The sequence below is a fragment of the Tateyamaria pelophila genome (genome assembly GCF_019966495.1).
GTDB lineage: Bacteria > Pseudomonadota > Alphaproteobacteria > Rhodobacterales > Rhodobacteraceae > Tateyamaria > Tateyamaria pelophila.
In genome coordinates this window covers 1-88,940 of record NZ_JAIMIA010000009.1, presented here as the reverse complement: position 1 = coordinate 88,940, position 88,940 = coordinate 1, and the positions used below count along the sequence as shown (strand labels likewise).

At 59.5% G+C, this 88,940-nt stretch carries 82 protein-coding genes and 1 pseudogene; 49 read left to right on the top strand and 34 right to left on the bottom strand.

Annotated elements, in window-relative coordinates:
- Positions 1-112 precede the first annotated feature (112 nt).
- The 12 genes from LC354_RS05240 to LC354_RS05185 all read right to left on the bottom strand — a co-directional run bounded on the left by LC354_RS05240 (position 113) and on the right by LC354_RS05185 (position 10,983).
- Positions 113-607, bottom strand: coding sequence for a prepilin peptidase (locus LC354_RS05240; RefSeq protein WP_223421797.1), 495 nt, complete (start codon positions 605-607; stop codon positions 113-115).
- Positions 608-620: 13 nt separating this feature from the next.
- Positions 621-1,478, bottom strand: a complete 858-nt coding sequence (locus LC354_RS05235) for a tetratricopeptide repeat protein (protein ID WP_223421796.1) — start codon at positions 1,476-1,478, stop codon at positions 621-623.
- Positions 1,479-1,560: 82 nt separating this feature from the next.
- Positions 1,561-2,127 carry a tetratricopeptide repeat protein gene (locus LC354_RS05230; protein ID WP_223421795.1) on the bottom strand — a complete coding sequence of 189 codons (567 nt, stop codon included), beginning with the start codon at positions 2,125-2,127 and terminating at the stop codon, positions 1,561-1,563.
- A 92-nt stretch (positions 2,128-2,219) separates the two neighbouring features.
- Complete coding sequence (locus LC354_RS05225; protein ID WP_223421794.1) at positions 2,220-3,188, bottom strand: type II secretion system F family protein; 969 nt, start codon at positions 3,186-3,188, stop codon at positions 2,220-2,222.
- Positions 3,189-3,198: 10 nt separating this feature from the next.
- Positions 3,199-4,164: a type II secretion system F family protein gene (locus tag LC354_RS05220; RefSeq protein WP_223421793.1), complete on the bottom strand. Its 966-nt coding sequence runs from the start codon at positions 4,162-4,164 to the stop codon at positions 3,199-3,201.
- 59 nt (positions 4,165-4,223) lie between these two features.
- Positions 4,224-5,645: a CpaF family protein gene (locus LC354_RS05215; RefSeq protein ID WP_223421792.1), complete on the bottom strand. Its 1,422-nt coding sequence runs from the start codon at positions 5,643-5,645 to the stop codon at positions 4,224-4,226.
- Positions 5,646-5,668: 23 nt separating this feature from the next.
- A complete protein-coding gene (locus tag LC354_RS05210) occupies positions 5,669-6,907 on the bottom strand; it encodes an AAA family ATPase (RefSeq protein ID WP_223421791.1) in 1,239 nt (412 codons plus the stop codon).
- Between the two features lie 244 nt (positions 6,908-7,151).
- Positions 7,152-7,817 (bottom strand): OmpA family protein, encoded by a 666-nt coding sequence (locus LC354_RS05205; RefSeq protein ID WP_223421790.1) that lies wholly within the window; start codon positions 7,815-7,817, stop codon positions 7,152-7,154.
- Between the two features lie 10 nt (positions 7,818-7,827).
- A complete protein-coding gene (locus tag LC354_RS05200) occupies positions 7,828-9,255 on the bottom strand; it encodes a type II and III secretion system protein family protein (RefSeq protein ID WP_223421789.1) in 1,428 nt (475 codons plus the stop codon).
- A gap of 207 nt (positions 9,256-9,462) precedes the next feature.
- A complete protein-coding gene (gene cpaB, locus LC354_RS05195; protein WP_223421788.1) occupies positions 9,463-10,320 on the bottom strand; it encodes a Flp pilus assembly protein CpaB in 858 nt (285 codons plus the stop codon).
- 199 nt (positions 10,321-10,519) lie between these two features.
- Positions 10,520-10,696: a Flp family type IVb pilin gene (locus LC354_RS05190; RefSeq protein WP_223421787.1), complete on the bottom strand. Its 177-nt coding sequence runs from the start codon at positions 10,694-10,696 to the stop codon at positions 10,520-10,522.
- Between the two features lie 107 nt (positions 10,697-10,803).
- Positions 10,804-10,983 carry a hypothetical protein gene (locus LC354_RS05185; RefSeq protein ID WP_223421786.1) on the bottom strand — a complete coding sequence of 60 codons (180 nt, stop codon included), beginning with the start codon at positions 10,981-10,983 and terminating at the stop codon, positions 10,804-10,806.
- 370 nt (positions 10,984-11,353) lie between these two features.
- Between LC354_RS05185 and LC354_RS05180 the strand changes: the two genes are divergently transcribed.
- Positions 11,354-12,169 (top strand): lytic transglycosylase domain-containing protein, encoded by an 816-nt coding sequence (locus LC354_RS05180; protein WP_223421785.1) that lies wholly within the window; start codon positions 11,354-11,356, stop codon positions 12,167-12,169.
- Positions 12,170-12,435: 266 nt separating this feature from the next.
- On the opposite strand, the gene LC354_RS05175 is transcribed toward LC354_RS05180, so the two are convergent.
- The 6 genes from LC354_RS05175 to tldD form a co-directional block, all read right to left on the bottom strand.
- A complete protein-coding gene (locus tag LC354_RS05175) occupies positions 12,436-13,062 on the bottom strand; it encodes a 3-oxoacid CoA-transferase subunit B (protein WP_223421784.1) in 627 nt (208 codons plus the stop codon).
- A 12-nt stretch (positions 13,063-13,074) separates the two neighbouring features.
- Positions 13,075-14,100 carry a PAS domain-containing protein gene (locus LC354_RS05170; protein ID WP_223421783.1) on the bottom strand — a complete coding sequence of 342 codons (1,026 nt, stop codon included), beginning with the start codon at positions 14,098-14,100 and terminating at the stop codon, positions 13,075-13,077.
- Between the two features lie 11 nt (positions 14,101-14,111).
- Positions 14,112-14,807 (bottom strand): CoA transferase subunit A, encoded by a 696-nt coding sequence (locus LC354_RS05165; protein WP_223421782.1) that lies wholly within the window; start codon positions 14,805-14,807, stop codon positions 14,112-14,114.
- A 130-nt stretch (positions 14,808-14,937) separates the two neighbouring features.
- The gene (gene topA / locus LC354_RS05160; protein ID WP_223421781.1) at positions 14,938-17,517 is read right to left on the bottom strand and encodes a type I DNA topoisomerase; all 2,580 of its coding nucleotides are present in this window, start codon (positions 17,515-17,517) and stop codon (positions 14,938-14,940) included.
- Between the two features lie 99 nt (positions 17,518-17,616).
- Positions 17,617-18,771, bottom strand: a complete 1,155-nt coding sequence (dprA, locus tag LC354_RS05155) for a DNA-processing protein DprA (RefSeq protein ID WP_223421780.1) — start codon at positions 18,769-18,771, stop codon at positions 17,617-17,619.
- A 136-nt stretch (positions 18,772-18,907) separates the two neighbouring features.
- Positions 18,908-20,329, bottom strand: a complete 1,422-nt coding sequence (gene tldD / locus LC354_RS05150; protein WP_223421779.1) for a metalloprotease TldD — start codon at positions 20,327-20,329, stop codon at positions 18,908-18,910.
- 195 nt (positions 20,330-20,524) lie between these two features.
- On the opposite strand from tldD, the gene coxB reads away from it, so the two are divergent.
- The 12 genes from coxB (at position 20,525) to LC354_RS05090 (ending at position 31,747) form a co-directional block, all read left to right on the top strand.
- On the top strand, positions 20,525-21,406 hold the full coding sequence (gene coxB, locus LC354_RS05145; protein ID WP_223421778.1) for a cytochrome c oxidase subunit II: 882 nt from the start codon (positions 20,525-20,527) through the stop codon (positions 21,404-21,406).
- Between the two features lie 55 nt (positions 21,407-21,461).
- Entirely contained in the window at positions 21,462-22,400 is a 939-nt protein-coding gene (locus tag LC354_RS05140) for a heme o synthase (protein WP_223421777.1), read from the top strand.
- Positions 22,397-22,558, top strand: coding sequence for a cytochrome C oxidase assembly protein (locus LC354_RS05135; RefSeq protein ID WP_223421776.1), 162 nt, complete (start codon positions 22,397-22,399; stop codon positions 22,556-22,558). The genes LC354_RS05140 and LC354_RS05135 overlap by 4 nt, the downstream gene beginning before the upstream one ends.
- Positions 22,558-23,133, top strand: coding sequence for a cytochrome c oxidase assembly protein (locus tag LC354_RS05130; RefSeq protein WP_223421775.1), 576 nt, complete (start codon positions 22,558-22,560; stop codon positions 23,131-23,133). Before LC354_RS05135 ends, LC354_RS05130 begins: the two co-directional genes overlap by 1 nt.
- Positions 23,134-23,143: 10 nt before the next feature.
- Entirely contained in the window at positions 23,144-23,983 is an 840-nt protein-coding gene (locus tag LC354_RS05125; protein ID WP_223421774.1) for a cytochrome c oxidase subunit 3, read from the top strand.
- An 89-nt stretch (positions 23,984-24,072) separates the two neighbouring features.
- On the top strand, positions 24,073-24,756 hold the full coding sequence (locus LC354_RS05120) for an SURF1 family protein (protein WP_223421773.1): 684 nt from the start codon (positions 24,073-24,075) through the stop codon (positions 24,754-24,756).
- Positions 24,757-24,759: 3 nt separating this feature from the next.
- Positions 24,760-26,148, top strand: a complete 1,389-nt coding sequence (thrC, locus tag LC354_RS05115; protein ID WP_223421772.1) for a threonine synthase — start codon at positions 24,760-24,762, stop codon at positions 26,146-26,148.
- Positions 26,145-27,407 carry a M16 family metallopeptidase gene (locus LC354_RS05110; RefSeq protein WP_223421771.1) on the top strand — a complete coding sequence of 421 codons (1,263 nt, stop codon included), beginning with the start codon at positions 26,145-26,147 and terminating at the stop codon, positions 27,405-27,407. Before thrC ends, LC354_RS05110 begins: the two co-directional genes overlap by 4 nt.
- Positions 27,407-27,991: a GNAT family N-acetyltransferase gene (locus LC354_RS05105; RefSeq protein WP_223421770.1), complete on the top strand. Its 585-nt coding sequence runs from the start codon at positions 27,407-27,409 to the stop codon at positions 27,989-27,991. Before LC354_RS05110 ends, LC354_RS05105 begins: the two co-directional genes overlap by 1 nt.
- 52 nt (positions 27,992-28,043) lie before the next feature.
- The gene (locus tag LC354_RS05100) at positions 28,044-28,874 is read left to right on the top strand and encodes an MBL fold metallo-hydrolase (RefSeq protein WP_223421769.1); all 831 of its coding nucleotides are present in this window, start codon (positions 28,044-28,046) and stop codon (positions 28,872-28,874) included.
- A 65-nt stretch (positions 28,875-28,939) separates the two neighbouring features.
- Positions 28,940-30,352, top strand: coding sequence for an FAD-binding oxidoreductase (locus LC354_RS05095; protein ID WP_223421768.1), 1,413 nt, complete (start codon positions 28,940-28,942; stop codon positions 30,350-30,352).
- 414 nt (positions 30,353-30,766) lie between these two features.
- Positions 30,767-31,747, top strand: coding sequence for an HAD family hydrolase (locus LC354_RS05090; RefSeq protein ID WP_223421767.1), 981 nt, complete (start codon positions 30,767-30,769; stop codon positions 31,745-31,747).
- Positions 31,748-31,886: 139 nt separating this feature from the next.
- Here the strand turns inward: LC354_RS05090 and LC354_RS05085 are convergent, their stop codons facing one another.
- From LC354_RS05085 to LC354_RS05065, 5 genes are all read right to left on the bottom strand, one after another.
- Positions 31,887-32,417: an adenine phosphoribosyltransferase gene (locus LC354_RS05085; RefSeq protein ID WP_223421766.1), complete on the bottom strand. Its 531-nt coding sequence runs from the start codon at positions 32,415-32,417 to the stop codon at positions 31,887-31,889.
- Positions 32,414-33,037 (bottom strand): LysE family translocator, encoded by a 624-nt coding sequence (locus tag LC354_RS05080; protein ID WP_223421765.1) that lies wholly within the window; start codon positions 33,035-33,037, stop codon positions 32,414-32,416. Before LC354_RS05080 ends, LC354_RS05085 begins: the two co-directional genes overlap by 4 nt.
- Positions 33,038-33,098: 61 nt before the next feature.
- Positions 33,099-33,938: a M15 family metallopeptidase domain-containing protein gene (locus tag LC354_RS05075; RefSeq protein ID WP_223421764.1), complete on the bottom strand. Its 840-nt coding sequence runs from the start codon at positions 33,936-33,938 to the stop codon at positions 33,099-33,101.
- Positions 33,939-34,010: 72 nt separating this feature from the next.
- A complete protein-coding gene (locus tag LC354_RS05070) occupies positions 34,011-34,883 on the bottom strand; it encodes an S-methyl-5'-thioadenosine phosphorylase (protein WP_223421763.1) in 873 nt (290 codons plus the stop codon).
- A 260-nt stretch (positions 34,884-35,143) separates the two neighbouring features.
- Complete coding sequence (locus LC354_RS05065) at positions 35,144-35,461, bottom strand: hypothetical protein (protein WP_223421762.1); 318 nt, start codon at positions 35,459-35,461, stop codon at positions 35,144-35,146.
- 424 nt (positions 35,462-35,885) lie between these two features.
- On the opposite strand from LC354_RS05065, the gene LC354_RS05060 reads away from it, so the two are divergent.
- Complete coding sequence (locus tag LC354_RS05060) at positions 35,886-37,430, top strand: SulP family inorganic anion transporter (protein ID WP_223421800.1); 1,545 nt, start codon at positions 35,886-35,888, stop codon at positions 37,428-37,430.
- 126 nt (positions 37,431-37,556) lie between these two features.
- Here the strand turns inward: LC354_RS05060 and LC354_RS05055 are convergent, their stop codons facing one another.
- Both LC354_RS05055 and LC354_RS05050 read right to left on the bottom strand, forming a co-directional pair.
- Positions 37,557-38,192 (bottom strand): CatB-related O-acetyltransferase, encoded by a 636-nt coding sequence (locus LC354_RS05055; RefSeq protein WP_223421761.1) that lies wholly within the window; start codon positions 38,190-38,192, stop codon positions 37,557-37,559.
- Position 38,193: 1 nt separating this feature from the next.
- Positions 38,194-38,799 (bottom strand): flavin reductase family protein, encoded by a 606-nt coding sequence (locus LC354_RS05050; RefSeq protein ID WP_223421760.1) that lies wholly within the window; start codon positions 38,797-38,799, stop codon positions 38,194-38,196.
- Positions 38,800-38,882: 83 nt separating this feature from the next.
- On the opposite strand from LC354_RS05050, the gene LC354_RS05045 reads away from it, so the two are divergent.
- Positions 38,883-39,368, top strand: a complete 486-nt coding sequence (locus LC354_RS05045; RefSeq protein WP_223421759.1) for a GNAT family N-acetyltransferase — start codon at positions 38,883-38,885, stop codon at positions 39,366-39,368.
- Positions 39,369-39,400: 32 nt separating this feature from the next.
- A complete protein-coding gene (locus LC354_RS05040; protein WP_223421758.1) occupies positions 39,401-40,156 on the top strand; it encodes an EcsC family protein in 756 nt (251 codons plus the stop codon).
- Here the strand turns inward: LC354_RS05040 and modC are convergent.
- The 3 genes from modC to modA are packed head-to-tail and all read right to left on the bottom strand — an operon-like array spanning position 40,128 to position 42,648.
- Positions 40,128-41,228, bottom strand: coding sequence for a molybdenum ABC transporter ATP-binding protein (gene modC / locus LC354_RS05035; protein ID WP_223421757.1), 1,101 nt, complete (start codon positions 41,226-41,228; stop codon positions 40,128-40,130). The two genes, LC354_RS05040 and modC, sit on opposite strands and share 29 nt — an antisense overlap.
- On the bottom strand, positions 41,225-41,917 hold the full coding sequence (gene modB, locus LC354_RS05030) for a molybdate ABC transporter permease subunit (RefSeq protein WP_223421756.1): 693 nt from the start codon (positions 41,915-41,917) through the stop codon (positions 41,225-41,227). The genes modC and modB overlap by 4 nt, the downstream gene beginning before the upstream one ends.
- Positions 41,914-42,648 (bottom strand): molybdate ABC transporter substrate-binding protein, encoded by a 735-nt coding sequence (gene modA, locus LC354_RS05025; RefSeq protein ID WP_223421755.1) that lies wholly within the window; start codon positions 42,646-42,648, stop codon positions 41,914-41,916. The genes modB and modA overlap by 4 nt, the downstream gene beginning before the upstream one ends.
- A 56-nt stretch (positions 42,649-42,704) precedes the next feature.
- Here modA and LC354_RS05020 point away from each other — a divergent pair, with 56 nt between their 5' ends.
- From LC354_RS05020 to ptsP, 5 genes are all read left to right on the top strand, one after another.
- Positions 42,705-43,298 (top strand): NUDIX hydrolase, encoded by a 594-nt coding sequence (locus LC354_RS05020; protein ID WP_317849268.1) that lies wholly within the window; start codon positions 42,705-42,707, stop codon positions 43,296-43,298.
- A 55-nt stretch (positions 43,299-43,353) separates the two neighbouring features.
- A complete protein-coding gene (locus tag LC354_RS05015; protein ID WP_223421754.1) occupies positions 43,354-43,800 on the top strand; it encodes a DUF1178 family protein in 447 nt (148 codons plus the stop codon).
- A gap of 5 nt (positions 43,801-43,805) precedes the next feature.
- Positions 43,806-44,447 carry an SDR family NAD(P)-dependent oxidoreductase gene (locus LC354_RS05010; RefSeq protein WP_223421753.1) on the top strand — a complete coding sequence of 214 codons (642 nt, stop codon included), beginning with the start codon at positions 43,806-43,808 and terminating at the stop codon, positions 44,445-44,447.
- A 165-nt stretch (positions 44,448-44,612) separates the two neighbouring features.
- Positions 44,613-45,851 (top strand): aspartate kinase, encoded by a 1,239-nt coding sequence (locus LC354_RS05005; RefSeq protein ID WP_223421752.1) that lies wholly within the window; start codon positions 44,613-44,615, stop codon positions 45,849-45,851.
- Positions 45,852-46,004: 153 nt separating this feature from the next.
- The gene (gene ptsP / locus LC354_RS05000; RefSeq protein WP_223421751.1) at positions 46,005-48,245 is read left to right on the top strand and encodes a phosphoenolpyruvate--protein phosphotransferase; all 2,241 of its coding nucleotides are present in this window, start codon (positions 46,005-46,007) and stop codon (positions 48,243-48,245) included.
- A 391-nt stretch (positions 48,246-48,636) separates the two neighbouring features.
- On the opposite strand, the gene LC354_RS04995 is transcribed toward ptsP, so the two are convergent.
- Both LC354_RS04995 and LC354_RS04990 read right to left on the bottom strand, forming a co-directional pair.
- A complete protein-coding gene (locus LC354_RS04995; protein ID WP_223421750.1) occupies positions 48,637-49,698 on the bottom strand; it encodes an ABC transporter ATP-binding protein in 1,062 nt (353 codons plus the stop codon).
- A gap of 28 nt (positions 49,699-49,726) precedes the next feature.
- Positions 49,727-50,515, bottom strand: a complete 789-nt coding sequence (locus LC354_RS04990; protein WP_223421749.1) for an IclR family transcriptional regulator — start codon at positions 50,513-50,515, stop codon at positions 49,727-49,729.
- A 200-nt stretch (positions 50,516-50,715) separates the two neighbouring features.
- Here LC354_RS04990 and LC354_RS04985 point away from each other — a divergent pair, with 200 nt between their 5' ends.
- From LC354_RS04985 to LC354_RS04925, 13 genes are all read left to right on the top strand, one after another.
- Entirely contained in the window at positions 50,716-51,948 is a 1,233-nt protein-coding gene (locus tag LC354_RS04985) for an ABC transporter substrate-binding protein (protein ID WP_223421748.1), read from the top strand.
- A gap of 137 nt (positions 51,949-52,085) precedes the next feature.
- Positions 52,086-53,072 (top strand): carbohydrate ABC transporter permease, encoded by a 987-nt coding sequence (locus LC354_RS04980; RefSeq protein ID WP_223421747.1) that lies wholly within the window; start codon positions 52,086-52,088, stop codon positions 53,070-53,072.
- Between the two features lies 1 nt (position 53,073).
- The gene (locus tag LC354_RS04975) at positions 53,074-53,922 is read left to right on the top strand and encodes a carbohydrate ABC transporter permease (protein ID WP_223421746.1); all 849 of its coding nucleotides are present in this window, start codon (positions 53,074-53,076) and stop codon (positions 53,920-53,922) included.
- Positions 53,919-56,003 carry an alpha-galactosidase gene (locus LC354_RS04970; protein ID WP_223421745.1) on the top strand — a complete coding sequence of 695 codons (2,085 nt, stop codon included), beginning with the start codon at positions 53,919-53,921 and terminating at the stop codon, positions 56,001-56,003. The genes LC354_RS04975 and LC354_RS04970 overlap by 4 nt, the downstream gene beginning before the upstream one ends.
- Before the next feature lie 23 nt (positions 56,004-56,026).
- Complete coding sequence (locus LC354_RS04965) at positions 56,027-56,797, top strand: SDR family NAD(P)-dependent oxidoreductase (protein WP_223421744.1); 771 nt, start codon at positions 56,027-56,029, stop codon at positions 56,795-56,797.
- The gene (locus LC354_RS04960) at positions 56,797-57,696 is read left to right on the top strand and encodes a 2-dehydro-3-deoxygalactonokinase (RefSeq protein WP_223421743.1); all 900 of its coding nucleotides are present in this window, start codon (positions 56,797-56,799) and stop codon (positions 57,694-57,696) included. Before LC354_RS04965 ends, LC354_RS04960 begins: the two co-directional genes overlap by 1 nt.
- Positions 57,693-58,295, top strand: a complete 603-nt coding sequence (locus LC354_RS04955) for a 2-dehydro-3-deoxy-6-phosphogalactonate aldolase (RefSeq protein ID WP_223421742.1) — start codon at positions 57,693-57,695, stop codon at positions 58,293-58,295. The genes LC354_RS04960 and LC354_RS04955 overlap by 4 nt, the downstream gene beginning before the upstream one ends.
- Positions 58,292-59,128, top strand: a complete 837-nt coding sequence (locus LC354_RS04950) for an SMP-30/gluconolactonase/LRE family protein (protein WP_223421741.1) — start codon at positions 58,292-58,294, stop codon at positions 59,126-59,128. The genes LC354_RS04955 and LC354_RS04950 overlap by 4 nt, the downstream gene beginning before the upstream one ends.
- On the top strand, positions 59,125-61,071 hold the full coding sequence (locus tag LC354_RS04945) for a beta-galactosidase (protein WP_223421740.1): 1,947 nt from the start codon (positions 59,125-59,127) through the stop codon (positions 61,069-61,071). The genes LC354_RS04950 and LC354_RS04945 overlap by 4 nt, the downstream gene beginning before the upstream one ends.
- Before the next feature lie 289 nt (positions 61,072-61,360).
- On the top strand, positions 61,361-61,588 hold the full coding sequence (locus LC354_RS04940) for a hypothetical protein (RefSeq protein WP_223421739.1): 228 nt from the start codon (positions 61,361-61,363) through the stop codon (positions 61,586-61,588).
- A 103-nt stretch (positions 61,589-61,691) separates the two neighbouring features.
- Positions 61,692-63,140: a TrkH family potassium uptake protein gene (locus tag LC354_RS04935; protein ID WP_223421738.1), complete on the top strand. Its 1,449-nt coding sequence runs from the start codon at positions 61,692-61,694 to the stop codon at positions 63,138-63,140.
- Complete coding sequence (locus LC354_RS04930; RefSeq protein WP_223421737.1) at positions 63,140-64,723, top strand: 5-guanidino-2-oxopentanoate decarboxylase; 1,584 nt, start codon at positions 63,140-63,142, stop codon at positions 64,721-64,723. The genes LC354_RS04935 and LC354_RS04930 overlap by 1 nt, the downstream gene beginning before the upstream one ends.
- A 282-nt stretch (positions 64,724-65,005) precedes the next feature.
- Positions 65,006-66,232 carry an SAM-dependent methyltransferase gene (locus LC354_RS04925; RefSeq protein ID WP_223421736.1) on the top strand — a complete coding sequence of 409 codons (1,227 nt, stop codon included), beginning with the start codon at positions 65,006-65,008 and terminating at the stop codon, positions 66,230-66,232.
- Positions 66,233-66,318: 86 nt separating this feature from the next.
- Here LC354_RS04925 and LC354_RS04920 read toward each other — a convergent pair whose 3' ends face one another.
- A complete protein-coding gene (locus tag LC354_RS04920) occupies positions 66,319-68,052 on the bottom strand; it encodes a serine protease (protein WP_317849267.1) in 1,734 nt (577 codons plus the stop codon).
- Positions 68,053-68,213: 161 nt separating this feature from the next.
- Between LC354_RS04920 and LC354_RS04915 the strand changes: the two genes are divergently transcribed.
- The 10 genes and pseudogenes from LC354_RS04915 (at position 68,214) to glmM (ending at position 80,263) form a co-directional block, all read left to right on the top strand.
- On the top strand, positions 68,214-69,155 hold the full coding sequence (locus LC354_RS04915; RefSeq protein WP_223421735.1) for a glycine--tRNA ligase subunit alpha: 942 nt from the start codon (positions 68,214-68,216) through the stop codon (positions 69,153-69,155).
- Positions 69,152-69,343: a hypothetical protein gene (locus LC354_RS04910; RefSeq protein ID WP_223421734.1), complete on the top strand. Its 192-nt coding sequence runs from the start codon at positions 69,152-69,154 to the stop codon at positions 69,341-69,343. The genes LC354_RS04915 and LC354_RS04910 overlap by 4 nt, the downstream gene beginning before the upstream one ends.
- Positions 69,340-69,861, top strand: a complete 522-nt coding sequence (locus LC354_RS04905) for a DUF6446 family protein (protein ID WP_223421733.1) — start codon at positions 69,340-69,342, stop codon at positions 69,859-69,861. The genes LC354_RS04910 and LC354_RS04905 overlap by 4 nt, the downstream gene beginning before the upstream one ends.
- Positions 69,831-70,793, top strand: a pseudogene (locus tag LC354_RS04900) (sodium/glutamate symporter); the annotation flags it as partial. The gene LC354_RS04905 and the pseudogene LC354_RS04900, both read left to right, overlap by 31 nt.
- A 271-nt stretch (positions 70,794-71,064) precedes the next feature.
- Positions 71,065-73,323, top strand: a complete 2,259-nt coding sequence (glyS, locus tag LC354_RS04895) for a glycine--tRNA ligase subunit beta (protein ID WP_223421732.1) — start codon at positions 71,065-71,067, stop codon at positions 73,321-73,323.
- 254 nt (positions 73,324-73,577) lie between these two features.
- Positions 73,578-76,112, top strand: a complete 2,535-nt coding sequence (locus tag LC354_RS04890; protein WP_223421731.1) for a putative PEP-binding protein — start codon at positions 73,578-73,580, stop codon at positions 76,110-76,112.
- Between the two features lie 150 nt (positions 76,113-76,262).
- On the top strand, positions 76,263-76,892 hold the full coding sequence (locus tag LC354_RS04885; protein WP_223421730.1) for a cell wall hydrolase: 630 nt from the start codon (positions 76,263-76,265) through the stop codon (positions 76,890-76,892).
- 110 nt (positions 76,893-77,002) lie between these two features.
- Positions 77,003-77,926: a dihydroneopterin aldolase gene (locus LC354_RS04880; protein ID WP_223421729.1), complete on the top strand. Its 924-nt coding sequence runs from the start codon at positions 77,003-77,005 to the stop codon at positions 77,924-77,926.
- Positions 77,927-77,934: 8 nt separating this feature from the next.
- Positions 77,935-78,924: a dihydropteroate synthase gene (folP, locus tag LC354_RS04875; protein WP_223421728.1), complete on the top strand. Its 990-nt coding sequence runs from the start codon at positions 77,935-77,937 to the stop codon at positions 78,922-78,924.
- Positions 78,917-80,263, top strand: coding sequence for a phosphoglucosamine mutase (glmM, locus tag LC354_RS04870; protein ID WP_223421727.1), 1,347 nt, complete (start codon positions 78,917-78,919; stop codon positions 80,261-80,263). The genes folP and glmM overlap by 8 nt, the downstream gene beginning before the upstream one ends.
- A gap of 336 nt (positions 80,264-80,599) precedes the next feature.
- On the opposite strand, the gene ilvC is transcribed toward glmM, so the two are convergent.
- Positions 80,600-81,622 (bottom strand): ketol-acid reductoisomerase, encoded by a 1,023-nt coding sequence (ilvC, locus tag LC354_RS04865; RefSeq protein ID WP_223421726.1) that lies wholly within the window; start codon positions 81,620-81,622, stop codon positions 80,600-80,602.
- A gap of 131 nt (positions 81,623-81,753) precedes the next feature.
- Here ilvC and LC354_RS04860 point away from each other — a divergent pair, with 131 nt between their 5' ends.
- Together LC354_RS04860 and LC354_RS04855 are read left to right on the top strand one after the other, a co-directional pair.
- Complete coding sequence (locus tag LC354_RS04860) at positions 81,754-82,209, top strand: Lrp/AsnC family transcriptional regulator (protein WP_223421725.1); 456 nt, start codon at positions 81,754-81,756, stop codon at positions 82,207-82,209.
- Complete coding sequence (locus tag LC354_RS04855; protein WP_223421724.1) at positions 82,206-82,673, top strand: Lrp/AsnC family transcriptional regulator; 468 nt, start codon at positions 82,206-82,208, stop codon at positions 82,671-82,673. The genes LC354_RS04860 and LC354_RS04855 overlap by 4 nt, the downstream gene beginning before the upstream one ends.
- Before the next feature lie 2 nt (positions 82,674-82,675).
- Here LC354_RS04855 and LC354_RS04850 read toward each other — a convergent pair whose 3' ends face one another.
- On the bottom strand, positions 82,676-83,788 hold the full coding sequence (locus LC354_RS04850; protein ID WP_223421723.1) for a Hint domain-containing protein: 1,113 nt from the start codon (positions 83,786-83,788) through the stop codon (positions 82,676-82,678).
- 215 nt (positions 83,789-84,003) lie between these two features.
- Between LC354_RS04850 and LC354_RS04845 the strand changes: the two genes are divergently transcribed.
- Positions 84,004-85,131, top strand: a complete 1,128-nt coding sequence (locus LC354_RS04845) for an aminotransferase class V-fold PLP-dependent enzyme (RefSeq protein ID WP_223421722.1) — start codon at positions 84,004-84,006, stop codon at positions 85,129-85,131.
- 366 nt (positions 85,132-85,497) lie between these two features.
- Here LC354_RS04845 and LC354_RS04840 read toward each other — a convergent pair whose 3' ends face one another.
- The gene (locus tag LC354_RS04840; RefSeq protein WP_223421721.1) at positions 85,498-85,959 is read right to left on the bottom strand and encodes a GatB/YqeY domain-containing protein; all 462 of its coding nucleotides are present in this window, start codon (positions 85,957-85,959) and stop codon (positions 85,498-85,500) included.
- 208 nt (positions 85,960-86,167) lie between these two features.
- Here LC354_RS04840 and carA point away from each other — a divergent pair, with 208 nt between their 5' ends.
- Both carA and LC354_RS04830 read left to right on the top strand, forming a co-directional pair.
- Positions 86,168-87,325: a glutamine-hydrolyzing carbamoyl-phosphate synthase small subunit gene (carA, locus tag LC354_RS04835; protein WP_223421720.1), complete on the top strand. Its 1,158-nt coding sequence runs from the start codon at positions 86,168-86,170 to the stop codon at positions 87,323-87,325.
- Positions 87,326-87,392: 67 nt separating this feature from the next.
- Positions 87,393-88,745, top strand: a complete 1,353-nt coding sequence (locus LC354_RS04830; RefSeq protein ID WP_223421719.1) for a glycosyltransferase — start codon at positions 87,393-87,395, stop codon at positions 88,743-88,745.
- Positions 88,746-88,940: the final 195 nt, after the last annotated feature.

The window sequence follows — 88,940 nt, the reverse complement described above, 5'->3', positions numbered from 1 at the left end:
CCGCCGCGCCTTCGGCCATGCGACGAACTGAATCGCAGGCACAAAAATCGTCAGGTCAATTCAGGCGCACAAGTATACCTGAATAATCCGGCCAAATTATGACGCAATCAGGTCAAGATCCATACATTACGGCCAGTATCAGATAGGCGATGAGCGTGGGGCCGAGGGCCAGTCCCATGGGAAATTTGCGCCCCTGGTCCCAGCTTTGCCACTGGGGGGCCATATCGCGCAGGCCTGTGTTTTTGGCAATGCGGTGGGCGCTGAAGGCGGCCAGCAGAACGGCGGCATAGAGCGCAAGGAGCAGTTTGGCGTCGCCCAGAGCGACGTAGGGGGCGGCAGCGGCGACGAATTTTGCGTCCCCTGCGCCCATGACTCCGGCGGCATTCAGGGCGATGCCTGCAATCAGCATAACGGGCAGATGCGAGAGCTGCCACAAATACGTCTCAAACGGCAAAAACAGGGGACCGAACACGACAAACACTGTGGCCAGCGCAATAACGGTGCCATTTGCGATCCGCATGGCCCGCAGATCGGTGAGGGCAACGTAAAGGCATAAAGGCGTCACGAAGGGCAGAAACCACAGCGCGGCGGTCGCTGAAAAGACCATCCGGGCGACCGTTCTAGCTGTTTTCTTCGAGCGCGCGCAACGACCGCACGGCGGCATCGAAATGTTGCGGATGGGTTTCGATGGCCTCGCGCAGCAGTGCTTTGCCGGTTGAGACATCGCCCTGTTTGACCGCAGCCAGACCCAGAGTATGCAGCAGCTGTGCGCGCTCGGTCTGATCGGTCGGAATGACGGGCAGGTTGTAGTTGCGCTGGGCGCCGCGGGCGAGGATCAGGTTGTTCTTGGCAGTGAACATGCTGGGATCCTGACGGATGGCGTCACTGAACAGGCGTTCGGCCGCGGTGTAATCGCCGCGGGTGAGCTTGGAATATCCCCAGTTGTTGAGCACGCCCGCCGGGCGCGTGGTCAGACCGACGGCCGTTTCATAGAAACTGTCGGCTTTGTCCCATTCCTTGTTCCCATCCGCGATCATCGCTTCAAGGCGATAGCGTTTGAATGTCTCATAGGTGGGGGGGACACCATCAAGCGCGGCTTCGGCACCGGCCCAGTCGCCGGAGCGCAAAAGCGCATCGGCATAGTCGACACGATCGGCATCAGTGACGCCGTCATAGGTCATGAGCCTGGTATAGGCAGGGACGGCTTCGGAGAAGCGTTTGGCACGCACGAGGCTTTGGGCCAATCCGCGTTGCATTTCGATCCGGTCAGGCTGATCGGAGGACGTACGCATGAAATAGGTCACGGCCTCGTTCGGGTCCGCCACGGTCAGCATGACGTCGTTGAGGTCGGTTTCGTCAACGACGTTCACATCCTGGAACGCACGTTCGACGGTTTCGTCACCGTCCTGTTTTTCCCCGCACGCGGACAGGGCCAGCGCGCCGACCAATGTGACGGCCAAAATTCTAGGGTGGCGCATGTTTGCGTCCTTTTTCCTGCTCATAACGCCCGACTTTTGTCGCCGGGTCGCATCGTATTTGCGCGCAAATGCGCACCCTCAATTACAGATCAGATCGTATCACATAGTCACTGGCGCTGCGTCGTACGAGTTTATACTCGTTATCGTTGTAATCAAGCGTAGCAGAATTCTCGGATTTTGCGAGTGCCCAGCGATAATTATCCCGGATGAGTGTGCTTTCTCCGTCATCAAGGGCAAAGGCGCTGCGAAAAACCTGGACAGCTTCTGCCGTTTCGCCCTTTTCCATCAGCACAACGCCAAGATTGTTGAGGTCTTCGGGATAGGGATCGTATTCGGTCGTGGCGCGGCGCAACAGCCGTTCGGCTTGATTAAGACGCCCAAGACCGAGATTGGCGGTGCCCAGACCCGACAGGATTTCGGCGTTCAATCCCTGGTCCAGAGCGGCGCGGTTGAAGGCCTTGATGGCCAACTCGTACTCGTTTGCAGCCAACAGCCGGTGGCCCACCTCGACGCCGTTCACCGCTTCGCCGCGCGGATCGACACCCGGCGCATAGGGTCCGCTTTGTGACACGTCGATATCATCCGATGCGCAGGCGGCAAGGGTGAACGACAAGAGGACGGCAGGTAAAGCCCGGATGCATGGGTGCATGGTTGTCTGCTGTCGTCCTCGGTGCCCGGTTCGCGTGGCCCGGCCAGAGAGGACGGGGTGCGATGCGTTGTACTTGAACCGCAGGAAGGACCTTAGTTGCTCATGTTGCCCAGCTGCGTGATGCCGTGCACTGATGGACCCACAAGGATGATCAACAGCGGCGGCACCGTGAGCATCATAGTGGCAAGCGTCATCTTGGTTGGCAACTTGTTTGCGGCCTCTTCGGCCCGCATTACGCGTTTGTCGCGCATCTCGCTGGCATAAACCCGCAATGCCTCGGCGATCGAGGTGCCAAAGCTGGCCGATTGCACCAGCACGGTCACAAAACTGGCCACGTCCTGCACGCCGCAGCGTTCGCCCATGTCATTCAATACGTTCACCTTGTCCTTGCCCGCCTTCATTTCATAGCTGACGACCTGAAACTCTTCGGCCAGCGCCGGGTAGGAGGCCTGCAATTCGCCGGCGACACGGGTGATCGACTGATCCAGCGACTGCCCCGCCTCGACGCAGACCAGCATCATGTCGAGGCTGTCGGGAAAGCCACGGGTAATCTGGTCCTTGCGCTCTTCGACACGACGGGTGACCCAATATTGCGGCAAGTAATATCCCACGCCGCCGGGCCCGACGGTGTACATGATGATCTTGTTGGTGGTCATACCGTCCGTGCCGACGATGAAATTCACGTAGACCACGCCGGCGGCCAGCCCCAAAAGCCCCAGAATGAATTGGGCGGCATGGAACACACGCACCGCATCGCGGGATTGATATCCGGCCTGCCGCAGTGTGAGTTGTCGTTTGCTGAGTTCGGCAAGGTCCTGCGGCTCCAGAAAATTCGAGAACTTCTGCAATTGTTCATTGCGGGCCCCCTGGCGCAGCGTCTGTTTGTGTGAGCCCCCCGCAGCGGCGGCCCGAGAGGTGCGCTTGAGCTTGTTCAGCGGATCTTCGGGCTGGCGCAGCATCATGATGATCACTGCGGCGATCATCATCACGCCAAGGACCCCCACGATGACGATGGGGCCAAGCGGCCCAAGCAGATCGGTGATCGGTGTCAAAAGATCCATTTTGATCTCCTCAGACTTTGATGTCGGTCAGGACGCGCATGACGACCAGATTGACACACAGGAAAATCCCGACCGCGAAGCAGGCGGGGATGAAATAGGCATGGTCGCGCACCTCGTCGTAGTAATTCGGGTCGCCGACATTGATGACGACCAGCGCCACGAGCGGAAAGGCTGACAGGAATTTGCCGGACCATTTTGCCTCTGCCGTGATCGCCTTGACCCGGCGAAACAGGCGAAAGCGGGCACGGATCACCTTGGCCAGACCCATCAGGATTTCCGCAAGGTTGCCGCCGGATTGCTGCTGGATCGTCACCGCCACCGCAAGAAAGCGCAAATCCTGCATGTCCAGCCGTTCGGCCATGGCTTTGAGCGCTTTGCCCACATCGCGTCCAAAGGCGCTTTCGTCGGCAATCACGCCGAATTCCGAGGCCAGCGGGTCCTGCACCTCCTTGGCGACGATCTGGATTGCGGAGCTGAACGGGTGCCCCACGCGCAGCGAGCGCACCATCAGTTCCACCGCATCGGGCAGTTGCTCTTCGATCATGGCCATGCGTTTGCTGGCCTTGGACGAGACCCAGAAATAGACGGCACCAACGCCGATCACGACGGACAAGAGAATACGGACTGGCGGTTCCGTTTCGGTGCCAATCGTGAGGCCAAGAAAGGCGACGACGGACAGGCCGACCATGATCATGATCAGCTGTTTGGGCGTAAAGGCGATCGACGCCTTTTGCGCCTTGTCGGCCAGAAGGGAATAGAGCGGAATGGACCGCGCGCCCATGTGCTGCTGCATCTCCTTGCGCAACTGATCCAGCACTTCCTCGCGCCGCCCGCCGGATTTGTTGAGCATTTCGAGGCGGCGATTCACGCGGCTGTTGAGGCTGATGGATTTACCGAAAGCGACAAGATACAGCCCTTCGACCAGCACCAGAACGCCGATAAAGATCAGGCCGTAGATGATTGGTTCTGCGCTCATTTTCTCAATTCCTTATTGCGCGGGTGGCGCATCAATGTGCTGTGCGCAGGTGGCGCGCATCATTCTGCGGCGATGGGTTCATAAATGGATGCTGGCAGGTCGTACCCCCACATACGGAAGCGTTCGGAATAGTGACTGCGCACGCCTGTGGCTGTGAAGTGCCCGATGATCTTGTTGTCGGGCGTGAGGCCGACGCGCTGATAGCGGAATACTTCCTGCATCGAGATCACTTCGCCTTCCATACCCGTGACTTCGGTGATCGAGGTCATCCGGCGCGAGCCATCCTGCAAGCGGCTGGCCTGCACGATCAGGTTCACAGCGGACGAAATCTGGCTGCGCACCGCCTTGAGCGGCATTTCGATCCCTGCCATCGCGATCATGTTTTCCAGACGGCTGACGCCGTCACGGGCGGAGTTTGCGTGGATCGTGGTCATTGAACCGTCGTGGCCGGTGTTCATGGCTTGCAGCATGTCGATGACTTCCTCGCCGCGCGTCTCGCCCACGATGATGCGGTCCGGGCGCATCCTGAGAGCATTCTTCAGACAATCCCGCGGGGAAACTTCGCCCTTGCCTTCGACGTTGGGGGGGCGGCTTTCCATCCGACCCACATGGGTCTGCTGCAGTTGCAGTTCTGCGGTGTCTTCGATGGTCAAGATACGTTCGGCATTGTCGATGAAGGACGACAGTGCGTTGAGCGTTGTCGTTTTGCCGGAGCCGGTCCCGCCGGATACGATGATGTTGAGCCGCGTGGCCACAGCGGCCTGTAAGTAGGCGGCCATTTCTTCGTTGAAGGCGCCGAACTCGACCAGGTCGTCGATGCCGAGCTTGTCCTTTTTGAACTTCCGGATCGAAACCAGCGACCCGTCGACCGCGATGGGCGGCACCATGGCGTTGAAGCGCGAGCCGTCTTTCAGGCGGGCATCCACATAGGGGTTGGATTCGTCGACCCGGCGGCCGACGGCGCTGACGATCTTGTCGATGATGCGCAGCAAATGGCGTTCGTCCTTGAAGGTGACATCGGTCAGTTGCAGCTTGCCGTCACGCTCCACGAAGATCTGTTGCGGGCCGTTGACGAGAATATCGTTGACCGTGTCGTCCTTGAGCAGGGTTTCCAGCGGCCCGAGGCCCATGACCTCGTCAAACAACTCCTGGTTCAGGGTCTGCCGATCCTCGCGGTTGAGAATGATGTTCTTCTCCTGAAGGACTTCACTGGAAATGGCGCTGATTTCCTGGCGCAGATCGGTATCGGTGGCGCTTTCGAGGGCGGCGAGATTGAGATTGTCCAAAAGTGCGCGGTGCAGTTCCAGCTTGATCTCACCCATACGCTCCTTGCGCTTGCGCTCCTTGTCCAGGGGGGCGGCGACCGCTGCGGATGCGTTCGCCTTGCGCGCAAACTTGGCGGGAGCGACGGCTTTGGGCGCTTCCGTCACCTTGGGCGCCGGCGGAGGGGCTGCTTTGGTCTTTTTATATTTCGAGAACATCGGCGGACCTTCGGGTTATTGGATCATGCCGCCTTGGCGTGATCGGCATTCAGTTCATGGATGGACGCCGCCAGTTTGGCGATTTCGCGGCGCAGCGGATTCTTGGGTGCAGAGCTGGCAAGAGGCAGGCCGTGATCCGCTCCTTGCGAGATAGATTTGCCACCGTCCGGCAATTGCACTTCGATTGCGATATCGAGGCTCTCGGCGAGCCTTTTAACCCGCGCCTTGCCACCCAGATCGGTGAACTTGGGCGCGCGATTCAGCACATAGCGGAGCTTTTCAACGGGCAGGTCTTCGGATTGCAGGGCGCGTTTGAAGCGCAGCGTGTTTTGTGCCGAGCGCATGTCCAGCTCAAGCGTCGTGAAGTAGAGATGCGCGGACGCCAGCACTGTTTCCGTCCACTGGACAAGCGTCGAAGGCATGTCGATCACAACATAGTCGAAATGGGCGCGGGCCATGTCGATCACGCGCTGCACGTCTTCGGCAGTGACCAGATCGAGTGGGATCATATCGGCGGGTGCGGTGAGCACTTGCAGCTTGTCCTCAAAGGTCAGCAGAGACTGGCCAAAGATCTCTTCGTCCATGTTTTCGGTGTCCGACAGCATTTCGAAGACGGCTTCGCGGCGGGCGAGATCGAGAAAGGTGGACGCCGATCCAAACTGCAGATCGAAGTCGAGCAGGCAGACACTGGGCGCGTCTGACGGGTTCAGCAGGGCCAGTTCCCACGAGAGGTTCACAGCGAGGGTTGTGCTGCCCGTGCCCCCAGACATCCCGTGGCAGACAAAGACGGCGCCTTGTTTGTCAGTGCCGGAAGTGAGACGTGCGGTTTTCTTGACCTCTTCGGGTTGCGGTTGGGACGCGGCCCTGAGGCGGTCGACGGCCTGTTGCAATTCCCCTTCAGGCAGCGGGTAGGGCACAAACTCGTCAGCGCCCTGACGCAGCAACTGGTGCAAGGATGCAGGCGTGACATCTTCGGCGATCAGGATGACGTTGATGTCGTGGGCTTTGGCTTGGGTGATTATCTCTCCCAGCAAGCCAAGATTGTCTTCGTCCTCCTCATCGATTGCCAGCGCCACGAATTCCATTGCCTGCGCGTCGGGTTGATTGAAAAAGGCCAGCGCTTCGGCAAATCCAAGATCTCCCCAGGCCTCCCCAAGGGATTGCTCCATGTCCTCGATCAAAAGATCGAAGTTCTGCACATCACGACTGATCGTGCAGGCCACAATGGGCGCGGTTTCTGGTTGTGGCATTACGCTGCTCATTGCCAACTCGTCCTTTTTTAACAAGGGCTTGGCAGCCCATCAGTCCGGAAGCATGACGGAGGGTTGGCTGCGGGGGCCCAAACCTGGCTCAGTCTGGCCAGGCATACGTATCCCGTAGCAGCAGGTCTCGCAGTTAATTCAGGCGAGATTAGGGCCAAAAAACTCCAATTGTTGGGTTTTTTGGAACGATACCCGGCGCAGCGACGGGATTGTCCGAGCTGAACCAAATGCCGTTAAAAAGGTCTTAATTCTCGACTTGCAGATCCGACCCGGTAATGCTTGTGAGTTGGGAGGGTGGCACTGCGCTTGCGATATAGTCGCGATAGATGATCTGGGCGTATTTTCCGTCAAGCACCGACGGATGCGTTTTCACAAACCCGCTGACCTCGGTCACCGTTCGCCGGTTGCGCCGTTCGCGGCCTTGGGTGACCACGAGGGGCTGTGTGTCACCGAAGGAGACGACAGCCTCCAGACGCGACCTGCTGATCCCTTGGGTTGCGAAAAAGCTGACCACGGCATTGGCGCGGGCCAGGCCAAGCCGTTTGTTATAGCTTGCCGATCCGACCGCATCCGTATGGCCGTAAACGCGGAACCGGACTTCGGGAAACTGGCGGATCCACCGGGCCTGTTCGGTCAGGATGGCACGTGCACCCGGATCCAGTTGAGAAGAATTGAACGCAAAATTGACTGTCGTATCCACTTCGGAGGCAAAGCGGGTCGCAAGATCGAAGGTGTATTGCCGCTCGCCGGTCATGTACAACGTGTTGTTTGCCAGTGAATTGCCAAATTGGCCATTGTCGACGACGCTGCCCGCTTCGCGGTAAAACTGGGTAAAAACCGGATCGTTCGATGTGCTGCATGCGCCGAGCGCGAGACTGCCTGCAAGTGCAACGGTGATGATCGGTTTCATGACCCTGTCCTCAATCCAAAACGTAGCCGTAAGAGCCACTGAAGTCCTGTTTGGCAACTTCTCCGGCGGCGCCTTGTGTCGGTGCCCGCGATTCCCCGGCCGTCCGGCCGAAGAGGAACAGATCTCTCTCGGAGGGAGGCCTGATCCGGTCGGTCGGCAATGCCAGCACGTCACCTCTGACCGGAGAGACAAGATGTGCGGTCACGATGATCACCAATTCAGTCTGGCTGCGCTGGTAGGAGGCGCTGCGGAACAGTGTTCCCAACACCGGGACGTCGCCCAGCCAGGGCAATTGTGAATTATCGTCTTTGAAATCGTCCTGCAGGAGGCCTGCGATGGCAAAGCTCTCGCCGTCGCGCATTTCAACCGTCGTAGATGTTTCGCGGGTGCTGAAGGCGCTGATTTCAAAACCGTTTTGCGAAAACCCGTTGTTTGGATCGATGGCCGAAACGGAGGCTTCAAGCTCAAGGTTGATCAGGTCCTTGTCGACAACACGCGGGATGAAGTTCAACCCGATGCCGAACGGCTTGAATTCGATCGTGATCACGCCTTCTTCCTGCGCGATAGGGACCGGGTATTCACCGCCCGCGAGGAACTTGGCCTCTTGACCGGACAGGGCGACCAGATTGGGTTCGGCCAAGGTCCGCACCACGCCTTTGGCTTCGAGCGCTTCGATCAGCAGCCCGATTTGCATGCCGCCCGCGTTGAAACCAAAAAGGACGGCTCCGACGTTTTCATTGGTGGGCGGAATGTTTCCGTTCAGGCTGTTGAGCACTCCAAGTGCGTTGTTGGTGGTGCCTGTGCCGCCATTCACGTCGACCCCGTTGCCAAAGATCGAACCGTTCAGCGCAAGCGATGAACTGAGCGATTTGGAAACCGAGCGGTTCATCTCGGCAAAGCGAACTTTGAGCATAACCTGCTGTACGCCGCCGACGCTCATCAAGTTGGACACCCGGCCTTCGGCATAACGCTCGGCCAGATCCAAGGCCCGTTGCAGGCGCGACGCCGACGATACGACACCGGACAACACGATGCCGTCATTGGCTGTGCGCACTTCGATGTTTTCTCCAGGCAGGATCTGTCCCAGACGTTCCTTGAATTCAGTGATATCGGCGGCGACGCGCACATTTACGTTTGTGATCAAACGTCCGTTTCCATCCAGAAGGGTCAGCGTTGTCAGCCCGGGGGATTTGCCCAACACATAAATCGTGCGATCGCTCAAGGATGAGATATCGGCGATGGCAGGGTTTGCGATGCTCAGTTCGGCGAACGGAACTTCGCTTTCCACGACGACGGCGCGGTTCATCGCCACGTTCAGCGTCTCTTCTGTAGCAGAGCGGACCACTCGCAGATTGTCCGCCTGTGCAAACAGCGCAATTGGGCTTACAGCAAGAGAGACCCCGAGAAGGGCCGCTTTCATTATTCCGTCGATTTTCATGTGACCTGCCTTTTTGATCACGCCTCAATGTCGGGTCTTTTCGCCCGCGATTTGTACAACCATGCGTTAGTTTCCGTTTTTTTGCAAGAATCAACGGCTTTTGCGCGGTTGTTTATGTGTAACGAAGCAACAGCCGCTTGCCAGCGGGGGGTGCGCCGAACAGCTTGCGTAACACTAAGCTATTGAATTTGGATGGTTCCGCGTCTTTCAATTGGTACAGGGTATTGGGATATCGACCACGTCCGCGCCCCGTCTGGTGCGGATCGTGCAGGTCTTTTTCTCTTCGATTTCTGCTTTTACCTCTTCGGCAGTGATGCCCAGCAAGGCCCGTTGGTCCACTTCGATGGCCGCCGCGATGGTGTCATCCTCTGCGCCGACCAGCGACAGCGACAAACGTCCGGAGGACTGGGCTTGCGCCAACGTGGCCACCTGTGACGGCTCCACCGCGACAGTGACCGTGCGCGCAATGCTTGCCCCGTCCAGGTCGCCCGCCGCGTTCTGGTCAATCGCGATGAGTTTGACACCCGCCTCGATCAACTTGGTGACTTCGCCGCGGTTCTGGCTGAGCGACTGATCAACCCGGCCGGTCCAGTAGACATCAACACGGTCACCGGGCCGCAGAAAACCGGATACGCCGGAAGCCACGTCGACTTTGATCGCAAAAGCGCGCATGCCGCGCTCCAGGCGCGAGGTCAGTCCAGCCTCTTCGCCGGGCTCGGTCACCTTGATGGCCATGATGGGCTCGTCCTTTTCCATCGCGCGCAGAACAACGCGCAGCGCTGTCTCACCTTCTGCAAAGAGTGGGTTGATTTCCGTAAACGTGCCTTCGGGGATGGCGTCATCCGGCCAGTCCACGGTGCGCACATCTTCCGCATGCAACGCTTCGCCGTATTTGAGCGTACGGGCGGCGACGTAAACCGTGACGGTCGGGACGATTTTCTCGCGCTGCGCGCGTTCTTTTGCAAGTGCGGTTTGATACTGTCCGATGTAATTCTTTGCCATATATACGGCACCGCCCGCCAGGGCGATCCCGGCCAACAATACCAGTCCAAAAACCATCCTCATCCGACTACCCCCAACATTTGGCTCCCGTCACTCATTTGGTGGAAGCCTCTTGCATCAGTTTGTGCGCTTTGAATGTGGCATTTTGTTGAAAGGGGCGGGGTCTCTCCGGGGCAATCGCGTTGCGAGGCATTCTAAGGTATTTGCGCATAAAGCCAGGCGAGAGCCAGGCGTATCAGCTGCACATGACTCGCGAGTGCGATCAGAATGTCCAATTGCTCATGAAGCCGGAAACTTTATCGCTGAGATTTACAGCGCCGCCTTGCATGGCCGCACTGATCAGGACGACCAGGCCGACAATGGCCGCGGTCAAAACAATCCAATCAACCGTCACAGCGCCGTCGTCTTGTCTAAAGAATGTCTTTAAAAAATGTTTCATGGCCGTTGTCTCTTTCCAGAGCGAATACGATTTGGGACAAAAAAAGGGCCGCGTCCCGGATGCGGTCGCGGCCCTTGGGCAATCATTTCTGGTCAGGTCAAAGCAAATCAGTTAGGGTCACGGGCTTGCAGGAATGTGTCCGTGTCCGCGGTAAGCTCGGCTGCACCTGTTTCGATCGACGTGTAAGCCGCAACGGCCAGGCCAACAACGGCAGCGGTCAGAACGACCCAGTCAACCGTAACGGCGCCATTTTCGTCTTTGCGGAATTTGTTGATCAGTTTCATCATTGTCGTGTCCCTCCAAAGGATTTGTAATGTTCAGTCTCAACCTAATCGCTTGGTTCGGCCGTTCTCTCTCAATGGCCCGATTCCGACTTGGTATGACGCCATATAGCCGTCCGATTGGGGCACGAATTTGGCAGCAATTCGTAAAATTCACGTTCATGTCACAAAATTGCTGTTAGGCTATTAAGTATCTGAAATAAAATAATAAAATACTGAAGAATTTTGTATTTTGGGTTAATTGATCCTCAATGGTGGGGCAAAAGTGGCGCAATCGCCATGATCTTTGTATCTCCGACTGGTTTGAGAGCCGGTTATTTGCAATGCTGTTTCCACAAGCGGTCAAAGAACCGTTCAGGCAGAATGAGTGGTTGGCATGAAACACGTATTTTTGGCGTGCGCGTTGGCGTTGAGTTGCGCGGGCCACTCTGTTTTGGCAGATACGCCGCCCCCTTTTAAAGACTTTTCCGCAAAACGCGTGAAACCGCCTGCGGCAAATGCCACGAAGAGGATCACCATTCAGATCGACCCAACGGTTCAACAGCAAGCCAAACCTTTGGCTCTTGAACCACGCGGGGAGGACATCGGCCAGAGTGGCGTCACCGGTGCGCGCTATGATTGGTTCTGGTCAGAGGTCTCGCCCGAACTTGCAGATTCTGGACCAGGGCGTCTTGAAGTCGCTCTGCGTACGCTCGCACGGTCCAAACAACCGGTTCCCGTCCCGCGCCTGCAAGAAATGCAGGCTGTTGCGCAAGCGCGTGGAATCGACATCCTCAGAGCAACAATCGGGACAAATGTTTCACCAGCCTTGGTCTTGGCGGTGATGATTGTGGAATCCGGCGGTCGGGCTGACGCGGTGAGCGGTGCAGGGGCACAGGGTTTGATGCAGTTGATGCCCGATACAGCCACGCGTTTCGGGGTGACGGACAGTCTGGAACCTGTGCAGAGTATCGTCGGCGGGGTTAAATATCTCGACTGGCTCATGGGCAAGTTTGATCGTGACCCGGTTCTGGTTCTGGCAGGATACAATGCAGGTGAGGGATCGGTACAGACACACCAAGGCGTACCGCCATTTGCTGAAACACGCGATTATGTGCCGAAGGTACTGGCGGCGTTCCAGATTGCCCGTGGCTTGTGTCTGACCCCACCTGAGCTGGTGACTGATGGCTGTGTATTCGCTGCGTTGAATTGAGGCGGCGGAATTCGATACGAATTCCGAGCCGTTTTCCGTGCCGGAAAACGGAGTCTCGCGAATTTTGCATGACCCCTTATTAAAATATAGTCCGCAGGGGCGCATGGATCGCGCTTTGACGAGCCCACGGCGGCCCCGTCGCTCGGTTTCGTGTTTGACCTAAATAACGCGTGCATCGAAATAAGGCCACTGAATACGGCACTTTTACATAGCAGACAGGAGCACCTCAGGAATATTCGGGACGCATCGCCTTGGGGTTTCCAACCTCAGACGAGGGTCGCCTCGGTCGATGCGACCATCTCTTCCTGGCTGACGCCGGGGGCCAGTTCCACGATATGCAAACCGTTTTCGGCGACGTCGAGCACGCCAAGGTTGGTAATGATCCGGTCAACCACGCCGGCACCTGTCAACGGCAATGTACAGGCCTTGAGCACCTTGCTTTCACCATGCTTGTTGGTGTGATCCATCACGACGACCACACGTCCGACACCGGCCACGAGATCCATCGCACCGCCCATGCCTTTTACGAGCTTTCCGGGAATCATCCAGTTGGCCAGGTCGCCGTTTTCGGCGACTTCCATCGCGCCCAGGATCGCCATGGCGATCTTGCCGCCTCGGATCATGCCAAAGCTTTGTGCACTGTCGAAATATGCGGTCTGGGGCAATTCCGTGATCGTTTGCTTGCCGGCGTTGATGAGATCCGCGTCTTCCGTTCCTTCGATCGGGAAAGGGCCCATGCCAAGCATGCCGTTTTCGGACTGCAACGTGACTTCCACGCCATCCGGGATGTAGTTTGACACGAGCGTTGGAATGCCGATGCCAAGATTGACATACCAGCCGTCTTCAAGCTCTTGCGCGGCGCGTGCCGCCATCTGGTTCCGGTCCCAAGGCATTTTCAGAATTTCCTATTTGATCAGCGCGGCGCCCGCGGGCACGTCGATAGTGATATAGCTGCCCGCAGCTCCGCGTCCAAGCTGCATTGTGCCTTCAAGACCTTCGATCAGCCCAGTGACCATGCGCCCACCCACTGTCGTGGAATTCGGCCACGGCATCGCCGCCGGGATGCCAACGCCATCATCGGAGACGGTCAAGCGCAGACCACCACCACTCAACTGTGACATGCGGACTTCGACCAAACCGGTTTCGATCCTGTCAAAGGCATGTTCGAATGCATTGGTCAGAAGTTCAGATGCGACCAGCCCTACCCGGGATGCGATCTCCATTGGGACGTCGATCGGTTCGAGTTGCAGATTGAGGCGTACGCCCGAACGGCCATAGGTATGACCAATGGCGCAGGCCAAGCGAGAAATGTAGCTGCCCATGTGGATCGAATCGTAGTTGGAATGCTGATCCGACAGCTTCATTTCCTGATAGAGCAATTGGAGCGTTTCGATACGCCGGGTCAGGGCTGCGTATTCTGCCGGTTGCATCGACTGGTTCGTCTGGTGACGCACCATGCCAATGATCATGGACATGTCCGCTTCGACCCGATCTTGGACCTCCGACAGCTGTTTGTTGATATGTTCGGCGTCTTCGTCTCTGTGGTTGGCGTTCAGTTCCTTTTGAATGCCGACATAATAGCGCAGATCGCCATTGTCGTCGTTCAGCGGGGTCACGAGCAAACGGTTCATGAACGGTTCGCCATTGGCGCGGTAGTTCAGGATATCAACAGTCACCGTTTCCTGCGCCTGGATACCTTCCCGCAACCGGTCCACAGCCGCCTTGCTTGTGTCTTCACCCTGCAAGAAACGGCAGTTCCGGCCCAAAGCCGCGCTGCGGGCGTAACCTGTCTGCTGGGTAAAGGCGTGGTTCACATAGATGATGGGATTGTCTTCAAGCCGGGGATCGCTCACCGACATTGACACCTTGGCACGACTGAAGCTGTCAAAGGACGTATCCTGAAGCAAAGCCTGCTGGAGCATATCTTGCATAACGGACACCTCTATGCGGCTCTGGTTGTGCGCTGTTCGATCCGTTTTTCGTGTTCGCCCTGAATGAGTCGGTGGACATAAATGCCAGGCAGGTGAATGCTGTCGGGGTCCAGACTTCCGGTCGGAACGATCTCTTCGACTTCGGCGATGCAGATTTTGCCGCACATCGCGGCGGGCGGGTTGAAATTCCGTGCCGTCTTTCGGAACACCAGATTTCCGGTTGCGTCCGCTTTCCAGGCTTTGACGATGCTCAGGTCGGCCACGATTCCGCGTTCAAGGATATAGGTCTGTCCGTCGAAATCCTTGTGATCCTTACCCTCGGCTATCACGGTTCCGACGCCTGTCTTCGTATAAAATCCCGGGATGCCACAGCCACCCGCGCGCATGCGCTCGGCCAATGTGCCCTGGGGGTTGAACTCAAGCTCAAGCTCGCCGGACAGGTACTGGCGCATGAACTCGGCATTTTCACCCACGTAGGATGAAATCATCTTTTTGACCTGACGGGTTTGCAACAAAATCCCGATGCCGAAATCATCGACGCCCGCATTATTCGACGCAAAGGTGAGGTCTTTGGTGCCCGCATTCTTGATCGCGTCCAACAACAATTCCGGGATGCCACACAGGCCAAATCCACCCGCTGCAATGAACATGCCATCGAACAAAACCCCTTCGAGGGCTTCACTCGCCGAGCCGTAGATCTTTTTCATGGAACTCCCCCGAAACCGCCTTGCCGCGTTTTTTTCGAGCCTCAACGATACCTCAGACGCACCACATGTCAACGGCGGACTATCGCATACCGCAGTATACTGCCAAATTCTTTGCCGTGCTGGCGCATTATCAGGATTTCTTGGCCGTGGCCTTTTTCTTGCTGGCAGGTTTCTTTGCAGGCGCCTTGCGTGGCTTTTTCTTGGCCGGTGCCTTTTCGGCAATCAGCTGTGTCGCCATGTCCATTGTTACGTCGTCCGGTTCCGTGCCCTTGGGAATCGTGGCGTTGACCTTGCCCCATTTTACATAGGGCCCGTATTTGCCCTTCATGATGTTCACAGGGCCGCCCTCTTCGGGGTGCTCACCCAGTTCGCGCAAGGGGACTGCCGCTGCCCCGCGTCCACCCCGGCTGGCCAGTTTTTCGGCCAAAAGTTGCACGGCGCGGTTCATGCCGACGGTAAAGACTTCCTCGATGCTTTCGAGGTTCGCGTTTGTGCCACCCCGGTTCGACGTCGATTCGGCGTGTTTCAGATAGGGCCCGTAGCGTCCGATATTTGCCCAGACCATGATCCCGTCCTCTGGGTGCGGGCCGATTTCGCGCGGCAGGCTCAGCAGGCGCACGGCCTGTTCCAGGTCCACTTCGGTGGGCGGCCATTCCTTGGGAATGGATTGGCGTGGCGGCTTCTTGTTGTCGTCCGTGACCTCGCCGCGCTGCACGTATGGGCCAAAGCGGCCTTTGAAAGCGTAAATCTTGTCGCCCGCGTCCTCACCCAGCACTTTGCCTTCGGGCGGGATGCCACTGTCATCTTCGGCACCGGGCGGACCAAAGGCGCGGGTGTAGCGGCATTCGGGATAATTCGAACAGCCGATGAATGCGCCGCCGGACCGCGCCGTGCGCATGCTGAGGCGTCCAGCGCCGCAATTGGGGCACAGGCGCGGGTCACTGCCATCTTCGGTGGCGGGAAACAGATGCGGTTCCAGCACCTCGTTGATCTTTTCCAGCACTTCGGTGATGCGCAGTTCGGAGGTTTCGGCGATGGCGGCGCTGAAGTCCTGCCAGAAGCGGCCGAGCACGTCCTTGTAGTCACGGTCGCCCGCACTCACGTCATCAAGCTGCGCCTCGAGGTCGGCGGTAAAATCATAGCCCACATACCGGCGGAAATAGTTTTCCAGAAAGGCGATCACCAGCCGCCCTTTGTCTTCGGGAATCAGGCGGTTGCGATCCTTGCGGACATAGCCGCGATCCTGAATCGTGGTCACGATGCTGGCATAGGTCGAAGGGCGTCCGATCCCAAGCTCTTCCATGCGCTTGACCAGTGTCGCCTCGGTATAGCGGGGCGGCGGCTGGGTGAAGTGCTGCTCGGGGGTCACGGAGCGTTTATCGGCCTTTTCGCCCTGGCTGAGCTGGGGCAGGCGCTTGTCGTCATCATCAACGACTTCGTCATCCCTGCCTTCTTCGTAGACGCGCAAAAACCCATCAAAAAGGATCACCTGACCGGTGGCGCGCAGACCAACCTGGCCATCGTCACTGCCAATCTCGACCGTGGTGCGCTCAAGGCGCGCCCCTTCCATCTGGCAGGCAAGGGTCCGTTTCCAGATCAGATCATAGAGCTTGCGTTGATCGTTATCGATGATCTTCAGCGCGGCTGCATCCATCGTCATATCAGTGGGACGGATACACTCGTGCGCCTCTTGCGCATTCTTAGCCTTGTTCTTGTAGATGCGGGGCTGTGCGGGCACGTAGTCGGCACCGTACCGATCCTTGATCGCGTCGCGCGCCATCGTGACCGCTTCGGGCGCCATGTCGATGCCGTCGGTCCGCATATATGTAATGTAGCCTGCCTCATAAAGGCGCTGCGCCGTGCTCATCGCCTGGCGCGCGCCCATGCCGAACTTGCGGCTGGCTTCTTGTTGCAAGGTCGAGGTCATGAAGGGGGCAGACGGGTTACGCGACGCCGGTTTCGCCTCGACCGACTGGATTTTCAGATCGCGGCTGGTGATCGCCTGCTCGGCCATTTCGGCCTGCGTCTGGTTCTCCAGATCGAATTTATCGAGCTTCTTTCCCGCGAGACTTGTCAGCCGTGCTTCATATTCCTGACCGCGCGGCGAGGCGAGAACGGCCTTGACCGACCAGTATTCGCGGTTGCGAAAGGCTTCGATCTCCATCTCGCGTTCGGTCAGGATGCGCAGGCACACCGATTGGACGCGGCCTGCCGATTTCGCGCCGGGCAGTTTGCGCCACAGCACCGGCGACAGATTGAAACCTACGAGGTAATCGAGCGCGCGGCGCGCCAGGTAAGCCTCGACCAGCGGCATGTCGACCTGACGGGCGTTGGCCATCGCCTCGGTGACGGCGGCTTTGGTGATCGCGTTGAAGGTCACGCGACTGACGGGCGTGTCTTTCTTGATCGATTTCCGTTTGGTCAGCGCCTCTTGCAGGTGCCAGCTGATGGCTTCGCCTTCGCGGTCGGGGTCCGTTGCAAGGATCAGGGCATTGTCATCCTTGAGCGCATCCGCGATCGCTTTCATGTGTTTTTTGCTGTCGCTGGCGATTTCCCACAGCATCTCGAATCCGTTGTCCGGGTCGACGGAGCCGTCCTTGGGTGGCAGGTCGCGGACGTGCCCATAGCTCGCCAAAACGGTGTAGTCATCGCCGAGGTACTTGTTGATGGTCTTGGCTTTCGCCGGGGATTCGACAACGACAACGGGCATTTAATGGGTACACCTCAAACTGGGAAATTCATGCGCTCTATGGCGGGGCAAGATGTGGGGTGCAAGTGCAGATTGTCAACTGACGCAGAGGAGGTGCGCTCAACTGGCACGGGTCAACAGCCCACCGGGGGCCCGGTCGATACTGCCTTCCAGCTCCAGTTCGACCAAAGCAGGAGTGACATCGGAGGCAGGACTGTTCAGATCGCGGATCAACTGATCTTCGGCCAGGGGCGACGGGCCGAGGCGCGACAGAATCTGGCTGTGCAGGTCCGCCGTTTCGCGCAGGCTGCGTCGGTCGGGCGGTGGCGCAGAGGGAATTTCGAGAGGCAGTTCCGGCGCGGCGGGCCGGGTCAGCGGCGCCAGCGCTTCGAGCACATCTTCGGCACTGCGCACCAGCGTGGCCCCGTCCCGAATCAACATGTTGCATCCGGATGCACGGGCATCCATCGGGTGGCCGGGCACCGCCAACACCTCGCGCCCCTGATCGAGGGCATCGCGGGCGGTGATCAGGCTGCCGGACTTTGCCGCAGCTTCGACCACGATGGTGGCCTGTGCAAGGCCTGAGATGATCCGGTTGCGGGCAGGGAAATGGCGCGCCATCGGTTGCAGCCCCATGGGCTGCTCGCTCAGGCGGAGGCCGGAGGTGGCAAGGTTTTGCGCGAGTTCCGCGTTTTCCGCCGGATATATGGTATCGACGCCGCCCGCCTGCACCGCGACAGTGCCGCTGTCCAGTGCTGCCAGGTGGGTTGCGGCATCGACACCGCGTGCGAGCCCGGACACAACGACATAACCGGCCTTGCCCAGATCCGTCGCCAGCTTGCGGGCCATCCGCGTGCCCAGAGACGACGCATTTCGCGCCCCGACAAGGGCGATCATCGGTCTTCGAAGCAGGCTGACATCGCCCAAAGCCCACAAGAACGGGGGGGCGTCCGCCAGATCGTCGAGCATATGCGGGTAGGCGGAACTGCCGCGCGCGATCAATCGCGCTCCTGCGGCGCGTCCGGCTTTCAGCTCGGCACGTACAACGCCTTCGGGACAGATTTCGTAGCGCTGAACGCCGGCGGCGCGCGCTACCTCAGGTAGCGCGGCCAGCGCGTTTTGCGCGGTGCCGTGTTCAATCAGCAGACGATTGTACGTCGCAATGCCGACCCGGCGAGAGCGCAACAGACGAAGGCGCATGAACTGGTCGTCTTCCGAGGTGGGTGGGAGTGGGGGGTGAGTGGAAGAAGGATGGGTATCCGTACTTTCAGTCATCCGTTGCTCCGTCTGTTGCTGCAACCGTTATAGAATCGGCAAGGTTAACAGTGGGTGAATGACAGAAGGCGCATTCGATTTAATTCTGGTGTCGGTTTGTTGGCGCGCGCCATGAGTTCGGCACGCGCCGACACGATCAGGAAGCAGAGCCGCCGACAGTCAACCCGCCGATCATCAATGTGGGCTGGCCCACGCCCACAGGAACCCATTGGCCAGCCTTGCCGCAATTGCCCATGCCGGGATCAAGCGCCATGTCATTTCCGATGCCCCTGATCTGTTTCAGGGCCGTGGCTCCGTCGCCAATCAGGGTTGCACCCTTGACCGGCGCACCGACGACGCCGTTCTCGACCCGGTACGCTTCGGTGCAGGAAAACACGAACTTGCCATTGGTGATATCCACCTGACCACCGCCGAAACCGACGGCATAAATTCCGTCCTTGAGGTCGGCGACGATGTCACCGGGGGGCGAGTCGCCGCCCAGCATATAGGTGTTCGTCATGCGCGGCATCGGTGTATGCGCATAGCTTTGGCGGCGTCCGTTGCCGGTGGCCTTGACACCCATCAGGCGGGCGTTCTGCCGATCTTGCATGAAGCCTACCAGAATACCGTCTTCGATCAGGACGTTTTTGGCCGAGGGCGTGCCTTCGTCATCGACCGTGATAGACCCGCGCCGATCCGGGATCGTGCCGTCGTCAAGCACAGTCACGCCCGGGGCGGCGATGCGTTCGCCCATCAACCCGGCAAATGCGGAGCTGCCCTTGCGATTGAAATCCCCCTCAAGCCCATGACCGATGGCTTCGTGCAGCAAAATGCCGGGCCAGCCGGGACCAAGGACAACATCCATCACGCCTGCGGGGGCCGGAACCGCGGCGAGGTTCACAACCGCGACGCGCAATGCTTCACGCGCCTTGGCCTGCCAGTCACCGGGGTCCATCAGCCCGTCAAGGCCTACGCGTCCGCCACCGCCTGCTGAACCGCTCTCGCGGCGCCCGTTCTGCTCCACGATGACGGAGATATTGAGGCGCGTCATTGGGCGTATGTCGCGCACGGACACCCCATCGGGGCGCAGGATTTCGATTTCCTGAATCGAGGCCGCCAAAGACGCCGAGACCTGAACGACCCTAGAATCAAGATCGCGCACGAAGGCGTCGACCTCCTTCAGCGTTTCAAGTTTCACCGGAAAGGCCGCACCGGCAATCGGGTCGTCGCTGGTATAGAGCCTGCGATTGGTAGGTTGCGGGGCGTCTGCCAGCGTGCCGCCACCGTCGCCGACGGCCAGTCGCGCTGTCTCAGCCGCGCGCCTCAATGCGGCTTCGCTGATTTCGGTCGAATGGGCATATCCGGCGACTTCCCCGCGCACCGCGCGCAACCCAAACCCTTCGGATGCATCATAACTGGCTGTTTTAAGGCGACCATCGTCATAAACGAGTCCCTCGGAGCGACGCCGCTCAAAAAACAACTCGCCGTCATCAGCCCCTTCGGTCGCTGCGCGCAATATCGCAAGGGCATCATCGCGCGCCACGTTGGTTTCCAGCGGGGCGAAGGGGGCATCAGACATGGCTCGTTCCTCTTTTATTCTACCGGGTTGGCTTCAGGCGATTTCCTATGAAGCGTCCGTTTGACGCGCCCAAAACCCTTTATCTTGTGTTCAAGATATGATTGTAAGTGCCGACAATACAACGGGCGGGGTCTGCGGTGTGCGTAGTGGCCGTTCTCCGAAACCTAAATGATCCATCATGATCAGGACGACCAGATGAAAAAGCTTCTATCGATCTCGGGCGCATTCAGCGCAATTGCCGCAGCACCCGCTTTGGCACAGGAAGGCCTTGAAATTATTGGCAAGCCCATTGACGGCGCGATGGGTTTTCAACCCGCTGCGACAGAGGTGGCGCGCCGTCTTCAGTGGTTGGACGGCATGATTCTGGTGATCATCACGATCATCACTCTTTTCGTGACCGGCCTGCTGGCTTGGGTGGTCATCCGATACAATCGCAAACGGAACCCCGTTGCGGCGAGCTTTACCCACCATACACCGATTGAAATTGCGTGGACTGTTGTTCCGATCGTGATTTTGGTGTTCATCGGGGCGTTCTCGCTGCCCACGTTGTTCCACCAGCAGGAGATTCCGGAAGCGGATATCACCATCAAGGCAACCGGCTATCAGTGGTTCTGGGGCTATGAGTATGTCGACGAAGGGTTTGCCTTTGACGCCTACATGATCGGTGCTCCGGCCACGGGCGGCGACAATTCTCTCACACCAGAGACCGAATCCGCCTTGGTCGAAGCAGGCTACAGCCGTGACGAATTCCTGCTCGCCACGGACAATGCGATGGTGATCCCGGTCAACAAGACAATTGTTGTTCAGGTAACGGGCGCGGACGTGATCCATGCCTGGACGATACCGGCCTTTGGTGTGAAGCAGGACGCCGTGCCCGGTCGTCTTGCCGAGCTGTGGTTCGAGGCTGAAAAGGAAGGTATCTATTTCGGTCAGTGTTCCGAACTTTGCGGGATTGCGCACGCCTACATGCCGATTACTGTCAAGGTGGTCAGCGAAGAGGCCTATGCCGAATGGCTGGCCGAAGCGCGTGAAGAATTCGCAGGCATTCCACGCACGGTGCAAATCGCATCCAATTAAACTGTAAGGCGGGGGAAACCCCGCCCTGCATTTCGTTCCAACCCACAGGATTGTAATGACAGACGTCAGTTTTCAAAACCCGGTGCAGACAGACGAAGCGAGCCTTGGCGACTACTTCGCGCTGATGAAGCCGCGCGTGATGCAACTGGTTGTCTTTACGGCTCTGGTTGGCCTGTTGGCCGCACCTGTGAACGTGCATCCCGTGATCGCGTTTGCGTCCATCCTGTTTGTTGCGATCGGGGCAGGGGCCTCGGGCGCGCTGAACATGTGGTGGGACGCGGATATTGACCAGGTGATGAAGCGGACGGCCAAACGACCGATCCCGGCGGGCAAAGTCACCTCGGAAGAGGCAAAGATCCTGGGGTTTGCGCTGTCTGGCATGTCGGTCATGATGCTGGCGCTGAGCGCCAATTTTCTGGCGGCCGGCCTGCTGGCGTTTACGATATTTTTCTACATCGTCATCTATTCCATGTGGCTCAAACGCTCGACCCCGCAAAACATCGTCATCGGTGGCGCTGCCGGGGCGTTCCCCCCGGTGATCGGCTGGGTGATTGCGACCGGGTCCATGGCCATCGAACCATGGCTCATGTTTGCGCTGATATTCATGTGGACGCCGCCGCATTTCTGGGCCCTCGCCTTGTTCATGAAAGCGGATTACCACAATGCAGGCGTGCCGATGTTGACGGTGACCCATGGGCGCAAATCGACGCGCACGCATATCCTTGTCTATACCGTTCTCTTGGTGGCGTTAGCCGTTGGTACGGCGTTCACGGCGATCGGTGGTCCTGTTTATCTTGCTACGGCGCTGGTCCTGAACGCGATGTTCCTCAAAGGAGCCTATGACATCTGGCGCCGCGACGAGGCGCAATCGGAAGTCGACGGTTACAAGGTCGAGAAAAGCTTCTTCAAGCTGTCCTTGTGGTATCTCTTCTTGCATTTCGGGGCCATTCTGGTCGAGGCATTTCTGCCTGCAACATGGGGTATCTGGTCATGAGCATCCGCGCTGAACATGAACTGCACCAACGTCGCAAGGGGCGCAATGTTGGGGTTGGTCTGATGTTGGGTGCCTTTGTCGTGCTCGTTCTGGCTCTGACCTTTGTGAAAATCACCAGCGGTGATTTTGAAATGCCCCGGATCGAGGAGCAGCAGTAATGGCGCTTTCCGGACCTCAGAAAACTGTGTTTCAGACTGTCGGCCTTGTGGTGTTCATGGGAGGATTGGCGTGGGCCTCTGTCCCGTTTTACGACTGGTTCTGCCGGGTGACCGGCTTTGGTGGCACGACAGGGGTCAGCGAAGTGGCCTCCGACGAAATCCTGGATCAGACGATCAAGATCCGCTTTGACGCATCTCTGGAGCGCAACATGCCGTGGGAATTCAAGCCCATGGCGCGTGAAATGGAATTGCGGATCGGTGAAACGGGTCTTGCCTTTTACGAAGCCTATAACCCCACGGACAAGCCCGTGGCCGGATCGGCGAGCTATAACGTCGCCCCTTACGAGGCGGGCGGATTCTTCTCGAAGATCGACTGCTTCTGCTTTGAAGAACAGGTTCTGGCGCCCGGAGAGCGCGTCCAGATGCCCGTTACATTTTATGTAGACCCGGAAATTGTGACGGATCGCGACGCAAAATACGTGCATTCAATCACACTGAGCTATACGTTTTACGAAATAGATCTGCCCGAAGGCTTTGCGGCCATCGAACAGCAGACAGACACCAACCTGAACTGAGGGACGGCCCATGGCCCACGCAAAAAATCACGATTATCACATTCTGGCGCCATCGACGTGGCCGCTCCTGGGCGCTGTGGCGGCCTTCTTCATGCTGTTTGGCGCAGTGGTCTGGATGTCGGGTGGGGTGACCATCCTCTTCAAATCCATCGAACTGACCGGCCCGTGGATGTTCCTTATGGGCTTTGTTGCCGTGCTTTACGTCATGTTCGGCTGGTGGGCTGACGTGGTGACGGAAAGCCAGGTCGGCGATCATACGCCCGTTGTTCGGATTGGCCTGCGCTATGGCTTTATCCTGTTCATCATGTCCGAGGTGATGTTCTTTGCGGCGTGGTTCTGGTCTTTCTTCAAGCACGCGCTCTATCCGATGAACGAATATGTCGGCAGCACCTATGTCCCGCCGGATATCTACCCGGTCGACGCGTTCCACCTGCCGCTGATCAACACGCTGGTGCTTTTGCTGTCCGGTTGTGCCATCACATGGGCGCACCATGCTCTGGTGCACGAAAACAACCGCAAGGACCTGATTACAGGTCTGGCCATCGGTATTGTTCTGGGCATCGCGTTCACGGGTCTGCAGGCCTATGAATATGGTCACCTGCTGCATGAGGGCTGGGAATTCGGTGCGGACAAGTTCTATTCGAACTTCTTCATGGCGACAGGGTTCCACGGCTTGCACGTGATCATCGGGACGGTCTTTCTGAGCGTCTGCATGATCCGCGCGATGAAGGGGCACTTCACTCCTGAAAAGCACGTCGGATTTGAGGCGGCGGCCTGGTACTGGCACTTCGTGGATGTGGTCTGGCTCTTCCTGTTCTTCGCGGTCTACGTGTGGGGCATTCCAGGCTAAGCTGGCGCTTGCATTTCACGGCACAAGCCATAAACACAAGGCGCGCGCGGGTTCCGGGCGCGCTTTTCCTTTGGAGTTCGGACGTTTCGATGCGACGCTTGGCATTCTTGTTGGTCTTTGGTCTGGGTGGGGCGTCCATTCTTGTCGGCCTCGGTATCTGGCAGGTTCAGCGGTTGGCGTGGAAGCAGGAACTTCTGGCCCGCATCGATGCCGAGATTGCTGCGCCGCCTGTGCTTCTGGCGGAGGCCCTTGCGCCCGAATTTCGCCGCTATGCGCCTGTGGAACTGACAGGGCAGTTTGGCGAGGAGCACATCCGCATGTTGGCTTCCCGCAAATCCATCGGTCCGGTGTACCGGATCATCCGGCCGTTCACCGTAGAGGGGCAGGGCGCGGTTCTGGTGGATACCGGTTGGCAACCCCAGTCCGCCGACGTCGAGGGCGCACCACGGGTGCGCCTTACGCTCCTCGGCAATCTGGACACCCCGATAGAAGCGGATGGATTTACCCCGGGTCCGGACGCCGCCTCCAACATCTGGTTTGCCCGCGACGTGCCAGCCATGGCCGAAGCGCTCGGCACCGATCCGGTGTTGGTGGTGTTGCGCGATGCGCCGGAAATCGACCTCGGTGTGACGCCCTGGCCGGTAGACAGCGCTGGCATTCCGAACGATCACCTGCAATACGCCATCACCTGGTTTTCGCTGGCCGCGATCTGGGTGGTGATGACCGCCGTTTTTGTCCTTCGGCCCAACCGTAACTCCGCACGGAAAGACTGACCCATGCGCTATATTTCGACCCGTGGCACCGCGCCGACTCTCAGCTTTGAAGAGGCGATGCTGTCCGGTCTTGCCCGCGACGGGGGCCTGTACGTGCCCGAAACGATCCCGGTGCTGGATGCCGATGCCATCGCGGCCATGCAGGGCCAAAGCTATGAACAGATCGCCTATACCGTGATGCGGCCCTTCGTCGGCGACACATTCACGGATGCGGAGTTCCGGGACTGTATCGATCGCGCCTATGCCGGTTTTGGCCACGCGGCGCGCGCACCTTTGGTGCAACTGGATCAGGGGCATTTCCTGCTGGAACTGTTCCATGGCCCGACGCTGGCCTTCAAGGACTTTGCCATGCAGTTGATCGGGCAACTGTTTCAAACGGCGCTTGCCCGTCGCGGCGACCGCGTGACTATCGTGGGTGCCACCTCTGGAGACACCGGATCGGCGGCGATCGAGGCCTTTCGGGGCCTCGACAACGTTGATGTGTTCATCCTTTATCCGCATGGCCGGGTGAGCGAAGTGCAACGCCGCCAGATGACCACACCCGTCGAATCCAACGTCCATGCCTTGGCCGTAGACGGAGATTTCGATGACTGTCAGGCGCGCCTCAAGGACATGTTCAACGATTTCGAGTTTCGCGATGGGGTCGGGCTGGCCGGGGTCAACTCGATAAACTGGGCACGGGTGCTGGCACAGGTCGTGTACTATTTCTCGGCCGCCGTCGCGATGGGCGCGCCGGAACGCAAGGTCAGCTTTACGGTGCCCACGGGCAATTTCGGCGACATTTTCGCAGGCTACATCGCGAAACGTATGGGCCTTCCGATCGACAAGCTGGTTGTGGCCACCAACCAGAACGACATTCTGCACCGCTGTCTGAGCGGGCATGGCTATCACAAGGGCGACACTATTCCGTCGATCAGCCCGTCGATGGACATTCAGGTCAGCTCGAATTTCGAACGCGCTTTGTTTGATGCCTACGACCGTGACGGCGCAGCCGTGGCGCAGTTGATGGATGAGTTGAAATCGGGCGGCTTTGACGTCAGCCAAGGCGCGATGCAGGCCCTTCAGGAAACCTACAGCTCCGGTCGGGTGTCTGAGGCCGAGACCAGCACACAGATCACGAAGACATTGCGTGACAGCGCAGAGCTGCTCTGTCCCCATTCCGCCGTCGGCGTGAAGGTCGCAAATGACCAGCGTGTCGCAGGCACGCCGATGGTGACGCTGGCAACCGCTCACCCCGCCAAATTCCCCGACGCCGTCGAGGCCGCCACAGACATTCGCCCCCCTCTTCCCCCCCGGATGGCGGACCTGTATGAACGCTCTGAACGGCTGACGCGCGTGCCCAATGATCTGGCGGCGCTCATGACCCATATCAAGGAAAACCGAAGCAAGTGACCACGCAGACCCATCGCCTGAAAAACGGCTTTCGCATCGTGACAGAACATATGCCCGGACTGGCTTCGGCCTCGATCGGGATCTGGGTGGGTGCCGGCGCGCGCCACGAGGCACCCGAGCAGAACGGGATCGCGCATTTCATGGAACATATGGCCTTCAAAGGCACCGAACGGCGCAGCGCGCTGCAAATCGCCGAAGCGATTGAGGACGTGGGCGGCTATATCAATGCCTATACCAGTCGCGAAGTGACGGCCTACTACGCGCGGGTGCTGGAAAACGATGTGCCGCTGGCGATGGATGTGATCGCCGATATCCTGCTGAACCCGGCACTGGATCAAAAGGAGATCGAGGTCGAGCGGGGTGTCATCCTGCAAGAGATCGGTCAGGCGCTGGATACGCCTGACGACGTGATATTCGACTGGTTGCAGGAAGAGGCCTATCCCAAACAACCGCTTGGCCGCACGATTCTCGGGCCGAGCGAGCGGGTGTCGGCCTTTGGCCGCGAAGATCTGTCCCGTTTTATCAATCAGCACTATGGACCGGAGCAGATGATCCTCTCGGCGGCGGGCGCGATTGACCATGACGCGATCGTAAAGCTGGCGGAAACCCTGTTTGGGCATCTCACGTCGCGGCCCGTTCTGCTTGCCGATACGGCGAGGTTTTCCGGTGGTGAGATACGTCAGACCAAAAAGCTGGAACAGGCGCATTTTGCGCTGGGTTTTGAATCGCCGGGATATCGGCATGACGACATTTACATCGCGCAAACTTACGCAAGCGCGTTGGGCGGCGGCATGTCGAGCCGCCTGTTTCAGGAAATCCGCGAAAATCGCGGGCTGTGCTACACGATTTTTGCGCAGGCGGGTGCCTATGCCGACACCGGGATGACAACTGTTTACGCCGGCACATCGGCGGATCAGGTCGGTGATCTGGCGAACATCACGATGGATGAAATGAAACGGGCTGCCGGTGATATCAGCGAGGCGGAAGTGAGCCGTGCGCGTGTCCAGATGAAGGCTGGCCTTTTGATGGGGTTGGAGAGTCCATCGAACCGCGCAGAGCGTCTGGCGCGACTGGTGCAGATCTGGGACCGGGTGCCGGGCCTTGACGAGACGGTCGCGCGCATTGACGCGGTGACTGCCGCCGATGTGCGCGGTTTTGCGGAACATATGGCGGGAACAGCGCCGATGGCTTTGGCCCTCTATGGGCCCGTGGACAAAGCGCCCACATTGGCGCAGTTGCAGGAGCAGCGCGCCGCCTGATGCTGCTGTCAAAACGGAAATTGCGGATCGAGACGGAGCGTATGACGTTGCGCACGCCGACGCATTCGGATTACCGGGCCTGGGCCGCCTTGCGCGCGGCCAGCGTCGATCATCTGACCCCGTGGGAGCCAAGCTGGGCCAATGACCACCTGACGCGCAAGGCCTTTACCAATCGGGTCTACTGGGCGCAGCGTTCCGTGGCGAGCGGCACGGCGCTGCCGCTTTTCATGTTTCGCCGCGCCGACGATATCCTGCTCGGGGCGATCACGCTGGACAACGTGCGGCGTGGTCCGGCGCAGGCCGGCACGCTGGGCTATTGGACCGGGCAGAACCATGCGCGCCAGGGCTATATGCAAGAAGCGATCAAGGCCGTTGTGCATTATGCGTTCACCCGTGTTGATCTCAGCCGCATCGAGGCAGCCTGTTTGCCCGAAAACACGGCCTCTCGCGGGCTTTTGGAAAGCTGCGGGTTCAAATACGAAGGCGTCGCGCAAAGCTATCTGCAGATTGACGGGCGCTGGCGAACGCATGTTTTATATGCAGCCCTGCGCATGGATCGACGCGGCAAGACGACTGCGGGCTGAAACACCTGAATGTTACTTTTGCCAAAGGCCGCCGATGCGCTAGATTTATCTCATGCGCTTGTTCCTGATCTCATTCATAGCCGTGTGTGTCTCTTCGATTGGAGTGGCGGCCCAGACCCGCACCCCCAGCCATTGCATCGCACTGGCTGAGGACATCCAGGGCGCCGAATACGTGCAACGCGCCAGCTATGACGTGGAGCTGGCGCCTGAAACGGTCCGTATCCATTACATTTCCCATGCCAGTTTCCTGATCCGGACGGCAGGTGGATTGAATATGGTCACGGATTTTACGGGCTTTACCGGCAACGCCCGGATGATCCCGGACGTTGTTACCATGAACCACGCCCATGAGACCCATTGGACAGCCTTTCCCGACCCGGCCATTCCGCATGTCCTCGAAGGGTGGGGACCGTTCGGCGAAGGCATCGACCACCGCCTTGATCTGGGCGAGGTTTTGGTACGAAACGTCTCGACAGATATCCGGTCGCAATGGTCTGGCATCGAAACCGAAGGTAACTCGATCTTTGTGTTTGAAGTGGCGGGGCTGTGCATTGGGCACCTCGGCCACCTGCATCACGAACCCAATGCCGAACAATATGCCGCGATCGGCAGGCTGGACGTTGTGATGGCCGCCGTCGATGGGGGCACGTCGTTGGATTTGCCGACTATGATGCGGATCGTCGGGCGATTGCGGTCCTCCATCGTGATCCCGATGCACTGGTTTGGCGATTTCACGTTGGACGTGTTCCTGACGGGGATGCAGGATGAGTTTCAGATCGTGGACGTCGGCGGGCCAGCGCTTGATGTGTCGCTGGATCGGTTGCCGGGCAGACCGACTATCATGGTGTTGCGCCCCGAATGGCTGAACGTCACGCCTGAATAAAACGCCGCGTTGCCGGTGCATGCGTTTTCTGGCACATGCAAGCTTCGGGAACGCTGGGGGCTTGTATGCTGAATTCATTGACATCCGACGTGCAAACGCGCCTGCGGGCCACATTGCCGCCGGACAGGTTTGCCAGTGCAGAAGCACGTCACCTCGAAGAGCCGCGCGGGCGCTATGCCGGGCAGGCGGGATTGGTCGCGACCCCCCGTTCGACGGACGAAGTGGCCACCCTGATCCGGGCTGCGGGAGCAGAACAAATCGCCGTCATTCCTTACGGCGGTGGCACCGGTCTGGTGGGGGGGCAGGTGGCTCCGGATGGGCCCGTACCCCTGATCGTATCGTTGGAAAAGATGTCGGCGATCCGCGCAATCTATCCCCAAGAGAACGTGATGATTGCCGAAGCAGGGGTAATTCTGGCGGATGTTCAGGCGGCCGCCGAAGAGGCCGACCGTTTATTCCCCTTGTCGCTTGCCTCCGAAGGCTCGGCCCGGATCGGTGGACTGCTGGCCACGAATGCAGGGGGCACGGGCGTTTTGCGCTATGGCAACATGCGGGATCTGGTTCTGGGGATCGAGGCAGTTTTGCCCAGCGGAGAAATTTACAATGGCATCAGCCGCCTGCGCAAAGACAACACAGGCTATGACCTGCGCCATTTACTGATCGGGGCCGAAGGGACGCTTGGTATCATCACGGCGGCCTCGCTCAAGCTTTATGCGCGTCCGGCCGCAAACGGGACAGCCTTGTTTCAGGTGGCATCTCCGGCGGCCGCGCTTAGCTTGTTGGCGATGGCACGCGACCAAGTCGGCGAATCCATCAGCGCCTTTGAACTGATCCATCGCCAAGGCTTCGATTTTCTGGCCGAAACGATGCCGGAGGTGCGCAACCCCTGGAGCGAAACACCGGAGTGGTGCGTGTTGATCGAACTCGGATTGCCGCACGGGCTTGACCCAGCGACGGCTTTCGAAACACTGTACACGTCGGGCGTGGAGGCCGGTCTGGTGGAGGATGGGCTGATCGCGCAAAATGCGGCCCAAAGTGCACAGTTCTGGGCGATCCGCGAAAATATCCCCGAAGCCAACCGCCGCATCGGGTCTATCAGTTCGCATGACATCTCGGTGCCGTTGGGCGCGCTGGCGGAGTTCATCCCCGAAGGCGGAAAGCGCATCGCGGCGATTGGCGCGTTTCGGATCAATTGCTTTGGCCATATGGGCGACGGAAACCTGCACTACAATGTCTTCCCAATGCCGGGAAAGACGCGGGCCGATCACATGACCGAACGCACCGAGATCAAGCGGGTCGTGCATGATCTTGCCCACGAATTGGGGGGATCCGTCAGTGCGGAACACGGGATCGGGCGGCTCAAGGTCGACGATTTGGAACGCTACGGCAATCCGGCCAAACTGGCCACAATGCGGACGATCAAGACAGCCCTTGACCCGATGGGGATCATGAACCCGGGCGCGGTGTTGCGGGCATGATGTGACGGCCTTGGCTATTATGATTCATCTGGTTTTTTGACCTGATCGGCTCCGAAGATGGTCTTGTGATCTGCGTTTTGGGGTGTCGCCGAAAGCCGCACGGGGCAGGGTTCGGAACAAGGCACCACGGCGCAATTCCGGAAGTTTAGAGCAACAGGGGGCTTTCAATCTTTGGGTTTTCCGGAATTGGTGCGAGGGGCATTTTTTGTTCAGCCCGGTAGGCTTGCAAATCCGTTTCCTCTATTGTCGAATGCAGTCAGGGCTTTGTGGGGAAAAGACGATCGTCATCGCCGATACAATCTGTCGCTTCTGTTGCGCTCGCGCGATTCCGACACGGGGCCGTTCACGTGGCCCGATCACATTGCCCAATGCGTCTCGGCCCCTAAAACTGTGTTTCTTGCAAGGATAGTATCGATGAAACCCCTGATGACCCTCACCGCGACTGTTGTTTTCGCCAGTGCCGGACTAGTGCTGGCCGATCCTTTGCCGTCGTGGAGCGATACAGCGGCCAGAGAACGGATCATCGCCTTTGTCGACAGCGTGACAGACGCCACGTCCGATGATTATGTGACCCCGTCTGACCGGATTGCCGTGTTTGACAATGATGGCACGCTCTGGGGGGAACAACCTGTCTATTTCCAGCTGATCTATGCCGTGGACGAAGTGAAGAAAATGGCCGCCAATGATCCGTCCATTCTGACCTCTGATGCTTTGAAAGCCGCGGCAGCAGGCGATTATGCAGCACTTGCCGCAGGGGGAGAAGAGGCCATTCTCGAAGTGATAAATGTTTCGCATAGCGGGCGGTCTGTTGCGGATTTCCAGGCCAGTGTTGCCGAATGGCTCGCGACCGCCAAACACCCGACAACCGGTCTGGGCTATGACCAGATGACCTATCAGCCGATGGTCGAATTGCTCAGCTATCTGCGGGACGAAGACTTCAAGACCTACATCGTGTCCGGTGGCGGTATCCATTTCATGCGCGTGTTTACTGAACAGGCCTACGGTATTCCAAACCAGCAGGTGATCGGGTCCTATGGCAATTCAGCCTTTGAAATGGTGGATGGCGCGCCGACAATAATGAAGGAAGCTGGCATCGGGTTTGTCGATGACAAGGAAGGCAAGCCGATCAACATCGACCGTATCATCGGCAAACGCCCGGTGATTGCCGCGGGCAACTCGGATGGCGACTTTGCGATGATCGAATGGACGACGGCGGGGGAAGGCCCGCGCCTTGGCCTGATCGTGCATCACACGGATGCAGAGCGTGAGGTTGCCTATGATTGTGACAGCCATATCGGACGTTTGTGTGACGGACTTGAGAAGGGTCCCGATATGGGCTGGTTGATCGTCGATATGGCACAGGACTGGTCCACGGTTTACACCGGAGATCGCTAAGACAAGCGCCCGCGCATCGATGATTGGGTCAGGGTGATACCCTGATCCACCTTCTCGCGATATTCCGCAAAGTTACAGTGTCACTTCGGTTTGCCCGTCTTTTGATCAAGCGTGTAGGCATATACGACGCGCGCCTGCATCAATCGCCGTCAAAGGCACAAAGGGCATTCACTTCCATGCCCATCGCCTCAAGCCGTTTGCGCCCGCCCAGATCCGGCAGGTCGATGATGAACGCGCAAGAAATCACCTCTCCGCCCAACCGTTCGATCAGCTTGATCCCGGCCTCGGCGGTCCCGCCGGTCGCCAGCAGGTCATCGACCACAAGGATCTTTTCGCCCGGCTTGATGGCGTCGTCATGCAGTTCCACAATCGCTTCGCCGTATTCGAGCTTATAGGCTTGGCTGATGGTGGCACCGGGCAGTTTGCCCTTCTTGCGGATCGGCACGAACCCCACCGAAAGCTGGTGCGCAATCGCGCCGCCAAGGATGAACCCCCGCGCCTCAAGGCCCACGACCTTGTCGATCTCGAGACCCGCATAGGGGTGCAGCATCTGGTCGATGGCCATGCGAAAGCCGCGCGGATCGGCAAAAAGGGTGGTGACATCGCGAAACATGATCCCTTCATGAGGAAAGTCGACGATGGTGCGGATGTAGTCTTGAACGGTCTTCATGTCGCTCTCCGTAGGGTGGCTGTGAGGATGCCCATCGCCACAAGAGTGGTTCCGCCTGCGCGGGTCAACCATGTGATGACGGACGGCCTGCCGATCATGCCACGCATCTTGTCGGCCAGCAGCGCATAGGCGAGCGCGTTGAGCGCTGCAAGGCTGCAAAACGTGGCGATCAGAATGGCGAATTGCGGCATCAGGGGCGCGTCAGGCCGGATGAATTGCGGCACGAAGGCGATGAAAAAGGCGATAGATTTGGGGTTGAGCGCTGTCACGGTCGCGGCATGGCCAAACACACCGCGCGCGGTCACCGCCGCCCGCGGGATGGCCAGCCCATCGGAAGGGGCGGAGCGGATCAGCTTGACCCCCAGCCAGATCAGATAGGCAGCCCCAACCCACTTCAGCACCGTAAACAGTGTGGCCGAGGCCAGCACCAAGGCCCCAAGCCCCAGAAGCGAGGCCGTCATCGCGATCAGATCGCCAAGGGCAACCCCGGCGGCAGAGGCAACGGCAACTGACCGCCCCTTGGACAGCGCATAGCTGAGCACCAGCAGCACCGTGGGGCCGGGGATCAGCAGCAGGGCTGTCGAGGCCGCTACGAACGCGAGCCAAAGGTCGAATGACATGATGTGGTTCCCTGAATTTTGGTCAGGAAAACACACCATCCCCTTGGCGTCGAGGCGAAAATCAGGGCAGTTTGATTGCCTGGACATGCATCCAGTCAAAGTTGCGTTGTCGGCCCAGCGACACCCAGCCTTCGGCCTCCCAAATCTCCCAGAACTTCAGGAATTCGGGCCGCGCCATATGCGCCTTTTGCCAGCCCCATTCCAGGTCGTTGTTGCTGGGGTCCCAATCGATTGCGGCGGCCCAGGAATGGGTCGACCAGGTGCTGCCGCCGCGTTTTGTCCGCACGTTCTTGCAGCCGCCATACATGTGCATGCCCATCTCACGCAGCGCGTCCGTGCCGTAATGGTCATGGATGGCGTGCAAGATGCGCGACAGGCTGTCGGCCACCTTGGGGTGGCAGCCGATACGGCTGGTCTTGATCGAGTGATTGAAATCAAGGGTCAATTTCCAGGGGCAGTCCACGATCACCGTGGGCGGTTCCGTTCTGTGTTTCGGGCGGTAGCCGAAGAAATCCATCACCTCGGCCTGTCCGGGCCTGTCCGTCGGCCAATTGTTGGGGTTTTCGTTGCCCGGTATGATGTCGCGGAACTTGAGCAGGGGCACGCCGGTGCGCCGCAGATGCTCAATCTCCAGATAGGCATAATCGGTCAATTGCCCCCACAGCCCGTCGATGGGGCCGGGGTCACATTCGGCATCCTTGCATGCCAGTTGGAAGGCGGCGACGCGCTTGCGCTTATCGCTCCAATTTTCCGGTGATGCCGTCAATTCGGCTTTGCAGTCTTCGATTTTTCCGTCGACTGCGGCGGGCAGTTCGTCCGTGAGCTGGCCGGTGATCGGACCAGAGTAACGGCCCGATTCCGTAAGGATTTCTTGCAAAATACGCAGTGCACCCTGTTTCATCTCATTCCTCCCAATAGCATATTTCAATGTATCTGAAGGTATCACATTGCTCGCGTCGCACGAACTGATTTGTTAAATCACCCGCCCGGCCACAGCATCGAGCTTGGCCATCATGGCTGGATCACGGGCTTCGGGGGCCGTCAGGATCGCATATTCAAGCGCCCGGTCACAGCCATGCGGGCAAGGTGCGCGATCCGCTCCCAGAAGGGTCGGCAGCCGACGCACCAGATCGCGCCCCTTGTCGGCATTGCCCATCAAGGTGGCGATAATCTGGGTCACGTCGACCTCTCCGTGATCCGGGTGCCAGCTGTCGTAATCGGTGATCATCGCGACGGACGCATAGCAAAGCTCGGCCTCGCGGGCGAGTTTGGCTTCGGGCATGTTGGTCATGCCGATCACGTCGGCTCCCCAGCTGGTGCGGTACATTTTTGATTCCGCAAGCGTCGAAAACTGCGGCCCTTCCATGGCCAGATATGTGCCGCCGTCATGCACGGTGATGCCTGCGTCGGTCGCAGCCGTCAGGCAGGCGGCAGACAGCCGGGGGCAGGTGGGATGTGCCACGGACACGTGCGCCACGCAGCCAGTCCCAAAAAACGACTTTTCCCGTGCAAAGGTGCGATCAATGAATTGATCAACGATGACAAAATCGCCCGGTGCCATCTCTTCGCGAAACGACCCGCAAGCCGAAACCGAGATGACGTCGGTCACATCCAGGCGTTTGAGCGCATCGATATTGGCGCGGTAGGGTACGGTGGTTGGGGAATGCACGTGTCCGCGCCCGTGGCGCGGCAAAAACACCATGTCGACTCCGTCCAGCGAACCTGTGAGCAGTTGATCTGACGGTGCGCCCCATGGCGTGTCGATGGAAATCCAGTCGGCCCCCTCGAGACCCTCGATGTCATAAATGCCGGAGCCGCCAATGACGGCGATTTTGGTATGGGTCATGCAGGCCTCCTTGGTTCACGATGCCCACAGCGTGCCGCCTTTCGGAACAAAGGAAAAGCCTCAATGCGATCACTTTCGTACCAACATGTGTCCAGCGCACGGCAGGTCGAAAAAAGCGCGCAAAAGTTTGCCCTCTTTCTGTCTCATGATGTGTTCGGTCAACAAGCAGGCAAGCCATTGACGTCAAAAGGATGTCGAAAAAGCAGCGCCATCTTTCGCCAGGTTTGCCAGATGCCCTTGAGGTCAAAGGCCGAAGCGATTCACTGCACGCAGATAATCGGAACCATGTAACCCGCAGGGGCTTTCTTGTGGCCAATGACGTGCGTTTCTCGCGTTTGGTCGACGGCGCATCCTGTCAGGTCTCTGAGATAGGTGTTGAAATCCTTGCTGTTCAATTGCCGCATGCGTGGCAGTCGCGCGCCATTGGCGCCGGGGGCCACGGCCAGGAATGTGGCGTAAGGGGACGGGTGGGAGACGTCGAGGTCAAAAGATCGAAACTTTGGTTTCGAATCCGGCTGCGAACATGCGGAGAGCGAAACACAGGCCGAAACAACCAGAGCTGATGCGATCCTAGACATAAAAACACCTCAATACCGTACATCGCAAATCTATGCGGTCGGCAACGGCCGCACAATGAATTGGTAAAGACATCGTTAACGCGGGCATGCGCATTTTAGGTATTGCCCACGGCAATGGCTTGCATGATTTCATCTTTCAGGTGCCCTTGGCTCACTGGTTCGACATCAGTCAATTCGGCGATGCTGCGCGGGGTCCGACCCCGGAAATGGGACCGTTTCGATTGCTTTTGGCGCGCTCAGGCTGTCTTGGGCGGCTCTTTGGGCTCTGCCCATGGCCTTTCGTCACATGATCCGTTAGATGCCGCAAGACAGCATTCCACGAGCAGACGGAGTCACCATGGCCCTTTTCGATTTCTCGAACATGAGCACCAAAACCCGTTTTGGCGATTTTTCAATTTCGCCGGGCGAAGTGAAGCTGACCCCGATGCAGATCAAGACAGAACTGTTGTCGGGTCTCACCGTTGCTTTGGCGTTGGTGCCCGAAGCCGTAGCCTTTGCCTTCGTGGCAGGGGTTCATCCGCTGGTTGGGCTTTATGCGGCGTTCATGGTTGGTCTGATCACGGCCATTTTTGGTGGTCGTCCCGGCATGATTTCAGGGGCGACCGGCGCTTTGGCCGTCGTCATGGTTGCTTTGGTCGCTCAGCACGGGGTCGAGTATCTGTTTGCGACGGTGGTTCTGATGGGACTGCTGCAGGTTTTTGCAGGCGTGATGCAGTGGGGCAAGTTCATCCGGCTCGTGCCGCATCCGGTGATGTTGGGCTTTGTGAACGGGCTGGCCATCGTGATTTTCCTGGCGCAGATGACGCAGTTCAAGGTGCCGGGCAGCATGGAAGCATCGGGCCATGGCATGGCGGGAGGCGAGTGGCTGTCGGGCATGCCGCTGTTCCTGATGCTGGCGCTGGTCGCAGCGACGATGGTGATCATCTGGGTCGCGCCACGCATCACCAAGGCGATCCCGGCGCCTTTGGCGGGTATTGGCATCGTGGCGGCTGTGGTGATCGGCTTTGGCCTTGATGTGCCGCGGGTTGGGGACCTGGCCAGCATTCAGGGTGGTTTGCCGCCTTTCCATATTCCGGCGGTTCCGCTGACTTGGGAAACACTGGAGATCATTCTGCCCTACGCGGTCATACTGGCGGCGATTGGTCTGATCGAAAGCTTGCTGACGCTGAACCTTGTCGGTGATCTGACGGGGCAGCGTGGGGGCGCCAGCCAGGAGTGCATTGCACAGGGCGTGGCCAATACGGCGACAGGTTTCTTTGGTGGCATGGGCGGTTGTGCGATGATTGGCCAGTCGATGATCAACGTCAAATCGGGCGGACGGACGCGGATTGCAGGGATTGCTGCGGCGCTGTTTTTGCTGGCCTTTATCCTTGTCGGCTCGTCGGTCATCGAGCTGATCCCACTGGCGGCGCTGGTTGGGGTGATGTTCATGGTGGTGATCGGAACCTTTGCCTGGAACTCGCTGAAAATTCTGCGCAAAGTCCCTTTGACAGATGCGTTCGTGATCGTTTTGGTCACAGTCGTGACCGTGATGGAAGACCTTGCGGTCGCGGTGGTTGTGGGCGTTATCGTTTCTGCCTTGGCCTATGCCTGGAACAACGCGCGGCGTATTCACGCCAAGACCTACCAGACGCCGGAAGGCGCGCGGGTTTATCAGGTGCAAGGACCGCTGTTCTTTGGCTCGGCGTCTGGGTTCATCGAATTGTTTGACGTGGAGAACGATCCATCGGCCGTGATTGTAGACTTTGCGGACAGTCGGGTGGTAGATCAGTCTGCTTTGCAGGCGATCGAAGCGATCGCCATCAAATACGAAGAGGTGGGCAAACGGTTGCAGTTGCGCCATCTGACACACGATTGCCACAGGTTGTTGACCAATGCGGGCCACCTCATCGTCGACAGTGATGACGACCCCGACTACGAAATCGCGACAGATTACGGTGTGCGTACAGGTATTTTGGGCGGCCACTAAAAGGCGCAGAAAACGACGCGTTTTCTGGCGATTTTCCGACACGGAAAATGGTCCTCGCCCAACCTTCCTAACTGTACAGGAAACCGTATCGGTTTCCTGTATTTTCCGTGTCGGAAAACGGTTGACCTAAAAGCTTTCTAACGCGGAAATGTCTCCTGCCAGCAATGCGGGCGCGGCGCGTGCCACTTTGTCGGCGGGCCAATCCCACCATGCGATGTCCCGCAGCCGTTTCACGTCATCGGCATTGAACCGCATACGGACCACTTGCGCAGGATTGCCAACAACCACACTGTAATCCGGCACAGTCCCGCGGACGACTGCGCCTGCGCCCACGATGACACCGCTCCCAATCCTTGCGCCGGGGCAAACCGTCGCGCCGTATCCCAGCCAGACGTCGTGTCCGATAACCGTATCGCGACTATCTGGCCGATAGGACCCAATCTGCGCGGGGTCAAAGATCGGAAAGGGAAAGGTCGTCGCCCCATCGGTCGCGTGGTTGGCGCCACTGGTAATGAACCGCACCCCACTGGCAATCTGGCAGAACTTGCCAATGATCAGCCGGTCCGGTCCACCCTCGAACAGATAGGGGGCCAGTCGTGTCGCCCAATCGTCAGGCGGATCGAAATCAGACGCGTAGGTGTAGGCGCCAATCTCGAAATTTGGATGTTCAATCACTTGGTTCAAAAACACCGTGCCCTTGTGCGTCGAGCCATCCGGTAATTCGATTGGATAGGTCCGGCCCGGATCGGGAAATCCTGGCATCCTATTCTCCCGGGCGATTGAGGCTGAATTTATCGCGAATGACAGAATAATCGCGATATCCGAGACGGGTCAGGGGATTGTAACGCAGCACGTCAAAAATACCGTCGACGATGCAATCATCGCGCAAGTGTACGCCGACAACTTCGCCGAAGACCACGAAATTTGCGGCCCCTTCGATCTGGACGATTTGCGTCATCCGGCATTCCAGCGCGGCAGGGGTCGCGGCCACGCGTGCGCAATCGATCTCGCTGCAGGCGGCCTTTTCGATCTTTGCCAGATCAAATTCATCCGTCTCCGCGTCCCACGGGCCAGAGGTCTGGTTCATCACATCTTTCATCGCGTGTTCCACCACGTTGACGCAGAACACGCCTGTTTCGCGGATATTGGCGACGCTGTCCTTGGTGCCGTCCCGGTCATCCTTGCTTCCGGTCGATGCAAACATGACTTGTGGCGGCACATAGGCCACGCCGTTGAAAAACGAGTAGGGGGCGAGATTGTCAGAGCCGTCGCTGCCGTGGGTTGAAATCCAGCCAATGGGCCGGGGCGTCACGATGGCGTTGAAGGGGTTGTGTGGCAGGCCGTGTCCGTCGCTGGGTCGGTAAAACATGAAAGCTCCAATGTGGTGGTTTGCCTCACGATTACCCCCATGATAGGCCGTGCACCAGATCAGACGAAAAAAGCCTGCAAAAGATGTACCACCTGACAATCGAGACGCCCGAGGACTGGTGGGAGGTGGAGGCACTCTATGACCTTTGCTTTGCGCCCGGGCGCGAGGCGTTGTCGTCGTACCGCCTGCGAGACGGCGTGCCGCCGCAAGCGGGGCTGAGCCATGTGGCGCGCGACATCGACGGTATTCTGGCAGGTGCGATTCGCTATTGGCCAATCCGCGTGGGCGGTCATGCTGCCTTGCTGTTGGGGCCTGTCGCGGTGCACCCGACGCGGCAGGGCGAAGGGCTTGGCAGGCAGTTGATCGAGACCTCGCTTGAAGCTGCGGAACCATTGGGGTGGGCGCGGGTCATGCTGGTGGGCGACGCGCCCTACTACAACCGCTTTGGCTTCACCCGTCTGGACGGCGTCGTGATGCCGCCGCCAACCAATCCCGACAGGGTTCTGGGCCGTGCGGTGCAGCCGGGTGCCTGGGATGGCATCACCGGAGATGTCACGCGGTTGGATTGAAAACCGGGGCAGGATGCCCCACTTAATGATCCATGAACGAAATTGTCCTTGCCGACCCGATTGATCCCGACGAAGAGCTTCAGCGCTTGGCCAAGCGCTACAAGGCTGCAGGAGGAGTGGGCATTCAGGTTCTGAACCTGTTGGGCACTCGGGCAGAAAGCCTTCTGGATCGGTTGCCCGAGCCTGTCTCCCAACAATTGAACACGGCAACCCGCGCGGCCCTTGAACAGGCCATGATCGCCGCCAGCAAGTCGCGCAAGTGGGTTCCGGATCAATCCGAATGGCTGAACACGGCCGTGGGCACCGCGATGGGGGCGGCGGGCGGCTTTGGGGGCTTGCCCACGGCGCTTGCCGAATTGCCCGTGACCACGACGCTTTTGTTGCGCGTGATCGAAGGGGTCGCTGTCGAGCACGGCTTTGACCCAAGTACGGAGTCGGTGCGCTTTGATTGCGTACAGGTCTTTTCCTCTGCGGGTCCGCTTGAGCATGACGACGGCAGCGACATCGCTTTTTTGTCCGCACGGCTGGCCTTTACCGGCACGGCGATGCAGGCTGTCATCGCCCGTGTCGCCCCGCGCCTTGCCGTTGTGATGGGGCAGAAACTCGCCGCCCAGACGGTGCCGGTCTTGGGCGCGGTGGCAGGGGCAGCGACGAACTACGCCTATACGAGCTATTATACCGATATGGCCCACGTGCATTTCGGGGTGCGCCGGTTGGCCATCGCCGCGGACTTGCCGCAAGAACAGGTGGTCGAGCAACTCAGGGCGCGGGTTTTGCACCTGAAATAACGCCGCCGGAAATGGCGGTCTGCGCGATGGACGTGGCCTTGATGACGGCAAACACGGACTTGCCGGGGGCAAGGTCCATCGACGCCACGGCCCGCGAGGTCACCCGCGCCAGCAGCGTATCACCTGCCGCATCCAGCGCGATCGCAGCGCCCGGACCATCGCCCGATTTGATGGCCAGGATTGTGACGGGCAGGATGTTTTGCGCACTGAGCCCCGTGGGATGCTCAAGCGATAACAGCACATCCTGGGCCAGAACACGCAGGCGTATTTCTGCGCCGACGGGGGCCTCGACCCCCATCAACTGCAAGGGGCCTGCCGCGACGCGCAACGTGCTCAGGCCGTCGTCGCCATGCGCCTCGACCGTCGCGCGCAAAACGGCGCCGGCCTCGCGTACGCCCAGCAGCGGCACTGCCGCCGGGTCGGCCATCACGTCCATCAGCGGCCCGTGCCGCACAACCTTTCCATCGGTCAGTAGAACCATGTGATCCGCCAGACGGGCGACCTCTTCGACGGCGTGACTGACATAGAGGATCGGCACCGCGCTTTCGGTCTTGAGCCGATCCAGATAGGGCAGGATCTCGGCCTTGCGAGGCCCATCCAGAGCGGCGAGCGGTTCGTCCATCAACAGCAACCGCGGATCGGCCAGCAAGGCCCGACCGAGCGCTACCCGCTGTTTTTCCCCGCCCGACAGCGTCGCGGGGCGGCGTGCCAGCAGATCACCGATGCCCAGCATTTCGATGATCCGGTCGCGTCCCCTGGGCCGGGCGCCGAAGCGCAGCGCATAGTCGAGATTTTGCGCGACAGTGAGGTGGGGAAACAGACGCGCATCCTGAAAGACATAGCCCACGCGCCGTTTGTGCGCTGGCAGGAACGTGGCGGTATCGTTGAAGGTTACACCGTCCAGCGTGATGTGTGCCGTATCTGGCCTGAGCAGGCCTGCAACGGCGTTCACAATCGTCGTCTTGCCAGCGCCGGACCTGCCAAACAAGGCGGTGACACCGGGACCGGCGTCAAAGGCCACATCGAGGCAAAAGGCCCCCTGGTTGTGCTGGAGTGCGACGCTGAGTGTCATGCGCCCGCGATCCTCGCGGCCACGCGGCGTGCCAGCCATTCCGACAACACGACCGCCGAGAGCGCCAGGATGCAGGCCCAGATCACGAGGCTTATCGCAGTATCTTCGCCGCCCGGGACTTGCAGCAGCGCGTAGATGGCCGAGGGCAGCGTTTGCGTCTCTCCGGGAATGTTGGCGACGAATGTAATGGTCGCGCCGAACTCACCGATGGCTTTGGCAAAACCCATGACGCCGCCCGCGAGGATACCCGGCAGAATCAGGGGCAGGGTAACGGTGCGAAACACCGCATGCCCCGGTGCGCCCAGCGTGCGCGCGGCCTGTTCCAGCTTGGGATCGACCGCCTCGATCGCCAGCCGAATGGCACGCACCATAAGAGGGAACCCCATGACGATGGATGCCAGAACCGCCCCTGTCCACCGGAAAGCCAGTACAAGGCCGATGGTTTCTTCGAGGAATATGCCGATGGGGCCAGTGCGCCCGAAGGCGATCAAGAGCAAATAGCCTGTGACGACCGGGGGCAACACCAGCGGCAGGTGCACAAGGGCGTTCAACGCCGCCTTGCCCCAGAATTCACCGCGCGCCAGCAGCCATGCCACCCAAATGGCCAGCGGTAAGGCAAATGCTGTGGCCGTCACCCCGACAAGCAGCGACAGGCGCAGCGCCTCCCAACCTGCGGCGTCCAACATCATGGCAGGGCCGTGAAGCCGGCGGCGACGAATGTATCTGTCCGGGTGCCCAGATAGGTCAGAAAATCGGCCCCTGTCGGGGTCAATGCGGCGGCGCTGTATCGGATGGGGGGGTGGTGTGATGGTGGAACGGACCAGAGCGCGGAGACGGCCGGGCTTGCGGCTGCGTCAGAGGCATAGACTACACCCAGCGGCAACTCGCCGCGCGCCACAAGCAGCAATGCAGCGCGGACGTTGTCCGTCTCGGCAAGGTGAGAGCGCAACGTATCCCAAGCACCGATATCTTGCAGCCACGCCTGAGCATAGATCCCTGCGGGAACGGACAGGTGCTGTCCCATGGCCAAACGTCCGCCCTGAAGTCGGTCCAGCAATTCTGATGCTGTCGGATTGGGCAGGGGCGTGTCGCCCAAAGGCCCAATAAGAACCAACCGGTTTGAAATGATGTCTGTTGCGGGACCGGTGACGTGGCCGTTTTCCAAAAGCCAGTCCATCCACGCTGTGTTGGCGAGAATCACGATATCTGTCGGTGCGCCAAGGCTGACCTGGCGTGCCAGCGTGCCGCTGCCGCCATAGCTGATGACGACTTCCGTGTCCCAGTCCCGTGCAATCTCATCGAGTGGCCCTTGCAGGCTGGCCGCCGCGAATATCCGAACAGGTTCTGCATACCCCGCCTGCGCCAGAAGGGCGCAAGACAGGGCGACCGCCAAGCCTTTGATCCACACGGAGGTTTTCATCACAGGCGTACTATTGGGGATGCGGTGTCCCGGCTCAAGAGAAGAAAGGCGGCAAATTGCGCTCTCAACTGCACCAAGGTGCCGCTCAGGGCGCTTTGTACACTGGGAATAAACGAAGATTCTGGAATTCGCCTGAGAAATACGATACAAATCGAAAAAAGAGGAGGGTCTTTGCAGTGACCGCCCCCATTATTAAACAGTTGCCTTTGAATTTTGGCAAATCGCCTAAAACGTCCATCCGCACGCAGTTTGCAGCGTTGTGTTACAGGCTCAAAGGAAACAAAGTTCAAATTCTCCTGGTGACCACGCGGCGCACCGGACGCTGGATTGTGCCCAAAGGATGGCCGATCGACGGGCTGACCCCGCAAAAAAGTGCGGCTCAGGAGGCGTGGGAAGAAGCGGGCGTCGTCGGACACGCCGAGGGGCGGCCCCTAGGGTTGTTTTCTTATACCAAGATGCTGGATGAGGACGAAATGTTGCCCTGCGTGGCGATGATATATGCGGTGAAGGTGAAATCGCTGGCGAGAGACTTTCCGGAACAAGGCCAGCGTAAACGCAAGTGGTTCAGCCGAAAACAGGCGGCCAACATGGTTGGCGAACCAGAATTGGCGCGCATCCTGCGTGATTTTGACCCACGCATCGGGTGGTGATCGCGGCACGCGAACCGATTGCTATTTCTGGTGCAGCACCTAAATTACGGTCACAATGATAAAATACGCCCTGAAATGCCGCGATGGCCATGTGTTTGAAAGTTGGTTCGCCTCGGCTGATGCCTATGACACGCTCAAAGCGGGCGGCCATGTCAGTTGTGTGGTCTGTGGTGCGCGCGATGTTGGCAAGGCGATCATGGCTCCGAACGTCAGCACTGCACGCGAGCGACCCTTGTCCGTGGGCACGCCCGAAACGCATGACGCTCCGGACGTTCCCGCGCACGATATGGCCAAGGCCCTGTCTGAAATGCGCGATTCCGTCGAAAAGAACGCCACCTATGTCGGCGGAAACTTTGCCAGACAGGCCCGCGCCATGCACCTCGGAGATTCACCGGAAAAACCCATCTGGGGCGAGGCCAACCTGACCGAAGCAAAGGCGCTGATCGAAGACGGAGTGCCTGTGCTCCCGTTGCCCTTCATTCCAACACGCAAAGCGAACTGAATTTCATGCATATCGTCATTACAGGTGCCACGCGTGGCATCGGCGCAGGCTTGGCCGCGCATTACCGTGATCAAGGCCACAAGGTGACCGGGACGGGCCGGTCTGCGGGCGCTGATATAACACTTGATGTGACACAACCTGCGGACCATGCGGCGATGTCCGCGGCGTTGGCGGGACAAGCGGTAGACCTTTTGGTGTGCAATGCCGGTATATACCTGGACAAAGGCGAGTCCCTGGAAACCGGCTATGCGCCGGATCTGTGGGCGCAGAGCTTTGCAGCCAATGTGACGGGTGTATTTTTGACGATCCAATCCATGTTGCCGAATCTGCGGGCTGCGACGGCACCCAAGATAGCAATCATTTCGTCGCAAATGGCGTCGCATACGCGCGCGCCGGGGGGCAGCTATATCTACCGTGCATCCAAAGCTGCGGTGTTGAATGTCGGGCGCAATCTGGCGGCTGAACTGGCGGGGGATATTGCCGTCGGGATTTATCATCCAGGTTGGGTGCAGACCGATATGGGCGGACGCACGGCCGCCATCACGGTGGACCAATCCGTGGCAGGTCTTGTCGACAGATTTGAAGCCTTGTCTTTGGATACGAGCGGTGTGTTCGAAACCTGGGATGGGCAAGCGCATCCGTATTGACCGCGCGGGACAAGAAAATTCGTACGAATTTTCTTGGGGGCCCTGTCGGTGATGATTGCACTGTCATCGCGGAAATCTCAGGAATAAACGAGAGGGGCGTTCGTGCACCTTGCGCTTGAGGGCGGGTCAGCGTATGGCCCATCGGGATTTTGACGTGAGGCCGTGATGCCTGTTCTTGTGATGAAATTTGGTGGTACATCCGTGGCCACTCTTGACCGGATCCGCCGCGCTGCCAAGCGTGTGGGTGTTGAGGTGGCCAAGGGCTATGACGTGATCGTCATCGTTTCGGCAATGTCCGGCAAGACCAATGAACTGGTCGGCTGGGTCAACGAAACGTCGCCCCTCTTTGATGCACGCGAATATGATGCCGTTGTGTCCAGCGGTGAAAATGTCACAGCCGGTCTGATGGCCCTGACATTGCAAGAGATGGATGTGCCCGCACGCAGTTGGCAAGGGTGGCAAGTACCGGTGCAGACGACATCGGCCCATTCCAGCGCACGCATCGAGGGCATCCCGCCAACCAATATCAATGCGAAATTTGCCGAAGGTATGCGCGTTGCCGTTGTGGCGGGCTTTCAGGGGATCAGCCCCGAAGGACGCATCACCACATTGGGCCGTGGCGGCAGTGACACCACAGCCGTGGCTTTTGCCGCGGCCTTCGAGGCGGAGCGGTGCGACATTTATACAGACGTGGACGGTGTTTATACCACCGACCCGCGGGTGTCGTCAAAGGCCCGTAAACTCGACAGGATTGCTTTTGAAGAGATGCTGGAACTGGCCAGTCTCGGGGCCAAGGTGCTCCAGACGCGGTCGGTCGAGCTGGCCATGCGCTACAACGTGCGTTTGCGCGTTTTGTCGAGTTTCGAAGAACCAAGCGATGAGGCAGGCACTTTGGTCTGCGCCGAGGAGGACATCATGGAAAGCAATGTAGTGGCAGGCGTCGCCTTTTCGCGGGACGAGGCCAAAATGACATTGGTCAGCGTGGCTGACCGCCCCGGGATTGCCGCCACGATCTTTACTGCTCTCAGCGATGCGGGGGTGAATGTCGACATGATCGTCCAGAACATTGCCGAAGAGGGGCGCACCGACATGACGTGGTCCTGCCCGACCAACGAAGTGGCGCGCGCGGAAAAAGCGATGGCGGATGCCAAGGTCGACAGCGTCATCAACTATCAGGAACTGATCGCGGACACCGATGTGGCCAAGGTCAGCGTCGTTGGGATCGGCATGCGCAGCCACACCGGCGTTGCGGCGAAGATGTTCCGGGTCCTGAGCGCGGAAGGCATCAACATCCGGGTCATCACCACGTCCGAGATCAAGATCAGCGTGCTGATCGACCGTAAATATGTGGAGTTGGCCGTTCAAGCGCTACATGATGCGTTCGAATTGGAAAAAGCAGCCTGATCGTCGGCGCGCAAAATTTGCATTATTGGTCAAGGCACCTGTATTAGTTCGACTTAAAGTAGCAAAAGTGGTGGCGCGCCGCCGCTTTGCCATTTCGCTTTGATCGGTGCTGTGATTTAGCTGTGAGCGCACCAAAACGGGGGACGTACGGCTATGGCCGAACGCTTTGAAACCGAAAGCCGCAAGTTGCTGGGTCGGCTGCGTGACGAGATGGCGGGCGATGCCACAGGCCAGATGCGGCTGGACAAGATCACAAGCCTGATCGCGACCAGCATCGGCAGTGAAGTATGCTCCGTCTATCTGTTTCGCGACGAAGACACGCTGGAGCTTTGTGCGACGGAAGGGCTCAATCCCGAAGCCGTACACCAGACCCGACTGCGCCTCGGAGAGGGGCTGGTAGGGCGGGTTGCGCGCCGACGGCAGGTTGTGAATACAGCAAATGCGCCGCAGGAAAGCGGCTTTCGGTTCATGCCGGAAACAGGCGAAGAAGTCTTTTCCAGCTTTCTGGGCATTCCGATTCTGCGTTTGGGCGAAACCCTGGGCGTTTTGGTCGTGCAGTCCAAACAGTCTCGCGAATTTTCCGCGGATGAGGTCTATGCCCTCGAAGTCGTCGCCATGGTGTTGGCCGAGATGGCCGAGCTTGGCGCCTTTGTGGGCGAGGGCAGCGCAATGGGTGCGCGCCACAGTCAACCGACCATGTTGCGCGGGACGGTTGCCCAAGAGGGCGTTGCGGAGGGCCACATCTGGCTGCATGAACCGCGTGTCGTCGTGACCAACCCGGTTGCGGATGATCCGAAACGGGAATTGGAGCGGTTGAACGAAGCCGTGGAAGAGTTGCGTGTGGGCGTCGACAAGATGTTGACCAACGCCTCGGCTGACAAGGAGCAAAAAGAAGTCCTCGAAGCGTACCGCATGTTCGCCAATTCCAAAGGCTGGATGCGGCGCATGGAAGAAGACATCAGCAGCGGTCTGAGTGCTGAATCCGCCGTCGAAAAGGAACAATCGCTGGCCCGTGCCCGCATCGGGCAGGCGACGGACAATTATCTGCGCGAACGGTTGAGCGATCTTGACGATTTGTCCAACCGCCTGTTGCGCATTCTCACGGGGCAGGGCGCAGACACTGGGGCTGAAATGCCGGAAAACCCGATCCTGGTTGCCCGCAATATCGGTCCGGCCGAGCTGCTTGATTATGACCGCAAGCTCAAGGGCATCATCCTTGAGGCCGGGTCCGTGGGGAGCCATGCGGCCATTGTCGCGCGCGCCCTTGCGATCCCTCTGATCGTGCACGTCGAGCGCGCAACACTCGAAGCCTTGAACGGCGATCACGTGATGGTGGACGGCGAACAGGGCATCGTGCATCTGCGTCCCGATGACAGCGTCGTGTCTGCCTTTCGCGACAAGATGGCGATGCAGGCAGCGGCCACCGAACGCTATGCGTCGATTCGCGACAAACCGGCGCAAACCCTGTGCGGGACTGTGATCGGAATGCATATGAACGCAGGATTGATGGCTGATCTGCCATCGCTGCAGGGGTCCGGTGCCGAAGGCGTTGGCCTGTTTCGGACCGAGCTTCAGTTCCTTGTGCGCAACAAGATGCCGCAAAGGTCCGAGCTGAGCGCGCTTTATGCCCGTGTGCTCGAGGCCGCCAATGGCAAAAGAGTGGCCTTTCGGACGCTCGACATCGGGTCTGACAAGGTTCTGCCATACATGAAACCCAATGACGAACCGAACCCGGCCCTGGGCTGGCGTGCGATTCGTGTGGGGCTGGACAAGCCAGGCATCCTGCGCATGCAGTTGCAGGCATTGATCCGTGCCGCGAACGGCCGCCCCTTGACGGTCATGTTCCCCTTCGTGGCGCAATACGAAGAATACACGCAGGCCAAGGCCGAGATGGACAAGGCCATGGACCGCGAACGCCGCCTTGGGCATGTGCTGCCGTCTGAAATCGAGGTTGGCGCCATGCTCGAAACGCCCAGCCTCGCCTTTGCGCCGCAAAAGTTTTTCGAGGAGGTCGGGTTTCTGTCGATCGGCGGCAATGACCTCAAACAGTTCTTCTTTGCGGCGGATCGCGAAAACGAACGTGTGCGCCGCCGTTACGACACGCTCAACATCTCGTTCCTGAGCTTTATCGAACGGATCGTGGAGCGCTGCGCGCAGACCAACACGCCTTTGTCGTTCTGCGGCGAGGATGCAGGCCGCCCCGTTGAAGCGTTGTGTTTTGCGGCCATTGGCATGCGCAGCCTGTCCATGCGTCCTGCTTCCATCGGGCCGGTAAAATCACTCTTGCGGCGGTCCAATCTGGAAGAGGTGCGCAAGGTGATCATGGATTCCCGTCACCGTGGCGATATGAGCGCGCGCCCTGCCGTCATGGAATATCTGCGCGGGCAAAAGTGAAGGCTGTGCCTGAAATCTATTAAGTTTGAGATTGTTTCCATCTCTTTGATGATGACAGCAAAGCTTGTGCGCACCATCGGCCGCGAAATGTTATGTATGTGGTGCTGAAATGGTGGTTCGCTTTGCATGCTGCGCGCCGCGGAATGCGGTCCTTGTGCACCATGTCACCAACGGGACTTCAGTTTTGATACGAGTACGATTGTCCTGATGCGATCTTTCTGGATACTTTTCTGCCAAAAATGGATCCAAGATTGTCTTTTGCACTCATTTTGGATTTTTGCCCCCATTTTTAACCAGGGTGAAGCCGCCGCCGTTGAATGCTCATCCGGAAAAGGCCGCCGCTCAAGATGTGGCGGCGACCGTGCAGTGTTTAAGCCAAGTCAGCGCTGGTTTACCGAAGCCGGATTTCACTTTCACTGTCGAAGAACATGGTGCGGCTTTCGTCGAAGGACACGGTGACTTCGGTGCCTTCCTCCATCGCCAGATCGCCCTTGGATTCCACAACCAGCCGCTCGCCCGTCGGCGTGGTCAGGTAGTCATAGGCGACGCCACCCAATCGTTCACGGATGTCGAGCTTGATCGGAGACGTGGCCGCCGTCAGTTCCATGTCCTGCGGGCGGATGCCCACTGTGACGGCCGTGCCGGGGGTTGGCAAGGTGACGGAAGTGGGGACGACGATATCGGATAGGGCAGGCACGCGCACACCTCCGGCCTCGGCGACGCCTGCGACAAAATTCATGGCGGGAGAGCCGATAAACCCGGCCACGAACTTGTTGTCGGGGTCCTGATACAGGTGCATCGGGCTGCCGACCTGCTCGACATAACCTGCCCGCAGCACGACAATCTTGTCGGCCAGCGTCATCGCCTCGACCTGATCGTGGGTCACATAGATCATTGTCGTGCCCAGTTCCTTGTGCAGGCGGGCAATCTCGACGCGCATGTCGACACGCAGTTCCGCATCGAGGTTCGAAAGGGGTTCATCGAACAGGAAAACCTCCGGCCCGCGCACGATGGACCGGCCAATGGCAACGCGTTGGCGCTGGCCTCCGGACAAGGCGGCCGGTTTGCGGTCAAGGTAGTCATCAAGCTTGAGGATCTTGCTGGCCGCGCTGACCTTTCGGTTGATCTCGTCCTTGGGGACGTTGTTCATCTTCAGGCCAAAGCCCATGTTTTGCTCGACCGTCATGTGCGGATAAAGTGCGTAGGTCTGAAACACCATCGCAATGCCGCGCTGGGCCGGGTCCATGTGTGTCACGTCCCGGCTGCCGATATAGATTTGGCCGCCACTGGTTTCTTCGAGCCCCGCGATCATCCGGAGCAAGGTGGATTTGCCACAGCCCGATGGCCCGACAAAGACGCAGAATTCGCCGTCTTCAATCGTCAGGTCCACGTCAAAGATGACCTGGGTGGCTCCGTATTTCTTGACCGCCTTTTGCAGTGTAACGCCTGTCATGGTTCTCCCCTCCTCGAAAAATTGGACTTCATTGGCTTGGAAACTGCCAATTCGCTGCCGCTTGCGCGATGTCGTGCGCGGTGGATCGCAGATGTGGTGCCAGCGCGGACAGGTCTGTCAGCGACTTGCGCGCCGTGGATGTGGTGATGCTGAGCGCGCCGATGGCCCGCCCGGCGTCGGACAGAATTGGTGCTGCCACGCAGATAATGCCGGGCTCATGCTCTTCGCGGTCGAAGGCGATGCCACCGGCCCTGATTTCGTCAAGTTCGGCCGCCAGTGATTCGGCGCTCGTGTGCGTATGGGCCGTGTGGGCAAAATAAGCCTGCTGGGCGAGGGCCGATGCGCGCGCCTCATCGCTCAGAAAGGCCATCATCGCCTTGCCGACGCCCGTGCAATATCCGGGCCCGACCTTGCCTGCCTGGCTGAACATTTCCAGCGGTTCAGCGGCGTTGCGTTTGTCCACATAAAGCACTTGACCACCGTCGAGTTGCGCCAGATGAACCGTCTCGCCCATGGCTTCGGACAGGGCATCGATATGCGGCCGCGCAATGGGGGCAAGACTGCTCTGACGCCATGCCGCATGGGCCAGACGCACCAGACGCAGGCCCGGCGCATAGGTCTGGCGATCGACGTCATAGCGCAGCATGCCAAGGTTCGTGAGCGTCTGGATCAAACGGTATAGCGTGGCCTTGGGGTGGGTCGATTGCGCCAGAATTTCCGAGAACCGCACAGGCCGTTCAAACCCCGCAACGAGGTCAAGCACATCCAGTGCCTTGCCAATGGTTCCATCCCCTTGCCGGGGCGTTTGCGTGTTCATCTTGCTCCTCCCGAGCCTGATGCAGGAAAGTGTTGACCTGACCCGCGCTCCACCGCATAGTTCCAATAGTTGGAATTCAGTTTCACTATGTGGAACTTCCACGAAGAGAGACTGTAAGTCAAAAGAAATCTGACTTTCCGTTTCCGGAGCAATGAGACAAGCTCCGGATCTGGGAGAAAACGGAACTAAGGGAGGAAACCATGTTCCTGAATGTTAAAACCGCCGTGGCGGCGATTGCCCTGTCGGCTATGGCAGGCAGCGCCTTTGCGCGCGATCTGGTCATCAACTTTGACGACCTGAACCCCGGCCCCAAGAAGGGCTTTGACGACGCTGTTGCACTTTTCCAAGAGGAAAACCCCGACATCAACGTGATCGTCAACAACAACGACCGCGAAGCGCACAAGACAGCGATTCGGAATTTCCTGACCGCCGATGCGCCAGACGTGACCAGTTGGTACCCCGGCAACCGCATGGCGCCCTTCGTCGATGCGGGCCTGTTCCAGCCGGTGGATGACGTCTGGGAAGAAAACGGCTTCAAGGAAGATCTGGCCGCGATCATGCCCACCATGTCGCGTGACGGCAAAATCTGGGGTGTGCCTTACAGCTATTACCAGTGGGGCATCTATTATCGCAAAGACATCTTCGACCTGCTGGAGCTGGAAGAGCCCCAGACATGGGACGAACTGCTGGGCGCCTGTGCCAAGATGAAGGAAAACGGGGTCACCCCCTTTGCGATCGGCACGAAATTCCTTTGGACGGCTGCGGGCGTGTTTGACTACATCAACCTGCGCACCAACGGCTATGACGTCCACAACGCGCTGACCGCGGGCGAGATCAAGTACACCGATCCCCGCATCCGCGCGACCTTTGCGAACTGGGAAACGCTGATCAACGAATGTGGTTTTATCGACAACCATGCCAGCATGTCCTGGCAGGATGCCATCGCACCCTTCGCCAACGGTGACGCCGCGATGTACGTGATGGGCAACTTTGCGGTAGACGGGTTCAAGAACGCCGGTCTGACCGAAGAGCAGATCGACTTCATGCCGTTCCCGACCATCGATCCAGCGATCGCCCCTGCCGAAGAAGCGCCGGCGGACGCGTTTTTTATTCCGACCAACGCCAAGAACGTCGAAGATGCCAAGAAATTCCTGGCCTTCGTCGCGCGCCCCGATGTGCAGACCCAGTGGAACATGACCATCGGTCAGCTGCCCATCAACTCCAAGGCGGACATCTCGGATGACAAGTTCATTCAGGAAGGCTTTGCCCTGTTGAACAGCGCCCAAGGCCTGGCCCAGTTCTATGACCGTGACGCGCCTGCAGCGATGGCCAAGGCAGGTATGGAAGGCTTCCAGGAATTCATGCTGGACCCCTCCAAGGTCGACGCCATCCTTGAGCGCCTCGATACGGTTCAGGAAGAAGTCTACAACTAAGCGACCTTCGGGGTGGGCATTTATGTCCACCCCGTTCCTATCATTAACCCTTTGAAAGCGCGCCCATCTTGCGTTTTCACGAGGTTACTGGGTGTCGGCACCAAGGCACCTCACACACCAGATCAGGAGCATGCCCCATGTCTGATGCCGCGCATCAACCGCAGGCCAAGCCAAACTGGCTCAGTCGCAACAAACTGGCCGTCGCTCCGTGGATATTCCTGATCCCCGCCCTGATCTTTTTCGCCATCTACGTCGTCATCCCGATCTTCGAGAGCCTCTGGCTGAGCCTCTATGAATGGAACGGACTTTACACGGCCGACGGCGAAAGCACGGCCACCTGGGTGGGTTTCGGCAACTACGTCAAACTCTGGGATGATCCGAACTTCTGGACCTCGCTGCGCAACAACATCGCCTGGCTGGTTCTGTATATGCTCGCAGTGCCGCTGGGCCTGTTCATCGCGCTCTACCTGAACCAGACGGTGACGGGCATGCGGTTTTACAAGTCGATGTTCTTCTTTCCCTTCGTGATCTCTCAGGTCGTTGTCGGTCTGATCTTTGGCTGGTTCTACAACCCGGATTTCGGTGTCGTCGGCACGGTTTGGAAAGCGCTCTTCTGCGAAGAGACGATCAACATCGTGGGCAACGTCACCTTCACCTGCTCGCGCCCCGCGCCCGATATCCTGTCGAGCCCGGAATGGGCCACCTACGGCATCATTGCGGCGGGCCTCTGGCCACAGATCGCCTATTGCATGATCCTTTATCTCACCGGCCTCAACAACGTGGCCGCCGACCAGATCGAAGCGGCCCGTTTGGACGGGGCCAAGGGCTGGAAGATGCTGTGGTATGTCGTCGTTCCACAGCTCAAGCCCGCGACCTTCATCGCTATTGTCGTGACCGTCATCGGCGCTTTGCGCTCTTTCGACATGATTGCGATCATGACGCAGGGCGGGCCATTCGGGTCCACCAACGTGCTGTCGCATTACATGTACGAAGTCGCGATTTCGGAATATGGCGAGCGCTATGGATACGGGTCATCCGTTGCAACAGTTCTGTTCGGTATCATGTTGATTTTCATAAGTTACTTCTTGTGGCGCATGTACCAGGACGAAAAGGGAGGTCGTTGATATGTTTCCACGTCCAATCGAAAAATCCACCCAGATAGCGCGTCTTGCTTACCAGACCTTTCTGCCCTTTGCGCTGATCCTGTGGCTGTTGCCGCTGATCGCGATTTTTCTGACGTCGATCCGGTCGGCCAAGGATATCAACTCGGGCAACGTGTTTGGCTGGCCGTCGGAATTCGCGCTGATCGACAATTACACCGCCGTGTTTACCCAATCGGCGGCGGCGCAGTACATGTTGAACTCGGTGCTCATCACGGTGCCCACGGTCATGATCTCGGTCGCATTGGCTTGCCTTGCGGGCTATGCGCTGGCGATCTACCGGTTCCGGGTGGCACTGCCGCTGTTTTTCTTGTTCGTGGCAGGCAACTTCATCCCGTTTCAGATCCTCATGGTGCCAGTGCGCGACATGTCGGTGCAAACGGGGCTCTATGACACCATCGCAGGGCAATTCCTGTTCCACGCAGCCTTCCAGACCGGGTTCTGTACCCTCTTCATGCGCAACTTCATCAAGGCACTGCCCTTCGATCTGGTGGAATCCGCCCGCATCGAAGGCGTCGCGGAGTGGAAGATTTTCTGGTACGTGATCCTGCCTCTGGTGCGGCCCGCGATCGCGGCACTGGCCGTGTTGATTTTCACCTTCGTGTGGAACGATTTCTTCTGGGCCAACGTGCTGACGCAAGGCGAGGCCGCCAAGCCGATCACCGCTGGCGTGCGTGCCCTCAATGGTCAGTTCGTCAACAACTGGCATCTGGTTTCGGCTGCGTCCTTGCTGGCGGCGGTTCCGCCTGTGGTGATGTTCTTCCTGATGCAGCGGCATTTCATATCTGGTCTGACGTTGGGGGCTGTAAAGTGATACGATGTTGGCGTCTGGATGACGGGCGTCAGACTCTGGTTCTGGGCTCTGACAAGGGTCGATTGGCCGAGGTCGTCTATTGGGGACCCTCGCTGCCGGACCAAGAAGATCTGACGACCCTTTACCAAGCCTATGCGCTGGATGTGACCGGGGGCATGCTGGATGCAAACCCCGAGTTGAGCATCTGTCCCGAAGCGACGCGGTCGTTTCCCGGCCAACCGGGGTTGATCATTCGCACCGGGGACGGCGCGCCGTTCTTGCCCAAGTTCCGTTTGGAGCAGGCGGATCTGGGCGACGGCGTACTGGTGCTGACCTATCTGGATCAGGACCGTACGCTGACCTACCGGGCGCGCTTTGCCATTGATGTGGAAACCCACATCATCGAAGCCAGCGCAGAGGTTGAGGCCGAACAACCGATGCACCTGCACTGGCTCAGCGCACCGGTCTTCCCTGCGCCGCAACTCAGCGACGAGATGATCGATTTCGCCGGGCGCTGGTGTGGTGAATTTCAGATGAACCGGACCCCGTGGTCTGCCGGCATGCGCTACCGCGAGAACCGGACCGGGCGAACCGGGCATGAGCATTTTCCCGGCCTGATCGTGCCGGTGCGCGGGGCCTCCAACGCTTCGGGCCACACCTACGCATTCCACTATGGCTGGTCCGGCGGGCACCGCATGGTCGCCGAAGAACTGCCCGATGGGCGCCGTCAAATCCAGTTCGGACATGCGTCCCGCGTCGAGAGCAGCGCGCAGACCCGCTTTTCCACCGGCAAGCTCTACGCCGTGTTCTCCGACGATGGGCTGAACGGCTGTGCCGTTGCGTTTCAACGGCATTTGCGCGACCGGGTCGTGACCTTTCCGCGTCCCGACGCGCCACGCCCGGTGCATTACAACTGCTGGGAAGCTGTCTATTTCAACCACAATCTGGACGAATTGAAAGACATCGCCGAACGCGCTGCCAAGCTGGGGGCCGAGCGGTTCGTGCTGGACGATGGCTGGTTCGGCAACCGCGATGACGACACCCAGGCGCTGAGCGATTGGGAAGTCGATCCGCGCAAGTATCCCGATGGTCTCACCCCGCTGATCGACCACGTCAAGAGCCTCGGCATGACGTTCGGGATCTGGTTCGAGCCCGAGATGATCAACCCGAATTCCGACATCTTCCGCGCCCATCCCGACTGGGCGCTGGGCGGCGAGGATCAGATCATGGGCCGTCAGCAAATGGCGCTCAACATGGCGCTGCCTGCCGTGCAGTCCTTCCTTTTTGCCCGGATCAGCGACATTCTGAGCCGCCATGACATCGAATATGTCAAATGGGACCACAATCGCGTGTTGCCGATGCCGGATGCGGCGCAGACGCGGGGATCCTATGCGTTGCTGGATCGGTTGCGTCGCGAATTTCCCCATGTGGAGATCGAAAGCTGCGCCTCAGGTGGCGGTCGTATCGATTTCGGGATCATGGAGCGGACCCAACGCGTGTGGCTGAGTGACAGCAACGACGCTGTAGAACGTCTGCGGATGCAGCATAACGCGTCGATCTTCCTGCCGATGGCCGTCACCGGCAGCCATGTTGGTCCCCGCGTTTGCCATACGTCCGGGCGCACGCTTGATATCCGGTTCCGCGCTTGGGTCGCCGCACAGCGCCATATGGGGTTCGAGATGGACCCGCGCGAATTGACCGAAGACGAAACGCAGGTTCTGACCGACGTCACCAGTTGGTGGAAACACAACCGGTCGTGGATGACGGGCGCGGATATCCTGCGCCTCGACAGTGCCGACCCGGCAGTCATCGCTGAACAACATCTGGAGCAGGGCGGGGCGCAATTCGTCGTCTTTGCAGGCAAGGCCGCGACAAGCGACCAGATCGCCCCGCGCCCCTTGCGCCTGACACGGCTGACGCCGAATGCAAAATACCGCATCGAACTGGTCAACCGGGAGGATGTGGGGCATCTCTCGCGCGGAGCCAACGCGCTGAAATCCGGCCCGATCGTGGTGAGCGGTGCCTATCTGATGTATCATGGCCTGACGCTGCCATGGAGTTTTCCCGAACGGATGTGGGTCATCAAGGGCGACCTTGCCTGATCCGCGCCAGAAAGAGTTGAACCATGAAAGAGACTGCGACATTTCACGACCTCAAAGACACGTCCGTGTTCATCACCGGCGGTGGGTCAGGCATCGGCGCGTCCCTGACCGAAGGGTTTCTCGAACAGGGGGCCAAGGTCGCCTTTGTCCAACGCTCCGACGCCTCGGCCTTTTGCGACGAAGTGGAGGCCAAGCATGGCACCCGTCCGCTGTTCATGCCCTGCGACATCACGGATGTGGACGCGCTCAAGGCGTGCATCGATCAGGCGGCGGCAGCCCACGGGCCGATCAGCACGCTGGTCAACAATGCCGCCAATGACAAACGCCACAGCACCGCCGAAGTCGACAGCGACTTTTGGGACTGGATGATCGCGATCAACTTCAAAGCCTATTTCTTTGCCTGTCAGGCGGTCATTCCGGGCATGCAGGCGGCAGGGGGCGGATCAATCATCAACTTCTCCTCCATCAGCTACATGATGGGGAATGCGGGCTATCCGATCTACACCGGCGCCAATTCGGGCATCAACGGCATGTCGCGCAGCCTTGCGCGCGAGTTCGGTCCCGACAAGATCCGGGTCAACGTGATTGCGCCGGGCTGGGTGCTGACGCAAAAGCAACTGGACAAATGGGCGACGCCCGACGGGCTTGCCGCGCATATGGAACGTCAGTGCCTCAAGGAGCATCTCGAACCGCGCGATATCGTCGGGGCGACGCTGTTTCTGGCCTCCGATGTCAGCCGCATGATGACGGGCCAGTCCATGGCGATTGATGGCGGCGTGGTGGTGTCCGGGTGATGCAGGATGTGGCGTGGATTGCAGTGGATTGGGGCACGTCGCATCTGCGGGCGTGGGTGATGCGCAGTGACGGATCGGTCATCGAACGTCGGCAATCGACTGACGGCATGGGCACGCTTGATCCAACTGGGTTCGAACCCGCCTTGCAAAAGCTCTGCGGCGATGTGCTGCCGGTGCCTGTTCTGGCCTGCGGCATGGTCGGCTCGCGGCAAGGCTGGGCCGAAGCGCCTTATGCCTCCGTGCCCTGCGCGCCCCCCGGCGCGGACGCCGCCACGACTGCAAAGACGACGCTGGAGGGGCTCAGTGTGCGCATCCTGCCCGGCGTCAAACAGGCCAGGCCCGCAGATGTGATGCGTGGGGAGGAAACCCAGATCGCAGGCTACCTTGCCACCAATCCCGGCTTTGACGGTGTTATCTGCCTGCCCGGCACCCATACCAAATGGGCGCATATCAGTGCGGGCGAGATCGTCAGTTTCCGCACGGCGATGACCGGCGAGATGTTCGCGCTTTTGTCGGCGCACTCCGTCTTGCGCCACTCCATGGGCGACGGTTGGGATGACGCGGCCTTTGCCGCGGGGGTGGACCAAGCCATTTCCCGACCCGAAAGCCTTGCGGCGTCGTTGTTTTCGCTGCGCGCCGAGGGGCTCCTGGACGGGCTCGACCCGAATGCGGCCCGCGCGCGCCTGTCTGGTCTCCTGATCGGAGCGGAGCTTGCCGCCATGCGTCCCTATTGGCTGGGCCAGCAGGTCGCCATGATCGGCGCGCAAAGCCTCGCTCGGGCCTATACCTCGGCATTGGCAACCCAAGGCGTGCCGGTGCATCAGACACCAAGCGCCGAAGACATGACATTGGCAGGCCTCACGGCCGCCTACACTCAAATATATGGAGGAGCCGAATGAGCCGCGAAATCATTGCCATCCTGCGCGGAGTTACCCCGGCAGAGGCCGTCGAGATTGCCACGACACTGATCGAGACAGGGATCGACCGGATCGAAGTGCCGCTCAACTCGCCCCAGCCCTTTGACAGTATCGGCAAGATGCTCGACGCAGTCGGGGACCGGGCGCAGATCGGGGCCGGCACGGTGCTCGATGTTCCGTCGGTCGAACGGCTGGCAGACATGGGCGCCCACATGGTCGTCTCGCCCGACACAAATGCCTCCGTGATCGTGGCGACCAAACAGGCGGGCATGCTGTCCTATCCGGGGATCATGACGCCATCCGAATGCTTTGCCGCTTTGCAAGCCGGGGCGGACGGCCTGAAACTGTTCCCCGCGTCCTTGCTTGGGATCGGCGGGTTGAAGGCGATCGGGGCGGTTCTGCCCAAGGGCACCAAAACCTACGCCGTGGGCGGCGTCGGTCCGGACGATTTCGCCGATTGGCGCGCCGCCGGAGTAACCGGCTTCGGCATCGGTTCGGCCCTCTATGCACCGGGGATGTCGGCACAGGATGTAGGCGCGCGGGCGGCCCAGATGGTTGCAGCTTACGACGGGGCAAAATGATGGACGTCTTTAGCGATACGATTTGCACCCTTGGCGAGGGACCCCTCTGGCATCCTGAACGAAACGCGTTCTTCTGGTTCGATATCTTGTCCAACAAGCTGTTCTGCAAAGCAGAAACAGAAACCATGTGGGAGTTTGACGAAAACGTCTCTGCGGCAGGCTGGGTGGATCACGACACGCTTTTGATTGCATCCCAGACAGCGCTCTGGCGCTTTGACATCCCGACCGGTGAGCAGGAATTCGTCGCTGGCCTCGAAAGTGACAATGAGACCACCCGCTCCAATGACGGGCGGGCCGACCCGCAAGGCGGGTTCTGGATCGGAACGATGGGCCACAACGCCGAACCGCATGCAGGTGCGATTTATCGCTATTACCGGGGCGAACTGCGCAAGCTCTTTGACAAGATCACCGTCTCCAATTCGATCTGCTTTGCGCCGGACGGCAGCACCGCTTATTTCACCGATACCCGCTCGCGCAAGGTGCAGCGGGTTGCGCTGGACGCAGACGGCTGGCCCAAGGGCAAGGCGGAGGTATTTCTGGACCTGTGGTCCGAAAACCTGAACCCGGACGGATCGGTCGTGGATGCCGCGGGTAACCTCTGGAATGCCCAGTGGGGCGCGTCGCGCGTCGCCGTTTATGCACCCAACGGAGACTTCCTGCGCGCCATCGCAGTGCCCGCCAGCCAGTCCACGTGCCCCGCCTTTGGCGGCCCGGACCTGCAAACGCTTCTGGTGACATCTGCGGCCAAGGGCCTGGATGAACAGCAAGGCGGGATGACATTTGTCACCGACATCGGTGTGACCGGGCAACGCGAATATCAGGTGATCTTGTGAAACGCACGTTGGGCGTCTGCTACTATCCCGAACACTGGCCCGAGGCGCAATGGGCCGAGGATGCCGCGCGCATGGCCGCGCTGGGCCTCACATGGGTGCGGATCGGCGAGTTTGCGTGGAAACGGATGGAGCCGTGCGAGGGCGCCTATGAGTGGGACTGGCTGGATCGCGCGATTGAAACCCTCGGCGCGGCGGGCCTGCGCGTCGTTCTGGGCACGCCCACCGCAACACCCCCGGCATGGGTCGTGCAAAAACACCCCGATATGCTGGCCGTGGATGCCGAAGGACGCACGCGCGGCTATGGCTCGCGCAGGCACTACTGTTTTTCCCATCCGGGGTTTATCGGAGAATGCCGCCGGATCGTGACAGCTATGGCCAAGCGCTACAGTGACAACCCGCATGTGGCCGCTTGGCAGACGGATAACGAATATGGCTGCCATGACACGACGCTCAGTTATTCGAAGGCGGCGCGATCCGCGTTCCGCGACTGGCTGCGCGGCCAGTTTCCGGGGCAGGGCAATGATGGCGACATCGACGCGCTCAATACGGCCTGGGGCAACGTATTCTGGTCCATGGACTACGACGATTTCGATCAGATCGGCCTGCCGAACCTGACCGTGACCGAACCAAACCCAGCCCATGTTCTGGCCTTTCGCCGCTTTACCTCCGATCAGGTGGTGGCCTTCAACCGGGTACAGACCGATATCATCCGCGCGCATTCGCAAGCCCCCATTGCGCATAACTACATGGGACGGATCACCGATTTCGACCACTTCAAGGTGGGCGCGGACCTCGATATCGCAAGCTGGGACAGTTATCCGCTCGGCTTTCTCGAAGACCGGGCAGGGGCCAATGCCGCTCATCAACGCGCTTACGCGCAGCAGGGCGATCCCGACTTTCAGGCCTTTCACCACGACCTCTATAGGGCGGTCGGGGCCGCGCGGGGCAGCCATCCCAAGGGCGGCGGGCGCTGGTGGGTGATGGAACAACAACCCGGTCCGGTGAACTGGGCGCCACACAATCCGTCCCCTCTGGATGGCATGGTGCGGCTCTGGACATGGGAAGCCTTCGCCCACGGGGCCGAAGCGGTCTGCTATTTCCGCTGGCGACAGGCGCCCTTTGCCCAGGAACAGATGCATGCGGGCCTTCTGCGCCCGGACAGCGTGGCCGCCGAAGCCTTTGCCGAGGCCGAAACCGTAATGGCCGAATTGGCCGAAGCGCCTGACGTCACTGTGGCACAGGCCCCGGTTGCGATCGTGTTTGATTATGACGCCGATGCGGCCTGGGCGGTGCAGCCTCATGGCGCGGGGCTCAGCTATTTTGCGCTGGTGTTTGACTGGTATCGCAGCTTGCGCAAGCTTGGGCTGTCGGTGGATATCCTGCCTGCCACCTGTCGCGATTTCGATGGATACCAACTCGTTCTGGCACCGGGCATGATGCATATGCCCGACGCGCTCAAAGCAGCGCTTGCCGAAACCACCGCGCAGGTCATTCTGGGGCCTCGCACTGCTGCGCGTGATGCGCATTTCAACATTCCCATACCACTTCCACCCGCATGGCCCGGCAGTGACCTGACCGTATCGCGTGTGCAGTCATTGCGCCCGGATATGCCGGTCCCTCTGGAGGGGGCAGGCGCTGTGCACAGCTACTTCGAGCAGATCGAAGGGGGCGGTGCGGTCGTGTTGGCCACGCAGGAGGGCACAGCCGTCGCAGTGCGGTGCGGTTCGAATGTGACCTACATGGCCGGATGGGGCGATGATGCAGCCCACATGCAGCTGATCCGCTCCGTTGCGCCCGCTCTGCCGATGGAAGAGATGCCGGAGGGGGTCCGCTGCCGCGAAACGAGGGGCGAGACGTTCTGGTTCAACTATGCGGCGCATGGGGTGGATGTGGCCGGGACGCATCTGCCGGCAGCCGGAGTCCTGCGGCGCCCGCGGGCCTGACGGGCCGCGAGTCTGCTCAAAATATAGGCGGCCTTGGCAGCGCAAACCGCCGGTTCAAGGGGGTCGGCGCGATGTGCCGGACCGCGCATTGCGTCATCAGAACGGTGTGTGCCTGCGCGAAAAATTAATACAAAGCAATATCTTGGGTCCTCTCTTTAGCATGGAATCCAAGCGCTCCGCGCGTCTGCCGCAACCCGGCCATGCAGGATCGGCATTGGTATACTGCAGTGCAGCATCTTATGTCCTGATCAACAAGAGAAACCATGAACTAATCGATACGAGGTATAAAATGGCCTATATTACACAAGCCCACGCTGCCGATCACCCCACTGTCTGGAACCGAGTTTCCTCCTTTTTCGCAATGGTCGGTCGCGCCATGACCATGTCTTCGGCCATGGATGCACGAATGCAGCGCGTCGAAGCGCTGAATTCGAAAACAGACGCAGAGCTGGCCGAAATGAACCTGCGCCGCGAAGATATCACAGCCTACGTGTTTCGCGATCTGATGCACCTCTAAGCGGATCGCAGGGTCGAATGCGGCCCTGTCTGATGCACCTGACGCGGGGGCGCGTTGCGCCACATGCTTGACACGCCGCGCGCAGGGCTTCAACGCTGGCGCCATGTTGGATTTGCGCCCCGTCGGATATGTGATTGGCCTCTTGGTTGCGGTGCTTGGTGCAACCATGGTTTTGCCGATGCTGATCGACTTGGCCGAGGGCCGGGAACACTGGCCTGTCTTTGCCGAAAGCGCGGTTATTACAATCCTGACCGGCGGTTTGATCGCGCTGAGCTGCGCCAACGGCGTGCGCGAAGGGTTGACGATCCAGCAAACCTTTCTGCTGACAACCGGGGTTTGGCTGGCACTGCCGGTCTTCGGTGCGCTGCCCTTCATGCTCGGCGCAACAGAGGCCCGCTTCGTAGACGCGTTCTTCGAGGCGATGTCGGGGCTGACCACCACCGGGTCCACCGTTTTCTCCGGGCTGGATACGATGCCCAAGGGGCTGTTGCTCTGGCGCGGCATTCTGCAATGGCTGGGCGGGATCGGGATCATCGTTGTGGCGATGGTGTTCCTGCCCGAGTTGCGCGTCGGCGGGATGCAGATATTTCGGACCGAATCCTTTGACACCTTTGGCAAGATCCTGCCGCGCGCGACCGAAATCGCCAGTCGGATTTCCGTGATCTACGTATCGCTGACGATGATTTGCGCGCTGTCTTACGTGGCCGCCGGGATGAACGCGTTCGATGCCACGGTCCACGCGATGACAACCATCGCAACGGGTGGATTTGCGAATTATGACGCGTCCTTTGCGGCGTTTGGCCCGGCGGCGTCCTATGTGGCCACGCTGTTCATGCTGTTGGCCGCTCTGCCCTTTGTGCGTTTCGTTCAACTGAGCGCTGGTACCGCCCGTCCGCTGCTTCAGGACACACAGATACACGCCTTTCTGATCACCGCTCTGATCATCGTGTTGCTGATCGCGGGCTGGAACCTGTCAAAGCAACGCGTGATCGACGAAGCGGCGGTACGGGTCGCCTTGTTCAACGCCGTGTCGCTGATGACGGGCACGGGATATGCCAGCGCAGATTACATGCAATGGGGCAGTTTTGCGATCGCCGTTCTGTTCTTTACCGGGCTGATCGGCGGGTGCGCGGGCTCGACCGCCTGCTCGATCAAGGTGTTCCGCTATCAGCTCCTCTTTGCATCGATCCGGTCCCAGCTGCAAAAAACCCGCAGCCCGCACGGCATCTTTACGCCCCGCTATGCCGGTCGGCCCGTCAGTGATGATGTACTGAGCTCTGTCATGTCGTTCTTCGTGTTCTTCACGGTCACGCTGGGGCTCTTGTCCGTCGGCCTGGCCATGACGGGTCTTGATTTCATCACGTCGGTGTCCGGCGCGGCCACGGCGCTGGGCAATATCGGCCCCGGCTTTGGCGATCAGATCGGCCCCGCAGGCAATTTTGCCAGTATCAATGACACCGCCAAATGGCTGCTGGCCGCTGCAATGCTGATCGGACGGCTGGAACTGATGGTTGTCTATGTCATTTTCACAGTTCAATTCTGGAGAGCGTAATGCCCCACACCCGCCCCCTCGGTGCGCAAATTTCCCATATGCTGAAGGATCGCGGCGTCGACGTCATTTTTGGCATTCCAGGCGTGCACAATCAGGAAATGTACCGCGGTATCGAAGAGGCCGGGATCACCCATGTGCTGGCCCGGCACGAACAGGGTGCGGGCTTCATGGCGGACGGTTATGCCCGCGCGTCGGGCAGGCCGGGTGTGGCCTATGTGATCACGGGACCGGGGCTGTGCAACATCATGACGCCGATGGGCCAGGCCTATTCCGATTCCGTGCCGATGCTGGTGATATCCTCTTGCCTGGATGAAACGGCGGCAAAACGCGGACAATTGCACCAGATGAAAGACCAGCGCGCGGCAGCTGCGACCGTCTGCGACTGGTCCGAAGAGGCGCGCACGGCAGAGGCCGCCTATGCGCTGGTCGATCGCGCTTTGCGCGAGATGGACACGGATCGCCCCCGCCCCAAGCACATTCAGGTCCCGATCGCGCAGCTGGAAGCCGCCGCGCCACCCTTTGTCGCCGGTGGTCTGATCGCAGGAAACAGCGCCGCTCCAGAGGCACAGATGCGTGAGGTCGCGGCACTTCTGGCGACGTCAAAGCGTCCTCTTCTCGTCCTTGGCGGGGGGACGACACAGGCCAGTGATCAGGTCCGCGCGTTTCTGGGAAAGTGCCCGGCAGCGGTGTTTACCAGCTACGCAGGTCGGGGGGTTGTGGCGCCGTCCTACGGCTTGTTGTTTGGCAGCACGCTGGCGCGGCCCGACAGTGCAAATGTACTGGCCGAGGCGGATCTGGTGATCGCCGTTGGCACGGAACTGGCACAAGTCGATCTGTGGCGGGACAGGTTGGGGCACACGGCCCCGCTCATTCGCGTCGATATTGATACGGAAGTCCTGTCCAACTCCAGCGATGCGCATCTGCGCATTCAGTGTGATGCAGCGCGATTTTTTGAAGCGGTGACGGCAAAGATCAACGGAGCGCAGACGGTGTGGGATCCGGCGGCCGTTGCCGCGCGGCGGGCCCGCTGGCGGTCCGAGATCGACGCGGAACGGACCGGCATCGTGCCTGTCTGCGACGCGTTGCGCGCGTGTCTGCCGGACGGCACCATGATCTATTCGGATATGACCCAGTTGGCCTACGCCGCGAAAGAAGTCTGGGATATGGACCAACCCGGTCACTGGCACCATCCTTATGGGTTCGGCACGCTTGGCTACGCCATACCGGCGGCCATTGGGGGGGGCGTGGCGCGCAAGGGTCTGCCGACGATGGCGATCATTGGTGATTATGGATTCCATTACACGATGCAGGAACTCGGCGTCGCGGTGGAGCTTGGTCTGCCGCTCCCGATCCTGTTGTGGGACAACGGCAAACTTGGAGAGATCGAGGACAGTATGGTCCGTGCGCAGATCGCGCCGAATGCCGTGATCGCGCACAACCCGGATTTTTGCAAACTGGCCGAAGCATTCGGGGCGCAGTCTGCGGCCCCGCAATCCTTGCATGACATGCAGGCGGCAGTCAGGACGGCGTTTGACGCCGACGGTCCGACGCTCATCTACGTTACGCCCGACATCAGCCGGTGAGGCGGGCGAAGCGACCGCCTTACGGGCGAGGTTGCAAAGGGCGTCCGAGCAGATCAATTCGAGCACATGCGGAATCAGGAGGCCCGTAAGGCGCACCCATGGTGCGCCCCGCCCCTCACAACAAGGCAACGCCATCACGCGGGGCGGACCGGATGAACACGCGATACGCGCAAGAAAGCGCCAATCGCTCCGAATTCGACATTTAGGCAATCAGGCGCGCTTGCCCTTGTGATCGAGTGGAGTAAGTTGGCGACATTGATCCGACAAAAGGAATTCCCAGGGATGATGGAAGACAAGCTCTCCAAGATATTTGACCGCACGGTGCAAACCGGAAATCTGGAAGTCGCCTATCCGTCGGGCAAAGTCGTGACCTACGGCGATGGAACGCGTGCGCCTCTGCGCATCCGATTCGTCGACGATGATGCCATGAGAAAACTGTATTCGGATCCGGAATTGCAATTCCCGGAACTGTACATGCATGGCAAGCTGGTGATCGAGGAAGGTGATATTTACGACCTTTTGATGATCTCCAAGCTCAATCGCAGCAAAAAGAATTTTGTCACGCCACCTGCGGCTGCGCGTACGGCCAAGCGTATTCTGGACCGCAGACTAAAACGCAGCATCCTGCCGGATGCCGCACAGCGCAATGTGGCGCATCACTATGACCTCGACGAAAAGCTCTTTCGGCTCTTTCTCGACGAGGACATGCAATATTCCTGCGCCTATTTCGAAAACGGCGATGAGACGCTGGAAGAGGCGCAGCTCAAGAAAAAACGTCACCTCGCGGCCAAGATGCGCCTCAAGGAAGGCATGCGCGTGCTCGACATCGGTTGCGGCTGGGGCGGCATGGGCCTTTACCTTGCCAAGACGACGGGGGCCCACGTCACCGGCGTCAGCCTGTCCGAAGAGCAGGTGCGCGTGGCCAATGAACGTGCCGCCGCCGCGGGCCTCTCCGACCGGGTGGAATTCAAGCTGATGGACTATCGCAAAGTCACCGGCGAGTTTGACCGCGTCGTCTCCGTGGGCATGTTCGAACATGTCGGCCTGCGCCACTACGAAGAGTTTTTCCGCACCGTCAAAAAGCTGATGGCCCCGGATGGCATCTTCCTGCTGCACTCGATCGTGCGGGTCAAACCAAACCGCTACAATGCGCCCTTCATCGAAAAATATATCTTTCCACAGGGGCAGATCCCGTCACTGGCCGAAACCCTGGAGGCCGTCGAAAAGGTGCCGTTGATGGTCAAGGATATCGAAATCCTGACCTATCACTATGCGGATACGATCCTTGAATGGCGCGAACGGTTCCGAGCCAACAAGGACAAGGTGCTCGAATTCTACGACGAGACGTTCTACCGGATGTGGAACATCTATCTGACATCTTCCGAAATCCACTATCGCCACGGGCGGCTGTGCAATTTCCAGATCCAGTTCACCAAGCGCAACTCCGAAGGGCCGCGCAACCGGAATTACATCGCCGAGAATGAACTGGCTCTCAAAGAGAAAGAGTGAGGTGGAGCGGGCCCTGCCGGGTCCGCACCGTGCCACCGCAAGGCTGATTTACTGCGACGGGCAGATGGCCGCGGCAACCGCTGTGGTCATTTCCAGCAACTGACCAGGACGGTCATACCTGTGGCGGCGGTGGACAGATCAAAGGGATCGATCGGTGTCTCGCTGTTGGTGCTTGCACCCGCCATGCCCGCTTCGGCCAGCACGGCCTGCAAGGTTTCGCGGTCCAGCGCAAAGCTGACGCCATCCGGCAAGGCGCGCCCCGTGTCCGGGTTTGGCAGCAACATGCCGAACACGCCACCCCCGTCATCCAGCACCGGTCCGCCCGCATCGCCGGGCAGCGTGTTGAGCGCGAGCCGTTTCACGTCCGGCTCTCCGGCCAGCCCACGGACATCACTCAAACTGCCAAAGGTCATCGTCGGTGCACCCAGCACGCCTTCAAAACTGTATCCGGACGCGGCCACCTCGGAATTCAACCGCGGTTGTGCCGCGCTGAAACGGGCGATGCCCAGCGGCGACAGCGCGACTGAGGGCCTGACGATCGCAACGCCCTTGTCGGTGTTCAGAACGGTCAGTTCCGCATCGATCTCGCCGTCCAACGTGATGCGGCCGCAGTTTTCGACCGCTTCGGACGTGGTGATGACGGTGCCGCGCGAATCCACGAAGAAGCCCGACCGCGACAAGCGCGGAGTGCGGATCTTGAGGCCTGCGACCAGATCGATGGCCTGTTCGTCCGACCCTGCACCGAGCGGGATCACACCCGGCTGTCGGCTAAAGCTGGTCTCCATCTCCGTGATCAGGCGGCGACGCCGTTCTTCATCTCCGGCGGGCCAGACAAGGGTGAAGCCTTTGATCTGACCGTCTTCCAGCGACACGCGGGTTTCGGAAATGCGCATGGCATCCTCGCCGATCAGAATGAAAGACGTGTCCTTGCGTTCGCGCGGGCCGTCGACCGGAACAATGTCCAGCGTCTGCATGATGTCATAAAGCCCGAACAGGGTATCCTGATCGCCCTCCTGGCTGATCATCAGGACCTTGGCAGGAATGTCGCCCGTACTGGTGTAATGCACAAAGGGATATTCGTATTTCTCGAAGGCGACGACGTCCATGGGCATCAGCATTTCGATACCGGCCTCTTCGTCGCGCACCGTCCGCAAGCCCAGATCATCAAGCACGGAGTTGTAATCCTTGAGCAAAGCCACGCGCTGCTCCGTCGTCAGAATGCCGGTGACGTCAAACCCCTTTTGGTCCTGCCATGCAGCCATGGCGTTGCGGGTGCCGCGGCCAAAGGCACCGTCGATGGCACCGACATAGACGCCGGCCCATTTCAGGGCGGTCTGCAGGGTCTCGCGTTCGCTGCGCAGCAATGCCCGCTCGCTGCGCTGTGCCTGTGCGGGCGTTTCATCCGCCGGTGGGGGGGCAGGGACGTTGCCGATGACGGCCGGTGCCTGTTCGGTGGTCACCGGCGCTTCGATGACACCGCGCCCCAACACATTGGCGCCCACCGGCCAGATCTGTTGGCGGAAGCTGGATGCCAGTGCGATATAGCTGTCGCGCGGGATGACGCCTTCGGATCGGTAGACGCGCAAGACCTGATCCGCGTCGGAGCGGTTGTAGGGGCCGAGGGCAATGCCGTACCAGCCGTTGCCAAGCGAGAATGCGTTCACATCCGGCAGGTCGCCCGAATAATCCCGCGCTCTTTCAAGGGCGCTGTTCAGGGTTGGCTGCGCTTCGATTTGGACCCAGACAACGTCGTCTTGCGCCAGAACCCGGGCCGCAGAGCCCAGTATGACGACCCAAACCAGCATGAAACGCTTCATCATTACCCGTAAACCCCGTAGACCATTTTCTTTGCCGCGATGATAAGCAGGAATTGGTCGCATTGAAAATGGGTGAAAACCCTGAAATTGGGACGTCACGCGCAATTGACCATCTTATGGCCGGGCCGTAGGTAAGGTGCGCATCCAAACGCAGGCTTACGCTCATGTCGCAGACCCCAGACGCGCCCCGTTCATTTCAGGACATCATCCTGAGGCTCCAGACCTACTGGGCCGCACAGGGCTGTGCGATCCTGCAACCTTATGACATGGAAGTGGGGGCAGGGACGTTTCACCCGGCCACGACCCTGCGCAGCTTGGGCACGCAGCCCTGGGCGGCTGCCTATGTGCAACCGTCGCGTCGGCCGACGGACGGGCGTTACGGCGAAAACCCGAACCGCTTGCAGCACTATTACCAGTATCAGGTGCTGGTCAAACCCTCGCCGCCCGACCTGCAGGACCTTTATCTTGGCAGCTTGCGCGCTATCGGCGTGGACATGGCCCTGCACGATATCCGCTTTGTCGAAGACGACTGGGAAAGCCCGACGCTGGGCGCCTGGGGGCTGGGCTGGGAAGTGTGGTGTGACGGTATGGAAGTGTCGCAATTCACCTATTTCCAACAGGTCGGCGGCCATGATTGCCATCCTGTCTCGGGCGAACTGACCTATGGACTGGAACGGCTGGCGATGTACATTCTGGGCGTCGATCACGTCATGGACATGCCCTTCAACGATCCGCAAACGGCGATTGCGCTGTCCTATGGCGACATCTTCAAACAGACCGAAGAGGAATACGCCCGGTGGAATTTTGACGTGGCCAACACCGACGTTTTGCTGCGCCACTTTGAGGAGGCCGAGGTCGAGTGCAACACCATTCTTGCGGCCGAGCATACCGACCCGAAAACCGGCAAGCGGATCGTGATGGCGCACCCGGCCTATGATCAATGCATCAAGGCCAGCCACATCTTCAACCTGCTGGACGCGCGCGGCGTGATCTCCGTCACCGAACGGCAAGCCTATATCGGACGCGTCCGCACGCTGGCCAAGGCCTGTGCCGACGCTTTTGTGCAAACCCGCGCAGGCGGCTGGCAGCCAGAGGATGCGGCGTGACTGACCAAAATGGCGCGCCGCTGCTGCGGGGGGCTCGCGATCGGGCGAACCTTGATGAGCGGATTGCCGATCTCAAGACCGGCTGGCACCCGGTCATGGCCCCCGAAATCACATTCTGTACCATGCGCGAGACTGACATGACCGATCTGAACGGCACCGCGCTTCGCCTTGGACAAAACGCATCATGAACGGCAAAATCATCGGGGTCGCAATCATGCTCAGCGCACTAATCGGCGGCATTTCCCTGTATTATCTGCAAATCTACGGCTTCTACGAAGACGTGGCCATCGAAGACGTCCAACTGGTCTCCGTGGTGTCGGACCTGCCCGAACCGATCCCTTTTGCCAATTTTGAAGCGATCGACGCCGATAGCTCGCCCATCCGGTACCGCGCCTGCTTCACCACAGACCTGTCGCTGGCATTGCTCAGCGAAACCTATGTGGGATTGGAAAACGCAACACCGCGCAACGCACCGGGCTGGTTTGAATGCTTTGACGCCGAAGCCATCGGCGCGGAACTGGCCGCAGGCACGGCCTTGCCCTTCCTCAGTCAGAAAAACGTGGAATTCGGCGTCGACCGGATCGTCGCCATCACCGCGGACGGGCGCGGCTATGCCTGGCACGAGCTGAACGATTGCGGCGAAAAGGCCTATGACGGAACCATCGTGGGCGAAGAATGCCCACGGCGGCCCGACATCACGCAATGACGCTGGTCGTCCCCGCCTTTATCACGGCCACGCTGGGGCTCGCGATTTTCATTCTTGGCACAGCCTTGAACAACCGCAGCACCCTGCTGAGCAACTTCAACATTCCAGATGCAGTATCCGGAGGCTTGGTGGCTGCCGTTTGTGCGCTGGTGCTCTATATCATTGCCGGGGTCGAATTCAGCTTTGAACTGCAGGCGCGCGATCTGTTTCTCGTCCTGTTCTTCGCAGGCATCGGGCTGAATGCGCGCCTCGGTGATCTGATCACAGGGGGCAAACCGCTGTTGATCCTGCTGGCGCTGACCATTGTGATGATTGTGCTGCAAAACGTGGTCGGTGTCGTCGGGGCTGTGCTCTTTGGCTATGACCCCTCCGCAGGCGTGCTGTTTGGCTCTGCCGCCCTGATCGGAGGGCACGGCACCGCCATCGCCTGGGCGCCCGAAGTGGCCCGCGCCGCAAATCTGCCCAACGCGCAAGAACTGGGGATCGCGGTTGCCACGCTGGGGCTTGTGGTCGCTGCCCTGATCGGCGGGCCAATCGCCCGCTATCTGGTCGAAGGGCGCAACCTCGAACCGGATCGGCCGGATGCAGGGCCGATCATCGGCCTTGAGGATGATACAGACACAGCCATCACACCGATCAGCGTGTCGCGCGTCCTGTTGTATCTGAACGTCGCAATCATTCTGGGCTACACGGTGAACAGGGGCCTGACCGAGGCGGGGGTCAAGCTGCCCCTCTTCGTGCCGTGCCTGATCATGGCGATCATCATCGCCAACCTGCGCAGCGTGCTGTTTCCCAAGGCCGCACCGGTGGCACGGACCGCCGCCCTGGCGTTGATCTCGGAAATCTCGCTCGGGACCTTTCTGGCCATGTCGCTGATGTCGCTGCAACTCTGGACATTGGTCGAACTGGGCCCCGCCATAGGCGCCATCCTTGCCACACAAACCGTGATTGCACTGGTGTTTATCATCTTCGTGCTCTTTCCGGTCATGGGCGGGGGGTTACCGGGCCGCTGTACTCGGGGCCGGGTTTGGCGGTTTTGCGCTCGGGGCCACGCCCACCGCCATCGCCAATATGACGGCCGTGACCAAACGCTACGGGCCCTCGCCGATGGCCTTTGTGATCTTGCCCTTGGTCTCGGCCTTCTTTGTCGATATTGCCAACGCCATCGCCATCCAGTTTTTTCTAAATTTCTAGAGCACCCAAATGCCAGACCTCCTGATCGAACTCTTCTCCGAAGAAATCCCGGCCCGCATGCAAAAGCGCGCAGGCGAAGACCTGCAAAAAATGGTCACAAACGGTCTGGTCGAGGCGGGGCTGACCTATGCTTCGGCGGCGGCCTTCTGCACGCCGCGCCGCCTGACGCTGACGGTGGAGGGGCTGCTTGCGGGCAGCCCGACCACCCGCGAAGAGCGCAAAGGCCCCAAGGCCGACGCGCCCGAGAAGGCCATCGAAGGGTTCTTGCGCGGCGCAGGGCTGACCCGCGATCAGATCGAGACGCGCGAAACCCCCAAAGGCGCCGTGCTCTTTGCCGTCATCGAAAAACCGGGACGGCCCGCGGCGGAGATCATCGCAGAGGTGCTGGAGCATACGATCCGCACCTTCCCATGGCCCAAGTCGATGCGCTGGGGCACAGGCACGCTCAAATGGGTGCGCCCGTTGCATTCCATCCTGTGCATCCTGTCGGATGAGGCAGGCACCGATGTCGTCCCCCTGACGGTCGACGGCATCGTCTCGGGCGACCGGACGCAAGGGCACCGTTTCATGGCACCGGATTCGTTTTCCGTGTCCTCCTTCGACGACTACAGCGCCAAGCTCAAACGCGCCTATGTGATGCTGGACCCATCCGAGCGCGCGCAAGCCATCTGGCATGACGCGACCAACCTTGCCTTCGCCTCCGGCCTGGAAGTGGTCGAGGATGCAGGGCTCCTGTCCGAGGTCGCAGGCCTCGTGGAATGGCCGGTCACGCTGATGGGTCAGATCGGCGCCGATTTCCTCGGCTTGCCGCCCGAAGTGCTGCAAACCTCGATGAAGGAGCACCAGAAGTTCTTCTCGGTGCGCAAGCCGGATACGGGCCGGATCGAACGGTTCATAACGGTCGCCAACCGCGAAACCGCCGATAACGGGGCCACGATCCTTGCAGGCAACGAAAAGGTGCTGAGCGCACGGCTGGCCGACGCCAAATTCTTCTGGGAAAACGATCTGCGCGTTGCGAAATCAGACATGAGTGTCTGGACGCAAGCCCTTGAAAACGTGACTTTCCATAACAAGCTGGGCTCACAGGCCGACCGCATCAACCGGATCGCGGCCTTGGCACGCGAACTGGCACCGGTGGTGGGCGCAGACCCGGACATGGCCGAAGAGGCCGCCCGTCTGGCCAAGGCCGATCTCAGCTCCGAAATGGTCTATGAATTCCCCGAACTTCAAGGGCTTATGGGGCGGTATTACATCGAGGCCTCAGGCCGCGACGCCGCCGTGGCCGCCGCCGCACAGGAACACTATTCGCCGCTTGGCCCGTCCGACGATGTACCGACCGCACCGATTTCGGTGGCGTTGGCGCTGGCAGACAAACTCGACACGCTGACGGGCTTCTGGGCGATTGATGAAAAACCCACCGGAAGCAAAGACCCGTTTGCGCTCCGGCGGGCAGCACTTGGTGTGATCCGACTGATCCTGGACAATGATCTGTCTGTTCACTTGGACAGATTTCTCGACGCTCAACTTGTACGTCAAAAAATTGGGATCTATCGCGCCGAAGCGGCGGAAGGAGAGATCGGTACGCTCAAGGACATTCTGGCCGAAATCGCCAGCCGTGGCGTATTCGGTGCAGCGTACCGCGCTGTCGTCGACCGGGCCGAAGTGACGACGGGCAAAGTGACCGAATTGGTCCAAAAGTCAGTTCCGAGCGTATCGTCCGATTTGCTCGCCTTCGCCCATGACCGCCTTAAGGTCTATCTGCGCGATCAAGGCATCCGTCACGACATCATCGACGCTTGTATCAGTATTTCCGATGGCGCACCCGCAGGTGCGACGCCCAACAACGACGACCTCACCCTTCTGGTCAACCGCGCCAAAGCGCTCTCCGAAACCCTCAAAACCGATGACGGCGAAAACCTCATTCAGGGGTTCAAACGCGCCAATAATATCCTCAGCCAGGCCGAAACGGCCGACGGCGTCGAATATTCCTACGGCGCCGACGTCAAATTCGCTGAAACGGACGAAGAGCGCGCGCTCTTCGCTGCCCTCGACGCTGCCGAGGCAATTATCAAACCGGCGATGCAAGCCCAAGACTTCACCACGGCCATGTCCGCCATGGCCACCCTGCGCAGGCCCATCGACGCGTTTTTCGACGCCACCCAGATCAATACCGACAACGCCACGGTACGGCGCAACCGGCTCAACTTGCTCAGCCGCATCCGCAGCCTGTGCCTGAGCGTCGCAGACCTCACTAAAATCGAAGGCTGATCCGGATTTCATCTTGCCGGATAAACTCCGGGGGGAGGCCGCAGGCCGGGGGGGCCGGCCCCCCTTCGGCACGACGCAACCAAGGCTGTGCGGTGTTGCACATCTTGCCAATGCTGCGCGCGCGTCCGGTGCACAGGGGGTGCACGCCCGGTGCACGCTTGGTGCCCCCCTGTCACAGGCCCCCTTTCTCACCTCAAAACGCCTTGTCACGCAATGCGTAGTCCCTATGCTGCGGCCAACACAAAGGTGCTGCAGTGCAGAACAATCCAAACACCACGCTCGTTACCGCGGACGCGCCCATCGCAACACACACCCATGGAGGCCGCGCAAAATGTCTCCAACGGCTGGCACGTCTGGCGCTGCCCGTGCCAACGACCGTGGCGCTGTCCTTTGCCTCCGTGCACGACATAGCCAACGGGCATCTCCCTGATATTCAAGCGATTTTGCGACAATTCCCTGACGATGCGCTGCTCTGTGTGCGGCCGTCCTCCGAGGATCCCGATTGGGGCGGCCCCTCCGCAATCCTCAACATCGGGATGAACCACGCACGGTTCAAAGCGATGTCCGACACGCTCGGCACGGACGCGGCGGCGACCCTGTTCACCCGTTTCGCCCAAAGCTATGCGATCCACGTCGACCGGCTTGATCCGGATATGTTCGACGATATCAGGGGCGAAGGGGTGGAGGCGTTGCGTCAGGTCCTTCAGGCCTATGAAAATGAAACAGAAACCCCATTTCCCGAAACGCGCTCCGCGCAATTGGCCGGCGTTCTGAAATCCATGGCCCGCGCTTGGGAGGGGACCTCCGCACGGTTGCTGCGCCAGGCAAAAGGCGCGCCGGCAGATGCGGGCCTTGGCCTCATTGTCCAGCAAATGGCCTTCGGAATCGGGCAGGGGGAGAGCGGCTCCGGCGTTCTGCAACTGGTGTCATCCAAGACGGGATTGCCGCAAATTACCGGGCGCTATTTGCGCCAAAGCCAGGGGCGTGACGCCCTGCTGGGCGATGCCAGCCTCTACATCACCCGCGACGCGCGCGGCCCGTCGCTCGAAGAGTTGGTGCCCGAGTGTTTTGCCAGCCTGGTCGAGCACGCCAATCTGATGCGCAAAAACCTGCGCGAAGAGATGCAGCTTGAATTTACCATTGAAAACGGACAGTTGCATATTCTGGACGGGGTACGCGTTGCCCGATCCTCCCGCGCAGCCGTGCGGATTGCCGTCCAACTGGCCAGCGACGAGGTCATCACGCGGCAAGAGGCGCTGATGCGGGTCGAGCCGGGTACGCTCAGCGAATTGCTGCACCGTCAGGTCGATCGTCATGCAAAGCGCGACATCCTGGGCTCGGGCATCGCGGCCAGCCCCGGCGCTGCGACGGGGCGTCTGGTGTTTTCCGCCAACGAAGCACAAGCCAGTGCCGCGCGCGGCGAAGATTGCATTCTGGTACGCCGCGAAACCTCCCCCGAAGACATCCGGGGCATGCACGCGGCCAAGGCCATCGTGACGGAACGGGGCGGCGTAACCAGCCACGCGGCCGTGATCGGGCGGGGTATCGGCCTGCCATGCGTGGTCGGTGTCAGTGACATTCGGTTCCAGACGCGCAAAAGCCAGCTTTTGACCAAAGACGGGCGTGTGATACCGGCAGGTGAAATCGTCACCGTGGATGGGACCAATGGCGTTGTGCTGTTGGGGGCGCCCGAAATGCAGGAAGCGGCACTGGACGACGCCTTTCAAACGCTGATGGAATGGGCCGATGCAGAGCGTGACATCGACATTCGCGCCAACGCCGACACACCCGCGGATGCGCAAACCGCGCGCAACTTTGCCGCGCAAGGCATTGGCCTTTGCCGGACCGAGCACATGTTTTTTGAGCCCGGCCGCCTGACGGTCATGCGCGAGATGATCTTTGCTGAAACAAGCGATGACCGCCGCGCGGTCCTTGCTCGCCTATTGCCCATGCAAAGAACTGACTTTACACAACTTTTTCGCATCATGCAGGGTCAGCCGGTCTGCATCCGCCTGTTTGATCCGCCCCTGCACGAATTTCTGCCGACCGACCGAACCGGCCAGCATGAGCTGGCGGATGCACTGGGTTTGCCCCTGTCCGACGTCGTGCGCCGCGTCGAGGCGATGGCGGAATACAACCCGATGTTGGGCTTGCGCGGTGTGCGTCTGGGCATCACGGTCCCCGAGATATACGACATGCAGGCGCGCGCGATCTTCGAAGCGACCATCGAGGCCAGCAAAGATGGTGATCCGGTGGTGCCGGAGATCATGATTCCTCTGGTCAGCGCCCGGCGCGAGGTTGAATTGGTCAAGACCCGTGTAGATGCCATTGCCGCCGCAGTGCGCACCGAATTGGGGGCCGATTTCACCTATCGTCTTGGCGTGATGGTCGAAACGCCACGCGCAGCCTTGCGGGCGGGCGATATTGCCCAGCATTGCAGCTTTCTGAGTTTCGGCACCAATGACCTGACGCAGATGACCTATGGTCTGAGCCGCGATGATGCCGGTCGCTTCATGTCGGATTACGTCCGTCAGGAAGTGTTCGACGAAGATCCGTTTCATTCGTTGGATATCGACGGGGTGGGCGAGTTACTGACGCTCGGTGCCCAGCGTGGGCGCGCAGCGCGGCCGGGAATCACCCTCAGCATGTGCGGCGAACATGGTGGCAATCCCGAATCGATTGCCTTTTGTCGAACCGCTGGATTCGACTATGTGTCATGTTCTCCGTTCCGGGTTCCGGTCGCGCGGCTGGCGGCTGCTCAGTTGGCGATCAGCCACAAAATAAAGTAGAAACGGGATTCGATCCCCGCCATATTTGGGAGGGCTGAAACCTTCGTTCGGCGGTGTTTCGCCCTGTACCTGCGACCTTTTCGCCCCTAAACTAGACCTTTCGGGAAAATTTGTCTAAACGCCTCGCATCGAAACGATCTGGGGTTATCTATGCGCAGCACGATAAAAGCAGCGCTCGCGGTACTATGTTTAGCGGCGAGTCCGGTTTTGGCATCCGACAAGGATGCACCTGATACGACAACTCAGGTCACACAAAACGCCTTTCTGAATTTTCTCGGTATTCCCGCGAAGCATCGGTTGTCTGACGAAACTCCACACGGTGAGGTTGAGTTTGTCAAAAGCTGGATCGACAGTCAACCGAAACCAAGCGGCGACGAGCATTGGAAATGTCTTTCCGAAGCCCTCTATTTCGAAGCCAGAGGCGAAACCGTCAAAGGCCAGTTTGCAGTCGCCGAAGTGATCATGAATCGTGTCGACAGCGCGCGCTTTCCTGACTCTGTCTGCGGTGTCATCAAGCAGGGCACCGGCCGCAAATATCAGTGCCAGTTCACCTACACCTGTGACGGCCATCCCGAGAGGATTGCCGAGCCTCGCGCATATGAGCGTGTCAGCAAAGTGGCCCGTGCGGTTCTGGATGAGCGCGCGCCCGATCTGACCAAAGGCGCCACCCATTACCACACCACCGCCGTGCGTCCAAAGTGGAGCCGTGTCTACACCAAGACAGCATCCATCGGGGTGCATCTCTTTTACCGCCACACGTTCCGCACAGCGTCGAACTAAGCGACGCGATTGACGTTTTCGGGCACTGTGTCGGCGCCTTTGCCACTTTTGCTTTGGTGTGACGGGGCGTAGAAGGGCCGCGACCTGCCCATTGCACAAGGCCCGATCTTATGGCGTCTGAAATCCGTCTCGCATTTTCGCACCCGTCCGAGCGGTCCGAAGCTACTGCCACGTCCGCCCCGCTGGATCGTATTTCGGTGCGCGACCATATTGTCGAGGTCGAGATCGGGGCGTTTCAGGCGGAACGCGGTGTCACGCAGCGGATCTGTTTCAATATCGTCGTCGAAGTGCGGCCGTTGACGGGGCCGATCGATGATGATGTGGATCGCATACTGAGCTATGACAAAGTCAGCGAGGCGATCGCTTATGAGCTGGCGGCAGAGCGTCTCAACCTGTTGGAAACCGTCGCAGAGCGCGTCGCAGACCGCATTCTGCTTGAACCGCAGGCGATGCGTGTTTTCGTGCGTGTTGAAAAGCTGGATCGTGGACCGGGCGCCTTGGGTGTCGAGATCGTGCGCAGCCGTGGGACCGTGCGGCCGACCGCAGCGCTGGAAGAGGACGTATTTCAACCCGAGCTCGTCTATCTGTCCAACGCCGCCATCACGGCACCACATCTGAGTGGCTGGATTGACCAGTTGGAATTGACAGGCCAGCCGTTGATTTTCTGCGTTGGCCCGGCGCCGGTGGTCGCGCCTCAGGCGAGCCATCCCTTGGCGCAACGCCGGATCGATTTGTTGGCCATAGAACAGAACGCCTGGGTGCTGGCTGCCCGCGATGCGCGCTGCAAAGTGGTCGAGACCCGGACCGAGCTGGACTGGGCGATGCGCAATGGCCAGATTTGCGTCTGGGCACCGTCCAAGATCGTGCTGGACGCGGTTGATGGACCATCTGCCAAGGGGGCGGACGCTGTCGCACTTGCGTCCTGGTTTGCCGCCACGTTCGGCGCCCGCGAAATGCTGGTGATCGGCGAAGAGATACCGATCGATGCATCGGTAAACTTGCGGAGCGTGCCCGTTAGTCAGGTCACACTCTGAGCCGCAATATGCGACATTATCTTCGACCACTCTTGCAGGTTGGCCTTGCGCGACCCGCGGATGCGCTGAATTTTGGGGCGTGCTGGTTCACGCATGTCGAGATATTGTCGCGTGGGCGTGCATCGACGGTCATACCCGTGTCTGAAATGAGTGGCGAAGAGCGGGCGCGATTTGGCGCGCGGACCCATTATCCAACACTGATGGGTATTCTCAACACGACGCCGGACAGTTTTTCGGATGGCGGGCAGCATGTGTCCCCTGAGGCGGCGGTCGAACACGGGCACGCGTTGGTCACGGCGGGGGCAGGGATTCTGGACATCGGTGGCGAGTCTACCCGACCGGGGGCAAGTCCGGTGGGCGTAAAGGAAGAGATTGCGCGCACGGCCCCCACGATTGCGGCCCTGCGGTCCGGTGGTCTCACGGCGCCGATCTCCATTGATACGCGCAAGGCGGCCGTGGCCGAAGCAGCCCTTGATGCCGGGGCGACGATGGTCAACGACGTCTCCGGTTTTACCTATGATGCCGATCTTGCTCCGCTTTGTGCCGAACGCGGTGTACCGGTCTGTGTGATGCATGCGCAAGGCGATCCGCAGGTGATGCAGAAGAACCCGACCTATGACGACGTATTGCTCGACGTGTATGACTTTCTGGCGCAGCGCATTTCGGACCTGACGGCACAAGGGATTGCCAGGGAGAACATCATTGCCGATCCGGGGATCGGGTTTGGAAAAACGCTGGATCACAATCTGGCGCTGCTGACCCGGATTAGCCTGTTTCATGCTCTGGGCGTGCCGATCCTGCTGGGCGCTTCGCGCAAACGGTTCATCGGCACGCTTGGCAACGCGCCACAGGCTACCGCGCGGGGGCCGGGCTCCATCGGGGTCGCGCTGGCAGCACTCAACCAGGGTGTACAGATCATCCGTGTGCATGATGTGGCCGATCACGCGCAGGCCATTGCGCTTTGGCGTGCCTCTGTGGCACATCGGCAGGATGAGTAAGCTTTTTGGTACCGACGGCGTGCGTGGCATCGCCAATGCACATCCGATGACCGCGGAAATGGCTTTGCGGATTGGCGCGGCTGTGGGCCGCTATTTTCAACGCGAAGACGCGGGCGAGCACCGTGTCGTGATCGGCAAGGATACGCGCCTGTCCGGATATATGTTCGAGAACGCGCTGACGGCGGGATTGACTTCGACGGGGATGAACGTGCTGTTGTTGGGGCCTGTCCCAACGCCTGCGGTCGGTCTTTTGACGCGGTCCATGCGGGCGGATCTGGGCGTGATGATCTCGGCCAGCCATAACCCGGCCTCCGACAACGGCATCAAGTTCTTCGGCCCCGATGGGTTCAAGTTGAGTGATGCGGTCGAGGCCGAAATCGAAGATCTGGTTGAAGCGGGCGTGGACCCTGTCGCGGCCCCAAGGATTGGCCGGGCCAAGCGGATTGACGATGGCCGGTTTCGCTATGTTGAACGGGTGAAATCCACGTTTCCGCGTCACATGCGGCTGGACGGGCTGAAGGTCGTTGTGGATTGCGCCAATGGTGCTGCGTACAAGGTGGCCCCCGAGGCGTTGTGGGAATTGGGTGCGACGGTGATCCCCGTTGGCGTCACGCCGAACGGCCAAAACATCAACGATGCCTGCGGATCAACGCATCCCCAAGCCGCCGCCGAAGCCGTTGTGGCCCATGGTGCAGATGTCGGTATCTGTCTGGATGGGGATGCCGACCGGGTGATCTTGCTGGACGAAAACGGCCAGATCGGCGATGGCGATCAGTTCATGGGGCTGATGGCCGCCCGCTGGGCCGCGGATGATCGGCTGCGGGGTGGAGCGCTGGTGACGACGGTGATGTCGAACCTCGGGTTGGAGCGATTCTTGCAGGGGCACGGCGTGGGCCTTGAGCGCACCAGCGTCGGAGATCGCTATGTGGTAGAACGGATGCGGCAGGGGGGATTTAACCTGGGTGGTGAACAATCGGGCCACATCGTGATGACCGACTATGCCACCACCGGCGATGGTCTGATGGCGGGGCTGCAGTTTCTGGCGGAGCTGGTGCAATCGGGAAAGCAGGCCAGCGACGTGCTGCATGTCTTTGACCCGGTGCCGCAAATGCTTAAGAACGTGCGCTTTGCAACGGGGCAGGCACCGCTTGAAGCCAAGAGCGTTCAAACTGCGATTAGCGAGGCCGAGGCCCAACTGTCAGGAAATGGCCGCCTTTTGATCCGAAAATCGGGGACCGAACCGCTGATCCGGGTGATGGCCGAAAGTGAAGACGAGGGTATTTTGAGCGCCAGCGTCGATCACGTGGTCAAGGCCGTCGAGGCTGAAGTTTCCGGCTAGGCCGGGCCAGTTCGGTGCGGCGGAATGATCCTGACCGGCGTCGTCATGCGGCAGTTTTCACGCGAGAGTCGCTTCTGATTGAGGCGCAATGACAACAGCGCCTGTCGACCATCCATGTATAGGTCCCAGTCCGGCGCTAGGAAAAATGTTTGCCGCTGCGCTCAATCGGGTTCGGCGCGAGGTGTAGACATGGTTGGATGGATCTTGCAAATGGCAAGAGTTCAGCCGTGGTCACAGTGAGTGTGACGCAATGGCAAACCTGCCCGCATGTGATTTTCAGTTTTGCAACGCGTATTCGCGCGGCATCCTCAAAGTGGATGCCGCGCGAGTTTTGGGTTAGTTCTTGGATTTGTCGACCATCTTGCCGGCCGAGATCCACGGCATCATGCCGCGCAGTTTTTCGCCTGTTGCTTCAATCTGGTGTTCGTCGTTGATGCGGCGGGTTGCCTTGAAGGAGGGCTGACCCACGGCGTTTTCCAACATGAAGTCGCGCACGAATTTACCGTTTTGAATGTCGGTCAGAACCGCTTTCATTTTCGCTTTTGTCTCGTCGTAGGGCAGGATGCGCGGGCCGGAAACATACTCGCCATACTCAGCCGTATTGGAGATCGAGTAATTCATGTTGGCGATGCCGCCCTCATAGATCAGGTCCACGATCAGTTTGACCTCATGCAGACACTCGAAATAGGCCATCTCGGGCGCGTAGCCCGCTTCGACGAGGGTCTCGAAACCCATACGGATCAGTTCGACCAGACCGCCACACAGAACCGCCTGTTCGCCAAAGAGGTCCGTTTCGCATTCCTCGCGGAAGTTTGTTTCGATGATGCCAGACCGACCGCCACCGATGGCGGAGCAATAGGACAGACCGATTTCCAGCGCGCGACCGGAGGCATCCTTGTCAACTGCGACCAGGCAAGGCACGCCGCCGCCTTTGACATATTCGCCGCGTACGGTGTGGCCGGGGCCTTTGGGGGCCATCATGACCACGTCGACGCCCGCTTTGGGCTCGATCAGGCCAAAATGCACGTTCAGACCGTGGGCGAATGCGATGGCTGCGCCTTCACGGATATTGTCGTGGACGTACTTCTTGTAGGTTTCGGCCTGCAACTCGTCGGGCATTGTGAACATGATCAGGTCAGCCCAAGCCGCAGCTTCGGCGATCCCCATGGTTTTCAGGCCTTCGCCGGTCGCTTTGGCGATCGAGGGCGAGCCTTCGCGCAGGGCGACGACCACGTTCTTGGCACCGCTGTCGCGCAGGTTGAGCGCGTGGGCGTGACCTTGGGAGCCGTAGCCCAGAATGGCCACTTTCATGTCCTTGATCAGGTTGATGTCGCAGTCGCGGTCATAATAAACGCGCATGATCTTTCCTCCGTTTTGATGTCTGGCTGCGTTATAGCTGTGTGGTTTCCTGTGGTCAGCGTTGTATTTTGAGTTTATTTGGCAAGATGAAGGATGGATCATGCGTATGAATTTGAAATTCGGTAAAAATCATGCTGGATGACGTCGATCGGCGCATATTGCGTCAGTGGCAGTCTGACCCAACCCTGTCCCCGGCAGAACTTGCCGCGCGCGCGCGGGTGAGCCCGGGGCAATTGGCGCGCAGGCAAGCGCGATTGCGGGATGCAGGTGTGGTCCAGGGGGTTCAGGCCGTCGTGGATTGGGCGGCCCTGGGCTATGCGGTCGAGGTGTCCTTGCGCGTGACATTGGACAAGACACAGCCCCGTGCCTTTGATGATTTTATCGTCGCGGCGCGGGAGGTGCCCGAAGTCATCGAGATCCAGACATTTCTTGGACGTGTTGATGTCCGGCTGTCGGTGATCGCGCGGGACATGGGGCATTACCAACACCTTTACCGCAGCCGCATTCTGAACCTGCCGCATATTGCCGATATCGAGGCACTGATGCATGTGGCGCGGATCAAAAGCGATGAGGCATTGCCGCTGTGATGGATCTCGATGATATTGATCTGACCATCCTGCGGCTGCTGTCAGAGGATGGGACGCAAGGGGCAGGGGCCGTTGGGCGCGCATGCGGTCTGTCCCAGCCTGCTGCATGGCGACGGATCAAGCGGTTGCGCGACAGTGGTGCGATCCTTGGCCTGCGGTTGTGTCTGGATGCGGAACAGCTTGGGTTCGGTGTGACGGTGTTTCTGGGGGTAAAGCTGGCGACGAAGGGGCGTGTGAGCCTGGAAGACTTCGAGCGTGCTGTCAGTGCCATCCCGGAAGTGCAAACAGTCGAGCACGTGCTAGGCCTTTATGATTACAGGTTGCGCGTGGTGGCCCGCGACTTGCCCGATTTTGAACGGGTCTTGCGCCGACGCATCATGACCTTGCCGGGGGCGGGAGAAGTTGAGGCGAATGTGTTGCTGAGCGAAGAGCGCAGACCAGGTCCGCTTGGGTCAGCAGGGTAGGGCTAGCACTGTAACGCCGCCGCTTCGGACTTTGTTAAGCAGCGCTGCGCAGGTTGCAGCCCTTTGAACTGTCCGACCTCAACCAGCTCGGGAAAAATCGATAAAAGCTCATCTTGTTGATCAGTTTCAGTGTTGCGCATGGCGTTGGTCTTGGGTGCGGCAAACAGGCTTTCGGAAGCGCACCCATTTGCCCAGATCACCTCATGACGGGAAAACTGCAGATGCACGTAAGTTATGCGTGCGCACGGCACGAGCGATACTCCTCGGTGCCCGACAAGATGTTTGGCCGCCACGAGGACTTTTGGCGTTTCAAACATCAACTCTATGTCCGGTCCCTGGCACAAAATGCGATGGTTTTGCGACACCATCAGATCACGGGTCGCCCCGAAATGCCCTGCCGCGATACGCACCGGGGCCATCTTGCCAAAGCCGGCGACGGCGTTCCGCATGCTGCTGACCAACTGCTGCGTTCCGTGATGGAGCGTGATGACCCGGTCGCCCGGCCTGAGATCCTCGACCGCGCATTCGCCTGCGGGGGTGCGGATCAGCGTGCCCTTTGCAAAACAGATCGGCGCAGTCACATAGTCGCCGACAAGGAACTGGTTGTTGCCTTCCTCCAGCGGGTCATCGAGATCCCCATCATCGTTGAAATCGAAGTCCTCGTTGCGGTCGATGGTAAGGCCGCCGGGCTCTTGTGCCGCAACTGCCAGATCCTTGCCTGGCGCAATCAGCAATTGGTTGAACGACGGTCCCCCATCCTCCGGCTTGAGCACGTTTGCGTTGAACCGGACATACCCATCGCCCAGACCACTCAGATCGCTTTGGACGGTGGCCGTCTGTCCGGGGTTTTGAGGCGCATAGTTGAACTTGACGATGCCTGCCTGAAAATCGGCAAGGGAGTCATAGACTGTAATGTCAGAGATCACACTGCCGGTGGTGATCTCGTTGCCGCTGGACAGGTTTTCGGCCGTGACCACGACGATGTCGTCATCCTCAAAGGGCTGGTTGCCGCCTGTCACGTTGATTGTTCCTTGCCCGTCATTGCCTGCGCCGCTCGTGGTCCCAACGTTGGCATTGTCCAAGACATCGATGCCATACACGGCAAAATCGGGCATCGGAAACTCCTGTTCAGAATATGCGGTGTTGCAGGTTTGCGTTCGACATAATGCAGTCTGCTTCGAGTTGAAACATCTCGGAAAACAGTTTTTAATGAAAATTTCAACGCACTCCGAACAGGGTTGCCCGGCGCAATCCGCGCTTGTATGCAAAGGCATATTTGCCGTTTGCGATGCATCCCCCTAAACAGGGTGGAAACGTTGGAGAAAAAACCATGCCCGCACTGCTTGATACTGTTGACCCGCAAGGGCTCGAGGAATTCTCCGTTGTTTTCACGGACCGCTCTCTCAACCATATGAGCGGCGTGTTTCAGGGCGTGATGAATGACATCTCATCCATGCTCAAGGAAGTTTATGCTGCCGATGCAGTGGTTATTGTACCGGGGGGCGGCACCTTTGGCATGGAGGCCGTTGCGCGCCAGTTCGGGCGCGGCGCCAATGTGCTGGTCGTGCGCAATGGGTGGTTCAGCTATCGCTGGAGTCAGATTTTCGAATTGGGTGATTTTACCGCCAGCACAACAGTTCTGAAGGCGCGTCAAACCGGGAATTCCGCCCCGTCGCCCTTTGCGCCCGCGCCGATCGAAGAAGTTGTCGAGGCGATCCGGACGAACAAACCAGACATCGTCTTTGCCCCGCATGTGGAAACCAGTGCAGGTGTGATCCTGCCCGATGATTACATTGCGAGCATGGCGGCGGCGGCACATGATGTCGGCGCGTTGGTGGTGCTGGATTGTATCGCTTCGGGCTGCGCTTGGGTGGATATGCGGGGTCTGGGTGTCGATGTGTTGATTTCTGCGCCTCAAAAGGGGTGGAGTGCGTCACCCTGTGCCGGTCTTGTCATGCTGTCCGATCGCGCCGTGGCCCGGATGGAGGAAACGACTTCCGACAGCTTTGCCGCTGATCTCAAGAAGTGGCATCAGATCATGATGGCCTACGAGAATGGCGGCCATGCCTATCACGCAACCATGCCGACCGACGCGCTGCGCGATTTCCGCGATACGATGATCGAGACGAAAGAATATGGGTTTGCCCGGTTGAAAGAAGCGCAATGGGCATTGGGCGACGCGGTTCGGCAAATGTTTGCGGAGAAGGGCATCACATCGGTCGCAGCGGAAGGTTTTGGCGCGCCAGGGGTAGTCGTCTGCTATACCGCAGATCCCGAGGTTCAAACGGGCAAACGGTTTGCGGCAGAAGGGATGCAAATCGCGGCCGGCGTGCCTCTGCAATGCGATGAGCCTGCTGATTTCCGGACCTTCCGAATCGGGCTTTTTGGTCTCGACAAGCTCTACGATGTGCCGGGTACGTTGGCGCGATTGCGCCGTGTCGTGGACCGGGTGCTGTAATCTTGTGACACTACATAAATCTGCCTGTGTGGCGGACCATGGGTCCGCCTTACGGGACGGTGCTGAAACGAGATCGGGTTATGATTGAAAAGCCTCGCGGTAGCGGCATGCCACTGGCAAGCCGATCAGCCACAAGAGTCGCGCAAGGCTGCTCTGACGGCCGCGACCTCCCGGCGTGCCCGTAAGGCGGACGCATCGTCCGCCATTTCCAACACATCCTGAAACAGAACTGGTTGTCACCGATACAAAACAGGTCTGATAGGTTACGGACCGGTCAATGGTCAGGGCGTATCATGTCGTAAGGGCGTGTCATGTCGTCAAATACTGCACGGAAGCGCCTCCTCGCGCCGCACTGAGGCGTTGACCTCAGGAGCAAAGCCGGTCCTTGACCATCGGACCCACACTGCCGAAGTCCATCTGGCCGGTATACTTTGCCTTCAGCACGCCCATCACCTTGCCCATATCCCGGATATTGTCGGCTCCAACCTCGGCAATTGCGGTGTCGACGGCTTTCGCAGAGGCTGCTTCATCCAGTTGTTTGGGCAGAAACTCTTCGATCACACCGATCTCCGCCAATTCGCGTTCAGCAAGGTCAAGCCGACCGCCTTCTTCATAGGTTCGCGCACTCTCGCTGCGCTGTTTTGACATTTTTCCAAGGATCCCAAGCACTTCGCCCTCGTCAACGCCGTCGTCCTGGCCAGCTGCGCGTGCATCGATGTCCTTGTCCTTGATCGCGGCATTGATCAGACGCAGCGTCGACAAACGGGCTGCATCCTTGTCTTTCATCGCCTGCTTCAGAGCAGCCGAAATCCTGTTGCGCAATTCCATCTTATGTCCATCCCCATGGGCAATTTGTAAGCTTGCCACAATAGGCCAACCCAAAAGGCGAGGCAAGAGGAGGCAATTGTACTAAGGCATTGAAATCATGTGATTTCATAAATTACTAAACGTCCTTGACCCCGCATTGCATGAGGCATAGTTTCCGCCACAATTTGCTGCCTCCCATCGCCCTGCCACACTGCGAGAAAGGTCCGCCATGACTGCTCATGCCCCCACCAAACCCACCGCTTGCCTCGCGTTGGCCGACGGAACCTTGTTTTACGGCACAGGCTTCGGCGCGACCGGACAGACTCAGGCAGAGCTGTGTTTCAACACCGCCATGACCGGCTACCAAGAGATCATGACAGACCCGTCTTATGCGGGTCAGATCGTGACCTTTACCTTCCCACATATTGGTAATGTCGGCGTGAATCCAGACGATGACGAGTCGGGCGATCCGGTGGCTTCCGGGATGGTCGTCAAATGGATGCCGACGGAGCCGTCGAATTGGCGGTCTGCGCAAGGCTTGTCCGATTGGCTGGCGGCGCGTGGCCGCATCGCCATTGGCGGTATCGATACACGCCGCCTGACCCGCGCCATCCGGCACGCCGGCGCGCCGCATGTCGCATTGTCCCATGATCCCGACGGGAATTTCGATATCGAGGCACTGCTGGCGGCCGCCCGAGGCTTTGCCGGTCTCGAAGGAATGGATCTGGCCAAGGAAGTGACGTGCGCCCAGTCTTATCGCTGGAACGAAATGCGCTGGGCCTGGCCTCAGGGCTACACGCCCCAGAACGATCCGAAATTCAAAGTGGTCGCAATTGACTATGGCGCCAAGCGCAACATCCTGCGTTGTCTGGCCTCGGCCGGCTGCGATGTGACCGTTTTGCCGGCAACCGCCACCGCAGAAGACGTGATGGCCTATGCCCCGGATGGTGTGTTTCTGTCCAATGGTCCCGGCGATCCGGCGGCGACAGGGGTCTATGCCGTGCCCACGATCCAAAAGATACTGACCCAGGACGTACCGGTCTTTGGGATCTGTCTGGGCCACCAGATGCTCGCCCTGGCCCTCGGCGCAAAGACGATCAAGATGAATCACGGGCACCACGGGGCGAACCACCCGGTCAAGGATCTCGAAACCGGCAAGGTCGAGATCACGTCTATGAATCACGGATTTGCGGTGGATGCTCAAACCCTTCCGGCAGGCGTGGTGGAAACCCACACATCGCTTTTCGATGGGTCCAATTGTGGTATCAAACTTGAGGGCCGTGCGGTTTATTCGGTCCAGTATCACCCCGAAGCCAGCCCCGGCCCGCAGGACAGCTATTACCTGTTTGAGCGGTTTGCGCAGGCGATGCAGGATCGTGCTGCCTGATCTGCCGATCTTAACGCAACATTAACTTACTCAACTCAAAGTCGGGCGTTCCAACAGCGGACACCCGATGAGCGACCCGTTACTCAGATTGCAAGATCCCCGCCCGGTCAAGCGGCGGGGAAAACCGTCCGTTCCGGTCGGTCGCCAGCTGGTGGAAGCTGGTCTGATCTCGACATCGACACTGCTCAATGCGCTGGAACTTCAACGTTATATTGATGCGCCTCTGGGCGAAATCCTCGTGGCCGAAGGGCATGTCAGCCGGTCGGATGTGTTGTCTGCACTGGCTATTCAACACGATACGGACCGAATTGACCTGGAGCGAGATCCGCCAGCCCCGGCGATGGCTGCCGCCTTACCGGCGGCCTTGTGCCAAGCCTTTGGGGCGGTCCCTTGGCGCTGGCTGGGCGGCACACTTCTGGTTGCGACAACACGCCCTGATCGTATGGAGGCCCTGCGCGCGGCTTTGCCTGCCACCGCGCCAAAAATTTTGACGGTCATCGCCGATGCAGATTTGATCAATGTTCAGATTGGACGCTTGTATGGCGCTGAACTTGCACATCGTGCGCTGTCGCGCGTACCCGAACACCTGAGCTGCCGGTCGTGGTCTCCGCTCGCCACACTTGGCGTCTTTGGCGTGGTCGGCATCCTCGGGATCGCAACGCTCAGTATCGCTTTGGTGCCGACATGGGTGGCCACGTTCCTGATCCTGTGCGGGCTGATCACATTGTTGATGACGACCAGCCTCAAGGCGGCAGCGTTGCTGACCCAGATCACTCACCGGATCCCGACCAACACCGAACCACTGCACGATCTGCGCATGCAACGATTGCCCCGCGTCTCTGTCCTTGTCCCCTTGTTTCACGAAGAGCGGATTGCCCAAGCGCTGATCAAACGGCTATCGCGGCTGACCTACCCCAAGGCGCTGCTCGAAGTGGTGCTGGTGCTCGAAGCCAAGGACAGCATCACGCACGCAACGCTCAAGGAGACGACATTGCCGCAATGGATGCGGGTCATCGAAGTGCCGGATGATGGCACCATCACCACCAAACCCCGCGCGTTGAACTATGCGCTCGATTTCTGTCATGGTTCGATCATCGGGGTTTGGGATGCAGAAGACGCGCCTGAAACCGATCAGATCGAAAAAGTTGTGGCGCGGTTCGGGCAGGCCGCCCCTGATGTGGCCTGTGTCCAGGGCATTCTGGACTACTACAATTGCACCCAGAACTGGCTGTCGCGTTGTTTTTCCATTGAATATGCAACCTGGTGGCGATTGGTCTTGCCGGGGGTGGAGCGTTTGAATCTCGTCTTGCCACTCGGTGGAACCACGTTGTTTTTCCGGCGGGACATCCTTGAGGAATTGGGCGGCTGGGACGCGCATAACGTCACGGAAGATGCCGATCTGGGATTGCGGCTGGTGTAGCGCGACAATCTGGATGCGAGGAGCGCATCAATCAGGATGAGAATCCTTGGTCGCGACACTTGAGACGATGCCGTCGTTTTCTATCGCGATCAAGGGTTTTGTGTTTTTGATTGTCGCGGCGCGTCAATCAGCTTGGATGTTAGCCGGTGTCGCTCTTTGAGCTGGGCGCCCAGGCCCCTTTGCTTGTTCGGCGGC

Excerpts from the sequence above, each read along its gene's own strand:
- LC354_RS05240 (WP_223421797.1), bottom strand. The coding sequence starts at position 607 with ATGGTCTTTTCAGCGACCGCCGCGCTGTGGTTTCTGCCCTTCGTGACG.
- LC354_RS05235 (WP_223421796.1), bottom strand. The coding sequence starts at position 1,478 with ATGCGCCACCCTAGAATTTTGGCCGTCACATTGGTCGGCGCGCTGGCC.
- LC354_RS05230 (WP_223421795.1), bottom strand. The coding sequence starts at position 2,127 with ATGCACCCATGCATCCGGGCTTTACCTGCCGTCCTCTTGTCGTTCACC.
- LC354_RS05225 (WP_223421794.1), bottom strand. The coding sequence starts at position 3,188 with ATGGATCTTTTGACACCGATCACCGATCTGCTTGGGCCGCTTGGCCCC.
- LC354_RS05220 (WP_223421793.1), bottom strand. The coding sequence starts at position 4,164 with ATGAGCGCAGAACCAATCATCTACGGCCTGATCTTTATCGGCGTTCTG.
- LC354_RS05215 (WP_223421792.1), bottom strand. The coding sequence starts at position 5,645 with ATGTTCTCGAAATATAAAAAGACCAAAGCAGCCCCTCCGCCGGCGCCC.
- LC354_RS05210 (WP_223421791.1), bottom strand. The coding sequence starts at position 6,907 with ATGAGCAGCGTAATGCCACAACCAGAAACCGCGCCCATTGTGGCCTGC.
- LC354_RS05205 (WP_223421790.1), bottom strand. The coding sequence starts at position 7,817 with ATGAAACCGATCATCACCGTTGCACTTGCAGGCAGTCTCGCGCTCGGC.
- LC354_RS05200 (WP_223421789.1), bottom strand. The coding sequence starts at position 9,255 with ATGAAAATCGACGGAATAATGAAAGCGGCCCTTCTCGGGGTCTCTCTT.
- cpaB (WP_223421788.1), bottom strand. The coding sequence starts at position 10,320 with ATGAGGATGGTTTTTGGACTGGTATTGTTGGCCGGGATCGCCCTGGCG.
- LC354_RS05190 (WP_223421787.1), bottom strand. The coding sequence starts at position 10,696 with ATGAAACATTTTTTAAAGACATTCTTTAGACAAGACGACGGCGCTGTG.
- LC354_RS05185 (WP_223421786.1), bottom strand. The coding sequence starts at position 10,983 with ATGATGAAACTGATCAACAAATTCCGCAAAGACGAAAATGGCGCCGTT.
- LC354_RS05180 (WP_223421785.1), top strand. The coding sequence starts at position 11,354 with ATGAAACACGTATTTTTGGCGTGCGCGTTGGCGTTGAGTTGCGCGGGC.
- LC354_RS05175 (WP_223421784.1), bottom strand. The coding sequence starts at position 13,062 with ATGCCTTGGGACCGGAACCAGATGGCGGCACGCGCCGCGCAAGAGCTT.
- LC354_RS05170 (WP_223421783.1), bottom strand. The coding sequence starts at position 14,100 with ATGCAAGATATGCTCCAGCAGGCTTTGCTTCAGGATACGTCCTTTGAC.
- LC354_RS05165 (WP_223421782.1), bottom strand. The coding sequence starts at position 14,807 with ATGAAAAAGATCTACGGCTCGGCGAGTGAAGCCCTCGAAGGGGTTTTG.
- topA (WP_223421781.1), bottom strand. The coding sequence starts at position 17,517 with ATGCCCGTTGTCGTTGTCGAATCCCCGGCGAAAGCCAAGACCATCAAC.
- dprA (WP_223421780.1), bottom strand. The coding sequence starts at position 18,771 with ATGACTGAAAGTACGGATACCCATCCTTCTTCCACTCACCCCCCACTC.
- tldD (WP_223421779.1), bottom strand. The coding sequence starts at position 20,329 with ATGTCTGATGCCCCCTTCGCCCCGCTGGAAACCAACGTGGCGCGCGAT.
- coxB (WP_223421778.1), top strand. The coding sequence starts at position 20,525 with ATGAAAAAGCTTCTATCGATCTCGGGCGCATTCAGCGCAATTGCCGCA.
- LC354_RS05140 (WP_223421777.1), top strand. The coding sequence starts at position 21,462 with ATGACAGACGTCAGTTTTCAAAACCCGGTGCAGACAGACGAAGCGAGC.
- LC354_RS05135 (WP_223421776.1), top strand. The coding sequence starts at position 22,397 with ATGAGCATCCGCGCTGAACATGAACTGCACCAACGTCGCAAGGGGCGC.
- LC354_RS05130 (WP_223421775.1), top strand. The coding sequence starts at position 22,558 with ATGGCGCTTTCCGGACCTCAGAAAACTGTGTTTCAGACTGTCGGCCTT.
- LC354_RS05125 (WP_223421774.1), top strand. The coding sequence starts at position 23,144 with ATGGCCCACGCAAAAAATCACGATTATCACATTCTGGCGCCATCGACG.
- LC354_RS05120 (WP_223421773.1), top strand. The coding sequence starts at position 24,073 with ATGCGACGCTTGGCATTCTTGTTGGTCTTTGGTCTGGGTGGGGCGTCC.
- thrC (WP_223421772.1), top strand. The coding sequence starts at position 24,760 with ATGCGCTATATTTCGACCCGTGGCACCGCGCCGACTCTCAGCTTTGAA.
- LC354_RS05105 (WP_223421770.1), top strand. The coding sequence starts at position 27,407 with ATGCTGCTGTCAAAACGGAAATTGCGGATCGAGACGGAGCGTATGACG.
- LC354_RS05100 (WP_223421769.1), top strand. The coding sequence starts at position 28,044 with ATGCGCTTGTTCCTGATCTCATTCATAGCCGTGTGTGTCTCTTCGATT.
- LC354_RS05095 (WP_223421768.1), top strand. The coding sequence starts at position 28,940 with ATGCTGAATTCATTGACATCCGACGTGCAAACGCGCCTGCGGGCCACA.
- LC354_RS05090 (WP_223421767.1), top strand. The coding sequence starts at position 30,767 with ATGAAACCCCTGATGACCCTCACCGCGACTGTTGTTTTCGCCAGTGCC.
- LC354_RS05085 (WP_223421766.1), bottom strand. The coding sequence starts at position 32,417 with ATGAAGACCGTTCAAGACTACATCCGCACCATCGTCGACTTTCCTCAT.
- LC354_RS05080 (WP_223421765.1), bottom strand. The coding sequence starts at position 33,037 with ATGTCATTCGACCTTTGGCTCGCGTTCGTAGCGGCCTCGACAGCCCTG.
- LC354_RS05075 (WP_223421764.1), bottom strand. The coding sequence starts at position 33,938 with ATGAAACAGGGTGCACTGCGTATTTTGCAAGAAATCCTTACGGAATCG.
- LC354_RS05070 (WP_223421763.1), bottom strand. The coding sequence starts at position 34,883 with ATGACCCATACCAAAATCGCCGTCATTGGCGGCTCCGGCATTTATGAC.
- LC354_RS05065 (WP_223421762.1), bottom strand. The coding sequence starts at position 35,461 with ATGTCTAGGATCGCATCAGCTCTGGTTGTTTCGGCCTGTGTTTCGCTC.
- LC354_RS05060 (WP_223421800.1), top strand. The coding sequence starts at position 35,886 with ATGCAGATCAAGACAGAACTGTTGTCGGGTCTCACCGTTGCTTTGGCG.
- LC354_RS05055 (WP_223421761.1), bottom strand. The coding sequence starts at position 38,192 with ATGCCAGGATTTCCCGATCCGGGCCGGACCTATCCAATCGAATTACCG.
- LC354_RS05050 (WP_223421760.1), bottom strand. The coding sequence starts at position 38,799 with ATGTTTTACCGACCCAGCGACGGACACGGCCTGCCACACAACCCCTTC.
- LC354_RS05045 (WP_223421759.1), top strand. The coding sequence starts at position 38,883 with ATGTACCACCTGACAATCGAGACGCCCGAGGACTGGTGGGAGGTGGAG.
- LC354_RS05040 (WP_223421758.1), top strand. The coding sequence starts at position 39,401 with ATGAACGAAATTGTCCTTGCCGACCCGATTGATCCCGACGAAGAGCTT.
- modC (WP_223421757.1), bottom strand. The coding sequence starts at position 41,228 with ATGACACTCAGCGTCGCACTCCAGCACAACCAGGGGGCCTTTTGCCTC.
- modB (WP_223421756.1), bottom strand. The coding sequence starts at position 41,917 with ATGATGTTGGACGCCGCAGGTTGGGAGGCGCTGCGCCTGTCGCTGCTT.
- modA (WP_223421755.1), bottom strand. The coding sequence starts at position 42,648 with ATGAAAACCTCCGTGTGGATCAAAGGCTTGGCGGTCGCCCTGTCTTGC.
- LC354_RS05015 (WP_223421754.1), top strand. The coding sequence starts at position 43,354 with ATGATAAAATACGCCCTGAAATGCCGCGATGGCCATGTGTTTGAAAGT.
- LC354_RS05010 (WP_223421753.1), top strand. The coding sequence starts at position 43,806 with ATGCATATCGTCATTACAGGTGCCACGCGTGGCATCGGCGCAGGCTTG.
- LC354_RS05005 (WP_223421752.1), top strand. The coding sequence starts at position 44,613 with ATGCCTGTTCTTGTGATGAAATTTGGTGGTACATCCGTGGCCACTCTT.
- ptsP (WP_223421751.1), top strand. The coding sequence starts at position 46,005 with ATGGCCGAACGCTTTGAAACCGAAAGCCGCAAGTTGCTGGGTCGGCTG.
- LC354_RS04995 (WP_223421750.1), bottom strand. The coding sequence starts at position 49,698 with ATGACAGGCGTTACACTGCAAAAGGCGGTCAAGAAATACGGAGCCACC.
- LC354_RS04990 (WP_223421749.1), bottom strand. The coding sequence starts at position 50,515 with ATGAACACGCAAACGCCCCGGCAAGGGGATGGAACCATTGGCAAGGCA.
- LC354_RS04985 (WP_223421748.1), top strand. The coding sequence starts at position 50,716 with ATGTTCCTGAATGTTAAAACCGCCGTGGCGGCGATTGCCCTGTCGGCT.
- LC354_RS04980 (WP_223421747.1), top strand. The coding sequence starts at position 52,086 with ATGTCTGATGCCGCGCATCAACCGCAGGCCAAGCCAAACTGGCTCAGT.
- LC354_RS04975 (WP_223421746.1), top strand. The coding sequence starts at position 53,074 with ATGTTTCCACGTCCAATCGAAAAATCCACCCAGATAGCGCGTCTTGCT.
- LC354_RS04965 (WP_223421744.1), top strand. The coding sequence starts at position 56,027 with ATGAAAGAGACTGCGACATTTCACGACCTCAAAGACACGTCCGTGTTC.
- LC354_RS04960 (WP_223421743.1), top strand. The coding sequence starts at position 56,797 with ATGCAGGATGTGGCGTGGATTGCAGTGGATTGGGGCACGTCGCATCTG.
- LC354_RS04955 (WP_223421742.1), top strand. The coding sequence starts at position 57,693 with ATGAGCCGCGAAATCATTGCCATCCTGCGCGGAGTTACCCCGGCAGAG.
- LC354_RS04950 (WP_223421741.1), top strand. The coding sequence starts at position 58,292 with ATGATGGACGTCTTTAGCGATACGATTTGCACCCTTGGCGAGGGACCC.
- LC354_RS04940 (WP_223421739.1), top strand. The coding sequence starts at position 61,361 with ATGGCCTATATTACACAAGCCCACGCTGCCGATCACCCCACTGTCTGG.
- LC354_RS04935 (WP_223421738.1), top strand. The coding sequence starts at position 61,692 with ATGTTGGATTTGCGCCCCGTCGGATATGTGATTGGCCTCTTGGTTGCG.
- LC354_RS04930 (WP_223421737.1), top strand. The coding sequence starts at position 63,140 with ATGCCCCACACCCGCCCCCTCGGTGCGCAAATTTCCCATATGCTGAAG.
- LC354_RS04925 (WP_223421736.1), top strand. The coding sequence starts at position 65,006 with ATGATGGAAGACAAGCTCTCCAAGATATTTGACCGCACGGTGCAAACC.
- LC354_RS04920 (WP_317849267.1), bottom strand. The coding sequence starts at position 68,052 with ATGATGAAGCGTTTCATGCTGGTTTGGGTCGTCATACTGGGCTCTGCG.
- LC354_RS04915 (WP_223421735.1), top strand. The coding sequence starts at position 68,214 with ATGTCGCAGACCCCAGACGCGCCCCGTTCATTTCAGGACATCATCCTG.
- LC354_RS04905 (WP_223421733.1), top strand. The coding sequence starts at position 69,340 with ATGAACGGCAAAATCATCGGGGTCGCAATCATGCTCAGCGCACTAATC.
- glyS (WP_223421732.1), top strand. The coding sequence starts at position 71,065 with ATGCCAGACCTCCTGATCGAACTCTTCTCCGAAGAAATCCCGGCCCGC.
- LC354_RS04885 (WP_223421730.1), top strand. The coding sequence starts at position 76,263 with ATGCGCAGCACGATAAAAGCAGCGCTCGCGGTACTATGTTTAGCGGCG.
- LC354_RS04880 (WP_223421729.1), top strand. The coding sequence starts at position 77,003 with ATGGCGTCTGAAATCCGTCTCGCATTTTCGCACCCGTCCGAGCGGTCC.
- folP (WP_223421728.1), top strand. The coding sequence starts at position 77,935 with ATGCGACATTATCTTCGACCACTCTTGCAGGTTGGCCTTGCGCGACCC.
- glmM (WP_223421727.1), top strand. The coding sequence starts at position 78,917 with ATGAGTAAGCTTTTTGGTACCGACGGCGTGCGTGGCATCGCCAATGCA.
- ilvC (WP_223421726.1), bottom strand. The coding sequence starts at position 81,622 with ATGCGCGTTTATTATGACCGCGACTGCGACATCAACCTGATCAAGGAC.
- LC354_RS04860 (WP_223421725.1), top strand. The coding sequence starts at position 81,754 with ATGCTGGATGACGTCGATCGGCGCATATTGCGTCAGTGGCAGTCTGAC.
- LC354_RS04850 (WP_223421723.1), bottom strand. The coding sequence starts at position 83,788 with ATGCCCGATTTTGCCGTGTATGGCATCGATGTCTTGGACAATGCCAAC.
- LC354_RS04845 (WP_223421722.1), top strand. The coding sequence starts at position 84,004 with ATGCCCGCACTGCTTGATACTGTTGACCCGCAAGGGCTCGAGGAATTC.
- LC354_RS04840 (WP_223421721.1), bottom strand. The coding sequence starts at position 85,959 with ATGGAATTGCGCAACAGGATTTCGGCTGCTCTGAAGCAGGCGATGAAA.
- carA (WP_223421720.1), top strand. The coding sequence starts at position 86,168 with ATGACTGCTCATGCCCCCACCAAACCCACCGCTTGCCTCGCGTTGGCC.
- LC354_RS04830 (WP_223421719.1), top strand. The coding sequence starts at position 87,393 with ATGAGCGACCCGTTACTCAGATTGCAAGATCCCCGCCCGGTCAAGCGG.